The following is a 115,343-nucleotide window of genomic DNA, read 5'->3' on the forward strand; positions in this document are numbered from 1 at the left end:
CCCTGGCGAATTCTCGGCAACCCGTCTTCACAAGGAACGCGCCATCAGGAGGCTGCGACAGTGGGCACGTCGAGGACGCGGCTAACGAGAGCGTGGTGACCGGGACCGTGCCAGATCCGTGCCAGAACGAGCGGTCAACCGCGGTCAACAGCAGGGCAACACCGCATGATGCGCCAGGCGTTGAGCAAGCCATCTACCCTGGCCGGCGGCTCGGTAGCGCAGATCCGGCCGGTGATTCCCAAGCTCAGAGCGCGAGTGCGATTCTCGTCACCCGCTCCACAGGAAAAGGCCCAGGCCGGGAAATGAAATCCCGGCTCGGGCCTTTCGCTTTTCCAAGCGCTTTTCCCGTGCCGTGCCCCCCCACGTGCCCCTCAGGCGGTGGCCCCCTTCCCGACGGCTCTGGCGGCGCCGACCGCCGTGCCCTCTCCGAGCCGGGTGCGGATCTCCGCATCGATCCCGTCGGCGATCCGGCGGCCCCGCTCCCCAGCACAGGTGGGCCGGGACCAGCAGGGCCTGCCAGTCCGCGGTGAGCGGCGCCACCGCGTGCCCCGCTCCCGGCGCCGGGCCGCCGGCGGACGGGGGAGGTGACGGAGGGGCGATGGACGGATCGATCCCCGATGGGCAGGCAGGCACGTGAGGCTCCGGGCGGACAGGCCGCTCCTGGCCGGCAACCCGTCGACCAGGAGCTTCACCTCGTCCCGGACACCGACCCCGCACCGGCCGGCCACCCGGTCGGCCGAGTCGGGGACTGCTCGGTGCGCGGCGCGCGCACGGCAGTCGGACGCGGGGACCGGGGACGGGGTACGTCCTGGTCGGGACGGTCGGCTCGGCGGCCTTGGGCAGCCGCTCCGGCGCGAGCCTCGAGGGCCACGGCCCCGGCGCCGTGCTTCACCGGGCAGGTCCCCGGACCGCCCGACCCGCCGGGAGCGCACCCGGGGCCGGGGCCGTGGCCGCGCGGGCCGAAGCAGCTCCGGGCCGGAGCTGCTTCGGCGGTCCTGTGCCGACTAGACGCGGTCCTGGAAGACGCAGTTCCACACGTACGTACCCGCGACGCTGCCGTCGGCGCGCACCGCCTCCAGCGTGTAGAAGTACGCGGCCCCCCGCGCGGCCGTGGTGTCCGTGTAGGAGCGGGTCTCCGCCGGCAGCAGTCCGGCGTGCAGCGGCTCGTAGGCGTTCGCAGCCGCGTTCCACCGGCTGACCCGGTAGCCGACGACGGTGCCGCACTCGGCCTCGTTGCTGCACCCCCAGCCGATGTACGGCCCGGCCGACTCGGGTCCGCCGACCAAGGTGCCGTAGGCCGTGCCGCCGAGGTCCCAGTCCCGGGTGACCGTCACGGACGGCCGGACGTCCAGCTCGGTGGCCTCGACGACCGTGACCCCCGGACCGGTCGGGGGCAGCGCGTTGTCCCAGCGGTCCCTGGCGACGACCGCGTACAGGTGCGTCCCGCCGTCCGGGAGGTCGCCGCAGAGGACGGCGAGCGGGTCGCTCGTGCCCTCGTAGCAGGAGGTGGAGCTGAGCCACGTGACCGTGCCGTCGGCCTGCCGGACGCCGTTCCACACCACGTAGCGCTCGATGTCGTCCTCGCTCGAGGCCGCCCAGCTCACCAGTATGCCGTCGGCGCGCGGAGTGGCCCTCACACCGGCGACCGGGCCGGGTGCGACGCGGTCGCCGGTGCGGACGACGAGCGGGGCGGACAGCGCCGACTCGTTGCCGGCCGGGTCCACCGCGGCGACCGCGTACGTCACGTACGTGCCCGCGGGCATGTCCAGGTCGCGGCAGGTGCCGCCGGTGCTGCTCTCGTCGCTCGGCTCGGCGCAGGTCACGCGGGTGAGTGCGGCCGGGTCGAGGGTCCTGCCGGGCGAGCGGTAGACGTGGTAGGACCCCTTGTTGGAGAAGTCCTCCTCGAAGCCGTCGGGCTGACTCCAGTACACCTCGGTGGAGCCGACGCGGACGACGGAGCCGAGGGAGGTCGGGGACTTCGGCGGCGTCCGGTCGACGCCGTCGCCGGTGACGGCGGCGTACGCCGACGGGTTGCCGAGCGCGTCGAGGGCGCGGACCCGGTAGTAGCGGGGGGTGTTCACCGGCGCCTCGGTGCGGTACGACGTCGTGGCTGTCGTGCCCAGCAGCTCGAACGGGCCGGTGGCCGCGGGGGCGGCGTACACCTCGTACGTCGCGGCGTCAGCGGCCCCGTTCCAGGCCAGGGTGGCCCACCAGGCGTCACCGGTGACCGTGAGACCGGTCGGCGCCGCCGGCGCAGTGCGGTCCACGCTGGTGACGGTGGTGTCGGTGCTGCCGTAGGACTCGTTGCCGGCCTTGTCGACGGCGCGGACCTCGTAGAGGTAGCGCCGGCCGGTGGGGGGCGGGGTGTCGGTGGACGAGGTGCCGGTCAGGAGGGCGGCGCCGCTGACGCGGGTCCAGGTGGTGCCGGCGCGGGTCCAGGTGCCGCTGGCGTCCAGACGCCGGTAGAGGCGGTAGCCGGCGAGGTCCATCTCCGTGTTGCGCGACCAGCGGAGGGTGGCGGTGCGGGTGGTGGTGCTGTAGGTGGCGGAGGTGCCGGTGGGGGCGAGGGGTCTGACGTTGTCGGCGGTGGCGGAGGTGCGGGGGGTGTAGGAGAACGCGACGTCGGCGGCACCGGTCCACGCGGCGAAGTCGACGCGGAGGGTGTGGGTGCCGGCCGGGACGGTGACGTAGGCCGTCGTGTGCTGGGTGGTGGGGACGTTGTGCCACAGGTCGATCCTGCGGACGCCGTCGAGGTAGACGCGGATGCCGTCCTGCGCGGCGGCGGACAGCGCGAACGGGCCGCCGGAGCCGAAGTCGCGGCTCATGGTCCAGCGGACGGAGAAGTTGTCCGTCGGCAGGGTGACGCCGGCGGGGTCGCCGGTTCCGTAGTTCTCGTTGATCGCGGTGTCGCAGGTGGTGAGCCTGGGGGTGCCGCTGAAGGTGGTGTTGGCGTAGTACTGGGCCTTCCACGTCGGGGAGGCGCAGGTGACGGCCGCGGAGGCCGGGGCGGCGGTGAGCAGGCCGGCGGCGGCCGTGCCGACGGCAGCGGCGGCAGCGGCGGCCACGAGCCTCAGCCGGGTGTGAGTGAGCACAGGTGAACGGCCCTTTCAGGCCAGCACGGCGGTGCGCCGGGCAAGGCGGTCGGAAGGACGAGCGGAGCGGAACGCAGCGGGGCGGGGCGGAAGGACACCCGGGCAGAACCGAAGATCCGCTGAAGCGCGGACTTTACCGTGCCTTGACCCGCGCTGCCCAGTCCCTTCCGGCCGAGGTGGGCACGGTGATGCCTGCCGGGCGGACCGGGTTCCGGGGCCGGACCCCGGCCGTCGCAACGAGGGCCGTCCTGCCCGTCGCGTACGGCTCCGGGCGCGGGAGAACGGCGCGTCCGGCCGCACTTCTGCCGGCACTTCTGCCGACGGCGACGACGGGCCGCCGTCCGGCCGGTGCGCCGCGGGCGGGCGCGGAGCCGTGAGGGCACCCGGCCTGCGTCCCGCCGCGGTGCCGTTCCTTTCGTACGGATCCGGCCCGGGGCGGAGGACCGCAGCCCATGAGGACGGGAATTCGCCCGCGCTCCGGCATTTGCTTTCCGGAATGGGGGGCGAGAGGCCGCGGAATTCCCGGCCGGCACCGGTCGCACCGGAGGAAAGGGGGCCCGACGGACTCGGGGGACGGCGCCGATGGGCATGCGTTAGCGTGAGTTCCGGCCCGGATGCGCTTTCCAAGGGTCCATGACAAGGAATGGCGGACGTGTGGACGGTGTGCGGAAGAGCCGCATGCGGCTGCTGCTGCAGGCTGCCGAGGCGTTCGTCGGCGCCGCCGGCGTGGCGGACGTCCGCCGCCGCGTACGCGACCTCGTCCTGAACGACCTGAAGCCCGTCTACGTGGGACTGAGCCTCCTGGAGCACCGCGGCAACGGGCACCGTCCGGGGCCGGCGGCCCGCCGGATCCTGGACCCGGAGATCGACGTCCAGATGGAGACGCGCTACCGCACGTACACCGTCATGGACGAGTGGCCCACCGCCCGGGCCCTGAGAGAGCGCCGGATCGTCACCGTGACCAGCCGCGAGGAGCTCGCGGAGTCCTACGGCGAGCAGGCGCTGGACGTCTGGGACACCCTGGGGTTCGCGTCCCTGGCCGCGATTCCGCTGGAAGGGACGCAGGGCGCGATCGGCGCGCTGATCATCGCCTGGGGCGAGGTGCACGAGCTCGACCCCGACGAACGCGCCGTCCTGAAGGCCGTCGCCCAGTACACGGCCCTGGCCACCGAGCGGGCGCTCCGTCTCGACGACCGCACCAGCGTGGCCCACGGCCTGCAGAAGGCCCTGCTGACGTCCGTCCCCGACGTCCCCGGCCTCGACCTGGCCGCGCTCTACCAGCCGGCCGCCGCCTTCGACCTGGTCGGAGGGGACTGGTACGACGCCTACCGGCTGCCGGTGGAAGCACCGGACGGGCCGCCGCGGCTCGCCGTCACGGTCGGCGACATCACGGGTCACAACACCCGGGCCGCGGCCATCATGGGACAGGCCCGGAGCATGCTGCGCCAGGCCGACATCGACCACCTCCACCGGGGGCCCGCCCACGCCGTCACCGCACTGGAACGGGCGTGCAACGTCCTCTCCCTGCCCGCCACGGGCACCCTGGTCCACGCCCACCTGACCCGGGCCGACGAGGGCTGGGAGCTGCGCTGGAGCAACGCCGGCCACCCGCCGCCGCTCCTCGCCGTGCCCGGCCGTGCCGTGGAGGTCCTGCACCCGCACGACCGCCTGCTCCTGCCCGACCTGCCGTGCGGGCAGCGGACCGAGCACCGCACGGCACTTCCGCCCGGCGCGACGCTCCTGCTGTACACCGACGGCCTGGTGGAACGCCGCTCGCGCGCGCTGGACTCCTCCATCGAGGCGACCGGGCGGCTGCTGCAGCAGCACGTGGCGGCCGGCGCGCCCCTGCACGACGTCCTGCGCGACCTGCACCGGCGGATCGCCGTGGACCCCAACGAGGACGACGTCGCCCTGCTGGCCGTCCGGGTCCGGCACGGGGCTGCGCCGTGAGCGTCCCGGAACGCCGGGCGGTGGGCGGTGGGCGGACGGCCGACCGCGGTCACCGGCCGGGAGGGCGGCGACACCCGGAGCGGAGGGCGGCGGGGAGGCGGACGGCCCCTGTCCTGCGGGGATGACCGAACCCATCGAACTGGTGATCTTCGACTGCGACGGGGTGCTGGTCGACAGCGAACGCATCGCCCTGCGGGTCCAGGTCTCCCTGGGGGCGGAACCGGGTTGGCCGCTCACCGAGGACGACGTCGTCAGCCGCTTCATCGGGCGCTCCAGCGCCTCCATACGCGAGCAGGTCGCCGCCCGGCTCGGGCAGGGGACGGCCGCGCTCTGGTGGGAGCGGTTCGAGGAGCTGCACCGGGAGGCGGTGGACACCGCCCTCTCCCCCGTCGACGGCCTGCCCGAGGCCCTTGACGCGATCACCCTGCCGACCTGCGTCGCCTCCAGCGGCTCCCACGCGAAGATGCGCCACACCCTGGGGCGCACCGGGCTCTACGAACGCTTCGCGGGACGCATCCACAGCGCCACCGAGGTCGCCCGCGGCAAACCGGCGCCCGACCTGTTCCTGCACGCGGCCCGGCGGATGGGCGTGGCGCCCTCGGCATGCGCGGTGGTGGAGGACAGCGAGCCCGGCGTGCAGGCCGCCCGTGCGGCCTGGATGCGGGCCTTCGGCTAAGCCGGCGGGCTCACCCCCGCCGAGCGGCTCCAGGGTCCGGGCACCGTCGTCTTCCACGACATGCGCGCACTTCCCGCCCTCCTCGCCGGCCGGTGACCGCTGCCGGCCGGCGCACGGACACAGGCCGGCGGGCGCCCCGGGCCGTCCCGGCGGCGGCTCCGGGCGAGGACCCGGCCGCGCCGACGGGCGGCCCCGGAACGGCCGGGGACGCGCGCGGACAGGGGTGAGGGCCCCGCGCCGACGAGGACTGGTTTCACGTGGAACATCGCTGCGGAGAGGTGCGCCTTCGGGCCTGTGCGCACCGCACCCCGCATCCGAGGCGGCGGCCGGAGGCCGGGCTCCGGGCCGGCGGACGGGACCGCGGAGGGTCGGCGGGCCGCCGATCGGCCGTGGCGGCCGTGGCGGCCGTGGCGGCTACTGCGGGTCCGGCGGGTCCGGCGGCAGCAGGTCCGTCGCGGACGGGCGGACGACGGCGCGGGGACCTGCACCGGGGACCTGCCCCGGGTACCTGCCCCGGGTACCTGCCCCGGGGCCCGGGGCGTCGGCGGCTGGGACGGCGGTCCGGGCGAGCGGCGCGACGGCCCTTCACGGCCCCGCCGTGACGGAGCGCCCCGCCGTCCGGCCGGACGGCGGGGCACGCACACACGCACGTCAGGGCCGGGCGCCCGCCCGTCCCCGGACGAGGTCCGGGGACGGGCGGGCGGACGGAGCGGGGTCTCGGCCGGTCAGCCCGCGAGGGGGGAACCGAACCACATGGCGCCCGCGGGGCCGCCGTAGAGGGTGGAACCGGTGCCGGTCAGGCCCTTGGCGGTGGCGGGGAGGCGCCACACCATGCCGGCGCCCCCGTTCTCACCGACGGTCCCGAAGCCGGTGTCGGGGCCGTACTGCAGGCCGGAGGCGGAGACGACGAGGTCGGCACGGCCGTCGCGGTCGGTGTCGGTGAGGAGCAGGGAGGTGCCGAAGCCGTCCTCCTTCTCGGAGTGGCCCGGGACACCGGGGCTGTCCTGGGTGAGCATCTGGGCGCCGGTGGCGACCAGGCCGTGGGAGGAGCCGCGCAGCAGGGTGACGGAGCCGGTGTCCTGGACCGAGGCGAGGTCCTCGCCCCAGGCGCCGATCGCGAGGTCCGGGTAGTGGTCGCCGTCCACGTCGCCGATGGAGAGGGCGTCGCCCCAGTTGTCGCCGGGCTCGTCGGTGCCCGGCACGCCCGCGGTGTCCTGGGTGATGCGCTGGTTCGCCCGGCCGCCCCCGAGGCCGGCGGCCGAGCCGTAGACCACGGTGACCACGGAGTCGACGGCGCTGTCGTTGCCCAGGGCGACGTCGGCGTAGCCGTCGTGGTTGAGGTCGCCCGCCGCGACGGCGCCGTGCTGCCGCGCCCACGGCCAGGTGCGCTTGAGCACGAAGCCGTCGGCGGTCCCCTTGAGGTACCGGGTGTAGTACTGCGTGTCCGAGTCGGACTCGTAGGGGACCTGCTCGGACATGAGGAGGTCGACACGTCCGTCGCCGTCGAAGTCGGCGACCGCCATGTCCCCGGGGTGGGCGTTCACCGACTGCCGGGTGATCCTCCCCGTGCCGCCGGTGCGGGTGAAGGGGCCGCGGACGACGGTCACACCGCCGTTCTCGTTCACGAGCAGGTCGGTGCGGCCGTCGCGGTCGACGTCGGCGGCGGACAGCTGGCGGGCCTCGGCGTAGACGGGCAGGCCGGTGCCGCCCTGGAGGCCCTTGGGCCCTCCCCACAGCACGGTCAGCGAGCCCCGCTTCGACGGGTCGGCCGTGAACCGCTCCCCCGGCGCCGCGACCACCAGGTCGCTGTAGCCGTCGCGGTCGAGGTCCGCTGCGACCAGCGCGGCGCCGAACCGGTCGTCGGCCTCGTTGGCGCCCGGCACGCCGGGGCTGTTCTGGTCGATGACGACCCGTCGCGCGGCGTCGATGCCCTGCGCGGACCCGTAGAGCACGGTGACCCGGCCCGCACCGCCGCCGGAGGCGACCGCGACGTCGCGGTGGCCGTCGCCGTCGAAGTCCCCGGAGAGGCCGGATCCGGCGGCCGACGCGGAGGGCGCGACGGCGGCCAGCATGCCGGCGGCCAGGGCCACGGCGACGGATGCGGCCGCCAAAAGACGGGGTTGTCTGCGCATACGGTGTTCTCCCTGGGAGTGGTGCCTGCGGAGTGGTGCCGGGGCGACGGCACACCCCCGTAGGACTCGTGGGCGGCACGAACAGTTGCACGGGCGCACGCGATCTTCACCAGGGGTGCGCCGGGGGTTTGTCGGTGCTTCACCTCTCCCCGGTGGGGGTGGCCGGTGCGAGCGGCCCGGCGGCGGTGCGGACGGCGGACGGTGCGGACGGCGGACGGATGGCCCGGCGTGGGCGGCGGCCGGCCCGGCGCGGACCCCTCCGGCGGCGGCCGCCCCGCGGAGGCGGACGTCCCCGCCGGGCGTGCCGGGGCAGGATGGGACGCATGCGGATCGAGCTGGCGACCGAGGCGGGTTCGGCGGCGCGCGCCAACGAGGACTTCGTCCTGGCCGCGCCGGGGGCGTTCGTGGTGCTCGACGGGGTGACCCCCGGCCCGCGGGACCCGGGGTGCACGCACGGGGTGGTCTGGTACGTGCGCAGCCTGGGCGTGCGGCTGCTGGCCGCGGCCGCCGGCGTCCCGGACCGTCCGCTGGCCGACTGCCTGGCGGACGCGGTCGCGGGCACGGCGGCGGCCCACGGCGGCGGCTGCGACCTGTCCGCGCCGGGGACGCCGCAGGCCACGGTGGCGGTGGGGCGGCTCGTGGGCGGCCGGTTCGAGTACCTGGTGCTCGCCGACTGCACGGTGGTGCTGGAGACCGGCGGCGGCCCGGTGGCCGTCACCGACGACCGGGTGGAGCGGGCGGCCCGCGGCCTGCGGCTGGCGGCGGCCGCGCTGCCGGAGGGGTCCGCCGAGCGGGCCGCCGCCCGCGAGCGGTACGCGGCCGCCGTGGAGGGGCTGCGCAACCGGCCCGGCGGGTTCTGGACGGCGGCGGCGGACCCGGCGGTGGCGGGCGAGGCGCTGACCGGGTCGGTCCCGGCGTCCGGGTTGCGGGCCGTGGCGGCGATGAGCGACGGCGCGAGCCGGTTCGTGGACCTGCTGGGACTGGGCGACTGGTCGGACGTGATGCGGCTGCTGGCCTCGCACGGTCCCGCGGAGCTGCTGTCCCGGGTGCGGCGGGCCGAGGCCGGTGACCCGGAGCGGCGGCGCTGGCGGCGGGGCAAGGTCAGCGACGACGCGACGGTCGTGCACGCGGTGCCGGGGGCGTCGCCGGGGTTCCGGCGTCGCGGCGCCCCGGCATGACGGTTCGTCAGCGGGGCCCCGTACCGGCCGTCGGAGTCCTGGACTAGGCTGCCGCGCGGACCTCCGCCAGGCCGGGGGACACGGGGAACGGGGAGACGGGCATGAGTGACAGCGTCTGGGAGGACGTCGCCAGGGCCGGCAGGGCGGTCGTGATGGCGCCGGTGGAGATCGCCCACCTGGCACTGGAGGAGATGTTCGGCAGCGACGACGAGCTGCGCACGATCGCCGCCGAGCTGCGTGCGCTGGGGCGGGAGGTCGAGGAGCTGCGCCGGCGGATCGACGCGTCCGTCGGCCGGATCTCCTGGCACGGCAGGGCGGCCGACGCCTTCACCGAGCACGCCCGGGGGCGCATCCGCGACCTGGCCGCCGCGGCGGACGGCCTGGAGGCGCTGGGCGCCTCGGTCGGCCGCCTCGCCGACGCGGTCTGACACCGCGGCACACACGCCGCGGCACACACGCCGTGGCACACCCCGCGGCACACACGCCGCGGCGGGGCCTGACCGCAGGCACCTCGCCCGCAGGCACCTCGCCCGCAGGTGCGCCTCTGCAGCACCGCAGGCACGTTCCGGCACCACCGGCAGCACATCCCAGGGGGACGGGAGCACATGGCCGACGACCGCTTCGGCGTCCAGTTGCACGAACTCGCCGCGCTGCGGCAGGAATGGCACTCCGCGAGTGAGCGGATGGCCGGGCTCTCCGAGCGGCTCGACGCCGTCCGGGCCGCCGTCACCCGGGCCGCTGCGGTCGACCTCGCCGCCGGCGCCCTGGGGGGCGTGGCGGGCATCGCCACGGCGTACCGGGTGCTGGAGGACGTCCGGGAGATCGAGAAGCGGGCGGAGGCGCTGGCCCGTACCCAGAAGCAGCTGACGGAGGAGCTGGCCGCCGACGCCGCCAAGCTCAAGGCCGTCGCGGACGAGTACGCCGCCGCGGACCGGCGGATCCACGAGGAGATGCGCAGGAAGCACCGCGGGGAGCACCACGTCCCCGCCCCGCCGAGGACCGGGACCGACCACGCGGGCGGGAGCGGCGGGCACGCGGGCGGGAGCGGCTCGGGCGGCGGCCACGCCGGGGGAGGCGCGGCCGGCAGTTCCGGGGCGGGTTCCGGCTCCGGGTCGTTCGACGGTCAGGGCGACGGGAAGTGGCGGACCGTCGGCAGCTGGGACGCCTGGTCCCCCGGGCGGCACCACACCACCAGGGGGGCGGGCGTCATCACCGGGCCGGACCTGTCCGGCCTGCCGGACGCGCGCCGGCAGGTCCTGGAGCGCGCCCTGGAGCGGATCAACCACCGCATCGGGTACAGCCAGTCCGCGACCACCAACGGGTACCGCGACGACTGCTCCGGCTTCGTCTCGGCCGCCTGGGGCCTGGAGCCGCCGGGCCTCAACACCTACGGGCTGATGGGCAGCGGCTGTGCGCACCCCATATCCAAGGACGAGCTGCGGCCCGGCGACGCGCTGATCGCCGGCGACCACACCGTCCTCTTCGGCGGCTGGGCCGACGCCGCGCACACGAAGTACATCGCCCTGGAGGACAACGGCTCGCAAGGCACGGTCTCGCACGTCATCCCCTACCCGTACTTCTCGGGCGACGCCGCCCACGAGCGGGCCATCGGCCACCCGTACGTGCCCTACCGCCGCAACGGCCTCTAGGACCGGGACCGCCGGCGTCCGGACCCACGTCCGGACCCCGGCCCCCGGTCTCCCGGCCCCCGGCCTCCCGGACCCCAGCCCCTCGGACAGGAGCCCTCCGCCATGCCCCGCCCCCGCCTGCTCGCCGCGGCCGCCCTCACCGCGGCGCTGGCCGCGCTCACCTCCTGCAAGCCCGGCACCACCGGCACGGAGGCCTCCTCGGCCGCCCCGGCGCCCGCCGCCACCGCCCCGGGAGCCGCCTCCACGCCGGAGGCGTCCCGCAGCGCGGGCGCACCGGCCGCCGACCCGTCGGCATCCGACCCGGGGACGGCCGACCCCTCGACGGCAGACCCCGCGACGGCCGACCCGGCAGCGGGCGGCTCGTCCTCGGCCCCGGCCGACCTGCCGCTGGACCCCGAGCCCTCCGCCGACTGCGAGGCGCCGAAGCTCCCGGCGGGGCACCGGATGGTGCAGGTCGTCGGCGCGCCGGCCGCCGGGGTGCTGCGGGCCCGGACCGCCCGGTTCGCGTGCGACCCCAACGGCGGGGGCTTCGCGGGTGCGGGTCCCGCCGCCTCCTACCGCCTGGCGCCGGGCGCCGCGGTCGACCTCGCCGTCGGCGCCACGGGCCGCCGGCGGGTGACGCCGTCCGTCCTGGAGCGGCACGTCGGCGACTGCCTGCGGCACGTCCAGCCGGCCGCGCCCCTGTCCTGCTCGGGGGACGTCTACGAGCTCGCCCTGTCCCCCGCCGGCGCCGTCACCGCCGTCCGGGTGAGGGTGCGCGGAAACCCGCCGGCGGCGGGGCGTGCGGCGCCACACTGGTCGGGTGCAGGTGGAGATGGCGGGGGAACCGCAGCACCCGGGTCGGGAGAGCGAGGACTTCGCGGCGGCGACGCCGGAGGCGCTGGTCCTGCTGGACGGGTCGGGTCCGCCGGCGGGGGCGGAGTCCGGCTGCCGGCACGGGACGGCGTGGTACGTGCGGCGGCTGGGGGTGCACCTGCTGGCCCGGCTGACCGACCGGGCGGACCGCACCGCCGCGCAGTGCCTGGCCGACGCGATCGCGGAGACGGCCGCGCTGCACGGCGCCCGCTGCGACCTGGCGCACCCGGACACGCCCGCGGCGACGGTGGTGGCGGTGCGCCGCAGCGGCACGGCGCTGGAGTACGCCGTGCTGGGCGACTCGCTGCTGGTCCTCCACCCGCGGGCGGGCGAGCCCCGGGTCGTCGGGGGCGACCAGCCGTTCCCGGCGGGCGAGCTGCTGCGGCGGCAGGTGCGGGAGGCGGCGCCGGGGAGCCCGGAGCGGGCGGCGGCGCTCACGCGGTACGCCCTCGCGGTGCGGGCGGCCCGCAACAGCGGCCACGGCCCGTGGATCGCGGCCGCGCTGCCGCGGGCGGCGGAGCACGCCCGGACCGGCACGGTGCCGCTGGCGGGGCTGCGCGGCCTGGCGGCGCTGTCCGACGGGGCGGGCCGCTACGTGGACCTGCTGGGATTGGGCGGCTGGCCGGAGGCGCTGGCACTGATGGCGGGCTCCGGGCCGGGCGAGCTGCTGGCGCGGGTGCGGGCCGCGGAGGCGTCCGACCCCCGGTGCGAGCGGTGGCCGCGCGGCAAGGTCCGGGACGACGCGACGGCGGTGTACGCCCGGACGCCGTGAGCCCGTGCCCGTCGGCCGGGGACCCGTACGGTCCCGATCCGTGCGGGGCCCCGACGGGCGCGGCCACGGGGGGCGGGACCGCGCAGGGCCCGGCGGACCGGGTCGCGGTCCGCCGGGCCCTGCGGGTCCGGGCGCGTGGCGCGGGGCGCGCCCGGACGTCCCCGGGGGGAGCCGGACGTGCGGGGGATCAGGCGTGCTCGGCCGGGATCTGCCCGAGCCGTCCGGCCCGGAAGTCCTCGAAGGCCTGCTCCAGCTCACGGTGGCTGTTCATGACGAACGGGCCGTACCAGGCGACGGGCTCGCGGATCGGGCGGCCGCCGAGGATCACCACGTCCAGCTCGGGCGAGCGGGACTCCTGCCGCTCGTCGGCCCGGACGGTGATGCTGTCGCCGTCGCCGAAGAGCACGGCCTGGCCCATGCCGAACGGGCGGTTCTCCTCGCCGACGGTGCCGGAGCCGTTGAGGGCGTAGACCAGGGCGTTGAAGTCGCTGCGCCAGGGCAGGGTGATCCGGGCGCCGGGGCTGACGGTGGCGTGGACCATGGTGATGGGGGTGTGGGTGGCGCCGGGGCCCTGGTGGCCGCCGAGCTCTCCCGCGATGAGGCGGAGCACGGCGCCGCCGTCGGGGGAGGTCAGCAGCTTGACCTTGTCGCCGGAGATGTCCTGGTACCGGGGGGCGGTCATCTTGTCGGCGCCGGGGAGGTTGACCCAGAGCTGGAGGCCGTGGAAGAGGCCGCCGGAGACGACGAGGTCCTCGGGCGGGGTCTCGATGTGGAGGAGGCCGGAGCCGGCGGTCATCCACTGGGTGTCGCCGTCGCCGATGAAGCCGCCGCCGCCGCTGGTGTCCTTGTGGACGAACTTCCCGTCGATGATGTAGGTGACGGTCTCGAAGCCGCGGTGGGGGTGCCAGGGGGTGCCCTTGGGCTCGCCGGGCGCGTACTCCACCTCGCCCATCTGGTCCATCATGATGAAGGGGTCCAGGTGGCGGGTGTGGATGCCGGCGAAGGCGCGGCGCACGGGGAAGCCCTCGCCCTCGAAGCCGGTGGGCGCGGTGGCGACCTGGCGGACCCGGCGGGCGCGGGCGGCGGTGGGGTCGGGGAGCTCCACCCTGGGCAGCACGAGCGGGTTCTCGACGGTGACGGCGGGCATGGCTGCCTCCTGGGGTTCCGTGGTCTGGGACCACTGTAGTTCAACGCTCAACTAAAAGCCAGTTGAAGCTTGAACCATTCCCGGAGGGGCCGGGGATCCGGGAAGGACCGGCCGGCGGGGCGGGGGCGTCCGCGCGTCAGCCGTACATGCGGCGCATGGTGAAGTCGACCATCTGCTCGACGGCCTTGGCGTCGAACACCATGCGGTGCTCGCCCTCCATGTCCAGGGCGAAGCCGTAGCCGGTGGGCAGCAGGTCCAGGACCTCGGCACCGGTGACCGCGAAGTACTTGGACTCCTTGCCCGCGTAGCGGCGCAGCTCCTTGAGCGAGCTGAACATCGGGATCACCGGGGTCGGGGTGTTGTGCAGCGCGAGGAAGCCGGGCCGCTCGCCGCGGGGGCAGTACACCTTGGAGGTGATGAAGATCGCCTGGAAGTCCTCGACCGTGAGCCCGCCGCCGGTGAAGGCGCGGACGGCGTCGGCGAGCGAGGGCGGCGACGGCTCGGGGTAGAGCGGCTGCTGGGGGACCTGCTGGTCGCCGTAGCCCGCGTGCGCGGAGCCCGGGTGCGGGGCGCCTGCCTGCTGCGGACCGGCGCCCGGTCCGGGCATGCCGCCCATGCCGGGCTGCGGCCCGGGCTGCTGGTAGGGGCCTCCCGGGTAGCCGGGGCCCGCCCCGGTCGCGGTCTGCTCGTAGCCGTACACGGCACCAGGCTATCGGCCCGGAGGGGCCCGGTGGGGCGGGTGTCCGGCAAAGGACCGCGAGGCCGCGGGGCGTGCGGGCACAGTGGGACGTGACGACCCTCATGCCACCCGAGGGTTGAAGATGTTACCGCCGGGTAGCATCATGGGAGCTACTGACGGGTAGGGGGGCGCCTCCGCACGGGCGCACGACAAGACCCCCGGCACCGACCTACGCGATGACCGGAGAAGGCCATGGGTCACTACAAGTCCAACCTCCGCGACGTGGAGTTCAACCTCTTCGAGGTGCTCGGCCGCGAGCAGGTGTACGGCAGCGGACCGTTCGCCGACATGGACGTCGAGACCGCCAAGAACATCCTGGACGAGATCGCCCGCCTGGCCGAGAACGACCTGGCCGCCTCCTTCATCGACGCCGACCGCAACCCGCCGGTCTTCGACCCGGAGACCAGCACCGCCCCGGTCCCGGCCACGTTCCGCAAGAGCTACCAGACCTTCATGGACGCCGAGTGGTGGCGCCTGGGCATCCCGGAGGAGATCGGCGGCTCCCCCACCCCGCGCTCCCTGCTCTGGGCCTACGCCGAGCTGGTGCTGGGCTCCAACCCCGCCATCTGGATGTACTCCTCCGGCCCGGCCTTCGCCGGCGTCGTCTTCGAGGAGGGCACCGAGGAGCAGAAGAAGGTCGCCCAGCTCATGGTCGACCGCCAGTGGGGCGCCACCATGGTCCTCACCGAGCCGGACGCCGGCTCCGACGTGGGCGCCGGCCGCACCAAGGCGGTGAAGCAGGAGGACGGCTCCTGGCACATCGAGGGCGTCAAGCGCTTCATCACCTCGGGCGAGCACGACATGTCCGAGAACATCGTCCACCTGGTGCTGGCCCGCCCCGAGGGCGGCAAGCCGGGCACCAAGGGCCTCGGCCTGTACATCGTGCCGAAGTTCGACTTCGACTGGGAGACCGGCGAGCTCGGCGAGCGCAACGGCGTCTACGCCACCAACGTCGAGCACAAGATGGGCCTCAAGGCCTCCAACACCTGCGAGATGACCTTCGGCGCCAAGCACCCGGCCCGGGGCTGGCTGCTCGGCGAGTCCGTCGACGGCATCCGCCAGATGTTCAAGATCATCGAGTTCGCCCGGATGATGGTCGGCACGAAGGCCATCGCCACCCTCTCCACCGGCTACCTCAACGCGCTCGAGTACGCCAAGGAGCGCGTGCAGGGCCCGGACCTGGCCAACTTCATGGACAAGACCGCGCCCCGGGTCACCATCACCCACCACCCGGACGTGCGCCGCTCGCTCATGACCCAGAAGGCCTACGCCGAGGGCATGCGCGCGCTGGTCCTGTTCACCGCCTCCGTCCAGGACGACATCGAGGCCGCCCGCCTGCGCGGCGAGACCGCCGAGGCCGCCGAGCGCCTGAACGACCTGCTCCTGCCGATCGTCAAGGGCTACGGCTCCGAGAAGTCCTACGAGCAGCTCGCCCAGTCGCTGCAGACCTTCGGCGGCTCCGGCTACCTGCAGGAGTACCCGGTCGAGCAGTACATCCGGGACGCCAAGATCGACACCCTCTACGAGGGCACCACCGCCATCCAGGGCCAGGACTTCTTCTTCCGGAAGATCGTCAAGGACGGCGGCCAGGCCCTCACCGCGCTCTCCGAGCAGATCCAGAAGTTCCTCGCCGGCGGCGAGGGCGGCGAGGAGCTGGCCGCCGAGCGCGAGTTCCTGGCCAAGGCGTCCGGCGACCTGGAGGCGATCGTCGGCAAGATGCTCGCCGACCTCTCCTCGGTCGAGCAGGACGTGAAGAACATGTACAAGGTGGGCCTCAACACCACCCGCCTGCTGCTCGCCTCCGGCGACGTCGTCATCGGCTGGCTGCTGCTCCGCCAGGCCGCCGTGGCCCTGGCCAAGCTGCCGAACGCCACCGGCAAGGACGTCGCCTTCTACCAGGGCAAGGTCGCCGCGGCCCGCTTCTTCGCCCGCAACGTCCTCCCCACCCTCACCCCGCAGCGCCTGATCGCCGAGAACATCGACAACGAGATCATGGAGCTCGCGGAGGAGGCCTTCTGATCTGACCGGCGCACCCTCACACCGAGGGGGTCCCCGGGGCACCGCCCCGGGGACCCCCTCGGCGCGTTCCGGGGCGCGTTCCGGGGCGGCGGCCGCGCCCGCCCGGTAGGCCCGGAACCGGGCGGAACGCCCCGGCACGCCCGGGCGCCGCGGCCCTCCCGGCGTGTCCCGGGGGGCGGGCCGCGGAGGACCGGCGCCTATGCTCGGGGCGGGGCGCAGCGGCAGGAACCGGCCACGGACGGGGATCCGGCGCCCCGGCCAGCGGCTCCGCCGCACCGCCCCGCCCGCCTTCCCTCCGACCCGGGAGCAGCATGCCGACCGCCGACGGCACGGTCCTCTTCGACCGCAGCCACACCGACGACCTGATCTCCTACCTCTCCGCGAGCCCGTCCCCGTACCACGCCGTGGCGTCCGCGGCCGCCCGCCTGGAGAAGGCCGGATTCCGGCAGGTGGCCGAGACGGAGGCGTGGGACGGGCGGCCCGGCGGCCGGTACGTGGTGCGCGGCGGCGCGCTGATCGCCTGGTACGTGCCCGAGGGCGCCGGCCCGGAGACCCCCTTCCGCATCGTCGGCGCCCACACCGACTCCCCCAACCTGCGAGTCAAGCCGCGCCCCGACACCGGCGCCGAGGGCTGGCGGCAGGTCGCCGTGGAGATCTACGGCGGCGTCCCGCTCAACACCTGGCTGGATCGCGACCTCGGCCTCTCCGGCCGCCTCGCGCTGCGCGACGGATCGACCGCGCTGGTCCAGCTCGACGAGCCCCTGCTGCGGGTGCCGCAGCTCGCCATCCACCTGGACCGCCAGGTCAACGACGGCATGAAACTCGACCGGCAGCGCCACCTCACCCCCGTCTGGGGCATCGGCCCCGTCGACGAGGGCGCCCTGGTGGAGTACGTGGCGGGCCGTGCCGGGATCCCCGCCGGTGAGGTCACCGGCTGGGACCTCATGGTCCACGACGTGCAGCCGCCGTCCTACCTGGGCCGCGACCGGGAGCTGCTGGCCGCGCCGCGCCTGGACAACCTGCTCTCCGTGCACGCCGGCACCGCCGCCCTCGCCGCCGTGGCGGCCGCCGGGGGCGGCTCCACCGTCTCCGTGCTCGCCGCCTTCGACCACGAGGAGACCGGCAGCGAGTCCGACACCGGCGCGCAGGGGCCGCTGCTGGGCAACGTCCTGGAGCGGTCGGTGTTCGCCCGGGGCGGTTCGCCGGAGGACCGGGCGCGCTCCCTGGCCGGAACCGTGTGCCTTTCCTCCGACATGGGGCACGCCGTGCACCCCAACTACGGCGAGCGGCACGACCCGGACCACCACCCGCTGCCCAACGGCGGCCCGATCCTCAAGGTCAACGTCAACCAGCGGTACTCCACCGACGCCGTGGGCCGGGCGGTCTTCACCGCCGCCTGCGAGCGGGCCGGGGTGCCGTGGCAGAGCTTCGTCTCGAACAACGCCATGCCGTGCGGCACCACCATCGGCCCCATCACCGCCGCCCGGCTCGGCATCACCACCGTGGACTGCGGCGTCGCGGCGCTCTCCATGCACTCCGCACGCGAACTGTGCGGGGCCGACGACCCGTTCCTGCTGGCCGCGGCGCTGCGGGGCTTCCTGGAGCGGTGACCGGCCCCCCGGAGGGGAGTTGAGGCACCGTCCGGTGCGGAATGACGGCGCCGCAGCCGGGTAGCCGCGTCTCGACGGCCCGTTGCGACGGGGAGTCCCGACCCCCTTGGAGGAACCCATCATGGGCCTCGGCGGATGCGTGATCCTGATAGCCCTCGGCGCGATCCTGACCTTCGCGACCGACTGGCACCTCAGCGGGGTGAACCTCGACGTGGTCGGGGTCATCCTCATGGTGGTGGGCCTGCTCGGCCTGGTCACCTTCAGCAGCGTGCTGCGGCGGCCGCGGCGCCGGGTCGGCGTCGGTGTCGGCGCCCCCGCCGAGGAGGTCGTCGAGGAGCGCCGCTACTACGAGGACCCGCGGATCTGACCGCGGCTCCTCCCCCGGCCGCAGGGCCGCTCCGGGGAGGCGGGGTGACGGCGCATCGGGTGGCGCCGGGCCGCCCGGCCCCCCGGAGGACAGGGCGGCCGCCGCGGTGCGGTTCCGCGGCGGCCGCCGGCCGCGCGCCCGTGCCGGCACCGGGGTCCGCCCCCGGTGCCGGCACGGGCCGGGCTCAGCCCTCGGCGCCCGGGTCGTCCATGCCCGCCAGCACCAGCGGCAGGCGGACGGCGCCGCCCGGCACCAGCTTCACCGGCACGCCCCAGTCCTGCTGGTGGACGTGGCACGCCGGGTACTCGACCGCGGGGTCGTCGTCGCAGGACGCGGCCATCGCCGAGACGTGCAGCACCCCCTCCGACGGGCCGTCGGACGCCAGCACCACCTCGCGGGAGAGCGCGGAGTCCGCGCCCTCGCCCGACACCAGCAGCTCCGGCGGGGTCGCGCTCACCAGCAGCCGCGTCGACGGGCCGTAGCGCTCGTCCAGCTTCTGGCCGGCCGGGGCGGAGAACACCACGTCGATCCGGAACGCGCCGGGCGCCACCTCGGTCGCCGGCCGCTGCGTGCGGTGCGCGGCGCCCTCCACGCGGACCGCCTCCTCGGGCAGCCGCAGCCGGGTCAGCCGGTGCCGGGCGGACTCCACCACCACGATGTCGTCCCCGGCCAGCACGGCCCCGGACGGCTCGCGCAGGTCGGTGGCGAGCGTGGTCACCTCGCCGGTGGCGGGGTCGAAGCGGCGCAGCGCGTGGTTGTAGGTGTCGCTCACGGCGACCGATCCGTCGGGCAGGACGGTCACGCCCAGCGGGTGCTGGAGCAGCGCCTGACCGGCCGCGCCGTCGCGGTGGCCGAAGTCGAACAGCCCGGTGCCGACCGCCGTGTGCACGGTGAGGCCCTCCGCCTCCACCCAGCGGACCGCGGAGGTCTCCGAGTCGGCCACCCACAGGCGGGAGCCGTCGGCGGAGGCGGCGAGCCCGGACGGCTGGGCGAACCACGCCTCGGCCGCCGGCCCGTCGACCAGGCCCTCGTTGGTGGTACCGGCCGCCACGGCGACGGTGCCGTCCGCCGGGTCGTACGCCCACAGCTGGTGCACGCCGGCCATGGCGATCCACACCCGTCCCGCGAACCAGGCGACGTCCCACGGCGAGGAGAGGTCCACCTCGCGGGCCGGGCCGGCGGCGGGCGAGCCCTGCCACCACTGCCGACCGGTGCCGGCCAGCGTGGTGACCTCCCCGTCGGCGAGGCGCACGCCGCGCAGCGCGTGGTTGACGGTGTCGGCGACGACCAGGTCGACGCCGAGCGCGGCGGCCGCGTCCGGCGGGAGCAGCGTCAGGCCCTGCGGCTCGCTGAACCGGGCCCGGTCGGCGGGGCCGTCCGCCAGGCCGCGCTCCCCGTCGCCGATGCGGCGCACCACGGTCTCGCCGTCGGCGGCCAGCTCCACCAGGGAGTGGTGGCCGGAGTCGGCGACCAGGTAGCCGCCGCCCTCCAGCCGCACGGTCTTGCCGGGGAACCGCAGGTCCCCGGCCTCCGGCTCCGGCGGCACGTACGGGCCGTCGCCGCGGCGCAGCGTGCCCTTGGCGCCGTGCTCGGCCTCCAGCTCCTCCACCAGCTTCCCGATGGCGTGGGCGTGGCCCTCGCCGGCGTGCTGGGCGACGACGTACCCCTCGGGGTCGATGACGACCAGGGTCGGCCAGGCGCGGACGGCGTACTGCTTCCAGGTGGCCAGCTCCGGGTCGTCCAGCACGGGGTGGTGGACCTCGTAGCGGGCGACGGCGTCGACCACGGCCTGGTGGTCCGCCTCGTGGACGAACTTGGGGGAGTGGACGCCGACGATCACGACGGTGTCGCGGTGGCGCTCCTCCAGTTCGCGGAGCTCGTCCAGGACGTGCAGGCAGTTGATGCAGCAGAACGTCCAAAAATCGGCGATCACGATCTTGCCGCGGAGGTCCGCGAGGGTGAGGTCCTTGCCGCCGGTGTTCAGCCAGCCGCCTGCGCCGACCAGCTCGGGGGCGCGTACACGTGCACGAGAAGCCATGACCCCATACAACAGCATCCGGCCGGAGCGGCATTCCGGCGGGCGCACGTGCTCCCCGCCGTGCCCGGACGCGGTCCGGGACGGACGCGGGGGCAGGCGGGTGCCGTCCTCCCGCAGGCCGGTGCCGGCCGGTGCCGGGCGGGTCGGAACGGCGGGGCCGGGGAAGGCGTCCATGCTGGTGGGACCGCCCGCGCGGGCGGGTCCGGCGGTAGGCCGAGGCGGAGGAGTGCGGGATGAAGTACCTGGTGCGGGAGCGGATCTTCGGGATCGGCGACGACTTCTGGGTGGAGACCGAGAACGGCGAGAAGGCCTTCCTGGTGGACGGGAAGGCGCTGCGGCTGCGGGAGACCTTCGAGCTGAAGGACCCGTCGGGCCTGGTGGTCGCGGTGATCCGCAAGAAGGTGCTGAGCGTCCGCGACGCCATGAAGGTGGAGGACGCGAACGGGGAGACCACCGCCACGGTGCGGAAGAAGATGTTCACGCCGTTCCACGACAAGTACCGGGTGGAGCTGGCCGACGGCGCCGAGTGGGAGGTGCACGGCGACTTCCTCGACAAGGAGTACGACATCGAGGCGGACGGCGGCCGGGTGGCGCGGATCTCCCGGAAGTGGTTCCGCGTCCGGGACACCTACGCCGTCGACGTGGCGGCGGGCTCGGACGCGGCGCTGGTGCTGGCGGTGGCGGTCTGCGTGGACCGGCTGTCGGCGGCGGAGCACGGCGAGGGCGACGACGACTGAACTGCGAGGGCTGAACTGCGAGGGCTGAACCGCGACGGCTGAGCGGCGACGGCTGAGCGGCGTGCGGCCGCCCGCGTCCGGGGGCGTGCGCGGCCCCCGCACCCCCCCGGCGCGGGGGGCGGTGCGGGGGCCGCGGGCCCGGTGGGCCGGGCGGTCCCGGCCTGCTCGGCGGTCCCGGCCGGTCGGCGGGCTCAGCCCGCGCGGCGGGCGAGCGCCTCGACGAGGGCCGTGCCGTCGATCGTGCCGAGGCCGCTGGCGAGGTCGTAGCCCCTGGCGGCGGTGTAGCCCTTCACCCCGGCGAAGCTGTTGTTGCCCCTGACCACGTCGACCAGGCCGCTGCGGCGGGCGGAGCCCCGGGCCATGGCGTACAGGTCGTCGTTGATCGGGCCGAGGCGGTGGCCGGCCTTCTGGGCGGCGAGGGCGACGATCCCGGCGAAGATCGGGGTGGCCCCGCTGGTGCCGCCGGTGATGCTCCAGCCCTTCTGGGCGGGCAGGTACGAGGAGTAGACCCAGGAGCCGCCGTTGACGGCCGCGCTCAGGGCGACGTCCGGGGTGCCGCGGCGGGAGCCGACCGCGGAGGCCACGCCGCGCTGGAAGGCCGGGCGGGCGAAGACGCCGGAGACGCCGCCGCCGCCGGCGCCGTAGCCGTCGTTCCAGACCCTGTCGGACGCCGTGCGCCGGCCGGAGTCGTCGAGGGTGAGCTGGGTGCCGCCGACGGAGGTGACCAGCGGGTCGGTGGAGGGCCAGGAGTTCACCCGGTACGGGTAGAGGGTGGTGCCGTCCAGCTTGTGGTCGGTGGCGCCGGCGTCGCCGGAGGCGGAGACCACGGTGACGTGGCGGGCGGCGGCCTCCTTGAAGGCGTACCGGAGGTTCAGCAGGGCGGAGTGGTCGCCCTTGGCGAAGCCGGGGAAGGTGTTCTCGGTGGCGCCGAAGCTCTGCGAGATGACGTCGCCGACGCCGCGCCGGATCAGGCTCCTCTCGGCGTCCATCATCTCGGGGAAGCCGGTGACGCCCTCGGTCTCGGCGACGGCGGTCTCCACGAGGACGATCCGGGCGCCGGGGGCGATGGCGTGGGCGTACTGGACGTCGAGGTTGGTCTCGCCGGCCCAGCCGACGTGGTCGGCGTTCTTCGGGTCGAACTTCGGCACCCTGCCCCACTTGACGACCTGCACCCTGGTGCTGGGCAGGCCGAAGGTGCGGGAGAAGACGTCCAGGTCGTGCTGGACGGTGGGGGAGCCGAAGGAGTCGACGATGACGATGGTGCGGCCCCTGCCGGTGATGCCGGAGCGGTAGAGCGGGTCCAGGTGGTAGGCCTTGCGGTACTGCAGCGGCGAGTAGCAGCGCAGGCGGTACTTCTTCAGGCACTCCGTGGTGGAGGTCGGGTCGCCCGCCGTGCGGAGCAGCCGGTGCCCGGCGGAGGCGGGGCGCGCGACGGCGCCTGCCGCGGCCGGGGCGGCAGCGGCGGCCCCGGTGGTGGTGGCGCCGGTGCCGGCGGCGGCGAGGACTGCGGCGGCCGCCGCCGCGAGGGCGGCGACCGTCCGGGTGGTGCGGCGGGCAGGCGGCTGGTGGCCCATGGTGCTCCTTTGGCAGGGACGCCCGGTCGGCGGTCCTTGTCGGCAGGTCTGGGACGATCAGATCCGATCAGCGAGCGTCACCTAATGGTGTTTATGTTCTTTTTAACCACACAACTCGAACAGAGGCGCGCACACAGGGTGAATCGGACGCCGTCCGGGTGAGCAGGCGGGCCGGAGGGCCGCAGCACGCCCGGGAGGCCCGCGGACGGACCGCGGCGGCGCGCCGGGCCCGGGACGCGCCGGCCCCGGGGAGGCGCCGGACCCGGGGAGGCGCCGGGCTCAGCGGCGCACCGGGACCGGGACGCCCAGCAGGCGGTCGCGCAGCACCGGGAAGTCCGTGCGGGCCCCGGCCACGGCGGCCGGGTCGAACTCCACCGTGAGGACCTCCTCGCCGGTGCCGGCCTCCGCCAGCACCTCGCCCCACGGGTCGACCACCAGCGAGCGCCCCGCCTGCTCGACCCCGCCGTGGGTGCCCGCGGTGTTGCAGGCCAGCACGTACGCCTGCTCCTCCACGGCGCGGGCGCGGGCCAGCAGCGTCCAGTGCGCGGCGCGGCGCGCCGGCCAGGCGGCGGGGACGACGAGGATCTCGGCGCCCGCGTCCAGCAGGGCCCGGAACAGCTCCGGGAAGCGCAGGTCGTAGCAGGTGGCCAGGCCCAGGGTGCCGTACGGCGTGGGCGCGGCGACCACCTCCCGCCCCGCGCCCATGGCGACCGCCTCGCCGCTGTCGAAGCCGAAGCGGTGGATCTTGCGGTAGGTGTGGCGCAGCTCCCCCGCCGGGTCGAAGAGCAGCGAGGTGTTGTAGATCGGGCCGTCGGGGTCGCGCTCGACGACGGAGCCCGCGTGCAGCCACACCCCGGCGTCGCGGGCGGCGGCGGACATGGCGTCCGCGGTGGGGCCGTCCAGCGGCTCGGCCCCGGCGGACCAGGCGTCGTAGGCGAAGCCGCCGAGCGGCCAGAGCTCCGGCAGGACGACCAGGTCGTCGCCCGCCCGCCCCCGCACCAGGGCGGCGGCGCGGGCCCGCCGCTCGTCCGGGGGCTCGGCCTCGGAGACGGCGAGCTGGATCAGGGAAGCGCGCACGGTACCACCGTCCACTCCAGAGTCCTACGATCATCACTCGAAAGCGCTGACCCGGTGACAGGGGGAAGCGTAACGTGCCGGTAGTACGCGCGCCCCGGGCGAAGCCGGCGCCGGGCCCGGCGCGCGGACGCAGCGGAGCGATCGAGGGGTCGAGAAGAGACGTGGCCGACAACCAGACCGTCCAGGCGTACACCGACGCGTGGACCCACGCCATCGAGTCGGTCTCCGAACTGGTGGCGCCGCTCCCCGAGGGCCAGTGGAACCGGGCCACCGAGTGCCCCGGCTGGTCGGTGCGGGACGTCGTCTCGCACGTCATCGCCATGGAGTGCGAACTCCTCGGCGACCCCCGGCCCATCCACCCGCTGCCCCGCGACCTGCGCCACGTGACCAGCGAGTTCACCCGCTACTGCGAGGTGCCGGTGGACAAGCGGCGCTGCCACACCGCGCCGGAGATGACGGCGGAGCTGGAGTACACGGTCATCCGGCGCTCCCGGGCGCTGCGCAACGCCAAGCACGGGCCGGACGACGAGGTCCGCCTGCCGCTGGGCCCCTTCAGCCGCCAGGTGCCGTACCGCGAGCTGCTGCGCCACCGGGCGTTCGACGTGTGGGTCCACGAGCAGGACCTGCGGCGGGCGCTGGGGCAGCCCGGCCACCTGGGCTCCCCCGGTGCGCTGGTCGCCAGCGACCTGCTGGTGGAGGGGCTGCCCAAGGTGGTCGCGCGGCGGGCGGGGGCGCCGGCCGGCTCCACCGTGGCGGTGGAGGTGCACGGCGCGGTGGAGTTCGCGTGCGCGGTGCGGGTGGACGCCGGGGGCCGCGGCGTCCTGGAGGAGCAGGTCCCGCCCGCGCCGACGGTCCGGCTGACCACCGACTGGGAGACCTACGCCCGGCTGGCCTGCGGGCGGATCCGGCCCGGGACCGCACCGGTCAAGGTGGAGGGCGACGAGGAGCTGGGGCGGCGGATCCTGGAGCACTTCTCCGTCACCCCCTGATCCGCGCGCCCCGGTCGGCGCGCCCCGGTCGGCGCGCGCCCCGGTCCGCACGCCCCGGTCCGCACGCCCCGGTCGGCGCACCCTCTGGTCCGCACACGCCCCGGTCCGCACGCGACCTGACGGGGCGCCGGGCGGGGGCCCGTCAGCGCCGCCGCGACGCCGGGACCCCGGCGGCCACCGGCGGCGCTGCGGCCCGCTCGGCCTCACGGCGCGCCGCCGCCGGCCGCAGCCGGACGACCATGGCCAGCCCCAGCAGCATCGGCGCGTACAGCCAGCAGAACGCCCAGCGGTAGGAGCCGGCGGTGTACGCGCCGCCGGGGCCGGCCGCCGCGTCCAGCAGCACCCCGATGCCCAGCAGGGTGACCGCCGTGGCCACGAAGCCGCCGACGTTGACGATGCCGGAGGCCGTCCCCAGCCGCTCCGGCGGGTTGGCCGGCCGGGCGTAGTCGAAGCCGACCAGGGACGCCGCGCCGTTGCTGCCCATGAAGGCGATCAGCACGACGAGCAGCCACATCGGCGGCCGCCCCCCGGGCCAGGCGAGCACGGCGGCCCACAGGGCGCCGGTGCCGAGCACCACGGCGAGCACGATCGGGGTGCGGGCCCCCGGGCGGCGGGAGACGAGCTGCCCGAAGAGCAGGCCGCAGACCATGCTGCTGACGACCAGCAGGGTGAGCAGCCCGGCGGCGGTGGAGCGCGGCAGCCGCTGGCCCTCCACCAGGTACGGCATCCCCCACAGCAGGCCGAAGACGTTGCCGGGGAACTGCGTGGTGAAGTGCACCCACATGCCCAGCCGGGTGCCGGGCTCCCGCCAGGCCGCGCGGATCTGCGGCAGGACCGGCACCCGCACCCGGGGGGCGCGGCGCGCCAGGGGGTCGGCGGCGGTCCGGGGGCGGCCGCGCAGGCGGCGCGGCTGACCGGGGGCGTCCCGGAGGAGGGTCGCCACCAGGGCCAGGACCACGAGGCCGAGCAGGGCGGTGGAGGTGAAGGTGGCGGTCCAGCCGCGACTGTGCAGCACCCGGGAGAGGACGGCCGTGGAGACCAGGTTGCCGCTCAGGCCCACCATGCCGGTGATCTGGGCGACCATCGGGTTGCGGCGCGCGGGGAACCAGCGGGCGGCCAGCCGCAGCACGCTGACGAAGGTCATCGCGTCGCCGCAGCCCAGCACCGCCCGGCAGACCAGCGCCGGGGCGAAGGCGGAGCTCCAGGCGAAGCCGAGCTGGCCGGCCGTCAGCAGCACCACGCCGAAGGTGAGGACCCGCCGGGGGCCCAGCCGGTCGACCAGCAGGCCGACGGGTATCTGCATGGCCGCGTAGACCAGCACCTGCAGGATGGAGAAGGCGGACAGCGCGGAGGCGCCCACCCCGAAGCGGTCGGCCGCGTCGAGGCCGGCCACGCCCAGGCTGGTGCGGTGCACGACGGCGAGCGCGTAGACGCAGGCGCCGATCCCCCAGGCCAGCCAGGCGGCGCGGCCGCCGGGCGGCCCCCCGTCCGGCGCGGCCCCCGGGGGCGCGGGCGGGGAGGCGGACCGGGGCGGCGCCAGGGGCGCGGCCGTGGACGGCGCCGGCCGCGCGGCCGGGCGGGGAGCCGTGTGGGGGGACGACGGCTGCGGGGCGGGGTCCGCCGGTGCGGACGCCTCGGCGGGACCGGGCACGCTCGCGGTCACGGTGGTGGGCTCCTTCGTCGGGGCGGGCACGGGTCCGGGGGCGGCCCCGGGGCGGCGGGTCGGGCCGGGGGCCGCCGGGGAGGCGTCAGGGGGCTTCGGGGGAGTCCGGTCCGCGGAGCAGGGTGCCGATCCGTCCGATGTGGACGCCCACCAGCCGCTCGGCCCCGTCGGCGTCGCCCTCGCGCAGGGCGCGGAGGATGCCGGCGTGGTCGGAGATGTTGAGCCGCACCCGCTCCGGCCGGACGTGCATCACCTGCACGCCCATCCGCAGCTGGCGGTCGCGCAGCCGGTCGTAGAGCTGCTCCAGGATGCGGTTCCCGGCGGCGGCGACCACGGCGTGGTGGAAGGCGCGGTCGGCCGCGGCGGCCCCCTCCAGGTCGCCGGCGTCCACGCAGGCCTCCTGTTCGGCGAGGAGCGCGGCGAGGCGGTCCAGCAGCCCCGGGGAGGCGGGCAGCACCCGGCGGACCGCGTGCCGCTCGACGAGGAGGCGGGTCTCCACCACGTCGGCGATCTCCTCCGCCGACACCGGCAGGACGAGCGCGCCCTTCTTGGGGTACAGGCGCAGCAGCCCCTCCGCCTCCAGCCGCAGCAGGGCCTCGCGGACGGGGGTACGGGAGACGCCGACCGCCTCGGCGATCTCCCCCTCCACCAGCAGGGTGCCGCCGGGGAAGGTGCGGTCGAGGACGGAGCGCTTGACGTGGCGGTAGACGCGGTCGGCCGCGGGCGGGGTCCTGGCAGGCATGATGCATCCATCATAGATGCAACAGCGGACCCGGGGTCAGCCCCGCAGCACCCAGCGCACGGTGCGGGTCATCCGGCGGGCGCGGAACCCCTCGTCGCGGACCATGGCGGTGGTGTCCGTGACGGTCGCGGCGACCGCCGCCGCCCGGCCGCGCGGCAGCCGCAGCGCCGCCGTGTCCAGCCGGGTGCCGTCGCCCGGGGCCGGCCGCACCGGGCGGCCGTCCACCGTCCAGAGGACCCGCAGGCGGCGCCCGCCCGCCAGCGGGACCGGCCGCACGGCCAGGACGGGCCGCCCGGCCACCGCCCCGGCGGCGGGGCTCACCCCGTCGAGCAGGTCGACCCGGCGGTAGATCCCCTCGACGACCGCCTCCTGCGACGGCGGGTTGTACAGGCCGCCGAGGGTGCGCATCACCGAGTCCGGGGTCGGCCGGTACAGGCCGTTGGCGCCCGCGTACGCCCCCACCGTGCTGCCGTCCGGTGCCGTGGCGCCCAGCCACCGCCACCACTTGGCGCGGTGGCGGAGCATGGCGTCCGCGCCCTCGGCGGACAGGTTGGGGTAGCCGGCGTCGGCGGGGGCCGCGTCGTACTCGTCGCCCAGGTCGCCGAGGGTGTGGCCCATCTCGTGCTGGATGATGCGGCCCGCGTCCGGGCTGCCGCCCGCCAGCGTGGTCACGCCGCTGCCGCCCGCGCCCCCGTAGCGGGCGGAGTTGGCCACCGCGATCACGAAGCGGGGACCGTGCCGCGGCCCGGCCAGCCGCTCGGCCGCCTGCTCGTCCACGCAGAGCAGCCGGGCGGTGCCGTCGCACCAGAAGTGCATCCCCAGCGGGGTCGGCAGACCGCGGCGGGGCGACCGCTGCTCGCGGATGCCGGAGACGGGTGAGGTGATCTCGACCCGCCTTATGTTGAAGAAGTGCTGGTAGGTGCGGAACGGCTCGATCTGCAGGAGCGCCCGCCAGGCCCGGTCGGACTCGGTGCGGAAGAGCGCCGCCTCCGCCGCGGTGAAGCCGTCACCCAGCAGCACGAGGGTGATCCGGTTGCGGGGGTCGCCGCTGCGCATGACCTCGGCGCCGGCGGCCGGGGCCGGCCCGGCGCGCCCGGGGCCGGCCGGGTCGGGCGGGGGGACCAGCCGGCCCGCGTCCGCGGCGGAGAGCGCCGGTCCGCGGTCCGCACCGGGGGCCCGCACCGGGGCCGAACCGGCGCCCAGCACGGGGGACGCCACGCACGCGGCCAGCACCAGGGCGGCGGGGACGCGGCGGCGGCGGGCCGCGCGGCGGAGTACCGCGGTGCGGCTGCGTGCTGCGCTGCGGGGCATGGCCGGGTCCTCGCTGCCGGGTGGTCGACCTGCGAAGACGTACCCGGGGCGGTGCGGGGCGGCCCGCGCGGTCCGGGAAGGTCACCGGATGGGAGCAAGGCGCAGCGGGCGGGACGCCGGGGCCGGGCACCGGGCCGGACAGGGGTCGGGCGCGGCCCGGGGCACCCGGCGGGACACCGCCCGGGACACCGTCCGGGGCACCCGGCGGGGCCGCGCACGGGCAGGGCCCCCGCCGCGGCTGCGGCGGGGGCCCTGCGGGCGGTGCTGCGGCGGGTCAGCCCCAGCTGATGAGGCGCTTGGGGCGCTCCAGGACCGCGGCGGTGTCGGCCAGGACCCTCGAGCCGAGCTCGCCGTCGACCAGCCGGTGGTCGAAGGAGAGGGCCAGCGTGGTGACCTGGCGCGGGACGACCTTGCCCTTGTGCACCCACGGCATCTCCCGGACCTGCCCGAAGGCGAGGATGGCGGCCTCGCCGGGGTTGAGGATCGGGGTGCCGGTGTCGACGCCGAAGACGCCGACGTTGGTGATGGTGACCGTGCCGCCCTGCATGTCAGCGGGCGCCGTGCGGCCCTCGCGGGCGGTCTCCACCAGCGCCTGGAGGGCGGTGGCGAGCTCCGGGAGGGTCTTGGAGCCGGCGTCCTTGATGTTGGGCACGATCAGGCCGCGCGGGGTGGCGGCGGCGATGCCCAGGTTCACGCTGCCCTTGTAGACGATCTCCTGGTTGGGCTCGTCCCAGGCCGCGTTGACCTCCGGGTGGCGGCGGACCGCCGTGAGCAGCGCCTTGGCGACCAGCAGCAGCGGGGAGACCCGCACGCCCTGGCCCAGTTCGCCGGACTCCTTCAGCTCCCGCACCAGCCGCATCGTGCGGGTCACGTCGACCTGCACGAACTCGGTGACGTGCGGGGCGCTGAACGCCGAGGCCACCATCGCCTGGGCGGTGGCCCGGCGGACGCCCTTGACCGGGACCCGGCGGTCGCCGGCCGCACCGGCCTCCGCCGGTGCCTCCGCCGCCACGGCCCCGGCGGGGGCGGCCGCGGGGGCGGCGGGCCGCGTCGGGGCGGACGCGGCCGCCACGGCGGCGTGGACGTCGTCGCGGGTGACGGTGCCGTTCGGGCCGGAGGGGACCACGGCGCGGAGGTCCACGCCCAGGTCCTTGGCCAGCTTGCGCACCGGGGGCTTGGCCAGCGGACGCGGCCCGGCCTGGACCGGCGCGGCCTGCACCGGCGCGGCGGGCGCCGGGGCCGGCTGGACCGGCGCGGCCTGCACCGGCGCGGCGGGCGCCGGGGCCGGCTGGACCGGCACGGCCGGGGCGGCCGGCGCGACCTGGACCGGCGCGGCCTGCACCGGCGCGGCCGCGGCCTTGCGGGGGCGGCGGCGGGCGGCGGCGGTGCGCGGGCCGTAGCCGACCAGCACCTCGCGCCGCTCGGGCTCGGCCTCCGCCTGGGCCTCGGCCGGTCCTGCGGGCGCGGCGGCCGGCGCCGGGGCCTGCGGGGCCGGGGCGGCGCCCTCCGTGGCGACCGCGATGATCGCGGTGCCCACGTCGACGGTCGTGCCCTCCTCGAAGAAGAGCTGCTGCACCACGCCGTCGTAGGGGATGGGCAGCTCGACCGCGGCCTTGGCGGTCTCGACCTCGCAGACGACCTGGCCGTCGGTGACGGTGTCGCCCGGCTGGACGTACCACTTGAGGATCTCGGCCTCGGTGAGCCCCTCGCCCACGTCGGGCATCCGGAACTCACGGACCTGCTGCTGCACGTCGGTGGCGGTCATCGGTTCTCCTCCCCCGTTCAGAAGGCCAGGGAGCGGTCGACGGCGTCGAGCACCCGGTCCAGGTCCGGCAGGAAGGTCTCCTCGACGCGCGACGGCGGGTACGGCGCGAAGTAGCCGCCCACCCGCAGCACCGGGGCCTCCAGCGCGTAGAAGCAGCGCTCGGTGATCCGGGCGGCGAGCTCGGCGCCCATGCCCATGAAGACCGGCGCCTCGTGGACGACCACGGCGCGGCCGGTGCGCTGCACCGAGGCGGTGACGGTGTCGAAGTCGAGCGGGGAGAGCGAGCGCAGGTCCACGACCTCCAGGCTGCGGCCGTCCTCCTCGGCCGCCGCGGCGGCGTCCAGGCAGACCTTGACCATCGGGCCGTAGGCGATGAGCGTCGCGTCGCGGCCCTCGCGGGCCACCCGGGCGTCGTGGAGGCGCGAGGGCGCCCCGGCGGCGTTCGGGTCGAGCTCGGCCTTGTCCCAGTAGCGCCGCTTGGGCTCCAGGAAGATCACCGGGTCGTCGCACCGCACGGCCTGCCGCAGCATCCAGTAGGCGTCGACCGGGTTGGAGGGGGTGACGACCTTCAGGCCCGCGGTGTGGGCGAAGTACGCCTCGTGGGACTCGCTGTGGTGCTCGACCGCGCCGATGCCGCCCGCGTACGGGATGCGGACGGTGACCGGCAGCTTGACGTGGCCGAGCGCACGGGCGTGCATCTTGGCCAGCTGCGAGACGATCTGGTCGAACGCCGGGTAGACGAAGCCGTCGAACTGGATCTCCACCACGGGCCGGTAGCCGCGCAGCGCGAGGCCGATCGCGGTGCCGACGATGCCGGACTCCGCGAGCGGGGTGTCGATCACCCGGTCCTCGCCGAAGTCCTTGTGCAGGCCGTCGGTGACCCGGAAGACGCCGCCGAGCCTGCCGACGTCCTCACCCATGACGAGGGTCTTCGGGTCGGCCTCCAGCTCCTTGCGCAGCGCCTCGTTGAGTGCCTTGACCATCGTGAAGCTGCTCATCAGCGGACCTCCCCGCCCTCGAAGGACGCCGCGTACGCCTCGTACTGCGCCCGCTCCTCGTCGACCAGCGCGTGGCCGTCGGCGTAGACGTGCTCGAAGATGGCGGCGGGGGACGGGTCCGGCATGGTCCGGACGCCCTCGCGCACCCGGCGGGCGAGCTGCTCGCTCTCCGCCTCGACGGAGTCGAGGAACTCCTGGTCGGCCCAGCCCTCGCGGACCAGGTGGGCCCGGAGCCGCTCGATGGGGTCCTTGAGCTTCCAGGCCTCCAGCTCCTCCGACATCCGGTAGCGGCTGGGGTCGTCGGAGGTGGTGTGGGCGCCCATGCGGTAGGTGAAGGCCTCCACCAGGACGGGCCCGTTGCCGCTGCGCGCGTGGTCCAGCGCCCACCGGGTCACCGCGAGGCACGCGAGGACGTCGTTGCCGTCGACCCGCACGCCGGGGAAGCCGAAGCCGGAGGCGCGGCGGTAGATCGGCACGCGGCTCTGCTTCTCGGTGGGCTCGGAGATGGCCCACTGGTTGTTCTGGCAGAAGAAGACGACCGGCGCGTTGTAGACCGAGGCGAAGGTGAAGGCCTCGTTGACGTCGCCCTGGCTGGAGGCGCCGTCGCCGAAGTACGCGATGACCGCGTCGTCGGCGCCGTCCTTGGTGATGCCCATCGCGTAGCCGGTCGCGTGGAGCGTCTGCGAGCCGATCACGATGGTGTAGAGGTGGAAGTTCTTCTCGTTGGGGTCCCAGCCGCCGTGGTTCACGCCGCGGAACATGCCGAGCAGGTTGAGCGGGTCGACGCCCTTGCACCAGGCGACGCCGTGCTCGCGGTAGGTGGGGAAGGCGTAGTCGCCGGGCCGCATGGCGCGGCCGGAGCCGACCTGTGCGGCCTCCTGGCCGAGGAGGGACGCCCACAGGCCCAGCTCGCCCTGCCGCTGCAGGGCGGTGGCCTCGCCGTCGAAGCGGCGGACCAGCACCAGGTCGCGGTAGATCGCGCGCAGCTCCTCCGGGGTGGTCTCCAGGGAGAAGTCGGGGTGCTCGACCCGCTCGCCCTCGGGGGTCAGCAGCTGGACCAGCTCGGGCTGCGGCGGCGGCGCGACGCTGCCGGCGCGGGAGGGTACCCGCTTCCTGCGGGTGCCGGAGGCCTTCTTGGGCACTCCCGCCGTGCTGTCGACGGTCACGTTCACTCCTCGGTCTGTCCGGCCCCCGGGGTCGCCGGCAGCCGGTCCGACATCCTCCCGTGCGGCCGCCTCCTTCGGCGGGCCTCCTCGCGGGGTCCGCGCGGGGTGTGCGTGGACGTGCGAAGCGGGCGGCGGTCTGCGGTACCGCGGACGACCCGCAGAGAACGTTACCCAGCGGACGCCCTCGGCGCGCCTGCGCTTGGACGTCCTAGTTGTTCCCTCGGTGCGGCGGCCCCGGGAGTCCCCTCCCGCGGCGCCCGCCGGTACACGTGCGCACGGTATCCGGGACAGCCCGGTCGGCGTAAGGGGTACGGGGAGGAAGTTCGGCGGCTCCGGCCGGGCGCGGGGCGCCCCGCCACCCCAAGTTATGTACATGACACAATAGGGGCGCCCGCACCGGCCCGCCCCGGCGGCGAGCGGGACCCGCCCGGGAAAGGACCTGACGCTCCATCAGTACGTCAAGCCACACCTGCCACACGGACCACGGCAGTACCATCGGTTGCGTGATCAACGGTCAGCACGTTGACCGCCCCGTCCGGACCCGCCGCCTCCCCCGCCCCTCCCGGCCCGACCCGGGCCCGGACGCGGAGACGGCGGCCCCGGACGCCGCAGGCGCCGCCGCGGCCCTGCTCGCGCACCACGGCGCCGGCGAGCCCCTGGAGGTCTCCCCCGTGGCCGAGGGCCTGCTCAACCACGGGTACCGGGTCACGGCCACGACCGGCCGCTACTTCCTCAAGTGCTACGTCGACCCCGCCACCGCCACCCCCGGGGCGATCGCCGCCCAGCACCGCGCCACCGCCGCCCTGCACGCCCTCGGCCTGCCCACCGCGCCGCCCCTCGCCGCCCCGGGCGGCCGCACCTTCCACACCGTCGCCGGACGCCGCTACGCCCTCTTCCCCTGGGTCGAGGGCGGCCACCGCGCCGGGCACGAGCTCGACCGGGAGCAGTGCGCCGCCCTGGGCTCCCTGCTGGGCGCCGTCCACCTCGCGCTCGCCGGCATCCACCCGCCGGTGCGGCAGCCCGCGGAGCAGCCGACCGCCGACCCGGCCCGCACCGAGGAGCTGATCGAGGAGCTGCTCGCCCGCACCGCGCGCCGCCCCCGCGACGGCATGGACGAACTGGCCCGGCAGCGGCTGCTGGAGCGCCGCGCCCTGCTCGGCGCGTACGCCCACCGCCGCCCGCGGCCCGGGGACGCCCCGCCGACCGGCTGGGTGCACGGCGACTTCCACCCGCTGAACCTCCTCTACCGGGGCACGGAGCCGGCCGCGATCCTCGACTGGGACCGGCTCGGGCTGCGGCCCCGGGCCGAGGAGGCGGTGCGCGGGGCGACCCTCTTCTTCCACCACCCGCGGACGGGGGCGCTGGACCTGGGCCGGGTCCGGAGGTTCTCCCGCGCCTACCGGGAGACGGGGGCCGCGGACGCCGCGCAGATGGCGGCGGCGGTGCACCGGGTGTGGTGGGAGCGGCTCAACGACTTCTGGATGCTGGAGTGGCGCTACCTGCGCGGCGACCGGCGGACGGACCCGCTCTTCCCGGCGGCCGCGGCGCAGATCGTCCAATGGTGCGAGGAGTACGAGCAGGTGATGGACGCGTACACCAACTGACGGCACCCGCCGGGCGGCGGCGGGTGCCGGGCCGGGGGCCGGGGGTCGGTGCGGGACGTCCGGGTCAGTTGGGGACGCTGCCGCCGCCGGTGACGCCGCTCAGGGTGTTGCCGCCCTGGGAGGGCGGCGGGTTCTGCGTGCCGCCGCCCGCGCCGCCGCCCGCGCTGCCGTCGGTCCCGCCCGCGGCGCCGCCGCCCGCGCTCGTGCTCGGCTGCGGGACGCTCGCGGAGGGCGGCGCGGAGGTCGGCGGAGCCGAGGTGGGCGGCGCGGAGGTCGGCGCGGCCGAGGTGGGCGCCGCGGAGGTCGGCGCGGCCGAGGTGGGCGGGTTCGTGGTGGGGACCCGGGTGGTGGAGGATCCTCCCGTGGTCCCGTTGTACGTCTGCCCGCCCCCGGTCGGGGTGTTCGCGGTCGGCGCGGGCGCCGGCGCGTTCCTCGTCCCCTGGCTGGAGGTGGCGGTGGGCGACGGCGAGCCGGAGGGGGTGTCGGTGCCACCCCCCTGGGTGCCGCCCCCGGAGGTGATGATCGCCGCGACCACGGCCACGGCGGCGGCCGCCGCCAGGGCCAGCCACAGCAGGGGGCCGCGGCGGTGCGGCTCGTCGTCGTCGGGACCGGCCGGCCCCGCACCGCCCGGGCCGTACCCGCCCGACGTCTCGTAGGGCCGGTAGCCGGGGCCCACCGCGGTCGGGGCGGAGGCCATCGGGGCCCCCATCGGCGGGGTGGCGCTGCCGAACCGCCCGGTCGTGCCGAACTGCTCGGTGGGGGCGTACGAGCCGGCCGGCGGTGTGGCGCCCGACGCCGTGCCGGAGCCGGCCGCCGCCAGCCCCGCGGCGGCGGCCGCGGCGGCCGCGGCGCCGGCCGCGTAGCCGGAGCCGCCCCCGCCGTGCATCTCCCGCAGCGCCTGCTGCGCGTGCGCCCGGAACTCGTCGGCGGACTGGAAGCGGTCGTCGGGGTCCTTGGCGAGCGAGCGCAGCACCAGGGCGTCCAGCTGCGGCGGCACCCGGTGGTTGGCCTGCGACGGCGGCCGGGGGGTGTCCTGCACGTGCTGGTAGACCACCGAGAGCGGGGTGTCGCCGGTGAACGGCGGCCGCAGCGTCAGCAGCTCGTAGAGCATGCAGCCGGTGGCGTAGAGGTCGGAGCGGTGGTCCACGGCCTTGCCGAGCGCCTGCTCCGGGGAGAGGTACTGCGGGGTGCCCATCACCATGCCGGTCTGCGTCATGGTGCTGGCGGCGCCGGTGAGGGCGCGGGCGATGCCGAAGTCCATCACCTTGACCGCGCCGGTGGTGGTGATGATGACGTTGGCGGGCTTGATGTCGCGGTGCACGATGCCGTGCCGGTGGCTGTAGGCCAGGGCCTCCAGCACGCCCGCGATGATGATCAGCGCCTGGTCGACCGGCGGCGCCTCCTCGTCCACGAGCAGCTCGCGGACGGTGCGGCCCTCGACCAGCTCCATGACGATGTACGGCATGGACTCGCCGCCGGGCAGCTCCTCCTCGCCGGTGTCGTACACCGCCACCACCGCGTGGTGGTTGAGCGCGGCGACGGAGTGGGCCTCGCGCGTGAAGCGGAGCCGGGCCACGTCGTCCTGGGCCAGCTCGGGGCGGAGCAGCTTGACGGCGACCGTGCGGCCGAGCCGCAGGTCCTCGGCGGCGAAGACCTCCGCCATGCCGCCGCGGCCGAGCCGGCGGGTGAGCCGGTAGCGGCCCTCGCCGACCGTGCCGAAGTCGCCCTCGGTGCCCTGCCCGGGGGTGCCGGGGGCGCCGAAGGCGGTGCGGCCGAAGCCTCCGGAGGAGTGCGCGGCGGCAGGGGTGGCGGGGGTCTCCGACACGCCGCCCGCGGTGCGGCCGCCGTGGGACGCGGGGGCCTGGTGCGCCGGGGCCGCTTCCGGGGACTGCTCACGGACGGGATCGCCGGTACGGCCGCGGGGGCCGTCTCCGCCTGCCGTGTGCGGGGTCTCTGCCATCACTCCTCGCCGTCCGTCGGCCTGAATGGGATCACGCTCTCGTCTCTGTCTCGGGGCCCCGGGACCGGCGGCCGACTCGGGCCTCTCCGCCCCTGGCCGGGCCGGGAGGGCGGATTCCTCCAGTGCACGCTACCGCCTTCGCGGGGCGTACGTGACGGCTGAACCCCTCGTGGGCCGCCTACCCCGGCACCACCCGGCGCGCACCAACGCGCCCGGCGCGAAGTCGGGGCGGACGCGCCCCCGGCCGCTCAGGACGCGGCCGCCGCACCGGACCCGCCGTCCGGTGCGCCCCCTGCGGGGAGGCGCATGCCGTAGCTGCCGGGCGTCGAGTAGTCGGTGGGGCTGCTGCTGCCGGCGCTCTTGCTCATGGCGGCGGCCAGGACGAGGCCGACCACCACCGCCAGGACGAGCAGCACGCAGACGATGACGACCGCCGTGCCGCAGCCGCGCCTCCGTGCGGGGAGCGGTGCGAACGGCGCGGGCGGGGCGAACACCCCGGGGGGCGGGGTGGGCACCCCCGGCCGCATCGGACCGGGCATCGGCGTCGCCGCCTGCTGCGGGAAGACCGGCTGCGGCGGAGGGGTGCGGATCGGCTGCGGCAGCGGCTGCGGCATCGGCTGCGCGTGGGGCGGCCGGTACTGCGGGGGCGGGGTGTGCGGGGGCGGGGTGCCCGGTCCGACGACGGGGCCGGGGCCGAACGACGGGGCGGGGGACGGCCGGTACGGCTGCTGCACCCGGTCCGGCGCCGGCGTCCGCAGCTCGCCGGTCACCTGGGGGAAGACCGCGGAGGAGAGGGGGCCGCCGGGCCCCTGCCCGTGCACGGCGCTGGGGCCGCCGCCGATGACCAGCGGCTTCACCCCGTCCTGCTCGCCCGAGGCCACCCGCTGCACCTCGTCGCGCATCGCCTCCGCGGTGGGGAAGCGGTGGGCGGGGTCCTTGCGCAGTGCCCGGGCCACCAGGGCGTCCACCGCCGGGGTCACCGCCCGGTTGAGGGAGGACGGCGCCGGCGGCGGCTCCTGCACGTGCTTGTAGGCGATGGAGAACGCGGTGTCGCCGTCGAACGGGAGCCGTCCGGTGAGCAGCTCGAAGAGCAGGCAGCCCACCGAGTAGAGGTCGGCGCGGGCGTCCACGCTCTTCCCGAGCGCCTGCTCCGGGGAGAGGTACTGCGGGGTGCCCACCACCATGCCGGTCTGCGTCATCGAGGTGACCCCGGACTGCAGGGCGCGGGCGATGCCGAAGTCCATCACCTTGACGACGCCCTTGGGCGTCACCATGACGTTGCCCGGCTTGATGTCGCGGTGGACGAGGCCCTGCTCGTGCGAGGCGGACAGCGCGGCCAGCACGTCCGCGGTGATCCGCAGCGCCCGGTCGGCGGGCATCGCCCCGTGCTCCTCGACCTCCCGGCGCAGCACGCCGCTGAGCGAGGTGCCCTCGACGTACTCCATGACGATGTAGGGGACCGTGGCGCCGTCGGCGTCGGCGTCCTCGCCGCTGTCGTAGACCGCGACGACGTTGGTGTGGCTCAGCCGGGCGACGGCCTGGGCCTCGCGGCGGAACCGCTCGCGGAAGGACGGCTCGCGGCCGAGGTCGGTGTGGAGGGTCTTCACCGCCACCGGGCGGTCGAGCACGGTGTCGTGCCCGAGGTGGACGGAGGCCATGCCGCCCTGGCCCAGCAGCTGCTGCAGGACGTACCTGCCGTGGCCGACCGCCCGCAGGCCGGCGGCCGCACCGCCCGTGGTGCCGTCCTCGCCCATCGCCTCGACATCCCCCTCGGCAGGCCGCGCCGCAGCCGCGTGTGTGTGGACCGTCCGGAGACCGCCGGCCCCGGCAGGGGCCAGGGTATCGGCACGCCCCGACATGCGTACCGGGGCGTGCGATCGTACTGCGCACACCCCGGTACACGGGCCGCGGGGGCGGTCCGGTTCCCGGCCGGCCCGGCCGCGGGGGCGGTCCCGGGGGCGGCCGGGGCGGTCCGGGCGCCCCCGGGGGCACGGGCGGTCCGGCGGGGAGGGGCCGGCGGCCGGGCCCCCGCCCGCGCGGCCCTACAGGTACGGGCCGGAGCGCATGCCGCGCGGGGGCTCGCCCGGCTCCTCGCCGAGGCCGCCGTGGCCGGGCGGCAGCGCCCGGCGCATCTGCTCCAGCTGCGCGCGGGCCGCCATCTGCTGGGCGAACAGGGCGGTCTGGATGCCGTGGAACAGCCCCTCCAGCCACCCCACGAGCTGTGCCTGGGCGATCCTCAGCTCGGCCTCGCTGGGGATGGTGTCGTCGGTGAAGGGGAGGGAGAGCCGCTCCAGCTCCTCCACCAGCTCGGGGGCGAGCCCCTGCTCCAGCTCCTTGATGGAGCCGGCGTGGATGTCCTTCAGCCGCACCCGGCTCGCCTCGTCGAGGGGAGCCGCGCGCACCTCCTCCAGCAGCTGCTTGATCATGCTGCCGATCCGCATCACCTTCGCCGGCTGCTCCACCATCTCGGTGACCGGCAGCTCGCGCGGCTCCTCCCCCTCACCGCCGCCGGGGAGCTTGCGCTCCGCGCCCGGGGCACTGCCGACGGCCATGCCGTCCGGGCCGACGATCAGGACCTGAGGGCCGTCTTCCGGCCGTTCGTTCATCGGCGTGTTCATGGGCGCCATTCTTCCTCACGGGGGGCGCGCGGGGGGCGGCCGCCCCGGGAGAGGGCGGTCAGCCGCGGCGCAGGCGCAGGCCGACCAGCGCCACCCCGGCGCCGACCATGCCCAGCCCCATGCCGAGCGGCAGGTAGGTGCCGGCGGCCACCGCGGAGAAGGGCGGCGCGGCGTCGTCGGCGCCCGCGACCGGGACGGGCGGTCCGTCGGCGCCGGGGAGGCCGCCGGGGCCCGGGAGGGCGGACGTCGCCGCGGCGGGGGCCGCGCCGTCGGGGGCCGCGGACCCTGCAGGCACGAAGGGGGCCCCGCCCGGGGCGGGGGCGGCGGACCGGCGGGCGGCCCGCGGGTCGGCGGGCGGCGGCTGCGGCACCCCGCGGTACGCATCCGGGCCTCCGGGGGCGGCGTCGTCGGCCGGGCCGTCCCCGGCGGGCGGGTCCCCGGCGGGCGGCGAGGGCACGGCGGGCGCGGGGACCCGAGGCCCCGCGGACCGGGACGGCTCCGCCGCCGGCGACCGGAGCGGCACGGTCGCGTCGGCGGCCGGGCCGCCGGTCGCCGCGCCGGCGGAGGGGGCGGGCACGGACGGCGCGTCGGGGGCCGCCGGGGTCCAGGGGGCGGCGGAGGACGACGGGGCGGGAGGAGGTACGGAGCCGTCGTCCGGGAGCGGCGGGGAGTCACCGCGGTCGCGGGGCCGGGGGCAGCCGGTCCCGACGCGGTCCGCACCCGGGTCCGCGGCCCGCGGGCGGGGGCCGGCGAGTCCGGCCGGCAGCAGCCCCGTCCACGGCGTCCGGCCGGACGCGGCCCCGGGGAGCGGCGAGGGCGGGCCGGTGCGGGCCGGGGGCCGGTCGGCGGGACCGCCGCAGCCGGCGGCCGCGGCGGACGGCGACGCCAGGACGGCGGCGAGCCCGGCGCACGCGGCCAGCAGGAGCGGGGAGGGTATCCCGGGCGTGGAACCGCGGCGGGACGCCCGCGGCTGCACGGTCCGCGGGGGCGGAGGGGTCCGCAGGGACAGAGGGGTCCGCGGGGGCGGAGGGGGCGGGAGGGGCGGCCCGGCCGCCTCCGGTCCACCGGGGGTCGGCGGGCGCGGGGCGGGGGTACGCGGCTGGAGCGTGGATCCGGTCACGTGCGGTCGTCCTTCCGACGGCCGCCGTCGGCGGGCGGCGGCACCGGACAAGGCCGGCGGCGCCCGGGACCTCGGCGCCGCTGCCGCCCGGCCTGCGCTGCGTGGTCGGGCGGTTCCTCTCCAGAGTCGCACAACCCGACATACCCGTCATATCGAACACACGTCGCCGCCCGGACCGCTCCGGACCGCCGGCGGCCCCGCCTCGGGGAGGGCGGGGCGCCCCCGCCCTCCCCCGCCGCGGCACGCACCCGCCCCGGCCCCCGCCGCCGGACGGGGCGGGGAGGACGGGGCGGAGGAGAGGGGGACGGGCGCGGCCGGCCCGCGTCAGACCGTCAGCAGGATCTTGCCGATGTGCGCGCTGCTCTCCATCAGCCGGTGCGCCTGCGCCGCCTCGGCCATCGGCAGCGCCCGGTCGACCACCGGCCGGACCCGGCCCGACTCGACCAGGGGCCAGACGTGCTCGCGCACCGCCGCCACGATGGCCGCCTTCTCCTCCAGGGGGCGCGCCCGCAGGCTGGTCGCGGCGATCGCGGCCCGCTTGGACAGCAGCTTGCCCAGGTTCAGCTCGGCCTTGACGCCGCCCTGCATGCCGATCACGACCAGCCGGCCGTTGACCGCCAGCGCGTCCAGGTTCCGGTCCAGGTAGGAGGCGCCCATGACGTCGAGGATCACGTCGGCGCCGCGTCCGGAGGTCGCCTCGGCGAGTTCCGCGACGAAGTCCTGCTCGCGGTAGTTCACCAGGACGTCGGCCCCCAGGGCCCGGCACGCCTCCAGCTTCTCCGCGCTGCCCGCCGTCACGGCGACCCGGGCGCCCACGGCCTTCGCGAGCTGGACCGCCATCGTGCCGATCCCGCTCGACCCGCCGTGCACCAGGAACACCTCCCCCGGCCGCAGGTGCGCCACCTGGAACACGTTGGACCACACGGTGCAGACGACCTCGGGCAGCGCCGCCGCCGCGACCGTGTCCAGGCCCTTCGGCACCGGCAGCAGCTGCCCGGCCGGCACCGCGACCCGCTCCGCGTACCCGCCGCCGCCGAGGAGCGCGCACACCTCGTCGCCCACCGCCCAGCCGGCCGTGCCCGGGCCGAGCGCCGCGATCCGCCCGGAGCACTCCAGACCCGGGTACGGGGAGGCCCCCGGCGGGGGGTCGTAGAAGCCCTGGCGCTGGAGGACGTCGGCCCGGTTGACGGCGCTCGCCGCCACCTCGACCAGCACCTCGCCCTCGCCGGGCACCGGGTCGTCCACCTCGGCCCACACCAGCGCGTCGGGACCACCGGGTTCGGGAATCGTGATCGCTCGCATGTCCACACGCTAGCCTCGCCGCCGCCCGGCGCCGGGGACCGGGACCCCGGCGATCCGCGGGCGGCCGCGGGTCCGGCGGGACCCCGGGCGGGCCGCGGCCCGCCCGGCCACCGGCCCGTCCGCCCGTCCGCCAGTCCGGCCGCCCGTCCATCCGCCCGTCCGGTCGGTGTCCGCGACACACCGGGCGGCGACGGCCGCCCCGCGGGCCGCCGCGGTCATCCTGGGAGGCGTGACGAGCGGCAGCCGGCCCCCGGGGCCGGGCGGAAGGGCCCCGCGGCGGCCGCGGCACGACGCGGACGGGCCGCCGGACCCCGGCGGTGACCCCGGCCGGCACGTCGTGCTGCCCACCCGGCGGCCGAGGCCCCCGCTGCAGCAGGTGGGCCTCCGGGTGCTGATGGCGCTGGCCGTGCTGGTGGTCACGATCGTGGTGGTCTACGCCGACCGCGGCGGCTACACGGACAGCTCGGACGGCCGCGTCGACCTGCTCGACGCCGCCTACTACGCGACCGTCACCCTCTCCACCACCGGCTACGGCGACGTCACACCGGTGAGCGACTCCGCCCGCCTCGTCAACATCCTGGTGGTCACCCCGCTGCGGGTCGTCTTCCTGATCATCCTGGTCGGCACCACGCTGGAGGTGCTGGCGGAGCGCACCCGCCGGCAGTGGCGCATCGGACGCTGGAGGTCCGCCGTGCGGGAGCACACCGTCGTCGTCGGGTACGGCACCAAGGGGCGGCACGCGGTGTCCACCCTGTTCGGCCAGGGCGTGCGCCCGGAGTCGATCGTGGTGGTGGACCCGCAGCGGAAGGTGGTCGAGCAGGCCACGCTGGACGGCCTGGTCGGGGTGGTCGGGGACGCCACCCGCACCGACACCCTGCTCCGCGCGGAACTGCCGCGCGCCGCCCGGGTCGTGGTCGCCCCGGACCGGGACGACACCGCCGTCCTGGTCACCCTCACCGTCCGGCAGCTCAACCGGAAGGCCACCGTGGTGGCCGCCGTCCGGGAGGACGAGAACGCGCCCCTGCTGCGGGGGAGCGGCGCCGACGTGGTGGTCACCGGTTCCGGCTCGACCGGCCGGCTGCTCGGCATGTCGGCGCTCAGCCCCCACGCCGGCGCGGTCATGGAGGACCTGCTGACGTACGGCAGCGGGCTCGACGTCGTGGAGCGCCCCGTCACCAGGGCCGAGGCGGGCGGCAGCCCCCGCGCGTGCGCGGACCTGGTCGTCGCCGTCGTCCGCGGCCACCGCGTCCTCCGCTACGGCGACGCGGAGGCCGCGATCCTCAGGCTCACCGACCGCGTCATCGTGATCCGCTCGGCGGGGACGCCGGCCTGAGGCCCGGCCGGACGCCGCGCGCGGTGGAGCCTGCCCCCGCCGGGAACGCCGGGACCGCCGGGACCGCCGGGTGCCCCGGGAGCGCCGGGGCCCCGGCTCAGCGGCCCGGCGCCTCCAGCAGTTCCACGGGCTCCCCCGCCGCCAGCCCGCCGGGCGGGACGGCGGCGAGCGCGTCGGCGAGGGCGAACCCGCGGAGCATGGCGGGGCCGTCGAAGGCCAGCGGGTCCGCGCCACGGGCGGTGAGCCGTACGGGCAGCAGCCGGGTGTCGCGCGGGTGCCCCGGCAGGTCGGCGGCGGCGGGGGCCCGGCGCGGCGCGGCGGCCGGGTGCCCGCCCAGGGCACGCAGCAGCGGTACCGCGAGGGTGGCGGCACCGGCGACGGCGGCCAGCGGGTTGCCCGGCAGGCCGACGAGGGTCCGGGGGGCGCCGCCGGCGGCGGCGGGCGGCAGTGCGGCGAGCAGCATGGGGTGCCCGGGCCGTACCGCGACCGAGTCCACCAGCAGCCGGCCGCCGGCCTCGTCCAGCGCGGCGTGCAGGAAGTCCACCGGACCGGCCGCGGTGCCGCCGGTGGTGACCACGACGTCGGCGGGCGAGCGGCGGAGGGCGTCGCGCAGCAGCCCCCGGTCGTCCCGGACCATGCGGCGGCCGACCACCCCGGCCCCGCACGCCGCCAGCCACGGGACGAGCAGCGGGCCGAGGGCGTCGCGGACCAGCCCGTCGCGGGGCGGGCCCGACTCCAGCAGCTCGTCGCCGAGGAGCAGCAGTTCGACCGTCGGGCGGCGGTGGACCGCCAGCCGGTCGCAGCCCGCAGCGGCGGCCAGGCCGAGGACGGCCGGGGTCACGGCGGTGCCGGCGGGGAGGAGCGGCTCGCCGCGGCGGCACTCCTGGCCGCGGGGGCGCACGTCGCGGCCGGGCTCGGCGGGGCGGGGGGCCCGGTCGTGGAGGACGCCGGTGTCCTCCCCCGAGTCCGCGGCGGCGCCGCCGTCGCGGCCGGGGGTGCCGCGCCGCTCGACCGTGCCGTGCTCACGGCGCAGGACGGCCGTGGCGCCGGGCGGCAGCGGGGCGCCGGTGGCGATCCGGACGGCGGTGCCGTCCGCGAGCGGGCCGGCCGGCTGCTGCCCCGCCAGGACGCGCCCGCGCAGCACCCAGGGGCCGGGGCCGGCGACGGCCCAGCCGTCCATGGCGGAGGTGTCGAACGGCGGCAGGTCGGTGCGGGCCACCAGGGGCTCGGCGAGCGCGCGGCCCAGGGCGTCGGCCAGGTCGGCCTCGGCGGCGGGCAGCGGGCGGACGGCCGCCGCGCGGGCGGTGGCGCGGGCCCGCTGCCAGGGCATGCCGGGGTCGGGCCGCCGGTACGGCCCGGGGGGAGGTGCGTCCGACGAGCCGGGCGCGTCCGGGGGCGCGTCCCAGTCGTAGGGGTCGTCGGCCCCCCGGGACGGTCCGGGGTCCCGGGGGGAGCCGGGCCCGCCGGGGGAGCCGGTCCGGCCGCCGCCGGGCGGGGCGCCGTCCACGGAGGAGGCCCTGCTCATCCGGGCCCGTTGCCGTCGCGCTGCCCCGCGGCCCTGCGCTCGGCCAGCGCGACGGCCTTGCGGCAGGCCTCGGCGACGGCCTCGCTGCCGCCGCCCGCGCCGGCGGCGGCGTAGCCGACCAGGAACGCGGTCAGCGGCGCGGCGGGGCGGGCCACGCCGTGGGCGACGACCTTGGTCATGTCGAGCAGCCCGGCGACGTCGACGTCCAGGTCGACACCCAGTTCGGTCTTGGCTTCGGCGATCCAGTCATCCAGCACGCCGCCCATGTTCCCGGATTCCGTGCCGGGCGGCATGCACCGGCCCCCTCGGCCGTGTTGCCGCGGGCCCGCCCCGGCCCGCGGGGCCGCCCGGCCACCGGACCGGCACCGGCTCATCCGGCCCGCCTGCGGGCGGCGGCCACCTGGTCCCAGGTGTCGCAGTCCCAGGCCGCGCCGGCCGTGTCCGGCAGCCGCACCGTGCGCAGGCCGCCGACCAGCCGCCGCAGCGGCAGGCCGTCCGCGCGGCCGCCGCTGCCGGCCACCAGGGCGTCCAGGGCGGCGCGGAGGGCGTCGGTGCGGTAGGCGGCGGCCAGCGGCTGGTCGCGTCCGCCGGCGTCGACCAGGACGGCCGCGTCGGCGGGCGGTCCGGCGTCGTCCGGCGCGGCGGCGGGATCGTCCGGGGACGGGAGGAGGACCCCGGCGGCCAGCCGCTCCACCGTCGGCCGGTCCAGGAACGGCAGGTCCGCCGCCAGCAGCAGCACCACCGGCGCGGAGACGTGGGGGAGGCCGGCGGCCACCGCGGCGACCGGGCCGCCGCCGGGCGGGTCCTCCCGGGTCCACCGGACCGGCCGGCCGGCCGCCTCCCGGACCGGTCCGACCACCACGGTGCGCCGCGCCCCCGCGCAGGCCGCGAGCACCCGCTCCAGCAGGGTGGCGCCGCCCACCCGCAGGCCGGGCTTGTCGGCGCCGTCCAGCCTCCGGGCCGCGCCGCCGGCCAGCACCACCGCGTCGTACCCGCCGCTCACCCTGGCCCGTTCCATGGCCCGAGTATGGCCCGGGCACCGCCCGCGGCGGCCCCGGAGGGGGCGTGCCGGGCGAAAGAACATGCGCTTGCAATTATTTCGCGCGCTACGTACGGTCGGGGACGACCCCCTGTCCGCCGCGATCCAGCGAGGAGCACCCATGAGCGCTCTCTTCGAGCCCCTCACCCTGCGCAGCCTCACCATCCCCAACCGGGTGTGGATGGCGCCGATGTGCCAGTACTCCGCCGCACCGGAGGGACCCGACACCGGCGCCCCGGGCGACTGGCACTTCCAGCACCTCGCCTCCCGCGCCGTCGGCGGCGCCGGGCTGATCCTCACCGAGGCCACCGCCGTCCTGCCCGAGGGCCGCATCAGCACCCACGACCTCGGCCTGTGGAACGACCGGCAGCAGCAGGCCTTCGCCCGCATCACCGCGTTCCTGGAGCAGCAGGGCACCGTCCCCGGCATCCAGCTCGCCCACGCCGGGCGCAAGGCCGGCGACGGGCAGCCCTGGGGGGGAGTCCGCGGCGCCCTCGCCCCCGAGGACGGCGGCTGGCAGGCCGTCGCCCCCAGCGCCGTGGCCTTCGGCGACCGGCCCGTGCCCGACGAGCTGGACGCCGACGGGATCCGGCGCGTCGTGCGGGCCTTCGCCGACGCCGCCCGCCGCGCGCTCGACGCCGGGTTCAAGGTCGCCGAGGTGCACGGCGCCCACGGCTACCTGGTCCACTCGTTCCTCTCGCCCTTCTCCAACCACCGCACCGACTCCTACGGCGGCACCGTCCAGAACCGCATGCGGTTCGCCCTGGAGGTCGTCGAGGCCGTCCGCGCCGTCTGGCCCGACGAGCTGCCGCTCTTCTTCCGCACCTCGGCCACCGACTGGCTGTCCGGCGACACCGCCGACGAGCGGGAGGGCTGGACCGGCGAGGACACCGTGCTGCTCGCGAAGGAGCTGCAGGCCCGCGGCGTCGACCTCCTCGACGTGTCCACCGGCGGCATCGCGCCCGACGCCCCCATCCCGGTCGGCCCCGGCTACCAGGTGCCGTTCGCCGAGACGGTCCGTGGCCGGACCGGCCTGCCCACCGGCGCCGTCGGCATGATCACCGAGCCGGAGCAGGCCGAGGAGATCGTCGCCTCCGGCCGGGCCGACGCCGTGCTGCTCGCCCGCGAGCTGCTGCGCAACCCGGTCTGGCCCCAGCAGGCCGCCCGGCGGCTGGGTGCCGCCGTGCCCCGGCCCGAGCAGTACGCCCGCGCCTTCTGACGCCCGCGCGTCCCGTCTCCGCACCGGCCCGGACCCGTGGTCTGCGGTCCCGTGGTGCCGTGGTCCCGTGATGCCGGGGTCGTCGGCCCCGGGGCCGCCGGAGCGGCCGCCACCGGTCAGGCCGCCAGCCGCAGGTGCTGACCCGGCCGGATCACGTCGGGGTCGCCGCCCAGGACGTCGTGGTTGAGGTCGTAGAGGGCGTGCCAGCCGCCGTGGACGTGGGCCTGCTGGGCGATCGAGGAGAGCGTGTCGCCCGCGTGCACCGTCCAGTAGGAGCTCCCCGGCGCGGGTACCTGCACGGGGAGCAGCGCCTGCACCGTCCACGGCTGCAGCGTCTGCACGGAGTCGGCCTGCGAGACCGGCCGCGCCGGCCGGACGGGGGCGGAGGCGAGGTGCAGCGGCGTCCGGGACGCCGTCCGGGACGCGCGGCCGCACACCGGCCACGGCGTCAGGCCGCGGGAGCCGGCGATCCGCTCGCCGACCGCGATCTGCTCATCGCGGGTCGCCAGGTCGGCGCGCGGCGCGTAGCGGCGGCCGCCGTACTGCTCCCAGGTGCCCTGCGTCATCTGCAGCCCGCCGTAGTAGCCGTTGCCGGTGTTGATGTCCCAGCGGCCGCCGCTCTCGCAGCCGGCGATCCGCTCCCAGTCGGCGCCGTCGCCGGGTGCGGCCTGCGGCACGCGTGCCCCGGCCTGCGCCCCGGCGACCGCGGCGGCCGCCTGACCGGCCAGGCCCATGGCGGTGAACACCGCCAGCAGGACCGCCAGGACGGCGACGGCGGCACGCATCGGTGAGAACGACGGCATCGGACGACTCCTTCGGTTCCGCGCTGCGGACGACGCCGTGGATCGACGCCTGTCCTCCTCCAGGGAGCACGCCTACGAGCCGAAAGTCCGACATAAGACGCCCCTTCAGGCGCTGTCCGGAGCAGCAGATTCCCTCCCAGGGGTGACCTGGCGTCAGTCGGACTCCACGACAATCACCTCACCGCCGGTGTCCCCGGCGCCGGCGGACCCCCCGGCACGGCCGCCGGTCCGCCCATCGGCTGCACGACTGCAATCTGTACGCCCGCGACCTGCGCGTTCGTCACCTGCGGACACGTCACCTGCTGCTCCGCCGCTGCGGTTCCGGGCGGGCGACGCGGCGCCGGGCAGCCGCGAGAACGCCAGCAGCCGCCGCCCCTCCCGCTCCAGCGCGTCGCGGTCGGCCGCGGACAGCGGCTCGAAGAGCTCCACCCGCAGCGACGGCCCGGCGTCCCGCTCCCGCAGGAGGCGCCACACCCCGCGCACCGAGCCGTCGGCGAGCACCGAGCCCCTCACCAGGCCGTTCCTGGTCATCACCCGCATCCGGTACGCCTCCGGCAGGACCCGGCCGCGGTCCGCGTGCGCCAGCAGGAGGTTGTCGAACTCCGCCAGCAGCCGCACCGGCACCGGCGTGTCCGGATCGGGGCGCGGCGCCTCCGGCAGGTCGAACAGCTCGGCGCCGCCCTCGTCGCGGAAGCGCAGCAGCCGGGACCGCAGCCGCTCCAGCACCTCCCGGAGCCCCGTCAGCCCCGACCACTTCTGCACGTCCGCCACCGTCGCCGGCCCGAAGGCCGCCAGGTACCGCAGCACCAGCGCGTCCACCGCGGGGACCGGGGGTGCCGGGGGCGCGGCGGCCGCGGACCGGCCGAGCCACGCCTCCGCCGTGGTGTGGGCGGCCGGCCCAGTCGCCCCCCACAGCCCGCGCGGCGGCACCTGCACCAGCGGCAGCAGGCAGCGCACCGTCATCGCCAGCGCGTACGGGTCGCGGCCCGGCCACCGCTCCGCGAGCAGCGCGCCCAGGGACTCGAAGGTCAGCGGCCGCTCCTCCACGAGCGCCCGGCCCGCCGCGGCCAGCTCCGCGGGGTCCACGCCGGCCAGCTCCCGGCCCCACCGGCTGTGCGCCGTCCGCTCCGACCGAGCCTGCAGCAGCGGCCGCAGGGCCAGGCAGTCCGCGGCGGAGACCAGGTGGATGGTCCCCCGCATCAGGGCGATGCGGACCACCGCGCGCTCCTCCAGCAGCCGCGACAGCTCGTCGGGGCGGAAGTCCGCCACGCGGCTCCACAGGCCCGTGTACGGCGGCTTCGGGTCCTGGGCCTGGAGCCCGACCAGGTGCTCCACGACCTCCAGGGCGGGCAGCGGACGCCGCTCCACGAGGAGCTGGCGGTCCAGCAGGGCCCGGCCCAGCGAGCGCCGTCCGAGGACGGGGGAGTGGCGCGTCCCGCCGCGCGTGTCGGTCATGGCGGCACGCTAGCGGCGGACGAGGACAGGTGCGGTCCTGTTCACCGCGGCCGGCGGGCCCGCCCACCGCACCTCGCCCCGGGGACCGGCAGGACCGGGCCGCGTCGGCCGGGCGGCCGGACGGTAGGGGGCGCCGGCGACAGCCCTGCGGCGCCCCGCCGGCCGGACCCGGGTCCGTACAGGCCCGGCCTCAGCCGTTGGCCATGTCGACGAAGCGCGAGTAGTGGCCCTGGAAGGCGACCGTGATGGTGGCGGTGGGACCGTTGCGGTGCTTGGCCACGATCAGGTCGGCCTCGCCGGCCCGGGGGGACTCCTTCTCGTAGGCGTCCTCGCGGTGCAGCAGGATCACCATGTCGGCGTCCTGCTCGATCGAGCCGGACTCGCGGAGGTCGGAGACCATCGGCTTCTTGTCGGTGCGCTGCTCGGGGCCTCGGTTGAGCTGGGAGAGGGCGATGACCGGGATCTCCAGCTCCTTGGCGAGGAGCTTGAGGTTCCGGGACATCTCCGAGACCTCCTGCTGGCGGCTCTCGGCCCGGCGGGAGCCGCCGGCCTGCATCAGCTGGAGGTAGTCGATGACCACCAGGCGCAGGTCGTTGCGCTGCTTGAGGCGGCGGCACTTGGCCCGGATCTCCATCATCGACAGGTTGGGGGAGTCGTCGATGTAGAGCGGGGCGGCGCTGACGTCCGGCATCCGGCGGGCGAGGCGCGTCCAGTCGTCGTCGGTCATGTTGCCGGACCGCATGTGGTGCAGCGCGACCCGGGCCTCCGCCGAGAGCAGGCGCATGGCGATCTCGTTGCGGCCCATCTCCAGGGAGAAGATGACGCTGGGCATGCCGTTCTTGATGGAGCAGGCGCGGGCGAAGTCCAGGGCGAGGGTGGACTTTCCCATCGCGGGCCTCGCGGCGATGACGATCATCTGGCCGGGGTGGAGCCCGTTGGTGAGGGAGTCCAGGTCGGTGAAGCCGGTGGGGACGCCCGACATCTGGCCGCTGCGGGAGCCGATCGCCTCGATCTCGTCGAGGGCGCCCTCCATGATGTCGGCGAGGGGCGCGTAGTCCTCGCTGGTGCGCTGCTCGGTGACGGCGTAGATCTCGGCCTGGGCGGCGTTGACGATCTCGTCGACGTCGCCCTCGGCGGCGTAGCCCATGCCCGCGATGCGGGTGCCGGCCTCGACCAGGCGGCGCAGCACGGCGCGCTCGTGGACGATCTCCGCGTAGTACTCGGCGTTGGCCGCGGTGGGGACGGAGTTGACCAGCGTGTGCAGGTAGGCGGGGCCGCCGACCCGGGTGATCTCGCCGCGCTTGGTGAGCTCGCCGGCGACGGTGATGGGGTCGGCGGGCTCGCCGCGGGCGTAGAGGTCGAGGATGGCGCCGTGGATCAGCTCGTGGGCGGGCCGGTAGTAGTCGGCGGGCTTGAGGACCTCGACGACGTCGGCGATGGCGTCCTTGGAGAGCAGCATGCCGCCGAGGACGGACTGCTCGGCGGCGAGGTCCTGCGGGGGGACGCGCTCGAAGGAGTCGCCGCCGCGTCCGCCGCCCTCGCGGTCGCGGTCGCGGTCCCTGTCCCGGCCACCGCGCCAGTCGCCGTCGCGTCCGCCGTCGCGGCGGTTGCGGGCGACGGGCAGGCGGTCGCCGGGGCCGTCGGGCCAGTCGTCGTCGGGCGGGGTGTCGTGGTCGTCGAACTGGGGGCCGGTCACGCGTCCTCCCCGTGGGGCCTGCGGGGCCTGCGGGGCGCACGGGGGGATGCCGGGGCGGGTACCGCAGCCGTGGGGTCCATGCGGTTGCCTCCCTGCCCGTGCGCGGGTCGCGCCATCTCTTTCTACGGCACCCCACTGACATCACGGACGCCCGGAAGGCGGGTGCGACAGGCCGGGCGAGCGACCACGCTAGGGCTGCGGAGGCGTCTCGGCCAATCGGTTATCCACAGGCCTTGTGGACAGCAGTCCCGCATCTGTGGAGAAGGCTGCGAAACCTGTGCACAGCCTGGGGGAAACTCCTGTGGATAACCACATGATCTCGTCGGCGTCAACGCGCTGACCTGCTATGACACCATCCACCGCCTGTGCAGGGAAAATTCTCCACGGCAGGGATGAAGATCGCCACAAAGGGTGTGTGCACCGCTACCGCACGGGGTTGCGAGTAATGCTTGCGCAATGCTTTAGGCTCTTACCTGTGGATGACTACCGCCGCAGCGCACGCCGCCACGACCGGGAGATCCTCGCCCTGGCCGTCCCCGCCTTCGGAGCACTGGTCGCCGAACCCCTCTTCCTGATGGCCGACTCCGCGATCGTGGGCCACCTCGGCACCACCCAGCTCGCCGGCCTCGGCGTCGCCGCCACGCTCCTGGCCACGCTCACCGGCGTCTTCGTCTTCCTCGCCTACGCCACCACGGCCGCGGTCGCCCGCCGGATCGGCGCGGGCGACCGCAGGGCCGCCATCCAGCAGGGCGTCGACGGCGTCTGGCTGGCCCTGCTGCTCTCCGCCGTGCTGGTGGCGGTGACCGTCCCGCTCGCGCCCGGGCTGGTCGGACTCTTCGGCGCCTCCGGCTCGGCGGCCCCGTACGCCGTCACCTACCTGCGGATCAGCGCCCTGGGCATCCCGGCCATGCTGACCGTGCTGGCCGCCACCGGGGTGCTCCGGGGACTGCAGGACACCCGCACCCCGCTGGCCGTCGCCGTCGCCGGCTTCTCGGCGAACGCCCTGCTCAACCTCGGCCTCGTGTACGGGGCCGGGCTCGGCGTGGCGGGGTCGGCGTGGGGGACCGTCGTCGCGCAGAACGGCATGGCGGCCGCCTACCTGGCGGTGGTGCTGCGCGGTGCCCGCCGCCACCGGGCCTCCCTGCGGCCGGACCCGGCGGGCATCCGGGCCTGCGCGCGGGCCGGCGGTCCGCTGCTGGTCCGGACGCTGAGCCTGCGGGCCGTCCTGGTGATCGCGACGGCGGTCGCGGCCCGGCTGGGCGACGTCCAGGTGGCCGCGCACCAGGTGGCGATGACGCTCTGGGGGCTGCTGGCGTTCGCCCTCGACGCGATCGCCATCGCGGGCCAGGCCGTCATAGGCCGGTACCTCGGTGCGGGCGATGTCGCGGGCACCCGGGCGGCCACCCGCCGGATGGTGCAGTGGGGGATCGGCGCGGGCGTGGTCCTGGGCCTGCTGGTGGCGGCGGGCAGGCCGCTGTACGTGCCGCTCTTCACCCCGGACGCGGCCGTGCAGGCCCGGCTGGCGGAGGTGCTGCTGGTCGTGGCTCTGGTCCAGCCGGTGTCGGGGGTGGTCTTCGTGCTCGACGGCGTGCTGATGGGGGCGGGGGACGGCGCCTACCTGGCCTGGGCGATGCCGGCCACACTCGCGGTGTTCGCGCCGGCCGCCCTACTGGTCCCGGCGACGGGCGGCGGGCTGGTGGGGCTGTGGTGGGCGATGGCGCTCTTCATGCTGGCGCGACTGGTGGTGCTGGGGTGGCGGGCGCGCGGCGGGTCGTGGCTGGTGACGGGCGCGGTGCGGGCGTAGGCCGTCACGGTCCGGGAGGGGTGCGGCCCCGGAGGGACGCGGCCAGGGGCGGTACGTCCGGGTGCACCGGGGCGGAGAGCCTGGGAGAGCCTGGGGGCCGGACGAGGGCTCACGGCGCGGGGCGCGGGGCGGGCCCGGAAAGGCCGAGGGCCGGGACTCCGTGCGGAGTCCCGGCCCTCGGTGGTGCGGTCCTGCGTGGTGCACCGGTGCCCTGACCGGGCCGGTGCGTCAGGCGGAGACGACCGCCACGTCGAGCTTGGCCTCGACGTCGGTGTGCAGCTTGACGCTGACGCGGTGCGAGCCCACGGTCTTGATCGGCGAGGCGATCGTGACGGTGCGCTTGTCGACGGCCGGGCCGCCGGCGGCCTTGACGGCCTCCACGACGTCGGCCTGGGTCACCGAGCCGAACAGGCGGCCGGAGTCGCCCGAACGGACGGCCAGCTTGACCTGCAGGCCCTCGAGCTGGCCCTTGATCTCGTTGGCGTGCTCCAGCGACTGGATGGCGCGGACCTTGCGGGCGCGACGGATGGCGTCGACGTCCTTCTGGCCGCCCTTGGTCCAGCGCAGGGCGAAGCCGCGCGGGACCAGGTAGTTGCGGGCGTAGCCGTCCTTGACCTCAACGATGTCGCCGGCGACACCGAGGCCGGGAACCTCGTTGGTGAGGATGATCTTCATGCTTCGGTCACCCTCTCTCAGCGAGCAGTCGAGGTGTAGGGCAGCAGCGCCATCTCACGGCTGTTCTTGACAGCGGTGGCGACGTCGCGCTGGTGCTGGGTGCAGTTGCCGGTGACGCGGCGGGCACGGATCTTGCCGCGGTCGGAGATGAACTTCCGCAGCAGGTTCGTGTCCTTGTAGTCCACGTAGTTGATCTTGTCCTTGCAGAACACGCAAACCTTCTTCTTGGGCTTGCGCGCAGGCGGCTTCGCCATCATGTACTCCATCGGTGTTCACGATCCGGGCGGCCGCAGCCGCCCGGGTCGCACGAAATCTCGTCCGCTTGGCGCAGGATCTCCGAAGGGGAGCTCCTCAGAACGGGGGCTCTTCCGAGTAGCCGCCGCCACCGGCCGGGGCACCCCAGCCGCCACCGCCGCCCTGGCCGCCGGCCGCCGGGGCGCTGGACGCCCAGGGGTCGTCGGACGGGCCGCCGGAGGCCTGGCCGCCGCCGGAGCTGCCGCCCCAGCCGCCGCCCTGCTGGCCGCCACCGCCGCCGAAGCCGCCGCCCTGGCCGCCGCCGGACCGGTTGGCCCGGGTGACCTTGGCGGTGGCCGAGCGCAGGCTCGGGCCGACCTCGTCGACCTCGACCTCGAAGACGGTCCGCTTCTCGCCCTCGCGGGTCTCGTACGACCGCTGCCGCAGACGGCCCTGCACGATCACGCGCATGCCGCGCTGCAGCGACTCGGCCACGTTCTCCGCCGGCTGACGCCAGACGTTGCACGTGAGGAAGAGGCTCTCGCCGTCCTTCCACTCGTTGGTCTGGCGGTCGAAGGTGCGGGGGGTGGACGCGATGCGGAACTTCGCGACCGCCGCACCCGACGGGGTGAAGCGCAGCTCGGGGTCGTCGACGAGGTTGCCGACGAGGGTGATGACGGTCTCGCCTGCCATGGTGGTGGTTGACCTCTCGGGAGGAGACGTTCCGTTCCAAGCACTCCCCCGGCCGCCGGCGTGCCGACGGTGGGGAGTCCTGCGTTCTCGTCGCGTGTTCCACGTGAAACACGCGACGCGGGCTACCCGGCGCCCCGGAGGGCGGTCGGGAGGCTCAGTGGGTGTCCGGGCGCAGGACCTTGGTCCGGAGAACCTGCTCGCTCAGGTTGAGCTGCCGGTCGAGCTCCTTGACGACCGCAGGCTCAGCCTTGAGGTCGATGACCGAGTAGATGCCCTCGGACTGCTTGTTGATCTCGTACGACAGGCGACGACGGCCCCAGGTGTCGACCTTCTCCACGTTGCCGCCGCCGGTGCGGACGACGTTGAGGAAGTTCTCGATCAGGGGGGAGACAGCACGCTCCTCGACCGAGGGGTCGAGGATGAGCATGAGCTCGTAGTGACGCATGTGGAACCCACCTCCTTTGGACTCAGCGGCCACGGTCTCTCCGTGGCAGGAGGGTTGTAGCGTCGGCGCCGGTGGCAAGGACGGATTCACCGTAGCGGTGACCACTGACAGTGGGGGTCCACTGCGTGCGGGCCGCTCGCGTCTCCGCCCGGGTGCACCGGTGCAGAAGTAACAGACTACCCGCACCCGAACGGGTACTTGTCATCCGTGCCGGGATCGCCGCACCCTGTTTCCATCGGATGCGTGGCGCACCCCGGTGTGCGACGCTGCCCGCACAGCGCTTTCGATCCTCATCGAGGAGGCAGAGCCCATGTCTCATGCCGCCCGCCGCGTGCCGGCGTTCACCCTCAACACCGACGGCCGCCCCCACCCGACGGAGAACGCGCTGACCGCGCTGACCGTCGTCTTCGGCCTCATCGCCTTCATCACCGCCTTCTTCCCCGGCCTGCACCTGCTGACCTCCTGGACCGGTCTGGCGGGCATCATCACCGGGGCCTGGGGCCAGTACGTGTCGGCCACCACCGCGGAGCGGTTCCTCCTGGTGATCTTCCTGGGGGCCAGCGCCGTCGGCTTCTACCTCGGCCTCTCCCACGGCGGGCTCTTCGGCGGGCTCTGGTAGCCGGCCCGGCCCCTCCCCGGGCGGCACCCCCGCACCCCGCACCCCCGCACCCCGTACTGCCGGCGGTGCGGTCCCGCACGTGTCCCGCCGTCCGCGGCGGGGTGCGTGCGGACCTGCGGGCACTAGGCTCTCGGCCCACCGCCGCCGCCCGAGGAGGAGCGACCGAGCCATGAGCCTGCGCCTGGGAACGATCAGCCGGGAGGAGCACCTCGCCTTCGTCAGGAGCCGGCCCTCCGTCAGCCACATGCAGGTCCCGTCGTGGGGCGACGTGAAGTCCGAGTGGCGCTCCGAGTCGGTGGGCTGGACCGACGAGGAGGGCCGCACCGTCGGGGCGGGCCTGGTCCTCTACCGGCAGCTCCCCCGGCTCAGGCGCTTCCTGGCCTACCTCCCCGAGGGGCCCGCCATCGACTGGTTCGACCCCGACCTCGGGCGGTGGCTGGACCCCCTGCTCGCCCACCTGAGGGCGAAGGGCGCCTTCTCGGTGAAGATGGGCCCGCCGGTGGTCGTCAGGCGCTGGGACGCACCCGTGATCAAGGACGCGATAGCCGGCGGCCGCGCCCGGCGGCTGCGGGACGTCGAACCGAGCTGGTACGAGCCCCGGGCGTTCGACGTGGCCGAGCGGCTGCGCCGGGCGGGCTGGCTGCAGGGCGAGGACGGCGGCGCCGGCTTCGGCGACGTCCAGCCCAGGTACGTCTTCCAGGTGCCGCTGGCCAACCGCTCGCTGGACGACGTGCAGCGCGGCTTCAACCAGCTGTGGCGGCGCAACATCAAGCGGGCGGAGAAGGCGGGCGTCGAGGTCGTCCGGGGCGGCTACGACGACCTGCCCGTCTTCCACGACCTGTACGTGGTCACGGCGGAGCGCGACCGCTTCGTCCCCCGGCCGCTCTCCTACTTCCAGGGCATGTGGAAGGCGCTCACCGCCGAGGACCCCAACCGGATGCGGCTCTACCTGGCCCGCCACGAGGGCGAGGCCCTGGCGGCCACCACCATGCTCACCGTCGGCGAGCACGTCTGGTACTCCTACGGCGCCTCGGCCGACCACCGGCGCGAGGTGCGGCCCTCCAACGCCGTCCAGTGGCGGATGATGCGCGACGCGTACGCCCTGGGCGCCACCGTCTACGACCTGCGCGGCATCAGCGACACCCTGGACGAGAACGACCACCTCTTCGGCCTGATCCAGTTCAAGCTGGGCACCGGCGGCCAGGCCGCCGAGTACCTGGGGGAGTGGGACTTCCCCCTCAGCAAGGTCCTCCACAAGGCGCTCGACCTGTACATGTCGCGCCGCTGAACCCGCCCGGCGGCGGGAGCGGCGGCGGCAGGAGGAGCGGCGGCAGGAGGAGCGGCGGCAGGCCGGGTCAGGCGGGCGGCCGCTCCCCGGCGGGCGGGGCGAACCAGTCGCCGTCCCCGCCGTCCGGCGCCCAGGCCGCGTAGGAGGCCTGCTCCCGCGCCCAGCGGGCCTGCCCGAGCACGAAGCGGTCCGGGGCCCCGTCCAGGACGCCGCCGGACGGGTCGTCGCTGCCGTCCCAGCGCACCGGGTCGCGCTCCGGCAGCAGGATGTCCCGGACCACGACCGCGCACAGGTACAGCGTGCCCAGGACGTGCACGACCACCACCAGGTCGTACACGTTGACCGGGATGCCGTGCTGCTTGGAGTCGGAGGTGTACGCCAGGTACATCCACACGCCGAGGAAGTACGCGACCTCGCACGCCTGCCAGATGAGGAAGTCCCGCCACCGGGGCCGGGCGAGGGCGGCGAGCGGGATCAGCCAGAGCACGTACTGCGGCGAGTACACCTTGTTGGTGACGACGAACGCGGCGACGACCAGGAAGGCGAGCTGCGCGAAGCGCGGGCGGTGCGGGGCGGAGAGCGCCAGCCAGCCGATGCCGAGGCAGCACAGGACGAGGAGCACGGCGATCGCGGTGTTGAGCAGGCCCAGGCCGAGCGCCTGGCCGCGGATCTGCTCCGCGACCAGCCAGAGGGAGCCGAAGTCCTCCCCGCGCGACTTGCTGAAGCTGTAGAAGGTGACCCAGCCGTCCGTGTTCCACAGCACGACCGGGACGTTCACCAGCGCCCAGGCGGCGACGGCGCCGCCGAGCGCCTGGAGGAAGGCCCGCCACCGGCCCGTCCGCCAGCAGAGCACGAGCAGCGGGCCGAGCAGCAGCGCCGGGTACAGCTTGGCCGCGGTCGCCAGGCCGATCAGGACGCCCGCCGCGACCGGCCGGCGTGCCGACCAGTAGGCCATGCCCACCGCGGTCAGGGCGACGGCCAGCAGGTCCCAGTTGACCGTGGCGTTGAGGGCGAGGGCGGGCGCGAGCGCCAGGAGCAGGGCGTCCCAGGGGCGGCGGCGGTGGGTGCGCATCACGGCGACCACGGCGACCACGGCGCAGACCATCAGCATGCCGGCGTTGACCAGCCAGAACCACTGCTCGCGGTCGGGGACGAGAGCCCCGGAGCGGGGCGTGAGCCAGGTCGCGACCTGCATGAAGAGCCCGGTGAGCACCGGGTACTCCAGGTACTGCATGTGGGGGTCGCGGGTGCCGTCCGCGCCCGCCGGGATCATGTCCCGGTAGGGGAGGAGGCCCTGGGCGAAGCCGCGCCCCGAGAAGAGGTGCGGGATGTCGCTGTAGCAGGCGTGGGTGTACTGCGTGGTGGCGCCGTAGAACCAGCCGCTGGAGTAGCAGGGCGCCTTCTGGACCATGCCCAGCACGAAGACCGCGACGGCGGTGAGCGCGAGGACCCGGCCGGGGGTCCACCAGGAGACGCCGAGCAGGGCGCGGCGGCCGGGCGGGCCGCCCAGCACCTCGCTGCCGGCCGCGGCCACCGGGTCCTCGTCGGCGGGGACGACCACGGTGTCGGCGGGCGGCCCGGACGGCTCGGGCTCCGCGGATTCGTCATGCACGCTCGACCTCATGGCCGCCATACTGCCGCACGATCCGCGGCGCGGACCCGGCTACCCGGCCACGGGTCGCGGGGCGGGGCGGCCGCGGTGCGCTCCGTCCCGGAATGCCCGGCCCCGGACCGCCGCGGCCCGGGGCGCCCCGGAGCGGCGATCGCGGGCACGACCCGGGCCGTCGGCGGGGTCCGGCGCCCGGCCCCGGAAGACGCCGCGGCCGCGGCGGACGATGTCCGCCGCGGCCGCCCGTGCGCCTCGGGAGGGGTCTCCCGCCGGTTCAGCCTCCCGGCGTGCTGCTGCCGCCGCCGAGGAGGCCACCGTTGCCGTTGCCGCCGCCGGGCCTGCCGCCGCTGCTGCTGACCGTGGGCGTGGGGTCCGGGCTTGACGTGGGCGAGGAGGTCGGGCCGCCGGTGCCGCCGCCGGTGAGCAGGCCGCCGTTCCAGCCGCCGTTCCCGTTCCCGCCGCCGTTCCCGTTCGTCTTGCTGGGCAGGGGGGTCGGGGACGTCGTGGGGGAGGAGCTCGGCGGGGCGGTGGACGCGGACGCCGAGGGGCTCGGCGCCTCGGTGGTCGGGGCCGTGGTCGGGACCGCCGTGTTCGGGGCGCCGACCTCGTCGACCTGGGTGCCGTCGAGCGTGCCGGGCACCGGGAACGGCACCTCCGGGACGCCGTTGAGGGCGGCCTTCATGTAGAGGGTCCAGATCTCCGTCGGGTACGCGCCACCGTGCACGGAGTCGTTCACGTTGCCGGTGCCGAGGCCGTACATCTTGAGCAGGCCCTGGCCGCTGCCCGGGTTCTCGCGCCACATGGCGACCGCCGTGGAGAGCTGCGGGGTGTAGCCGACGAACCAGGCCGACTTGTTGTCGTCGGTGGTGCCGGTCTTGCCCGCGGCCACGCGGCCGAGCGCCTTGGCCGCGTGGCCGGTGCCGCCGTCCTTGGCGATGACGTCCTTGAGCACGTCGGTCACGGTGTCGGCGACGGCCGGCTTCATCGCCGTCCTGCTCTGCGGCGGCTTGAAGCCCGCCTCCGGGACGCCGTTGCGGCTCACGCTCTCCACCGAGTACGGGTCCACCTGGGCGCCGCTGGCGGCGAAGGTGCCGTACGCGCTGGCCATCCGGATGGGGCTGGGCGTCGAGGTGCCGATGGAGAAGGAGGCGTTGAGGGACGCGAGGCTCTCCTTGTGGAGGCCCACGGCGAGCGCCATGTTGCGGACCCTGTCCAGCCCGACGTCCTCGCCGAGCTGCACGAACGGCGTGTTGATCGAGTAGAGCATCGCCGTGCGCAGGCTGACGTAGCCCCACGCCCGGGGGCTCTCGTTGGTCTGGAGGAGGTAGGAGCCGTCCTTCAGCTTGACGTAGTTGCCGTTCGTGTCCCTGATCTTGATCTTGTTGTTGCCGTTGTAGCGGCTCTCCGGCGTGATCGGGGTGGGCTTGCCGTCCGTCAGGTGGGTCTGGACGCCGTACTCCATGGCGGAGGCCAGGACGATCGGCTTCATGGTGGAGCCGATCTGGATGCCGGAGGCGTTGGCGTTGTTGGTGAAGTGCTTGAGGAAGTCGGGACCGCCGTAGATGGCGACGATCTTCCCGGTCCTCGGCTCCACGGAGGCGGCGCCGATCTGGACGTAGCTGTCGGTGGCGCGGCGCTTCTTCGGGTCGAACTTCGCGGAGACCTTCTTGACCGCGGCCTCCAGCTCCTCGACCTTCCTCCGGTTGAAGGTGGTCCTGATCGTGTAGCCGCCGCGGGCGAGCTGCTGCTCCGTGATCCTGCCGTTGCTGTTGGCCTCGATGTACTTCGTGGCCAGGTCGACGAGGTAGCCCCGCTGGCCGCTGAGGCCGGAGGCGGCCTGGCGCTTGATCGGCTCGGGGAAGGTCTTGCACTTGTCGCGGTCGGCCTGGGTCAGGTGGTTGAACCGGACCATGTTGTCGAGGATGTCGTTCCACCGCTGCACGGCGCGCGCGTGGTTGGCAGCGTTGAGCGAGGGGTCGTAGTAGCCGGCGCCCTTGAGGAGGGCGGCCAGCATGGCGGCGTGGCAGGCGTCGAGGTTCTCGGCCTTCTCGTTGTAGTAGGCCTTGGCCGCCGCCTGGACGCCGTAGCTGTCGCGGCCGAACCAGCTGGTGTTGAGGTAGCCCTCGAGGATCTCCTTCTTGGTCATGGTCTTGCCGACCTTGAGCGTGATGAAGAGCTCTTTGAGCTTCCGGGTGACCGTCTGGTCCTGGTTGAGGAAGGCGTTCTTCACGTACTGCTGGGTGATGGTGGAGCCGCCCTGGGTCGCCCCGCCCTTGGCCATGTTCAGCACGGCGCGGGCGATGCCCTTGGGGTCGATGCCGCGGTCGGTCCAGAAACTGGCGTTCTCCGCGGAGATCGCCGCGTCCTGCATGGCCTTGCTGATGTTGGCCAGGGGCACGATCTGACGGTTGGTCGTGCCGGTGGTGGCCAGCGTGGTCTTGCCGTCGTCCCAGAGGTAGATGTTGTTCTGCTGGACGACGGCCTTGGCGAGCTCGGGCATCTTGGTGCGCGAGTACGCCACACCGACCGCCGCCGTCGAGCAGCCGAAGAAGATCAGGAAGGTGCTGAGCACCTGCTTCCACGAGGGGAGCCAGCGGCGCACGCCGCTCCTGCCCCAGCGCGGGTAGTCGATGAAGCGCTTCGGGGGCGGGGTGCGGCCCGCTCTGCCGGCGGGCGCCGCTGCGGCGGAGCCGGCGCGGCCCCCGCCGCGCTTGGCGGCCTTCCGCATCTCGGCCCGGGTCATCCGGGGCTGCTGTGCGGTGGGCTGGGGAGCGCCGGGCTGACCACCGCCGGGGCGCGGGGCGGCGCGGCGGGGCGCACCGGGCCCGCCCGGGGCGCCCGGCCCGCCGGGGGCTCCGGGACCACCCTGCCGGGGCGGACGCGGGGGGCCGCCTGCGGGACCACCGGCGTGAGGGGGGCGGCCGCCGCCGGCGGAGCCGCCGGGGTACGGGGGACGGCCGCCGCCGGCGGGCTGACGCCCGCCTCCGGGCTGCGCGCCACGGCGTCCAGGGGCGTTGCCGTCGCCGTGCGGCGGTTTGCGCCGGTGTTCGCTCATGCTCCAGCTACTCCTCGGCCAGGCGCTCAGGCCTGAAGGCGGTAGTCCATGTCGACTCCCCGCAGGCGGTGCGAGCGCCTGCGGGATTCCCCCGAATCACCTGCCGTCCGGACCTGTGCTGCCCGGCACGGCGGAATGCACCGGGGACAATGACGTCCCGTACTCCGCTTCGGTTCCCCGTTCCCCAGTGCACAGCGGACAGCGTACGCAGGCGCCGCACCCCACCAATCGGGCATCGTGTGCCATTTCCGGCAAAGCGGTCGCAGAACATTACCCGCCCGTTGCCCTGCCGGGCTCCCGGGGGTCCCGCACCGGCCTTGTGATCGCTTTCACCCACCGCTCCCCCCGCCGAGGCTTGCCCTGGAGAGCGCACCGGCCTATGGTGCTCGATATATCGAGCCGATACATCGCGGCGGCATATCGCCCCGATGCACCGGCTCGCGGCACGGGCCCCGGAGGGAGGCGAGGCGGAGATGAGCAGGCGTTCGGGAATCCTGGAGTTCGCCGTGCTCGGCCTGCTGCACGACGCCCCGATGCACGGCTACGAGCTGCGCAAGCGGCTCAACGTCCTGCTGGGCTCCTTCCGCGCCTTCTCGTACGGAACGCTCTACCCCTGCCTGAAGAGCCTGGTGGCCCAGGGCTTCCTGGTGGAGGACAACCCGGACGAGCAGTACGTGCCCGCCACCGCCCTCAACGGCAGGCGGTCGAAGATCGTCTACCGGCTGACCCCGGAAGGGAAGCAGCGCTTCGAGGAGCTGCTCTCCGACTCGGGTCCCGACGCGTGGGAGGACGAGCACTTCGGCGTCCACTTCGCGTTCTTCGGCCGTACCGACAAGGCCGTCCGGATGCGCGTCCTCGAGGGGCGCCGCAGCCGGCTGGAGGAGCGCCTCGAGCGGATGCGCACCTCGCTCGCCCGCACCCGCGAGCGGCTGGACGACTACACCCTCGAACTGCAGCGGCACGGCCTGGAGTCCGTGGAGCGGGAGGTCCGGTGGCTCAACGAGCTCATCGAGACCGAGCGCGCCAACCGGAGCGGCCGGAGCAGCCCCGACCTGCCACCGGACCGGCCGGAGCGCTGACGACGCGACAACGCGACGACCGACGCCGAGGTCGGAGCGCAGGAGCGGCAGGGGGGACTGCCGTCGACTGCAAGGAGGACGGGCCCGAACAGGCCATGCCGCACCGGACCGTCCGTGAAGCAACCAAGCTGAGGACCGCCACAAGGCGGTGGTCCTCTTGAGAACACAGGGAGCAACCGGAATGGGTTCGGTTCGCGTAGCCATCGTCGGCGTGGGGAACTGCGCCGCCTCGCTGGTGCAGGGCGTCGAGTACTACAAGGACGCCGACCCGGCCTCCAAGGTCCCCGGCCTGATGCACGTCCAGTTCGGCGAGTACCACGTCCGCGACGTCGAGTTCGTCGCCGCGTTCGACGTGGACGCCAAGAAGGTCGGCCAGGACCTGGCCCACGCCATCGTCGCCAGCGAGAACAACACCATCAAGATCTGCGACGTGCCGCCGACCGGCGTCACCGTGCAGCGCGGCCACACCCTGGACGGCCTCGGCAAGTACTACCGCGAGACCATCGAGGAGTCCTCCGAGGAGCCCGTGGACGTCGTCCAGGTCCTCAAGGACCAGCAGGTCGACGTGCTGGTGTGCTACCTGCCCGTGGGCTCCGAGGACGCCGCGAAGTTCTACGCGCAGTGCGCCATCGACGCCAAGGTCGCGTTCGTCAACGCCCTCCCGGTCTTCATCGCCGGCACCAAGGAGTGGGCGGACAAGTTCACCGAGGCCGGCGTGCCGATCGTCGGCGACGACATCAAGTCGCAGGTCGGCGCCACCATCACCCACCGCGTGATGGCGAAGCTCTTCGAGGACCGCGGCGTCATCCTCGAGCGCACCATGCAGCTGAACGTCGGCGGCAACATGGACTTCAAGAACATGCTCGAGCGCGACCGCCTCGAGTCGAAGAAGATCTCGAAGACCCAGGCCGTCACCTCGCAGATCAAGGACCGGGACCTGGGCGCGAAGAACGTCCACATCGGCCCGTCCGACTACGTGGCCTGGCTCGACGACCGCAAGTGGGCGTACGTCCGCCTCGAGGGCCGCGCGTTCGGCGACGTCCCGCTGAACCTCGAGTACAAGCTCGAGGTCTGGGACTCCCCGAACTCCGCCGGTGTGATCATCGACGCGCTGCGCGCCGCGAAGATCGCCAAGGACCGCGGCATCGGCGGCCCGATCCTCTCCGCGTCGTCGTACTTCATGAAGTCCCCGCCGGTGCAGTACTTCGACGACGAGGCCCGCGACAACGTGGAGAAGTTCATCCGCGGCGACGTCGAGCGCTGAGCAGAGCGAGGCGTTCGGCAGTGCGCCGAGCGCTGAGCGGAGCGAGGCGTTCGGCAGTGCGCCGAGCGCTGAGCGGAGCGAGGCGTTCGGCAGTGCGCCGAGCGCTGAGCGGAGCGAGGCGTTCGGCAGTGCGCCGAGCGCTGAGCGGAGCGAGGCGTTCGGCAGTGCGCCGAGCGCTGAGCGGAGCGAGGCGTTCGGCAGTGCGCCGAGCGCTGAGCGGAGCGAGGCGTTCGGCAGTGCGCCGAGCGCTGAGCGGAGCGAGGCGTTCGGCAGTGCGCCGAGCGCTGAGCGGAGCGAGGCGTTCGGCCGTGTGCTGAGCGCCGAGCAACGGGCTCTCCCCGAGGGGCCCCCGTCCGTGCAGGTCACGGGCCGGGGGCCCCTCGTTCGCGTCCGTCGGGGCGGCGGCGTGCCACCCTTGGCGGGTGGCGATCACCGACGGGCCCGCCTCCGTGCCCACCCCGCAGCAGGCAGCCGGACCCACCGGACCACCCGGGCAGCAGCCCCGCCGGGCGGGACCGGCCGCCCTGCTCCGGATGCGGGACTTCCGGCGGCTGCTGACCGTACGGGTCCTGTCGCAGTTGTCGGACGGCGTCTTCCAGGTGTCGCTCGCCTCGCATGTGATCTTCTCCCCGGAGCGGCAGGCCACCCCCGCCGCCATCGCCTCGGCGCTGGCCGTCATGCTGCTGCCGTTCTCCCTGGTCGGACCGTTCACCGGGGTCCTGCTGGACCGCTGGCGGCGTCGGCAGGTGCTCTTCCTGGGCAACCTGGGCCGGTTCGTCCTCGGGCTGGCCACCGCCGCGCTGGTGCTGGGCCGGGCGCCGGACGGGCTGTTCTTCGGCGCCGCGCTGCTGGTGACGGCCCTCAACCGGTTCATCCTGGCGGGACTGTCGGCGGCGCTGCCCCGGGTGGTGGACGACCGCCACCTGGTGACCGCGAACGCCGTCTCCCCCACCCTGGGCACCGTGGCCGCGACCGCCGGCGGCGGCGCCGCCTTCCTCGTCAACCTGGTGCTCCCGCACGGCACCGCCTCGGACTCCGTGCTGGTGGTGCTCGCCGCCCTGCTCTACCTGGGCGCGTCGCTGTCGGCCCTCCGCATGGCGCCCGACCTGCTCGGTCCGGAGCACCGCCCGGACCGGCCCGCGCTGCGGCAGGCCGTCGGCGAGACGGCCCGCGGCCTGGCGGACGGCGTGCGGCACCTGGTGCGCGACTGCCGCCCCGCGGTCCACGCGCTGGCCGCGGTGACGGTCACCCGCTTCTGCTACGGCGTGCTCATCGTCGTGGTGCTGATGCTCAGCCGCTACACGTTCAACGACCCGGCGGACGAGGCCGGGGGCATGGGCACCCTCGGCGTCGCCGTGGGCGTCTCGGGGGCGGGCTTCTTCCTCGCCGCCGTGGTGAGCCCGGCGGCGACGCGGCGGCTCGGGGTGGCGGGATGGATGACGGCGTGCCTGGCGGCGGCCGCGCTCTTCGTCCCGGGCCTGGGCCTGTTCTTCGCCCTCGTGCCGACGCACGCGGCGGCGCTGCTGCTGGGGGTGATCACCCAGGGCGCGAAGATCTCCACCGACACCATCGTGCAGAGCTCGGTGGAGGACGACTACCGGGGCCGGGTCTTCGCCGTGTACGACGTGCTCTTCAACGTGGCGTTCGTCGCGGCCGCGGCGCTCACCGCCGCGGTGCTGCCCCTGTCGGGCCGGTCGCCCGCGGTGGTGGCGGGCGTGGGGGTGCTGTACGCGCTGACGGCGGTCTGGTACGCGCGGGCGGCGCGCCGCACCCCGCCGCCGCGGCCGCACGGGGAGCACCCCGCCACCGGGTGAACGGGCGGGGACGGGGCCGGAGGCGCTACGGTGCTGGACTCGAACGGCCGCCGCAGCGTGCCGCCAGACGACGGGGGACCCCATGACCGCACCACCGCCACCGCCACACAACCCGTACGCCGGGCCCGGCGTGCCGCCGCCCGGCCCCTACGGCCCACCGCAGCCGCAGGCCCCTTACGGCTACCCGCCGCAGGCGCAGCCGCCGCAGCCGCCGTACGGCGCCCCCCTCCCGCCGGCGTACGGCCAGGGCGGGCCCTTCCCCGCCCCGCCGCAGCCGTACGGCGCCCCCGTCCCGCCGCCGCAGCCGCCGTACGGCGTCCCCGGCGGCCACCCGCCGCCGGTTCCGCAGCCCCCCGCGGGGCGGTCCTCACGCCGCCTGACGGGGGGACTGGTCAAGTTCGGCGTGCTCCTGGTGATCGCAGGCGGCTTCTTCGTCTGGCACCTCGTCACCAAGGACAGCGACCCGGACTACGCGAACGTCGGCGACTGCGTGCACCAGGTCGCGTCGGACGACGTCGAGGTCGTGCCGTGCAGCGATCCCAAGGCCGCGTACAGGGTGCTGGCCCGCTACACCGGGACCTCCCTGACGAGCAGGTGCGACGACGTGCCCGGGACCTCGGCCGCCTTCAGCGGCAGCAAGGGGAGCCGCAGGCACCGCAGCCACTACGTGCTCTGCCTCGGGCCCCACACGCCCGGGGCCGGAGCAGCCGCACCGGGCGGCTCCTCCTCCGGCGACACGTCCTCCGGGGGGACCGCCTCCGGCGGGACCGGATCCGGCCTGCCCGGCGTCACCTCCCCGTGAACCGCGCTCCGGACCGGGGATGACGGGTCGTCGCACCGTCACGATTCGGCCACCGGACGCGCTTCCTGCCCGATTCAGCCCACCGCGTGCCGGCACGCACTCCTATCGTTCGGGGCTGCGACCCGCCGCCACGGACACGAGGGACCCATGACCACACCGCCCCCCCTGCAGCCTCCGAGCCCCGTCCCGGCGGGCCAGAACCCCTACGCCTCACCCGTACCGCCGCAGGCCCCCGCACCCGGGTACGGCTTCCCGCCGCCGGGCGCACCGGCACCCGGCCCGGGCTTGGCCCCGCCCGCGCCGGCACCGGCGCCCGGGTACGGCTTCCCGCCCCCCGCGGGGGCGCCGATGCCGGGCGCGGGCTTCCCGCCCCCCGCGGGGGCGCCGATGCCGGGCGCGGGCTTCCCGCCGCCTCCCGGCCAGGGTCCGGTGTGCCGGTTCTGCGGCTCGGTGCCGGCGGTCGACGCCACCGTCCGCGGCCACCAGGGGATGGTGGTCATCATGCGGTTCCTCAAGCTCAGGGGTCCGTTCTGCCGCACCTGCGGCATCGCCGCACACCGGGACATGACCAGCAAGAGCCTCTGGCAGGGCTGGTGGGGCATCGGGTCGATGATCATCAACCCGATCACGATGCTGCTGAACCTGCCCCAGCGGGCAAAGATCAACAAGCTGCCTCCCCCGCTGCCCGGCGCCCCCGGCATGCCGATGAACCCCGGCAGGCCGATCTTCGCGCGCCCCGGCTCGTGGGTGCTGGTGCTCCCGGTGGCCCTGCTGGCCCTCATCGTGCTCGGTGCGGGCCTCGACCTCGCCGACGAGCCCTCGTCGGCGTCGGTCGGCGACTGCATGCACAACAGCGGCTCGGGGTTCAATCCCGACATGCACATCGTGGACTGCGGCAGCACGCAGGCCGAGTTCCGGGTCGTGGGCAAGATCGACGACGCCACGGACATCCAGCGGTGCGAGAAGTTCGCCGACCAGGGCGCCCGGAGCGGCTACTACCAGCAGCAGGGGTCGTCGAAGTTCGTGCTCTGCCTGGCCCCGAACAAGTAGTCCCGGACACGTGGTCCCGGACACGTGGTCCCGGGCGGCCGGCCCCGGGCCGTCAGCCCCTCACGGACGGACCCGTCCGGGAGGGCCGGTGAGGGAGTGCCCGCCGGGCCGGGCCGCGCCTGCACGGCGCGGCCCGGCCCTCCGGCGTGCTCAGGCCTGCCGGCCGGCCCACCACTCCTTGAGCGCGGCGACGGCCGCCTCGTGCTCCATGGGGCCGTTCTCCAGGCGCAGGTCCAGCAGGTGCCGGTAGGCCAGGCCGACCTCCCGGCCCGGTGCGATGCCCAGGATCTCCATGATCTGGTTGCCGTCCAGGTCGGGCCGGATGGCGTCCAGCTCCTCCTGCTCCCGCAGCCGCCCGATGCGCTCCTCCAGCGTGTCGTAGGTGCGGGAGAGGGCGGCGGCCTTCTTGCGGTTGCGGGTGGTGCAGTCGGAGCGGGTCAGCCGGTGCAGGCGCTCCAGCAGCGGCCCGGCGTCGCGGACGTAGCGGCGCACCGCCGAGTCGGTCCACTCGCCGCTGCCGTAGCCGTGGAAGCGCAGGTGGAGCTCGACCAGCCGGGAGACGTCCTCGGTCAGCTCCTTGGAGTACTTCAGCTCCCGCATCCGCTTGCGGGTCATCTTGGCGCCGACCACCTCGTGGTGGTGGAAGGAGACCCGGCCGTCGGACTCGAAGCGCCGGGTGCGGGGCTTGCCGATGTCGTGGAGCAGCGCGGCGAGGCGCAGCACCAGGTCGGGCCCGTCCGTCTCCAGGGCGATGGCCTGCTCCAGCACGGTCAGGGTGTGCTCGTAGACGTCCTTGTGGCGGTGGTGCTCGTCCCGCTCCAGGCGCAGGGCCGGGAGCTCCGGCAGCACGTGGTCGGCGAGGCCGGTGTCGACCAGCAGCTTCAGGCCCTTGCGGGGGTGGGGCGCGAGGAGCAGCTTGTTGATCTCGCCCTGGACGCGCTCGGCGGAGACGATGGTGATCCGCTCGGCCATGGCGGTCATCGCGGCGACGACCTCGGGTGCCACCTCGAAGTCGAGCTGGGCGGCGAAGCGCGCGGCGCGCAGCATCCGCAGCGGGTCGTCGGAGAAGGACTCCTCCGGGGTGCCCGGGGTGCGCAGCACGCGCGCGGCGAGGTCCTCCAGCCCGTGGTGCGGGTCGACGAACACCCGGTCCGGCAGGTCCAGGGCCATCGCGTTGACGGTGAAGTCGCGCCGGACCAGGTCCTCCCCGATGGTCTCGCCGTAGGTCACCTCGGGCTTGCGCGAGGTGCGGTCGTAGGCCTCGGACCGGTAGGTGGTGATCTCGATCTGGAAGCTGCCCTGCGGGGTGTCCTTGCGGGCGCCGACCGTGCCGAACGCGATGCCGACGTCCCAGACGGCGTCGGCCCAGCCCTTCACGAGCTTCAGCACCTGCTGGGGGCGGGCGTCGGTGGTGAAGTCGAGGTCGTTGCCGAGCCTGCCCAGCAGCGCGTCGCGCACGGAGCCGCCGACCAGCGCAAGCCGGAAGCCCGCATCGGCGAAGCGGCGGGCGATGTCGACGGCGACCGGTGCGACCCGGAGCAGCTCCCGGACACCGCTCTCCTGGGCCTCGGAGAGGGCGCGCGGGGCAGGGGCGGCGGTCGCTGCGGCGGGTTCGGGGCTGCCGGGAATGTTGACGTTAGGCACGACCCACAAGGGTACGTGCCCGCGCCGCCGGCCCGCCGCCGTGTTTCCCCGGCGGGGGCCTCCCGGGCCGCATCACCGGGGCCGCCGGACCGTCGTTACCATGCCAGGGCGCGGCATCGCGCGGCACCCTGGACGGAGCACGGCCCCGCACGGACGGCGCGGGACCTGTGAGGACGCACGGGCCCCTGTACGGCGCGCACGGAACCGGCGGCGCACAGGAAGGCCCGCAACGGCACACAGGCCCCGTGCAGCGCGCGGGACACGGCACGACAGGCACGGCACGGCACGGCACGGCACACAGGTACACGGCACCGGCGGGGCCCGCAGCAGTGGCAGCGGCGACGGCGAAGAGAACGGCGAGGGCGAGGCGCGTGGGCGAGGCAGCACGGTACGCGGGGAGGTCGGGCCGCGGCCTGCGGCCGGGCGGTGCGGCCGGGCCGCTCCGCCGCGGCGCCGCACTGGCGGGCGCCTGTGCGCTGGCGCTGTTCGGGGGCACCGCGGCGGCCCCCGCCGCGCAGGCCGGCACCGTGCCCGGTGCCGCGCCCGTCCTCGCGCCGCAGGCCGGACCGGCCGCCGCCGTCCCCGCGGCCGCGGCCTCCGGGGCCGGCCGGCTGCCGGGCGCCAGCAGGCCGTCCGCCCGCTACCCGGTGTCCCTCGCGATCGGCTCCGTCTCGCCGTCCCACCTGTCCGGGCGCGACGCGAAGGTCACCGTCAGCGGCACGGTGACCAACGGGGGCAGACGGGTCGTGCACGGCGCCGCCGTCGGGCTGCGCACCGGCACCGGGCAGCCGCTGCGGATCCGCAGCCAGATCGCGATCGTCGCCGGCCGCACCGACCCGGTCATGGGGGACGGGCAGGCGGTCCCCGGGGTCGGCTCCGCCCTCGCCGACCTGGCGCCGGGCGCCACCCGGCCGTTCACCGTGACCGCCAAGGCGTCCCAGCTCGGGCTCTCCGACAACGGGGTGTACGAGCTGGCCGTCGACGTCCACGGACCCGCCCAGGCGGCGGGAGCCCTCCCGGGCACGCTGGGCATCGCCCGCACGTTCCTGCCGTACTACCCGGCCCCGGGGGACATCCCGCGGACGCGGATCGCCACCGTGTGGCCGGTCACCGACGCCCCGCAGCTGGTCCCGCAGACCCTCGCGGACACGACGCAGTCGCCGGTACCGGTGCTGCGCGGCGACGGCATGGCGGAGGAGCTGGCGCCCGGCGGCCGGCTGAACGAGCTGGTGACGGCGGGCGGCAGCCTGTCGAAGGTGACCTGGGCGGTCGACGGCGACCTGCTCGACACGGCCGCCGCCATGCAGAAGCCGTACCAGGTGCAGAACAAGGGCACCCAGGGCGAGGCCGCGACCCGGGCCGACACCACCCCCGGCACCGGCGGCGACCGGGCCGCGACCTGGCTGGCCATGCTGCGCAACGCGGTCCGGGGCAACGAGGTGGTGGCCCTCCCGTACGCCGACCCGGACCTGGCGTCGGTCGCGCACAACGGCCGCGGCGTCGCGGGCCTGGACACCGCGCTGAAGCGCTCCGTCGCGGCGGGCGACGTGACCACCGAGTACCAGCTCGCGACGGACGCCCGCAACGACGTGGCCTGGCCCTACCAGGGACACGTCGACCCGCAGGTGGTCGGGACGGCCCGCACCACCGGGAGCCGCCTGCTGCTGGTGAACGGCGCCGACATGCCCGAGGCCGGGTCGGTGACCCACACCGCCAACGCCGCACGGCCCATCGGCGGCGGCATGACGGCGGTGGTCTCCGACGCCGCCGCCTCCGGCCTCTTCACGGGGAACCTCGGCACGCAGGCGGCACGGCGGCTGGCGGTGCAGCGGTTCCTCGCCGAGACCCTCACCATCACCCTGGAGCAGCCCAACCTGCAGCGCAGCATCCTCGTGATGCCGCCGCGGGGCATGTCCGCGGACGCGGCCGACACCCTGGCCGAGGCCCTGTCCCAGGCGACCGCCGGCAAGTGGGCGACGCAGGCGACCCTCAGCACGGTGGCCCGGGCCCCGAAGGACCCGGCCGCCACCACGCGGGTGCCCTCCGCCGCCCGGTACCCGAGGGCGGCGCGCGCGACCGAGCTCTCCCACGCGGCGCTGTCGCAGATCATGGGCACGCAGCGCGGCCTCGACCGGCTGATGGAGGTCCTCACCCAGCCGGAGCGGGTCCGCGGCCCGTTCAACCGGGCGATACTGCGGGCGACGTCCACGGCCTGGCGGACCGACCGCCCCGGCGGCCGGGCCTACCGCGACGGCGTCGGGGACTACCTGGGGACGCTCACCTCCGCGGTGCGCCTGGTGAAGAAGAGCGACACCACCCTCTCCGGCGACTCGGGCATGATCCAGGTCAGCGTCGAGAACGGCCTGACCCAGCCCGTCCGCAACCTGGAGGTCCGGCTCACCGCGGTGCCGTCGACCTACCTGACCGTCTACAGGCCGACACCCGAGACGCTGGACATCGACAGCGAGGTGAAGAAGTCGGTCCGGTTCCCGGCCAAGGCCTCGGTCAACAGCACCGTCCACATGACCGCCCAGCTGTGGACCACCGGCGACGACCCGCAGGCGTACGGGGACCCGGTCGAGTTCGACCTCAAGGTGACCGACGTCAGCAGCGGCGTGCTCTGGGTCATCGCCGGCGGCGTGGTCCTGGTGCTGCTCGCGGGCGTGCGCATCTACCTCCAGCGGAGGAAGCGCGGCGACGACGGCACGGAGCCCGCCTCCGAGGGCGCCGAGCGGCCCGACGGCGGCGCGGACCCGGCCGGGCCCCGGCCCGGTACCGTCGGGGAGGACTCCCCCCGGGACGACGCCCGCGCCGGGGGCTCCCGTGCCGGGGGCTCGGCGGCCGGCGGCGGCGAAGACGCGGAACACCCGGCCCGCAATGAGAAGGTGGGGCCCTGAACCCCGCAGACAGCCCGACCTGACCAGCGAAGAGGTGGCATGAGCGCGCCGCGCGACGACAGAGCACAGGACCGCGTCCCCCAGGGCCGGCCCGGCGCCGCCGCCCCGGCGCCCGGCGCGGACCCGTACCTGCAGGACACCTACGGCCGGGACCCGTACGCGGCGGACCCGTACGGCCAGGCCGACCCGCTGCAGGACCCGTACGGGGCCGGGGCCCGTGCCGGGGACCCGTACGCGGCCGCGGCGCAGCCCCAGGCCCCGGCCCAGGGGCAGGCCGGGTACGCGCACGGCGGGTACGCCCAGGAGGGGTACGGCGGGGCGTCCCAGGCCCAGGGCGGGCACCCGCAGGAGGGGTACGCCCAGGACGGGTTCGCGCAGGACGGGTACGCGCAGGACGGGTTCGCGCAGGACGGCCGGGGCGGCTCCGCCTGGGACAGCGAGACCACCGAGTACGTCGGCATGGACGGCCTCCTCGGCGGGCCCGCCGGCCGCGGCAGGGCCCGGGAGGAGTACACCGGGTCCGCCTACGAGGCCGGCGTCGCCGAGGAGTACGCCCCCAACTGGTACGGCGAGGCCTCCGGCGACCTCCACGCGGAGGACAGCGGGACCGTGCCGCTGATCGCCGTCGAACCGCCGCTGGAGGAGGAGGCCGAGGAGGCCCGGGGCGGGGACGGGGCGCCGCGCAAGGGCGGCAAGGTGTCCGGCCTGCTGAACTCCAGCGCCGTCATGGCCGCCGGCACCCTTGTTTCACGTGGAACGGGCTTCCTCCGCACGATGGTCATCGCGGCGGCCATCGGCATGGGCCTCACCGGAAGCTCGTACACCGCCGCCAACACCCTCCCCACGCTGCTGTACATCCTGGTCGGCGGCGGCGCGCTGAACGCCGTCTTCGTCCCCCAGCTCGTGCGGAGCATGAAGAACGACGAGGACGGCGGCACCGCCTACGCCAACCGCCTCCTCACCCTGGTGGTCGTCGGCCTGGCCGGCGTGGTGTTCCTGACCGTCCTCGGCGCCCCGCTGCTGGTGCGGATGGTCTCCAACTCGATGATGCAGAACCCCGCCAGCGCGGACACGACGGTCGCCCTGGCCCGCTACTGCCTGCCCACCATCTTCTTCATGGGCGTCCACGTGGTGATGGGGCAGATCCTCAACGCCCGCGGCCGCTTCGGCGCGATGATGTGGACCCCGGTCCTCAACAACATCGTGGTGATCTTCACCTTCGGGATGTACATCTGGGCCTTCGGCACCTTCTCCACCACGAAGGTCCAGCCCGGGACCATCTCCCCCGAGGGCATCCGGCTGCTCGGCATCGGCACCCTGCTCGGCCTCGCGGTCCAGGCGCTGGCGATGATCCCCTACCTGCGGGCCGCGGGCTTCCACTACCGCCCCCGGTTCGACTGGCGCGGCCACGGCCTCGGCCACGCCGCCCGGCTCGCCCGCTGGACCTTCCTCTTCGTCCTGGTCAACCAGGCCGGCTTCCTGGTCGTCACCCAGCTCGCCACGGCCGCCGAGAAGGTCGCCAAGAGCCACGGCTTCGAGAACGTCGGCCTCGCCGCCTTCTCCAACGCCCAGCTGCTGTGGCAGCTCCCGCAGGCCGTCATCACCGTCTCCGTGATGAGCGCCGTCCTGCCCCGCATCTCCCGGGCCGCCTCCGACGGCGACGCGGGCGCCGTCCGCGACGACATCTCCTACGGTCTGCGGACCTCGGCGGTGGCCGTCGTCCCCGCCGCCTTCCTCTTCCTCGCACTCGGGCCCTGGATCGGCTCGGCCATCTACGACATCGGCGGCGACCACGGCGGCCGGTCGGCCGGCTACATGCTCTCCGCCTTCGCCCTCGGCCTGATCCCGTACTCGGCCCAGTACGTGCTGCTGCGCGGCTTCTACGCCTACGAGGACACCCGCACCCCCTTCTCCAACACGGTGTGGGTGGCGGCGACCAACGCCGTGGCGTCCGTCCTCTGCTACCTCCTGCTGCCCAGCCAGTGGGCGGTCACCGGCATGGCCGCCGTCTACGGCCTGGCCTACGTGGTGGGCGTGACCGTGGCCGTGCCCAAGCTGAAGCGCCGGATCGGCGACATCGACGGCAGGCGGGTCGGACGGACCTACAGCCGCCTGATCGCGGCCTGCGTGCCGTCCGCCGCCGCCGGCCTCTGCACGGCTCTCGCCGTCTCCCACCTGCTCTCCGGCTGGGTCGGCAGCGTCGTCGCCCTGCTCGTCGCCGTGGGCGTGCAGCTGGCGGTCTTCGTCGCCGCCGCCCGGGTGCTGCGGGTCGAGGAGGTCAACTCCATGGTCGGCATGGTCCGGGGGCGTCTCGGCCGCTGAGACACGCGCGTGCGGGCCCCGGGACCGGGTAGTCGGTCCCGGGGCCCCTTTGCGTGCCGAGGGTCCGGACCGGGATGATCTCCTCCTACCCGGAAGCACCCGGGCCGGAGGTCTTCCGGTCACCCCAGGGCAACGTTCCCGACGTCCCACCGGTCGTACTCGGACAGGGAGACTGGGCACAATTGGCCTGGACGGCTTTGACATCATCCGGGGCGACGCAAGGGGAGGCAGGACGACGGTGGCGGATCGCACCAGGGCCGCCGTCGACGTGGTGGCCGAGGACGGCGCGGACGGTACCGCCGCCGCCCCCGGCAGCGCGGGCGACGGACGGACGGCCCCCGGCAGTCGGCATCAGGAGTCCGCCCGATCGGGCGAGGAGGGCACGGAGGACACCGTCGCGGCCCCGGCGCCGGGCACGCCCGGCACGCCCCTGACGAACGGCACGCCCCTGACGAACGGCGCGGCCCGGGTGAACGGCGCGGCCGCCACCGCCGACGACGCGCGGACACCGGGGACGGACGGGCCGGACGACCCGGTGCCCACCCTGCGTCCCGCACCCGTGCGGCACAGCGGCGACAAGGTCGCGGGCCGCTACCGGCTGGAGGAGTGCATCTCCCAGGCCGGCGTCTTCACCAGCTGGCGCGCCGTCGACGAGAAGCTGCGCCGCGCCGTCGGCATCCACCTGCTCGCCGCGGGGCACGAGCGGTCCCGCGCCGTGCTCGCCGCCGCCCGCTCCGCCGCGCTCCTCGGCGACCCGCGGTTCGTGCAGGTCCTCGACGCCGTGACCGACGGCGACCTGGTCTACATCGTCCGCGAGTGGCTGCCCGACGCCACCGACCTGGGCACCCTGCTGGCCGCCGGCCCCATGGAGCCCTACGAGGCCTACCGCATGGTGCGCCAGGTGACCGAGGCGGTCGCCGCCGCGCACCGGCGCGGCCAGTGCCACCTGCGGCTCACCCCCAAGTGCGTGCTGCGCACCGACAGCGGCCAGTACCGGATCAACGGCATCGCCGTGGACGCGGCGCTGCACGGCCTGAGCGACGAGGAGGCGGAGCGGGACGACACCCGCGCCGTCGGCGCGCTGCTGTACGCGGCGCTGGCCCACCGCTGGCCGTACCCCGAGGACCGGTACGACCTCCAGGGCATGCCCCGCGAGATCGGCTGCGTGCCACCGGACCAGGTGCGGGCGGGCGTGCACCGGGGCCTGTCCGAGATCGCCGTCCGGGCGGTCTGCGACACCCCGCCGCGCCACCTGGAGCCCATCACCACGCCCGACGAGCTGGCCGCGGCCGTCGCCGCGGTGCCGAAGCCGCGCCCGCCGGACCCGGAGCCGGTGGTGGCCCCCTCCTACCCGTCCACGTACCCCAAGCCCGCAGCCGCCGACCACGTGCGGACGGCCTTCCACGCGCACGCGCCGACCGCTCCGGCGCCCGCGGGGGCACGGCCGCGGCGGAGCGGCGGGCGCGGCACCCGGGTCGCCACCTGGGGCGCCTTCCTGGTGCTGCTGGCGGCCGTCGGACTCGGCAGCTGGCTGCTGGCCGACCGGATGCGCCACCGGGGCGAGGACTCGGCCGGCACCCGGACCCAGTCCACCGAGGTGCAGAAGGGCGGTGGCGGGACGCAGTCCAAGGCCCCGCCCAGGCCGCTGACGATCGCGGGGGCGACGGAGTTCTCCCCCCTCGGTCCGCCCATATCCGGGGACGAGGTCGGCCTCACCCACGACGGCAGGCCCGGCACCGCGTGGATCACCTCGCACTTCAAGGGGCAGCCGAGGTTCGGCAACCTCTCCTACCGCGCCGACGGCAGCGGGATCGTGGTCGACCTCGGCAACGTGCAGGACGTCTCCGTGGTGAAGGCCACCATGTACGCCGCCGGACAGGAGGTCGACGTCCGCGCGGCCGCGGAGGACGCCACCGCCGTTCCCGCCACGCTGGACGGCTTCCCCCGGACGCTTCAGAGCACGACCGTCGCGGGCAGGCTGCTGACGGTGCGGACGGCCGCCCCGGTCCGGACGCGCTACGTCCTGATCCACATCACCTCGCTGCCGCCCGAGGGCCCGGGGAGGTACCGGGGCGGCATCGCCGAGATCAAGGTGCTCGGCTGAGCACGGGCCGGGGCTGACGGATCCGGCGGCAGGTGGCAGGGTGGAGCGCAGCCGAGGACAGGGGGAGGTGCCGATGGAGGGCTCCGTGCCGTCCGCCGACGACTCCTCCCCCCGTGCCCCCGCCGCCGCGGCCGCCGTCGGCGGCGGCGGCCCGGGGGCGCTGCGGGACCTCCCGGACGACGAGCTCCTCGCCCGCCACGTGGCGGGCGACCCGCACGCCTTCGGCGAACTCGTGCAGCGGCACCGGGACCGCCTGTGGGCGGTGGCCCTGCGCACCCTCGGGGACCGCGAGGAGGCCGCCGACGCCGTCCAGGACGCGCTGATCTCCGCCTTCCGCGCCGCCCACTCCTTCCAGGGGCGCTCCGCCGTCACCACCTGGCTGCACCGCATCGTCGTCAACGCCTGTCTGGACCGCGTGCGCCGCTCGGCGGCCCGCCGCACCACACCGCTGGACGACGACCACCGGCGGATCGACACCCTGCTCGGTGCCGACGAGGCGGCGGACGCCCCGGTGGTCCGGGGCGAGCTCCGCCGGGAGCTCGCCTCGGCCCTGGCCGAGCTCCCCGCCGAGCAGCGCAGTGCGCTCGTCCTGGTCGACATGCAGGGCTACCCGGTGGCCGAGGCGGCGGAGATTCTCGGTGTGCCGGTCGGCACCGTCAAGAGCCGCTGCGCGCGCGGCAGGGCCCGCCTGCTGCCCCTGCTGAAGCACCTGCGGGACGCGGCCGACGGTCCGCCGGCCGGTGTTTCACGTGAAACAGGCGCCCGTACCGCACCGGGGGCGGCCTCCCGCGCGGACGGCCCGCCGCCGGACCGGCGCGCCGGGGGTGTCCGCCCCGGCGGGGGAGGGAACCTTCCGGGCGGCGGCCCCGTCCCAGGGAGGACCGCGGCTCTCCCGACCGGAGACGTGACCGCAGGAGGAGGTGCAGCACCCGCATGACGCCGATCGATCCGGGCGACGGCCCGACCGGGCCGCCTCCCCGCAGCGCCGCCGACATCCCCGAACCGGTCTCCCACCCCGCCGTCGAGGAGATCGCGGACCTCACCGAGGACCTTCTCCCGCCGCAGGACGCCGATGCCGTGCGCGCGCACCTGGACGGCTGCGCGGAGTGCGCCGACACCAGGGACGCACTGCTGGAGATCCGCTCCCTCCTGGGCGACTCCGGAACCCCCCGGATGCCCGCCGACGTCGCGGGCCGCATCGACGCCGCGCTCGCGGCGGAGGCACTGCTCGCGTCCGCCCCCCTCGGCGACGGGGACGCCTGGGCCGCGGCACTCGCAGCGGCGCCCGGAGCGCCCGACGGACCCGCGGGCCGGGACGGCGCGGAGCGCCCTCCGGACGCGGCCGCCCAGGACGGGGAGACCCGTCCGGCACCGGCGCGCGGCACCCCGGCGGCCGCAGGCGCCGCCCGGCCCGCCGGCACCGGTGACGGCGGGACGGCCGCGGGAGGCGGCAGGACCCGGCCGCCCGGCCGCTCCGGGCGGGGATCCGGGACCGCGGCGCCGGGTGCCCCGGGGCCCGGGCGCCGCGCCCGGCGGCGCCCTGCGCGCGTCCTGCTCGCCGCCGCCGCGCTGGCCGTGGTCGCCGGATTCGGCGGCCTGCTGCTGAACGGCTTCACCAACGACGGGGGCGGCAGCACCGCCGACTCCGCCGCCTCCGCCGTGCGGGCGCAGGGCAAGGCGGGCGGGCCCGCCCGCTCCGCCCCCGGCGGGGCGCACGCCCTGCAGGCCCCGCAGCCCCGGGGGGCCGCCCCCCGCGCCGGCGGCACCGGTACCGAGTACACCGAGCAGGACCTCGGGCCGCAGATCATGCAGCTGGTGGGGGACCGGATCCCGGCCCCGTCCGTCTCGCCCCTGCCCAGCGCCCCGGCGGGCGCCTCCTCCGGATCCCGTCCCCGGGGGGCGGACGGGACCGTCCGGCCCGGGTCCCCCACGGGCCCCGGGGCCGCTGCGGGGGCCGGTCCGGCGCCGGGGTCCCGGGGGGAGGACGCCCCGTCGCTCCCGGTCTGCGTGCTGCAGGCCACCGGCCGCGCCGACGACCGGCCCGTGGCGACCGACCTCGGCACCTTCCGGGGCGACCCGGTCGCCGTCGTCGTGTACCCGGCGGACGGAGACGGGGACCTGGAGGTGTTCCTGGTCGACGCCACCTGCGACCTGCGCGCGCCCGCCGCACCGGGCACGGTCAGACTGCACCGGACCGTCACCGGTCGCTGAGCGGCGCCGCGCCGCAGGCCGTCCGCGGCGCGGGTGGCCGCGCCCCCTGCGGGAATGCGAGAGGATGGGGGACCGTTGTCCCGGGCGGCGGAGCAGACCGCCCTCCCGCAGACCTCGCGGGCCGCGATGCGAACCAGGAGATGCAGTGAGCGACGTCCGTAACGTGATCATCATCGGCTCCGGGCCGGCCGGCTACACGGCGGCCCTGTACACCGCGCGTGCGTCCCTGAAGCCCCTGGTCTTCGAGGGTGCGGTCTCCGCCGGCGGCGCCCTGATGAACACCACCGAGGTCGAGAACTTCCCCGGCTTCCGCGACGGCATCATGGGCCCGGACCTCATGGACAACATGCGCGCCCAGGCCGAGCGGTTCGGCGCGGAGCTCGTCCCCGACGACATCGTCTCCGTCGACCTCACCGGCGACGTCAAGACCGTCACCGACTCCGCCGGCACCGTCCACCGCGCCCGCGCCGTCATCGTGACCACCGGCTCCCAGCACCGCAAGCTCGGCCTTCCCCGCGAGGACGAGCTCTCCGGCCGCGGCGTCTCCTGGTGCGCCACCTGCGACGGCTTCTTCTTCCGCGACCAGGACATCGCCGTGGTCGGCGGCGGCGACACCGCCCTGGAGGAGGCCACCTTCCTCTCCCGCTTCGCCCGCTCGGTCACCCTGGTCCACCGCCGCGACACCCTGCGCGCCTCCAAGGCGATGCAGGAGCGCGCCTTCGCCGACGAGAAGATCTCCTTCGCCTGGAACAGCGCCGTCGAGGCCATCCACGGCGACCCCAAGCTCTCCGGCCTGACCCTGCGCGACACCGAGACCGGCGAGACCCGCGAGCTGCCCGTGACCGGCCTGTTCATCGCGATCGGGCACGACCCCCGCACCGAGCTGTTCAAGGGCCAGCTGGAGCTGGACGAGGAGGGCTACCTCAAGGTCGAGGCGCCCAGCACCCGCACCAACCTGGCGGGAGTCTTCGCCGCCGGCGACGTCGTGGACCACACCTACCGGCAGGCCATCACCGCCGCCGGCACCGGCTGCTCCGCCGCGCTGGACGCCGAGCGCTACCTCGCCGCCCTCGCCGACAGCGCCCCCGAGCACACCCGCGAGCCCGAGCAGGCCGCCGCCGCCCTCTGACCCCGCCCGGGCAGCGGCCCCTGTTCCACGTGAAACACCGCGCGGCGGTCCCGAAACAGATCGCGTCCGCCGCGTGTTGTCCCCTGTGAGACCGCGCGATCCTCCCCGCGTCGCGCATCCCCCGACACACCCGAGGAGTCCCTGTGGCCGGCGCCACCATCACCGTGACGGACGACACCTTCGAGACCGAGGTCCTGAAGAGCGACAAGCCCGTACTCGTCGACTTCTGGGCCGCCTGGTGCGGCCCGTGCCGCCAGATCGCCCCGGCGCTGGAGGAGATCGCCGCCGAGTACGGCGACCAGATCACCGTCGCCAAGCTGGACATCGACGCCAACCCGGCGGTGCCCGCCAAGTACGGCGTCCTCTCCATCCCGACCCTCAACGTCTACCAGGGCGGCGAGGTCGTGAAGACCATCGTCGGCGCCAAGCCGAAGGCCCTGCTGCTCAAGGACCTCGCGCCGTTCATCTCCGAGTGACGGCACCCGTCCGCGCGCGTTGACACCGGCCCCTACCGGCCGGTGACCGAGGCGGCCGCCCTTCCGGGCGGCCGCCTCCCGCATGTCCGGCAGCCCTCCCGGGCCGGTCCGGCCCTCGCGGACACCTGGCCGCCCGCCACGGATGCGGACCGCCCCGCTGCCGGGGCGCAGGCCGTCCGGCGGGCCGGTGTGGACCCCAGGCGGTGCGGGGGCCCCCTTCCGACGGGCGGGGAGCCGTCCCCGGCGGCAGGCGGCACGGCGGCCCCGGAGGACGGACCTGCTAGAGCGGCCGCAGTGCCGGCTCCTTGCGGGCCCCGCCGAGGAGCCGCTCCAGGGCGACCTCCACATCGCCCTTCCACGAAAGGGCGGACCGGATCTCCAGCCGCAGCCGGGGGTGCCGGGGGTGCGGACGCACCGTCTTGAAGCCGACCGCCAGCAGGTGGTCGGCGGGCAGGATGCAGCCCGGCGCCTCCCACCGCGCGTCGCCGAACGCCTCGACCGCCCGGAAGCCGCGCCGCAGCAGGTCCTTGGCGACCGTCTGCACCAGGACCCGGCCCAGCCCCTGCCCCTGGTAGCCGGGCACGATCCGGGCGGTGATGAGCTGCACGGCGTCGGGGGAGACCGGGCTGGTGGGGAAGGCCAGCGACCGGGGCACGTAGGCGGGCGGGGCGTAGAGCACGAAGCCGACCGGCACGTCGTCCACGTGGACGATGCGGCCGCAGGACCCCCAGTCGAGCAGGACCCCCGAGATCCAGGCCTCCTTCTCCAGCTCCGGCCGGCCACCCTTGACGGCCGCCTCACCGGTCACCGGGTCGAGCTCCCAGAAGACGCAGGAGCGGCACGGCAGCGGGAGGTCGGCGAGGTTGTCGAGCGTCAGCGGAGCGATCCTGCGGCCCATGGTTCACACCCTCACACGGACGCCGCGCGGAGCACAGGCAGCCACCGCGGCGGCACCGCTCCGGCCACCGACCCCGGCGCGCCCGCCCGCCCCGACGGGGTGCGCGGCGGACCGGCCCGCGGGCCGGTCGGCGCTCCCGCCGGGGCGGCGGAACCGGTCGTCGACAAGGCCGCCGACGAACCCGCCGACACCGCCGATCCCGAATCCGATCGCCACGAGTGCCGTTCTCGACAGGGCGTGCATGTCCCCTCCAGGGAGATGGGCTGAGCTGTCACCCGGTACGGCGTTCTCCGGCGCATCCTACCGAGCGTCCGTGCACCCGGGCAGAGCGTGAACCCCGGTGCCACCCGCCCGGCGGGGGAGGGGAGGACCTCCGGGGAGGCCGGGGTCGGCGGGCGGACGCGCCGCAACCAGGGGAGGAACGCCGCAAGGGGAAGGCGGGGCACGGGGAGGCGGGGCACGGGGAGGCGGGGTACAAGGAGGCGGGGCAACGAAGGAGCGCGGCCATAGAGACGCACGGCAATGGAGAGGCCGGCCCGGTTCCACGTGAAACACGTGCACCGGACCGGCCCCGGCCGGTCAGACCATCAGACCGACGTCACCGCCACCGCCCTGCGGCGGTTACTCGGCGGGAGCGCCCCGCTCCTCGCCCCGGAGCGACCCCTCGCCCGGCGCCAGGCTGTCGAGGATGCGGTTCAGATCCTCCATCGAGGCGAACTCCACCACGATCTTCCCCTTGCCGATCTTCCCGTTGCGCTGGCCGACCTCGACCTTCACCCGCGTCTCGAAGCGGTCCGAGAGACGGGTCGCCAGCTCGCCGAAGGCGGGGGAGATGCGGCCGCCGGGGCGGGGGCTGCTCCGCCGGGTGCGCTGCCCCATCGTGCGGACCATCTCCTCGACGGTGCGCACCGACAGCCCCTCGGCGTTGATCCGGGACGCCAGCTTCTCCTGCTCCTCCAGGTCGTCGAGCTGCATCAGCGCCCGGGCGTGCCCGGCCGAGATGACGCCCGCCGCCAGCTTCCGCTGGACGACGGGGGACGCCTTCAGGAGGCGCAGCGTGTTGGAGACCTGGGGCCGGGAACGACCGATGCGGTCGGCGAGCTCCTCGTGGGTGCAGCCGAAGTCCTTCAGCAGCTGGTCGTAGGCGGCCGCCTCCTCCAGCGCGTTGAGCTCGGCCCGATGGAGGTTCTCCAGCAGGGCGTCCAGGAGCAGCTTCTCGTCCTCGGTGGCCCGCACGATGGCGGGGATGCGCTCCAGTCCGGCCTCGCGGGAGGCACGCCAGCGGCGCTCGCCCATGATGAGCTCGTACCGGTCGGGACCGGTCTGCCGGACCACCACCGGCTGCAGCAGGCCCACCTCCCTGATGGAGGTGACCAGCTCCTGCAGCTTCTCCTCGTCGAAGACCTCCCGGGGCTGACGGGGGTTGGGGGTGATCGCGTCCAGGGGGAGCTCGGCGAACCGGGCCCCCGACACCGGGGCCAGTGCGGAGGCCGGCCCGGGAGCGGCAGCGGGGGCGCCTGGGGCGGGTACGGCCGGTGCGGCGGGACCGCCGTCCGTCGGCTCCGTGCCGCGGGCCGCCTCGGCGGCGGCCTTCGCCGCCACCGTGCCGCGGCCCGCCGGGAACACGGGGACCGCGGTGGGCGACGCGGCCCCGGGGGAGATCAGGGTCCGGCCGTTCGGCAGGGGGTGCCCGACCGCCTCGGCCGCGGCCGGGGCCTCCGGCTGTGCCGGCGGCCGCTCCGTGTCGGCCCCGCCCGCCGCTGGCGGGATCAGTGCTCCGAGCCCTCGGCCCAGACCCCTGCGACCACTCACCGGTTGCCCTCCATCGTGCTCTGCTCGTGCGCCGGCCCGGCCTGCACGCCGGAACCGTACTCCTGGCCCTGCGGTTCTGCCGGTCCGGCCGGCGCGGCGGCGCGAAGCGCCAGCTCCCTCGCCGCCTCCAGGTAGGACAGCGCCCCGCTGGAGCCCGGATCATAGGTCAGGACCGTCTGACCGTAGCTGGGCGCCTCCGAGATCCGTACCGAGCGGGGGATCGCGGTGCGCAGCACCTCCTTGCTGAAGTGGCTGCGGACCTCCTCGGCGACCTGTGCGGCCAGCCGGGTCCGTGCGTCGTACATGGTCAGCAGGATGGTGGAGACGTGCAGGTGGGGGTTGAGGTGCGCCCGCACCAGCTCGACGTTGCGCAGGAGCTGGCCGAGCCCCTCCAGGGCGTAGTACTCGCACTGGATAGGGATCAGCACCTCACGGCCGGCCACCAGGGCGTTCACCGTCAGCAGGCCCAGTGAGGGCGGGCAGTCGATGAGCACGTAGTCGAGCGGCTGCTCGTACGCCTCGATGGCGCGCTGGAGCCTGCTCTCCCGGGCGACCAGCGAGACCAGCTCGATCTCGGCGCCCGCCAGGTCGATGGTGGCCGGGACGCAGAAGAGCCCCTCCACCTCGACCACCGGCTGCACCACGTCGGCCAGCGGCTTGCCCTCCACCAGCACGTCGTAGATCGAGGGGACCTCGGCGTGGTGGTCGATGCCGAGCGCCGTGGAGGCGTTGCCCTGCGGGTCGAGGTCGACGACCAGCACCCGGTTGCCGTGGAAGGCCAGCGAGGCGGCCAGGTTGACCGTGGTCGTCGTCTTGCCGACGCCGCCCTTCTGGTTGGCGACCACGATGACCCTGGTCTGCGCCGGCCGCGGCAGCCCTTCCCCGGTCCGGCCCAGCGTCTCCACGGCGAGCTGCGCGGCCCGCCCGATCGGGGTGTCGACGACGGGTCCGGCGTCCATCGGCACGGGAGTCTCGGAGTCCTGCATGGGCGCCAGTGTTTCACGTGAAACAAGGCGACTGCGCCCGGGGGACGGGTCCGCTCCGGGGTGGCGCGCGGGGGAGGCGGGGCGGCTCTCGATGCGGGGGCCCGGAAGCGGATCCGGGCGACGGCCCGCCCACAGCGCGGCTGCGGCGGCTGAATCCACGGGGTCGGTCACAGGCTGAGCGCCCTGGACGTCGGACGGCAAGGGTGGGCTCCCCTCTCCGGGCCGGTCGGAAGCTGAGGTCTCGGACACGACGGTCCTCGACGCATCATCGCGCAGCAGCGGGTGCCCGGGGGCGGGATGCGGGTGTTCCGCCCTCTCCGCAGCCGGATCTTCACCCGGAGGGGCGGCAGCGGGGGCCGCAGCCCTGCTGCGGCTCAGGATTCCTGGAAGCAGGGAACGACGTTTCACGTGAAACACCATGCCCGTTTTGTCGCATATCCGAGGGCGCGACACTCCGGACCGTACGGCAAAGGGCGGCAGCCGCACCTGCGGCCACCGCCCTGTCCGTCGTCCCGCGCCCTCAGCGGCGCCGTTTCCCGCCCCCGCTCCGGCCGCCCGTGGAGCCCCGTCCGGCGGGGGCGCCCCGCCCGGCCCGGGCGGCCCTGGCCCGCCGGGTCGCGGCACGCACGCCTCCCGGGCTCTCGCCGACCCGGACGCGGACCACGTGGGTCGGCGTCTCCACCGTCCCCGCCCCGGCCTGCACGACCGACCACTCCACCGCGCCGAGCCGGGTCAGCGCGGCACGCGCCTCGGCCAGCTCCTGCTCGGCCGTGTCGCCCTTCAACGCGAGCATCTCCCCGTAGGGACGCAGCAGCGGAAGACCCCAGCCGGCCAGCCGGTCCAGCGGGGCCACCGCGCGCGCAGTCACCACGTCCACCGAGAGCCTGCCGATCATCTCCTCGGCCCGGCCGCGCACCACCGTGACATTGGCCAGGCCCAGCTCGCGGACCGCCTCCTCCAGGAAGGTGGTACGGCGCAGCAGCGGCTCCAGCAGGGTCACGGAGAGGTCCGGCCGGGCCAGCGCCACCGGGATCCCCGGCAGTCCGGCGCCGGAACCGACGTCGCAGAGTGAGCCCTCCTCGGGAAGCACCTCCGCCAGCACCGCGCAGTTGAGCACGTGCCGCTCCCACAGCCGGGGCACCTCGCGGGGGCCGATCAGGCCGCGCTGGACCCCCGCCGTCGCGAGCAGGCCGGCGTACCGCACCGCCGCGTCGAAACGGTCCCCGAAGACCTTCCTCGCAGCCGGCGGGGCCTCGGGCAGCCCCTCCCCGTCCCCTGCGGCAGGCGTCCCTGTCTCCATCCCAGCCTCTTCCCTCACCGGACCCGCCGACTCACCGGGCCCACCGACTCACTCTGTCCACCCATTGCGCCACCCGCTGCGCCCACCGGCGCGCCACCTCCTCCGGCCCTGCGCCCGTCCGGCGGACGGGCCCGCCACCGGGCGGGCGGAGGAACGGCCTGCGAGGACTCCTGCCCACCGCACGCGTTCCACGTGGAACGCCGCCCGCACCGCACCGGCGCCCCCGGTCCCACGGCACGACGGCCCCGCCCGCACAAGGCGGACGGGGCCGTCGGCGCGCCTTCCACGGCGGTCCCGGGCAGCCGCCTCAGGCCGGCAGCACGACGACGCGCCGCTGCGGCTCCTCGCCCTCCGACTCGCTGCGCAGGCCGGCCGCCGCCACCGCGTCGTGCACCACCTTGCGCTCGAAGGGGGTCATGGCGGAGAGCCTGACCGGCTCGCCCGTCTCCTTCACCTGGAGCGCGGCCTTGCTGCCGATCTCCGCCAGCTCGGTCCGCCGACGCGCCCGGTACCCGGCGATGTCGAGCATCAGCCGGCTGCGCTCGCCGGTCTCCCGGTGGACGGCCAGCCGGGTCAGCTCCTGGAGCGCCTCGAGCACCTCGCCGCCCTGGCCGACGAGCCGCTGCAGGCTGCGCTGGGCACCGGAGCCCTCACCCACGATGGAGACCGAGGCGCGCTCGCCCTCGACGTCCATGTCGATGTCACCGTCGAGGTCGGCGATGTCCAGCAGGCCCTCGAGGTAGTCCGCCGCGATCTCGCCCTCCTGCTCCAGCCGGGCGATCAGGTCGTTCTTGGACGGGGAAGCGGGCGCGGGGGCGTCCGCGGCGGCGGAGGTGGTGGTGCCTTCCGTCACGGAGTGACTCCTTCGGAGAAGAGGGGGACGAAGATCAGGGGGTAGCGGTCAGGACTTCTTCTTCGGCCGCTGGCCGGCCGGCTGCGGCGTCCGCCGGCCCGGCTGGCCGGGGCGCTTGCCGCCGCCCGGTGCGGCCTTGGCCGGGGCGCCCTGCGCCGCGTCGGCGGTCCCGGTGCCGGCGGTGTCGTCGGAGGGACGGCCCATCGGGGCGGCCTGCTGGCGCTGCGCCTTGGTCTGGCGCTTGGGCTGCTGGCGGACGACCGGGGCGGCCGGGGCCTCGGGCTGGACCGGCTCCGCCTTGCCGCCCTTGACCAGGGAGGTGAGGCCGCCCCTGACGGGGGTGCCGTCGGCGTTCAGCTTGCCGGACTTCTTCAGGCGGTCCTGGCGCTCCGTCCAGGCCTTGCTGCCGGGGGTCGGGTTGCGGCGGATCACGAAGAGCTGCTGGCCCATGGTCCAGACGTTCGTGGTCAGCCAGTAGACGAGGACACCGACGGGGAAGTTGATGCCGAAGACCGCGAACATCACCGGGAAGACGTACATCAGCATCTTCTGCTGCTGCATGAACGGCGTCTTGACCGTGAGGTCGACGTTCTTGGTCATCAGCTGGCGCTGGGTGACGAACTGCGACAGCGACATCAGGATGATCATCGTGATGGTCACGATGCGGACGTCGGTGAGGGAGGCGCCGAGGGCCGAGACCTTGTCCGCGGAGTCGGTGAACTTCACGGAGAGCGGGGCGCCGAAGATGCGCGCCTTCTGCGCGCTCTCCAGGAGGGTCTGGTCGATGACGCCGACCGTCTTCCCCTGGGCGATGTGGTTCAGCACCCGGTAGAGCGAGATGAAGAACGGCGACTGCACCAGGATGGGGAGGCAGCTCGAGAAGGGGTTGGTGCCCGCCTCCTTGTAGAGCTTCATCATCTCTTCGGACTGGCGCTGCCGGTCGTTCTTGTAGCGCTCCTGGATGGCCTTCATCTTCGGCTGGATCGCCTGCATGGCCCGGGTCGCCTTGATCTGCTTCACGAAGAGCGGGATCAGGCAGATCCGGATGACGACCACGAGCGAAACGATGGAGAGACCCCACGCCCATCCCGTGTCCGGCCCGAAGACATGGCTGTACAGCGAGTGGAACTGGACGATGATCCAGGACACCGCCGCGTAGAGAGGACTCAGGATCGCGTCCACGAATCAGGCTCCTTGGGCATTTGGCGTGGGCGCCGGGTTGTCGACCGGGCCGGAGGTCTGGGGGGCGGCCGGGCACTGGGGGTCCCGGCCCGCGAGGCGGTCGCGCAGGATCCGGTGCCACACGGGCCGCCGGCGCGGCGGGACGTGGTCCACACCTCCCGGGGACCACGGGTTGCAGCGCAGGATGCGCCAGGCGGTGAGGGCGGTTCCCTTCACCGCTCCGTGCACCCGGATCGCTTCGTAGCCGTAGCGGGAGCAGGAGGGGTAGTACCGGCAGACGGGGCCGAGCAGCGGGCTGATGGTCCACTGGTAGACCCGGATCAGCCCCATCAGCAGGTACTTCATCGCCCTGCTCCCGTCGGCCCGATAGCGGTCGTCTCCGTCCTGAGCAGCCGCCGCAGGGCTGCGTCCAGGTCGCGTTCCAGGTCCGCGTGGTCCGCCGTCCCCGCAGGGGGCAGCGCGCGTACCACTATCAGGCTACCTGCGGGCAGCAGGGTCAGACGCTCCCGGACGAGGTGACGCAGGCGACGCTTCACGAGGTTCCGCACGACCGCCGGACCGACGGCCTTGCTCACGACGAAACCCGCACGCGTCGGGGGAGCAGTCTCCCCCGACGCGTGCGGGCCGAAGTCGTCGCGGCCGCCGGCCGTCCGCCCCTCCGTGCCACCCCGTGCGAGGTGGACGACGAGCAGGGGCCTGCCGGCACGGCGTCCGCGTTTCACCGCGATCGCGAAGTCCTGGCGCCGCCTCAGCCGGTTCTCGGTGGGCAGCACAACATGACCCTGGAAGCCGGATCAGGCGGACAGGCGCGCGCGGCCCTTGCTGCGGCGGGTGGCCAGGATGGCGCGGCCGGCGCGGGTGCGCATCCGCAGCCGGAAGCCGTGGGTCTTCGCGCGGCGGCGGTTGTTCGGCTGGAAGGTGCGCTTGCTCACTCGGGGACTCCAGGGATCAATCGTAGGGTGGCGGGGCGTCGCCTGGCCGTCACCGTGCGTCCGCGCGATCCCCCTCGCAAGAACCTGGGGAACAAGGCGTTTCACGGCGCCTGCGCTGCTGCACCTGGTACGTACGGGTGACCCGCGGGCATGCGGCAGCGGCCATCGACAACTCGACCTGGTTACGGTACGCGGAGCGGGGACCGCGGGTCAAACCGGGTGAGGGCGCGCCGTCCGGGACACCCCCGGACACCTCGCGCCGCCGCGCCCCGCTGTGCACAGCCTGTGGACAACGACTTGAACCGAGGCGGCGCCGCTGATTACCGTTGCAGGATCTGTCTGCGTTTCCCAGGTTTCCCAGGTTTCCCAGATCCCCCAGTCAACCCAGATCTCCCCGTGACTCCCGCACCCCGCCGGCCCGTGTCCCCGAGCGCCTCCCGCCACCACGCGGAGGACAGGCCCCGGGGCGGCGGCCCGGGGCACCGGGCCCCGACCAAGACCACCCCAGAGGTGGGACGAGAAAGCGTGCACCAGTGGCTGATGTCAACAGCGATCTCGCTCCTGCCTGGGCGAAGGTCGTCGAGCGGCTGGACGGCGACGCGGGGGTCGGGGACAGCGACAAGATGTGGCTGCGGCGCACCCAGCCGATGTGGATGATGCACGACACGGCCCTGCTGGCCGCGCCGAACGAGCGCGCCAAGCAGGTCCTGGAGGGCCGGCTGCTGCCGCTGCTGAGCGAGATCCTGGGCAGCGAGTTCGGCCGGCCCGTGCGGATCGCCGTCATGGTGGACGCCAACGCAGTGCCCCCGGCCCCCCTCGCCGCGCCGGCCCCCGCCGAGCCCGAGCAGGCGCGCCCCGAGCCGCCCCGCTCCGAGCCGGTCAGGTCCGAGCCGCCCCGCTCCGAGCCGGTCAGGTCCGAGCCGCCCCGCTCCGAGCCCCCGCGGCAGGAGTACCGGGACGACGCCGACCGCGACTACCGCCCCGCGGGCGAGGGCACGGGCTGGCCGCCCCACACCCGCCAGCCGCAGGACGGCGGGTGGACGGGCTGGCCCCCCGGCGGCCCGCGCGTCGGCTACGAGCAGCTCCGCTACGACGGCGGCTACGACCAGCGGCCCGCCCCGTACGACCAGCGGCCCGGATGGGCCGACCAGGGAGGCTGGGCCCCCGGCGGCGGGTACGGCGGATCCCCCTACCCCCAGGACCGCCGCGGCTACGACGACGACCACCGGACGGACCGGGCCGACCGCGGCGACCGCGTCGGCGGCCACGAGCGGGGCGAATGGCCCCCGCTCTCCGAGCGTCCCGCCGGGTCCGGCGACGCCTTCCGCCAGCTCCCCCCCGAGCCGTCCCGCGGCGGCCGCGACGCCCGGGACACCCGGGACACCCGGGACACCCGCGGCGGCCAGGGGGACCTGCTGGGCGGGCACCTGCTGGGCGGCGAGTACGGCGAGGGCCAGCACCCCGGCGGGCGGGGCCCGGCCGGCCCCGAGGGCGACGGCCGGCACCAGCCGGAGCGGCAGTCCGACGGCGGCCCCGGGACGGGACCCCTCCCGGCCGTGCGGCCGTCGGGGACGCCCGCGGCGGCCCCGCCCGCGGCCGGCGCACACGTACCCGGCGCACACGTACCCGGCGCACACGTACCCGGCGCACACGTACCCGGCGCACACGTGCCCGGGGCGCCCCTGCCGGGCGGCCCCCTCGCCGGCCAGGGCGCCGGCGGCCCCCGCAAGGACGAGCCCGCCGCCCGGCTGAACCCCAAATACCTCTTCGACACCTTCGTCATCGGTGCCAGCAACCGGTTCGCGCACGCAGCCGCCGTCGCGGTGGCCGAGGCGCCCGCCAAGGCGTACAACCCGCTCTTCATCTACGGGGAGTCCGGCCTCGGCAAGACCCACCTGCTGCACGCCATCGGCCACTACTCGCGGAGCCTGTACCCGGGCACCCGCGTGCGGTACGTGAGCTCGGAGGAGTTCACCAACGAGTTCATCAACTCCATCCGCGACGGCAAGGCGGACGCCTTCCGCAAGCGGTACCGAGACATGGACATCCTGCTGGTCGACGACATCCAGTTCCTGGCGAGCAAGGAGTCGACGCAGGAGGAGTTCTTCCACACCTTCAACACCCTGCACAACGCCAACAAGCAGATCGTGCTCTCCTCGGACCGGCCGCCGAAGCAGCTGGTCACGCTGGAGGACCGGCTGCGCAACCGCTTCGAGTGGGGCCTGATCACGGACGTCCAGCCGCCCGAGCTGGAGACCCGGATCGCGATCCTGCGGAAGAAGGCAATCCAGGAGCAGCTGAACGCCCCGCCGGAGGTGCTGGAGTTCATCGCCTCCCGGATCTCGCGGAACATCCGCGAGCTGGAGGGCGCGCTGATCCGGGTCACGGCGTTCGCAAGCCTCAACCGGGCGCCGGTGGACCTGGAGCTCACCGGCATCGTGCTGAAGGACCTCATCCCGGGAGGTGAGGAGGCCGGCCCGGAGATCACGGCGAAGACCATCATGGAGCAGACCGCCGCCTACTTCGGGCTCGGCGTCGAGGACCTCTGCGGCTCGTCCCGCAGCCGGGTGCTGGTCACGGCGCGGCAGATCGCCATGTACCTGTGCCGGGAGCTCACTGACCTGTCGCTGCCCAAGATCGGTGCCCAGTTCGGCGGCCGCGACCACACGACCGTGATGCACGCCGACCGGAAGATCCGGTCCCTGATGGCGGAGCGGCGGTCGATCTACAACCAGGTCACCGAGCTGACCAACCGCATCAAGAGCTGACCGGACCGGGCCCGGCGGCCCCCGGGGACCGCAGCTGCGGCCCGACCGGGCCGTGGCCCGACCACAGCGCGGCCGGGCCGTGGCCCGACCACAGCGCGGCCGGGCCACGGCCGGAACCAGACGCACCGGAAAGCGGATGCGCCGGAAAGCGGATGCGCCGGGATCGGGGCGGACAGAGGCCCGCAGGAGGGGCGACGGGAGAGTTCTCCCGTCGCCCCTCCGCCGTTCGGGGGGCAATCCGCTTTCGTACGGACGCCCGTCCATTCGAACGTTTCCGGTCGGCGACCGGGAATTCCACAGGAGGGGGTGTCGTCGGCCGTCCACACCCTGGGGAACGCCCGGTTGTCCCGATCTCCTCCACACCCCTGCTCCCAGTAGGCTCGTCCCCCCAGCTCACCCGCCTGTGGGCTTGTGGGGAACCATTGTCCACAGGCTGTGGACGACTGGCGGGCCGTCAACACCTCGCCGCGGTTGTCCACTGCCCGTCCCCAGGACCAGCCGGTTTGTCCCCAGGTTCTCCACAGCGACGTCCACAGTTCGGCAAGCCGGGAGGGCCTTTCACCGGTGCGTGTGAAAGCGGTCACATCAAGGGGGAGGTGTGGCCGGTGGGTAACCTGGGTAAAACCTGTGGGCGACCTTGGGGAGAACCTGGGGACCGCTGTGGAAGCGCTGTGGGGAAACCGGCCCCATCCACAGAAACGGCCTGTTCGTCCACCGCGCCGCCCACAGGACCGGTGGACAAAAAAGGGGCTCTGAGCTGCCCGGACAGGGTTTTCCACCTAATCCACAGCCCCTACTACTACCACCACCTATAGATCTCCCCGAGTTTCCTCTAACAGGGGGCGGGGCGCCGATCTGTGGACGACGGCCGTGCGACATCCGTTCACCCCTCCTCCGGCCCGTCTGCCCCAGGTGTCGGCGGAGTGCGTCAGACTGTTCTCCGGCAGCAGGAGCGAGCCCGGTCCCCAGGAAGCCCCCAGGGGTGGGGACGGCCGGTCCGCGGAGAGCAGAGCAGGGACACAGGAGGCGGTGACCGGTGAAGTTCCGGGTGGAGCGTGACGTCCTGGCGGAGGCGGTGGCCTGGGCTGCGCGCAGCCTCCCGGCGCGGCCGCCGGTGCCCGTCCTCGCGGGCCTGCTGCTGACGGCCGAGGAGAACAGGCTGAGCCTGTCCGGCTTCGACTACGAGGTCTCGGCGCGGGTCGAGGCGGAGGCCGACGTCGAGGAGGCCGGCACCGTCCTGGTCTCCGGCCGGCTGCTCGCCGACATCTCCCGTGCACTTCCCAACAGGCCTGTGGAGATCTCCACCGACGGCGTGCGGGTCAGCGTGGTCTGCGGGTCCTCCCGGTTCACACTCCCCACCCTCCCTGTGGACGAGTACCCGGCGCTGCCGCAGATGCCCACCGCCACCGGCACGGTCTCCGGCGAGGTCTTCGCCGCCGCCGTCTCCCAGGTCGCCGTCGCGGCGGGCCGCGACGACACCCTGCCGGTGCTGACCGGTGTCCGGGTCGAGATCGAGGACGACCGGATCACCCTGGCCGCCACCGACCGCTACCGCTTCGCCGTGCGCGAGCTGCTGTGGAAGCCGGAGCAGCCGGGCCTGTCGGCGGTCGCCCTGGTGCCCGCCAAGACGCTCCTGGACACCGCCAGGTCGCTCGGCAGCGGCGACGTGGTCTCCATCGCGCTGGCCTCCGGCAAGGAGGGCGGCGGCGAGGGCCTGATCGGCTTCGAGGGCGCCGGGCGCCGCACCACCACGCGGCTGCTGGAGGGCGAGTTCCCGAAGTTCCGCAGCCTCTTCCCGACCGAGTTCAGCGCGGTCGCCACGATCGTCACCGCGCCGTTCGTGGAGGCCGTGAAGCGCGTCTCCCTCGTCGCGGAGCGCAACACCCCCGTCCGCCTGGGCTTCGAGCAGGGCGTGCTCACCCTGGAGGCGGGCTCCGGCGACGACGCCCAGGCCACCGAGCGGATCGACGCGGACCTGGAGGGCGACGACATCTCCATCGCCTTCAACCCGGCGTACCTGCTGGAGGGCCTGTCGGCGATCGACTCCCCCGTGGCGCAGCTGAGCTTCACGACCTCGACCAAGCCGGCCCTGCTCAGCGGCCGGCCGTCGGTCGACGCCGAGGCGGACGAGGCCTACAAGTACCTGATCATGCCGGTGCGGCTCTCGGGCTGACCCGCCGCCGCACACCCGCGGGCCGCGCCTCGGCGGCCCGCGGGTCCACAGCCTGGGGACGACCGGGCCGTCGGCCTGGAATGCCGCCCCGCAGGGCAGGCGTTCCCCCGACGGCCCCTGCCCGCGGGGGAGCCGGACCTCCCCCGGCGTAGGCTCTGAGGTGCGGCAACGGGGCCGTCGTCAGGCACGTCGACACACGTAAGGACTTGTCATGGAGCTCGGTCTCATCGGTCTCGGCAAGATGGGCGGGAACATGCGCGAGCGCATCCGCCGCGCGGGCCACACCGTCGTCGGGTACGACCGCAACCCCGACCTCGCCGACGTCCACAGCCTCCAGGAGCTGGTGGACAAGCTCCAGGGCCCCCGCGTCGTCTGGGTGATGGTCCCGGCGGGCGAGCCGACCCAGCAGACCGTCGACCAGCTCGCCGAGATGCTCTCGCCCGGCGACGTCGTCGTCGACGGCGGCAACTCCCGGTGGACCGACGACATCGCCCACGCCGAGGCGCTCGCCGCCAAGGGCATCGGCTTCGTCGACGCGGGCGTCTCCGGCGGCGTCTGGGGCCTGGAGAACGGCTACGCCCTCATGGTCGGCGGCGAGGCCGAGCACGTCGCGCGCGTCCAGCCGGTCTTCGACGCCCTCAAGCCGGCCGGCGAGTACGGCTTCGTGCACGCGGGCAAGGTCGGCGCGGGCCACTTCGCCAAGATGGTCCACAACGGCATCGAGTACGCCCTGATGCAGGCCTACGCCGAGGGCTGGGAGCTCCTGGAGGCCGCCGAGGTCACCACCAACGTGCACGAGATCTTCCGCTCCTGGAAGGAGGGCACGGTCATCCGCTCCTGGCTGCTCGACCTGGCCGTCCGCGCCATGGACGAGGACGAGCACCTGGAGGGCCTGCGGGGCTACGCCGAGGACTCCGGCGAGGGCCGCTGGACCGTCGAGGCCGCCATCGACCACGCGGTGCCGCTGCCCGCCATCACCGCCTCCCTCTTCGCCCGCTTCTCGTCCCGCCAGGACGACTCGCCGCAGATGAAGATGATCGCCGCGCTGCGCAACCAGTTCGGCGGCCACGCCGTCACCGCCGTCAGCGACCACAAGGGCGCGGACGCCCCGGGCGCCGACGTCGAGCCGCCGGCCGTCTCCTGACCCGTCCGCACCCACCGGAGAGGAAGCCAGCGCGGGCGCAGACCCCCGCGCGCACCGCACACCATGCACGTCGCGCACCTGTCGCTCGCCGACTTCCGCTCCTACGCCCGGGCCGAGGTGTCCCTCGACCCGGGCGTGACGGCCTTCGTGGGCCCCAACGGCCAGGGCAAGACCAACCTGGTCGAGGCCGTGGGCTACCTCGCGACCCTGGGCAGCCACCGGGTGGCCGCGGACGCCCCGCTGGTCCGGCTCGGCGCCGAGCGGGCCGTGGTGCGGGGCAGCGTCGTCCAGGACGGCCGGTCGACCCTGATCGAGCTGGAGATCAACCCGGGGAGGGCCAACCGGGCCCGGATCAACCGCTCGTCCAACGTCCGGCCGCGCGACGTGCTGGGGCTGCTCCGCACCGTGCTGTTCGCCCCGGAGGACCTCGCCCTGGTCAAGGGCGACCCGGGGGAGCGGCGCCGCTTCCTCGACGAGCTGCTGACCGCCCGCACCCCCCGGCTGGCGGGCGTCCGGCAGGACTACGAGCGGGTGCTCAAGCAGCGCAACGCCCTGCTGCGGACCGCCGCCATGGCCCGCCGGGCGGGCGGCGGCCGCGCGGACCTGTCCACCCTGGACGTCTGGGACGGGCACCTGGCCCGCGCGGGCGCCGAGCTGACCGCGTTCCGGCTCCAGCTCGTGGCGGCGCTCCAGCCGCTGGTGGAGAAGGCGTACGAGCAGCTCGCCCCGGGCGGCGGGCCCACCGCGCTGGAGTACCGCAGCTCGGTGGAGGGCCCGGTCCCGGCCTCCCGCGAGGAGGCGTACGAGGCGCTGGGGGCCGCGCTGGCCGCCTCGCGCCGCCAGGAGGTCGAGCGGGGGGTCACCCTGGTCGGCCCGCACCGGGACGACCTGCTGCTGAAGCTGGGTCCGCTGCCCGCCAAGGGCTACGCGAGCCACGGCGAGTCCTGGTCGTACGCCCTCGCACTGCGGCTGGCCTCGTACGAGCTGCTGCGCGCCGACGGCGGGGAGCCCGTGCTGGTGCTGGACGACGTCTTCGCCGAGCTCGACAGCCGGCGCCGCGACCGGCTGGCGGAGCTGGTCGCCCCCGGTGAGCAGGTGCTGGTGACGGCGGCGGTGGGGGAGGACGTGCCGCGCGCCCTGGCGGGGGCCCGCTTCGCGGTGGCGGACGGCGACGTGCGCCGCGTCACCGGTGGGTGACGGAGCCGCCGCGGCCCGGTCCGGGCGCCTAGTCTGGAACGCTCGACCGCCTGTGCCCGGCCCCGGGGCCGCACCCGGGAACCGGGCGGCAGGCCGGGGAAGGAGACCGTTCCCGTGACCGACGCGCACCCCCGCGACGCAGGCGACGCACCCGCCGGGCGGCCCTCCGTGCCGCCCCGGCCCGCCGGCGGCACCCCGCCCGGCTCCTCCTCCTCCGGTCCCGCCCCCGCCGGTCCCGCCCCGTCCGCTTCGGCCCTCTCGGGTGTGGACCTGGCCCGGGTCGCCCTGCGCGCCGCCAAGGAGCAGGCCCGCGAGCGCGGCGAGCAGGTGCGGCAGAAGAAGGAGTCCCGCCGCGGCGGACTGCGCAGCGGCGCCCGCGCCGACGGCCGCGACCCGGTGCCGCTGGGCGCGGCGATGCGGCAGCTGATCACCGAGCGGGGCTGGGAGACGCCGACGGCGGTCGGCGGCGTGATGGGCCGCTGGCCGCAGATCGTGGGGCCGGAGATCGCCGCCCACTGCGCGCCCGAGCACTTCGACGACGACGCCCGCGAGCTGGTGGTCCGCTGCGACTCCACGGCGTGGGCCACCCAGCTGCGGCTGCTCGCGGCGCAGCTGCTCGCCCGGCTCAACGGGGAGCTGGGGCACGGCACGGTGAAGCGGATCAAGGTGCAGGGTCCGGCGGGTCCGCCCCGCCGGTACGGCAGGCTGCGCGCACCCGGGAGCAAGGGGCCGGGGGACACCTGGGGCTGAGGGGGCCCGGGTGCCGGGACGGCCGCCCCGCCGGAGCCGCTGAGTGCCCTTTTGAGCGCAGTTGGCCCCCCGTCCGAGTATCGGGACATGTGCGGAGGGGATTCAGAGCGGCACATCCGCGCTCAGGGGCTGGCAAAAGCCCGTCTCTGTCGGTGGTACCGGTAGACTGGAGGCAATACACCGCCGCTTGCGGTTCTGAGACGAACGCCGTGGCCGCGTCAACGCCTGCCCGCCGGGTGGGGATGCGGCCCGCGCTGTGCCAGAAAGGGCGCTTCGTGGCCGATTCCGGCAACCCCCATCAGTCCCCTGAGACCTCCGACACCACCCCCGGCAACGGAACGTCGTACGACGCCAGCGCGATCACGGTCCTCGAAGGGCTCGAAGCCGTCCGCAAGCGCCCCGGCATGTACATCGGCTCCACCGGCGAGCGCGGCCTGCACCACCTCGTCTACGAGGTCGTCGACAACTCCGTCGACGAGGCCCTCGCCGGCTACGCCGACACCATCGACGTGACGATCATGCGCGACGGCGCGGTGCGCGTCATCGACAACGGCCGCGGGATCCCGGTCGACGTGGAGAAGTCCACGGGCAAGCCGGCCGTCGAGGTCGTCCTCACCGTGCTGCACGCCGGCGGCAAGTTCGGCGGCGGCGGCTACGCCGTCTCCGGCGGCCTGCACGGCGTCGGCGTCTCGGTCGTCAACGCCCTCTCCAGCCGCGTAGCCGTCGAGGTCCGCCGGGACGGCCACCGCTGGACGCAGGACTACAAGCTGGGCGCCCCGACCGCCCCGCTGGCGAAGAACGAGGAGACCGGGGAGACCGGCACCTCGGTCACCTTCTGGGCCGACCCGGACATCTTCGAGACCACCGAGTACTCCTTCGAGACGCTGTCGCGGCGCTTCCAGGAGATGGCCTTCCTCAACAAGGGCCTGACCATCTCCCTCACCGACGAGCGCCCCGAGCACGTCGACGAGGAGGGGAGGCAGCTCTCGGTCCGGTACCACTACGAGGGCGGCATCTCCGACTTCGTCCGGTACCTCAACTCCCGCAAGGGCGAGCTGGTCCACCCCACGGTCATCGACTTCGAGGCCGAGGACAAGGACCGGATGATCTCGGTCGAGATCGCGATGCAGTGGAACAGCTCCTACACCGAGGGCGTCTACTCCTTCGCCAACACCATCCACACCCACGAGGGCGGCACCCACGAGGAGGGCTTCCGCGCGGCGCTGACCGGCCTGGTCAACCGCTACGCGCGCGACAAGAAGCTGCTCCGCGAGAAGGACGACAACCTCACCGGCGAGGACATCCGCGAGGGCCTCACCGCGATCATCTCGGTGAAGCTGGGCGAGCCGCAGTTCGAGGGCCAGACCAAGACCAAGCTGGGCAACACGGAGGCGAAGACCTTCGTGCAGAAGGTCGTGCACGAGCACCTCAACGACTGGCTGGACCGCAACCCGGCCGAGGCCTCGGACATCATCCGCAAGTCCATCCAGGCGGCCACCGCCCGGGTGGCGGCCCGCAAGGCGCGCGACCTGACCCGCCGCAAGGGCCTGCTGGAGAGCGCCTCGCTGCCGGGCAAGCTCTCGGACTGCCAGAGCAAGGACCCGTCCGAGTGCGAGATCTTCATCGTCGAGGGCGACTCCGCCGGCGGCTCGGCCAAGTCGGGCCGTGACCCGCGGGTCCAGGCGATCCTCCCGATCCGCGGCAAGATCCTCAACGTGGAGAAGGCCCGGATCGACAAGGTGCTGCAGAACACCGAGGTCCAGGCGCTGATCTCGGCCTTCGGCTGCGGCATCCACGAGGACTTCGACATCGAGAAGCTCCGGTACCACAAGATCGTGCTGATGGCCGACGCCGACGTCGACGGCCAGCACATCCGGACCCTGCTCCTCACCCTGCTCTTCCGCTTCATGCGGCCGCTGGTCGAGGCGGGCCACGTCTACCTGGCGCAGCCCCCGCTCTACAAGATCAAGTGGGGCAAGGACGACTTCGACTACGTCTACTCGGACCGCGAGAAGGACGCCGTCATCCGGGCGGGCGCCGAGGCCGGCCGCCGGCTGCCCAAGGACGACGCCATCCAGCGCTTCAAGGGCCTCGGCGAGATGAACGCCGAGGAGCTGCGCGTCACCACCATGGACGCGGAGCACCGGGTGCTGCTGCAGGTCACCCTGGAGGACGCCGCCCGCGCCGACGACCTGTTCTCGGTCCTGATGGGCGAGGACGTCGAGGCCCGCCGCTCCTTCATCCAGCGCAACGCCAAGGACGTCCGCTTCCTGGACGTCTGACCCCCCACCCCGGTCGGACCCCCAGGACAGCAGCGCGCGAAAGGAAACTGACCAGCAGTGGTCGACGACAACCGCCCCGACGGCGAGCAGCCGGACACCTCCGAGACGATGCCCTCACCCGACCAGTTCGTCGGCGGCGCCCTGCGCATCGAGCCGGTCGAGCTCGAGACGGAGATGCAGCGCTCCTACCTCGACTACGCGATGAGCGTCATCGTGAGCCGGGCGCTGCCCGAGGTCCGCGACGGCCTCAAGCCGGTGCACCGCCGCGTGCTCTACGCGATGTACGACGGCGGCTACCGGCCCGAGAAGGGCTACTACAAGTGCGCCCGCGTCGTCGGCGACGTCATGGGCAACTACCACCCCCACGGCGACTCCTCGATCTACGACACCCTGGTGCGCCTCGCCCAGCCGTGGTCGATGCGGATGCCGCTGGTCGACGGCAACGGCAACTTCGGCTCCCCGGGCAACGACCCGGCCGCTGCCATGCGGTACACCGAGTGCCGGATGGCGCCGCTGGCGATGGAGATGATGCGCGACATCGACGAGGACACCGTCGATTTCACGCCCAACTACGACGGCCGCTCCCAGGAGCCGACCGCCCTCCCCTCGCGCATCCCCAACCTGCTGGTCAACGGCGCCACCGGCATCGCGGTGGGCATGGCCACCAACATCCCGCCGCACAACCTGCGCGAGGTCGCCTCCGGCGTCCAGTGGTACCTGGAGAACCCCGAGGCCTCCAACGAGGAGCTGCTGGAGGCCCTGATCCAGCGGATCAAGGCCCCGGACTTCCCCACCGGCGCCCTGATCGTGGGCCGCCGCGGCATCGAGGACGCCTACCGGACCGGACGCGGCTCGATCACCATGCGCGCGGTGGTCGAGGTCGAGGAGATCCAGGGCCGCCAGTGCCTGGTGATCACCGAGCTGCCGTACCAGGTGAACCCCGACAACCTCGCGCTGAAGATCGCCGACCTGGTGAAGGACGGCAGGGTCGCCGGCATCGCCGACGTCCGCGACGAGTCCTCCTCGCGGACCGGCCAGCGGCTGGTCGTCGTCCTCAAGCGGGACGCGGTCGCCAAGGTCGTCCTCAACAACCTGTACAAGCACACCGACCTGCAGACCAACTTCGGCGCCAACATGCTGGCGCTGGTCGACGGCGTGCCGCGGACCCTGTCGCTGGACGGCTTCATCCGCCACTGGGTGAACCACCAGATCGACGTGATCGTCCGGCGCACCCGCTTCCGGCTCCGCAAGGCCGAGGAACGCGCCCACATCCTGCGCGGCCTGCTCAAGGCCCTGGACGCGATCGACGAGGTCATCGCCACCATCCGCCGCTCCAACACGGTGGAGGAGTCCCGCAGCGCCCTCATGCGGCTGCTGGAGATCGACGAAATCCAGGCGAACGCCATCCTGGAGATGCAGCTGCGCCGCCTCGCCGCGCTGGAGCACCAGCGGATCACGGCCGAGTACGACGAGCTGATGGCCCGCATCGGCGAGTACAACGAGATCCTGGCCTCCCCGGTCCGGCAGCGCGGCATCGTCTCCGCCGAGCTCGCCGCGATCGTCGAGAAGTACGGCGACGACCGGCGCAGCCAGCTGATCCCCTTCGACGGCGACATGTCCATCGAGGACCTCATCGCCGAGGAGGACATCGTCGTCACCATCACCCGCGGCGGCTACGTCAAGCGCACCCGCACCGACCTGTACCGCTCGCAGAAGCGCGGCGGCAAGGGCGTGCGCGGCGCCCAGCTCAAGCAGGACGACATCGTCGACCACTTCTTCGTGACGACGACCCACAACTGGATCCTCTTCTTCACCAACAAGGGCCGGGTCTACCGGGCCAAGGGCTACGAGCTCCCCGACGCCGGCCGCGACGCCCGCGGCCAGCACGTGGCGAACCTGCTGGCCTTCCAGCCGGACGAGCACATCGCCCAGGTGATGGCGGTCCGCACCTACGAGGCGGCCCCCTACCTCGTCCTCGCCACCCGTGAGGGCCTGGTCAAGAAGACCCCGCTGAAGGACTACGACTCGCCCCGCTCCGGCGGCCTGATCGCGATCAACCTCCGCACCGACGAGGCCGGCCGCGACGACGAGCTGATCGGCGCCGAGCTGGTGTCGGCCGACGACGACCTGCTGCTGGTCAGCAGGAAGGCGCAGGCCATCCGGTTCACCGCGACGGACGAGGCGCTGCGGCCGATGAGCCGCGCCACCTCGGGCGTCAAGGGCATGTCCTTCCGCGACGGGGACGAACTCCTGTCGCTGAACGTCGTCCGCCCCGGTACCTTCGTGTTCACGGCCACGGACGGCGGCTACGCCAAGCGGACCCGCGTGGACGAGTACCGCGTCCAGGGCCGCGGCGGTCTCGGCATCAAGGCGGCCAAGACCGTCGAGGACCGCGGCACGCTGGTCGGCGCGCTGGTGGTCGAGGAGACCGACGAGATCCTCGCCATCACGCTGTCGGGCGGAGTGATCCGCACACGGGTCTCGGGCGTCCGTGAAACCGGACGTGACACCATGGGCGTCCAACTGATCAACCTCGGAAAGCGCGACGCCGTCGTGGGCATCGCCCGCAACGCGGAGGCCGAGGAGGAGGACCAGGACGAGACCGCGGACGGCACCGTTCCGGCCGACGGCGTCACGCCGGAGGCTGACGGGACCGGAAACGGGGCAGTCGACAACGGGGGAGACAGCAGCGGAGACGAGACGACGGCGGACGGCACCACCGACCCGTCCTGAACCTCGACTCCCAGCCGGCACGGCCGGACGGCACCGCGGCACCCGCCGCGGACGCCGTCCGGCCGGTCGGCTGACCGCCGTCGGGCGCCCCGCCCGGCGGTGGGACCATCTGGACCGACCAGGGCGGAGACAGCCGGCCTGGAGGGAACTGCGGGAGGACCAGGGTGAGTGGAGCCACGGGCGCTGCGGGCGGCGGAGCCGCCGGGGGCCGCAAGGGGTCCGCACAGGCCGGGAGCCAGGGCGGACACCAGGCGCCCGGCGGAGCGCGCCGTCCGTCCGGTGAGCAGCCGGCGGCCTCGACCTCGCTGATGCCCCCGGTGGCCGACGCCCGGCCGGGCGGCCCTGCCCCCGCGCCGGGACAGGGCGCCGCCGGCGGCTACGGCTATCCTCCCCAGCCCCCGCAGACGCCCCCCTCCGGCGGCGCCGCGGCGGCGTCCGCCCCGGCGGCGGGGAACGCCGCGACGGGCTACTCGCAGCCCACCACGTACACCAAGGGGCAGCGCACCCCGCCCCGGGGCACCCGCACCGGCGGGACGGCCGCCCCCCGCCGGTCCGCCGCGGCCGCGGGCCCGGCCTCGGCCCGCACCCGCAAGGCCCGGCTGCGGGTGACCAAGGTGGACCCCTGGTCGGTGATGAAGGTCAGCTTCCTGCTCTCCATCGCCCTGGGCGTCGTCACCATCGTCGCGTCCTGCGTGCTCTGGATGGTGCTCGACGGCATCGGCGTCTTCGACTCCGTCGGCGGCACCCTCAAGGACGTGACCGGCTCCGACAGCAGCCAGGGCTTCGACCTGCAGTCGTTCCTGAGCTTCGGCAAGACCTTCATGTTCAGCACGATCATCGCGGTCGTGGACGTGGTCCTGCTGACGGCCCTCGCCACGCTGGGCGCCTTCATCTACAACACCGTCGCCGACTTCACCGGCGGTGTGGAGGTCACCCTCGCCGAGGAGGAGTGACCTCCTGCCCGGCCCCCGCCGCGGGCCCGGACCGGCACCCGCCGGTCCGGGCCCGCGGTGCGTCGGGGGCCGCGTCGGGGGCCGTGGCGGGCCGGAGGGGAAGGTCGGCACTTTGCGATGGTGGGGTCGTGCGGCACGCGGGGATACGGATTTGGGCGTTCGGCCCTCGATCCGCTAATCTTTCAGTGCAGCGCGGGGCTATAGCTCAGACGGTTAGAGCGCTTCCCTGATAAGGAAGAGGCCACAGGTTCAAGTCCTGTTAGCCCCACCGCGTGAAGGGCCTCGGGAGGTTTCCCGGGGCCCTTCGGCATGTGCGGCCGGCGCGACCGCCCGGCCGCTGCCGCGACACGGGCGGGGGTCCGGGTGCTCAGTGCGCTGCGCCGGCTCGGCAGGGTGTTCATGCTGCTGTCGGGCGTCCTCTGGTTCGGCCACCGCGTGGTGGTGGGCCACGGTTTCGTGAGGGTCGCGTCGGCCGCGGTCCTCCTGGCCATGGCGGTGACCGCCGCCCTGGAGGGGTGGGACGCCGTCCGCCCGCGCCGTCGGCGGAGGAAGGCCCGCGTGCGTGACGGCGGCGGCTGACGCGTGCTGCTGACGGCGGGTCGGCGGTCGGGGGCCGCCAGGAGACGGGTGTGTATCATCGGCCGCACGGCGGTTGCCACCACGGCCGCCCGTTTACGCACTCGCACACACGCGGACCCCGCAGGACCGGCCGGACCCATGGACGGCCGGGTCGGCCCGGCGGAGCCCCACACGCTAAGAAGGACGAGGTCGCGCGGTGAAGAAGCTCCTCCTGATCGCCCTGGCCGCAGTCGGCGGTTACTTCGTGTACCGCCAGGTCCAGGCGGACCGCGCCGAGCAGGACCTGTGGACCGAGGCCACCGACCCGGTCCCGGCCGGCGCGGGCGCCCGCTGAGAAGCGGCACCCCCACAGACACCGGACGACCCCGGCCCCTGCGGCCGGGGTCTCGCCGTCTCTGCGCGGGGCGGGTCCGCGTCGTCCCCGAGGCCGCTGTTTCACGTGAAACAACGCCCGCCCGGGGCACCCCCGGTGCGGCCCGTCCGCCGCTCCGGGAGACCGGGCCGGACACCTGCTCAAGTTTGGGCCGCGGACCGGGTACCCTGGTGCGCGGCGGATCCCGCGGGACCGCCGAGGGGCCTTAGCTCAGTTGGTAGAGCGCCGTCTTTGCATGGCGGATGTCAGGGGTTCGACTCCCCTAGGCTCCACAGCGCCACCGAGCCCCGGTCTGCACCGTGCAGACCGGGGCTCGGCCGTATCCGAAGGGGGCCCCGTGGCCGGGTCGGTCGTCCTGCTCCTCCTGCTCCTCCTGGTCGTGGTGGCGGTGCTCGGCGCCGCCCATGTGTACCTGTGGCGGCGTCTGGTGCGCGACGTGACCGCCTCACGCCCGCTGCGGCGCGCCGGCGCGGTCGCGGCGGCGGTGCTGACACTCCTGGTCCCGGCCACGCTCGCCGGCACCCGCCTCCTCGGGCCGCTGCGCTCCGCCTGGCTGGCCTGGCCCGGCTTCCTGTGGATGGCGCTGCTCTTCTACCTGGTGCTGGCCCTGGCCGTCCTGGAGCTGCCCCGCCTGGTCCTGATGAGGACGGCGGGCCGCTCCCGGCCCGCGGCCGCCGACCCGCAGGAGGAGCGGGTGCCGGTACCGGCCGTGGCGGGCGGTCCGTCGGCCGGGCCGGCCGTGGCGGCTGGCGCGGCCGGGGGTGCCCCGCCGGCGGACGCCGCGGGCCCCCGGGCCGCCGGGGACGGCCAGGGCACCCGGGAGGCCCCGGCCCCCGCGCCGGTGGGCCGCCGCCTGCTGATCGCCCGCGGCGCCGCGCTCGCCGCCGGTGCGGCGGCCGCCGCCACGGTCGGCCACGGGCTGTACCGGGGGCTGGGCGCACCCGACGTGAAGGTGGTCCGCATCGGCCTGAAACGCCTGGATCCGCGGCTGGCGGGCTTCCGCATCACCATGGCGAGCGACATCCACCTCGGCCCGATCCTCGGCCGCTCCCACACCGAGCGGATCGTCCGCCTGGTCAACGCCACCTCGCCCGACGTGGTGGCCGTGGTGGGCGACCTGGCCGACGGCTCCGCCGCCGAACTGGGCCCGGCCGCCGAGCCCCTGGCGCGGCTGACGCCCCGGCACGGCGCCTTCTTCGTCACCGGCAACCACGACTACCTCTCCGGTGCGGACGCCTGGATCGAGGAACTGGCCGGCTTCGGGGTCCGGACCCTCCGCAACGAGCACCTGGAGATCGCCCGCGGCGCTGCCGCCTTCGACCTCGCGGGCGTCAACGACGTCACCGGCGCCTCCCACCACGACGGACCGGACTTCGACGCCGCACTGCGCGACCGCGACCCCTCCCGGGCGGTGGTCCTGCTGGCCCACCAGCCGGTGCAGGTGCACGAGGCCGTGCGGCACGGCGTGGACCTCCAGCTCTCCGGCCACACGCACGGCGGGCAGCTCGCCCCCTTCGACCTGGCGGTGCGGCTCCAGCAGCCCGTCGTCGCGGGCCTCGCCCGCATGCCGGGCGGCGGCGGCCGCCCGGACACCCAGCTGTACGTCTCGCGGGGGGCGGGCGCGTGGGGTCCGCCGGTCCGGGTCGGCGCGCCGCCGGACATCACCGTGATCGAGCTCCACCCGGCCTGAGCGTCCCCCCGGGCGCCGGCCACCGACCGCTGCCGGTACCGGCCGTCGCCGGCACCGGTCCGCGCGCGGCGCGGCGGGGTGCGACGCGACGGGGCGGGGTACGGCGTGGTGCGACGCGGCGGGGCGGGGTACGGCGCGGTGCGGCACGGAAGGGGGAGGCCGGGATCGTCGGGGCCGCCGCCGGGGTAGCAGCCCTCCATGGACCACAGCCCGCAGCTGAACTGCCTGGTCACCGGCGCCACCGGCTACATCGGCGGCCGACTGGTGCCCGAACTGCTCTCCGCCGGCCACCGGGTGCGCTGCCTGGCCCGCACCCCCTCCAAGCTCCGCGACCAGCCCTGGGCCGGCCGGGCTGAGGCCGTCAGGGGCGACGTCACCGACCCGGAGTCGCTGCGCTCCGCCCTGGAGGGCATGGACGTCGCCTACTACCTCGTGCACGCCCTGGGCACCGGCAGCTCCTTCGAGGAGACCGACCGCCGAGCCGCCCGGGCCTTCGCCGACGCGGCCCGCGAGGCCGGGGTGCGGCGGATCGTCTACCTCGGCGGCCTCGCCCCGTCCGGGGTCCCCGAGGAGGAGCTCTCCCCGCACCTGCGCTCCCGCGCCGAGGTGGGCCGGATCCTGCTCGACTCCGGCGTGCCCACCGCCGTGCTGCGCGCCGCGGTGATCCTGGGCTCGGGCTCCGCCTCCTTCGAGATGCTGCGGTACCTCACCGAGCGGCTCCCCGTCATGGTCACCCCGAGCTGGGTGAACACCCGCATCCAGCCGATCGCGGTGCGCGACGTGCTGCGCCTGCTGGTGGGCGCCGCGACGCTGCCGCCGGAGGTGAACCGCACCTTCGACATCGGCGGCCCGGAGGTGCTGACGTACCGGGAGATGATGCAGCGGTACGCGGCCGCCGCGCATCTGCGCAGCCGGGTGATCCTGCCGGTGCCGGTGCTCACCCCCCGGCTGTCGAGCCACTGGGTCGGCCTGGTCACGCCCGTGCCGAACTCGATCGCCCGGCCGCTGGTGGAGTCCCTGCGCCACGAGGTGGTCTGCACCGAGCACGACATCACCCGGTACGTGCCGGACCCGCCGGGCGGCCCGGTCGGCTTCGACCGGGCGGTCGAGCTCGCGCTGAAGCGGATCCGGGAGGCCGACGTCGCCACCCGCTGGTCGTCCGCGTCGGTGCCGGGCGCCCCCAGCGACCCGCTGCCCACCGACCCGGACTGGGCCGGCGGCAGCCTCTACCGGGACGAGCGGGAGCTGCGGGTGGACGTGCCGCCCGAGGCCCTGTGGCGGGTCATCGAGGGCATCGGCGGCGAGAACGGCTGGTACTCCTTCCCGCTGGCCTGGGCCGTGCGGGGGTGGATGGACCGGCTGGTCGGCGGGGTGGGGCTGCGCCGGGGGCGCCGCGACCCGCAGCGGCTGCGGGTCGGCGACTCGCTGGACTTCTGGCGGGTGGAGGAGGTGCAGCAGGGCCGGCTGCTGCGGCTGCGGGCCGAGATGCGGCTGCCGGGGCTGGCGTGGCTGGAACTGTCGTCCGAGCCCGACGGCGAGCAGGGCTCCCGCTACCGGCAGCGGGCGCTGTTCCACCCCCACGGGCTGGCGGGGCACGCCTACTGGTGGTCGGTCGCGCCGTTCCACGCGGTGGTCTTCGGCGGGATGGCGCGCAACATCGCGGCCCGGGCCGCCGCGGGGCAGGAACCGGCGAAGGCCGGGGCTGCCGCCTGCTGACGGACCTGCCGGCACGGGATCCGCACCCGCCGGCGGGGGCGGGACCCGGCGGTCCCCCCGGGGCGGCCCGAAGGGCCGCCGCCACGCGCGTACGGCACGCCCGGCACCGTGCCGTCGCCCGGCACTGCAGCGGCGGTGCACGGCGGCGGTGCACGGCAGCGGTACGCGGCGGTTCGCGCAGGCGGTGGTCCGGGGCACCGCCTGTCCGGGCCGCCGCCGATCGGTCTGCCGCCGACCGTGCCGCCGCCGACCGGGAACACGGCGGCCCGGGCGGTCCCGCCGGTCCGGACGTGCCGCGGGGGGGGGGGGCCGCCCGGTGGGGGGGGGGCAGCCCCCCACCGCCCAACACCCCCCCCCGGGGGGGGGGGGCCCGGCACCCGGGGGGCCGGGGGGGGCCCCCGGGGCCGGCGGGCCCGGGGGGCGGGGCCCCGCGGTTGGGGGGGGCCCCGCGCCCCGCTCGCACCACCGCCCCTCCGGGGCGTGTCCGGTCAGGACCCCGGGTGCCCGTCCCTGCTCTCGTCCTCCTTGGCCTGCACCTCCGGGTCCAGCGGCGCGGCCCCGTCGAGGGCGTCGCCGCGGGCGGCCGCCTCGGCGATGTTGTCCCGCGTGGCGGCCTCCGCGGCCGCCTTTCCGGTCGGCGAGACCGCCCGGACCTGGTCGGCGGCGAGGGCCCCGTCGCCGGACACCTCCGCCTCCAGCGGGGGCTCGACCAGCCACTCGGGGCTGTTCTGCCGCCGCCACCACTTCCAGGCCGCGACGCCGCCGCCCGCCAGCAGGCCGAGGAGGAACAGCCGCCGCACGGCGCGCCCGCGCCGCTCGCGGCGGGCGTGCTTCCGGGCCAGCTTCTCGATCTCGGCGGCCGTCACCTGGCCGCGCAGTGCGGCGAGGGCCGCGGCGCCCCGGGTCTGCGCCTCGCGGGCCACCGGGGCGGCCGCGATCCTGGCCTCCCCGACGACTCCGGCGACGGCGGGCACGGCGGTCGCCCGGGCCTGGCGGCCCGCGGCCACGGCCGCGTCCCGGGCGGTGGCGGCGGTCTCCCGGGTCATCCGGCCCGCGCGCACGGCGGCGTCCTCCAGCTGCGGCGGCACCCCGGCCCGGGCCTGCTCCACGCGCGGCGCCACGTGCTGCACGTACGTGGACACCGCTGCGTCGCGGGCCTGGGCCGCGGCCTGTGCCGCCGCGGCCTCCACCTTGGGCGCGAGCGCCTCGATCCGGGGGGCCAGCCGCTGGCGGGCCTCTTCCGCGTAGTGCGCAGCGGTGTCCTTGGCGGTCGCCGCGTACGGCGCCAGGGTGTCCCGGGTCCTTCCGGCAGCATCACGCGCTGCGTCCAAGCGGGTCACGAGATCCTCCTCCTCCGTGTTCTCCACCCGGCGCCTGTCCACCAACCCCCTGGATCATGCCTGCGGCGGGCCCCTCCGCGAGCATCCCCCCGGAGGGGGCCCTCGGCATGCCGGAATGGTCCGTATGCGCCGAGTCCGGGGCGCGGCGGGTGCGGCGGGTGCGGGACGCCGGGGGCCCGGGGCCGGGCGCGCGCCACCCGGGGCCATCGGACGTGCGAGGATTCCTCTGTCAGTGACGTACGTAGGAAGGCACATCGTGGCCGAGGAACTGTTCGCCACCCTGAAGACCAACCGCGGCGACATCGTGATCAAGCTCTTCCCGAACCACGCCCCCAAGACGGTGGCGAACTTCGTCGAGCTGGCCGAGGGAACCCGCACGTGGACCGACCCGCGCACCGGGCAGGAGTCCAAGTCCCCCCTGTACGACGGCACGGTGTTCCACCGGGTCATCTCGGGCTTCATGATCCAGGGCGGTGACCCGCTGGGCACCGGCACGGGCGGCCCGGGCTACCGCTTCGCCGACGAGTTCCACCCGGAGCTCTCCTTCGACCGCCCCTACCTGCTCGCCATGGCGAACGCCGGTCCGGGCACCAACGGGTCCCAGTTCTTCGTGACGGTGGCCCCGACCACCTGGCTGACCCGCAAGCACACCATCTTCGGCGAGGTCGCGGACGAGGAGAGCCGGAAGGTCGTCGACACGATCGCCACCGTGCCGACCCGTCCGGGCGACCGCCCGCTGGAGGACGTGGTGATCGAGTCCGTGAAGATCACCCGCCGCTGAGCACGCGCTACGCGCACCGGGCCCCGGCGGGATCCCGCCGGGGCCCGGTGTCCCACGGGCGGGCCGCCCTCCGGACCGGCACCATGGAGGCGGCACCATGGAGGCGGCACCATGGAGGCGGTACCACTGAGGAGGAAGCCCGCGATGCTCCCCGACGAAGGCCGCACTCCCGAGGCCCGGCCGCAGGGCCGGCCGCCCCGCCCCGGAGTCCCGCCGCACCCGCCCGGTCCGGCCCCGCACTCCGCCGCGCCGCCCCGGCCCGCGGCGCCCCCGCAGCCTGCGGCGCCGCCCCAGACGCCGGGACTGCTCCGCTGCCACCGGCACCCGGACCACGAGACCGGGGTCACCTGCACGCGCTGCGGCCGGCCGGTCTGCCCGCTCTGCATGGTCGGGGCCTCGGTGGGCTTCCAGTGCCGGGACTGCGTGCGCGAGGGCAACCAGGGGGTGCGCGAGGCACGGACGCGCTACGGCGGGCGCCTGGCCGGGGACCCGGCGCTGGTCACCAAGGTGCTGATCGGCATCAACGTGGCCGTCTACCTGCTGGTGCAGCTGGTCGGCCCCTCCCTGCTGGAGCAGCTGGTCCTGGTCGGCAGGGACCCCGTCCGGGGCGTGGGCGTGGCCTACGGACCGGACCAGTGGTACCGGCTGGTGACCGCCGTCTTCCTGCACTGGAACTGGTGGCACATCGGGCTCAACATGCTGTCGCTATGGTGGATCGGCCCCCAGCTGGAGCAGGCCCTCGGGCGGCTGCGGTTCGTCGTGCTCTACGTGGTGTCCGGCCTGGTCGGCAGCGCCCTCTCCTTCGCGGTCGCGGGGGCCGACGGGAGTTCGCTGGGCGCGTCCGGGGCGATCTTCGGACTGCTCGGCGCCACGGTGGTGCTGCACCGGGTGAGCGGCTACTCCCTGGGCCCGATCGTGGCCCTGGTGGCGGTCAACCTGGTGCTGACGTTCTCCATGTCCGGCATCGACTGGCGCGCCCATGTGGGCGGCCTGGTCGCCGGCGCCGTGATGGGGGCGGGGATGATGCGCGGGCCCGCCTCGGGCCGCACCACGGCGCAGGCCGTCTCGGTGGCCGCGATGGTCCTGGTGGCGCTGGGACTGGTCGTGCTGGGGACGGCGCTCATCAACGGGTGAGGGTGCACAGATTCACCCTCGTTATCCACAGAACCGGCTCTACCCGCGTCCACCTGCGTGTTCATGGTCAATCGACCGGACGGGGGAAGTATGGACTGTCAAGTTATCCACAGAAAGTCAGACCTTTTCCCCATGTGGATAACGGTGTGGACAAGCCCGGGCCGCAATCCCCGGAACGCGACGGGACGCGGCCGAAAGGGCGCGCGGCGCACGCGGAACGGACACGGAACGGCGGCCGCAGGAACTGCGGCCGCCGTTCACCGGTTCACGGGGGAGAGGGGGCGTCTCACTTCCACTGGGTGGAGACGCCGAATCCCGCCGCGATGAAACCGAAGCCCACCAGGATGTTCCAATTGTGCCAGGCCTCCACGGGCCACTTCGCACTCGTCACGTAGTAGACGACGATCCAGGCCAGGCCCACCAGGAAGAGCGCCAGCATCAGCGGCGCGACCCAGCCCCGGCCGGAATCCAGCTTGACCGTCGCGGCACCTGTGGGCGGCGGGGTGTAGTCGGACTTCTTGCGGAGACGAGACTTCGGCACGAGGGACTCTCCTGTCGATGCGCTGCACGACCGCGCGGGATGCTGACGGCAGCCGGAGCTGCGGAACGCGGTCCCATGCAGTCCCGCACGCCACCGGCGTCCGTTAGCGTAGTGGCTCGCAGGGTCGGAAGGAGACAAGGGTACGGTGCCAGAATCCGGGATTCCCCCGCTCCCGTCCACCCGCCGCGGCCCCGCCGCCCGGATTGTCGGACGTGTCCTCACCTGCGCCGTCTTCGCCCTCGCCGGACTCCTCTTCTGCGTCAGCGCCCTCACCGCCCGCGGCACCAACCTGCGCACCGACGACTCCCTGCTGCGTCTCACCGACGTCATAAGGGAGAAGAGCGGCCAGAACCAGCAGACCCAGCACCAGGTCGCCGCCCTCCAGCAGCAGGTCGACGGCCTCGCCGAGCAGCAGGGCCAGGACCCGGCCGACGTCCGTCGCCTCGCCGCCCTGGAGCGAGCCGCGGGCCTCGACCCGCTGAAGGGCCCCGGCCTCGCCGTCACCCTCAACGACGCCCCGCCGGGCGCCACCGCCCGCATCCCCGGCGTCCCCGAGCCCGGCCCCAACGACCTCGTCATCCACCAGCAGGACATCCAGGCCGTCGTCAACGCCCTCTGGCGCGGCGGCGCCAAGGGCGTGCAGGTCATGGACCAGCGGCTGATCGCCACCAGCGCGGTCCGCTGCGTGGGCAACACGCTCATCCTGCAGGGCCGCGTCTACTCCCCGCCCTACGTGGTGCGCGCCGTCGGCGACACCACCGCCCTGCGGGCTGCCGTCGACGCCGACCCGTACATCAGCAACTACCTCCAGTACGTCAACGCCTACGGCCTCGGCTGGAAGGTCGACCAGAACCGGTCCATGACCCTCCCCGGCTACAACGGCACCGTCGACCTCAGGTACGCCCGCGCCGTCCCGTAGCCGGCCCCGGTCCGGCCCCGGTCCGGGCCCCGCAGGCGCCCCCGCGGGCTCCCCGCCGGGCCGGTCCCGGACACCCGGCCCCGTGGGCCCACTCCGCCCCCGGGCCGCCGCTCCTGCCCGTAGGCTTGCCCCCAGGGAGCGGGAAGGAGCGCCATGTACGGCTGGATCTGGCGGCGGCTGCCGGGCAACGTCCCGGTCAGGGCGCTTCTCGCGGCACTCATGCTGCTCGGCGTCGTCTACCTCCTCTTCCAGTACGTCTTCCCCTGGGCGGAACCGCTGCTCCCCTTCGGCGACGTCACCGTGAACGACGGCGGCTCCTCCGCCGTACAACCCGGTGGCAGCCCCAGCCCCGCCCCGCGCGGCGGCGGGACGGACCTCAACGGCGCGGCCGCCCCCTCGGCCGTCACCGGAACCGTCCCCCACCGCGTCCCGACCCCCGGAGCAGCACAGGCATGACCGCGCGGATCCTCGTCGTCGACAACTACGACAGCTTCGTCTTCAACCTGGTCCAGTACCTCTACCAGCTCGGCGCCACCTGCGAGGTGGTCCGCAACGACGAGGTGACGGTCGACCACGCAGTCCCCCGCGACGGCGACCGGGGCTTCGACGGCGTGCTGCTCTCCCCGGGGCCCGGCACGCCCGAGGAGGCCGGCGTCTGCATCGACATGGTGCACCACTGCGCCGCCGCCGGCCTGCCCGTCTTCGGCGTCTGCCTCGGCCTGCAGTCCATCGCGGTCGCCTACGGCGCCGTCGTCGGCCGCGCGCCCGAGCTGCTGCACGGCAAGACCTCGCAGGTGCTGCACGAGGGCGCCGGGGTCTTCGCCGGGCTGCCCTCGCCGTTCACCGCCACCCGCTACCACTCGCTCGCCGTCGAGCAGGACACCGTGCCCGACGTGCTGGAGCCCACCTCCTGGACGGAGAGCGGCGTCATCATGGGCCTGCGCCACCGCGACGCCCCGGTGGAGGGCGTCCAGTTCCACCCGGAGTCGGTGCTCACCGAGCACGGGCACCGCATGCTCGCCAACTGGCTGGCGCAGTGCGGCGACGCGGAGGCGGTCGCCCGCTCCGCCGGGCTGGCGCCGGTGATCGGCCGGGGCTGACCGACATGACCGCGGTCCGGCCGGAGCGCCGGGAGGCCCACCAGGGGCCCGGGGAGGCGCCGCCCCGGGAGGGGACGCGCGCGGACGACACCGTCCGCCTGCGCACCCTCCCCGAGCCTCCCGGGGGCGCACCGGCCCGACCCGACGACACCGTGCAGCTGCGGCTGCCCGCCGCCGCGCCGACCGGCCCCCACCGGGCCGACGCGCCCCGTGCCGACGCGCCCCGTGCCGACGCACCCCGGGCCGACGCACCCCGGGCCGACGCGTCGCAGCCCGGTGCGCCGCGGACCGGTCCTCTGCCGGAGGGCGGGCCCGACGACACCCTGCAGCTGCGGCTGCCCCCGGTCCCGCCGTCCCCCGGTCCGTCCGCCGCCCCGCCCACGGGCGGCCGCGCCGAGCGCCGCCGGGCGGCCCGGGCGCAGTCCCGCGGCCGGGGCGGCCGGGCCGCAGCCCCGCCCACGGGCGGACCCGCCGCGGGCGGGGCCGGGCGCCGACCGGGCGCCGCCCGGGGCCGCGAACCGCTGGGCGTCAAGGTCGTCCGCGCCGTCGGCGAGCTCTGCGTCACCCTCGGCGTCCTGCTGCTGCTCTTCGTCTCGTACCAGCTGTGGTGGACCAACGTCCGCGCCCACGAGGCCGCGAACGGCGCCGCCGACAGCCTGGAGAAGCAGTGGGCGGCCGGCCCGCCCGGCGGCTCCCGGGACCCCGACGACCCGCGCGACCCGGGCGCCTTCGCCCCGGGTCAGGGCTTCGCCATCCTCTGGATCCCCAAGCTCGACGTGAAGGCCCCCATCGCCGAGGGCACCGACAAGCACGCGGTCCTCGACAAGGGCATGGTCGGGCACTACACGGGGGCGCTGAAGTCCGCGATGCCGTGGGCGAAGGCCGGCAACTTCGCGCTCGCCGCCCACCGCAACACCCACGGCGAACCGTTCCGCTACATCAACCGCCTGGCCGTCGGCGACAAGGTCGTGGTCGAGACCGCCCGCACCTACTACGTCTACGCGATCACCAGCGCCCTGCCGCAGACCCCGCCCTCCAACGTCAGCGTCATCCAGCCGGTTCCGGTCGGCTCCGGATTCACCCGTCCGGGGAGGTACATCACGCTGACGACCTGCACACCCGAGTTCACGTCCACCTACCGCCTGATCGTCTGGGGCAAGATGGTCGAGGAGCGGCCGAGAAGCAAGGGCAAGCCTGACGCCCTGGTGGGCTCGTAGCTCCCGGACGCGCGGAGGGGCAGTGGCGGGACGGCGGCAGGGGTACGCGCAGGAGCGCGGGCGGCGGGGCGGGCGGCAGGGGGACCGGGGCGGACCCGGCCGCGGCGGCCGGGTCGCGTCGGCGGTGTCGGTCCTCGGCGAACTCCTCATCACCTTCGGCGTGCTGCTCGGCCTCTTCGTGGCGTACTCGCTGTGGTGGACCAACGTCCTGGCGGACCGTCAGGCCGACTCCCTGGCGCACCGCCTGCGCGACCAGTGGACCCACCGGCCCGCCACCGGCGACACCGCCCCCCGCCACCCGCGCTCCTTCGCCGTCGGCGACCCGGTGGGCTTCCTGCACGTCCCCGCGCTGGGCGCGGACTCCACCGTGCTGATCCGGATGGGCACCGGGACCGAGATCCTGAACCAGGGCGTGGCCGGCGTGTACCGCAGGCCCTACGCCGCGGCGATGCCGTGGGAGCGGACCGGCAACTTCGCGCTCGCCGCCCACCGCGACGGCCACGGCGCCAAGTTCCACAACCTCGACCGGCTGCACAAGGGCGACCCGGTGGTCGTGGAGACCTCCGACACCTGGTACGTCTACCGCGTCGACGCGGTCCTGCCGCAGACCTCCAAGGAGGACACCGGCGTGATCGCACCCGTGCCGAAGGAGTCCGGCTTCACCCGGCCCGGCCGGTACATCACGCTCACCACCTGCACGCCGGTCTACACCTCGCGCTACCGCATGGCCGTCTGGGGGAGCCTGGTGCGCACCGTGCCCGTCGACGCCCGGCGCACCCCGCCCGCCGAGCTGCGCTGAGCGGCCGTCAGCCTCTCGCGATCGGCGCGCGGGCGCGGACACACGCCCCCCGCGGGCGACCGTGCGCTGCGCCGGAGACGTGACCCGGAGCCCGGAACGACCGTTGGGGAGTTCGAGAAGTACCCCACAGTCGAAGACAGGGATGACCCCGGCGGTGCGCCAACACCCCGGGGCCCGGCACCAGGAGAAACACCTCCGATGCACCTCCACTTTATCCGGCCTGCCCGCTATCTTCAGGCCCCCCACGACATCGTCCGGCACCCGCGCCTCAACGGGACGGCCACCAAGCTGCTCCTGATGGCCCTCTCGCTGCCCCCGGGCACCCGCGAGACCTTCCAGACCCTCGCCTCCCGCATCCCCGAGGGCCGCAGCGCCGTCGCCACCGCGCGCCGCCAGCTCATCGACGAGGGCTTCCTCCACGTCCGCCGCCGCCAGGACCCTCGCACCGGCACCTGGGCCACCGACACCCTCGTCTCCAGCGTGCCCCTGCACGAACCCGGCGCCATCGCCGCCGCCTGGGCCGCCGCCGACGGCACCGGGGACGGCGGTGGGGACGGCTCCGGCGGCGGCAGCGGTGCGCCCGGCCCCGGGTCGCCCGGAGCCGGCCGGGTGGGCGGCGGTCCCGCCGGGAGGGCGGCGCGTGCGGCCCGCCCGGCGTCCCCGACCCGCCGGATCCCGGCAGTCGGGTCGGCGGCGGGCCGGGCGGTCGGCACTTCCCCCAAGGGGGACCACACCGGAGATGGGAAGAAGACCCTCCCTCCCCGACCGCCGGCCGCGCCGCCGGCCACGACCGCGCCGGCCGTGGTGCCACCGGCGGGCGCGGCGGCCCCTCCGGAGTCCGCCGGTACGGCCATCAGCCCGGTCGCCGCTCCGGAGGCCGCCACCGATGCGGGCGCCACCGACGCGGACGCTCCCGACGTCCCCGGCGTCGCCCTCGCGACCGGCACCGGCCCGGAGGAGGTCCCGCCCGCCGCCAGGGCCGCCCGGATGCTGCTCCGGGCCGTCGAGGACGAACCCCGCCTGCGCCTCGGCGTCGCGGAGGTCCTGCGGCTGGCACCGCTGGCCGCCCTGTGGCTGGAGCGCGGCGCCACCCTCGGCGACCTGCGCCTGGCACTGCTGCCCGGCCTGCCCGCCGTGGTCCACTCCGCCGCCGCCCTGGTGAGGTCCCGGCTGGAGCGCAAACTGCCCCCGCCGCCGGTGGACGCCCCGCCACCGCCCGTCCGCCACGAGTGCGCCGAGTGCGGCGTTCCCGTCCCCCGCCCCGGCCTCTGCCGCCCCTGCGCCGCACCCCCGCACGCCGCGCCCGCCGTTGCGCCCGGCCCGGACCGGCCCGCCGCCCAGATCGCCGCCGAGGGCGCCGCCCGCGTCCGCAGCCTGCTCGCCCCCGCCGGCGGCAACCGGCTCCGCCGCACCCGCTTCGTCCTGGCCTACCGCTGACCGCCGGACACCGGCCGAACCCCGGCCCGACCACCGACCCGGACCACCTCGAGGGGGACCGATGCACCCGCGACCCGTCAACCGGCAAGCCGTGATCCTGGAGTCGCGCACCATGCGCGACAGCCTCACCGGATGGACCCAAGCCCTCGACCGGGTCAAGGCCCTCCGTCTCCTGCCCGACGGCGTCCACCTCACGACCCGCCTCGTCGCCGACTACTTCGAGGTGGGCGAGGAGGCGGTGAAGAGCATCGTGAAGCGTCACCGCGAGGAGCTGCGCAGCAACGGCTACCAGATGCTGCAAGGCGTTGAGCTGCGCCGATACCTAGGGTCCACGACGGACCTTAGCTCCGTGCCGGGACGCGGTCTCGCCCTCTTCCCCCGCCGGGCCGTGCTCAACGTCGCGATGCTGCTGCGGGACAGCGAGGTCGCCCGTCAGGTGCGGACCCACCTGCTGGACCTCGCCGAGCCCGCCCGGCCCTCGTCGGCGCTGGACGCGTACGTCGCGGAGGCCGCCCGCCGGGCCGCCGAGCAGGCCGCCGAGCAGGTCGTGGAACGGCACCTGCGGTCCCACGCCCGGATCATCGGTGCGATGAGCTGCCGCATCGCCCGCATGGACAGCG

The 115,343-nt window shown here is 75.1% G+C and carries 89 protein-coding genes, 2 tRNA genes and 2 pseudogenes (1 of these 93 running past the window's edge); 52 read left to right on the plus strand and 41 right to left on the minus strand.

Annotation, left to right across the window (positions count from 1 at the left end):
- Positions 1–1,004 precede the first annotated feature (1,004 nt).
- Positions 1,005–3,092 (minus strand): PA14 domain-containing protein, encoded by a 2,088-nt coding sequence (locus tag LO771_RS30995; protein ID WP_308188849.1) that lies wholly within the window; start codon positions 3,090–3,092, stop codon positions 1,005–1,007.
- Positions 3,093–3,746: 654 nt separating this feature from the next.
- Between LO771_RS30995 and LO771_RS06865 the strand changes: the two genes are divergently transcribed.
- Positions 3,747–5,042 carry a PP2C family protein-serine/threonine phosphatase gene (locus LO771_RS06865; protein WP_230649094.1) on the plus strand — a complete coding sequence of 432 codons (1,296 nt, stop codon included), beginning with the start codon at positions 3,747–3,749 and terminating at the stop codon, positions 5,040–5,042.
- Between the two features lie 121 nt (positions 5,043–5,163).
- A pseudogene (locus LO771_RS06870) lies at positions 5,164–5,814 on the plus strand (HAD family hydrolase).
- A 629-nt stretch (positions 5,815–6,443) separates the two neighbouring features.
- On the opposite strand, the gene LO771_RS06875 reads toward LO771_RS06870, so the two are convergent.
- The gene (locus tag LO771_RS06875; protein ID WP_230649095.1) at positions 6,444–7,829 is read right to left on the minus strand and encodes an FG-GAP-like repeat-containing protein; all 1,386 of its coding nucleotides are present in this window, start codon (positions 7,827–7,829) and stop codon (positions 6,444–6,446) included.
- A 344-nt stretch (positions 7,830–8,173) separates the two neighbouring features.
- Here LO771_RS06875 and LO771_RS06880 point away from each other — a divergent pair, with 344 nt between their 5' ends.
- From LO771_RS06880 to LO771_RS06895, 4 genes are all read left to right on the plus strand, one after another.
- The gene (locus LO771_RS06880; protein WP_230649096.1) at positions 8,174–9,028 is read left to right on the plus strand and encodes an integrase; all 855 of its coding nucleotides are present in this window, start codon (positions 8,174–8,176) and stop codon (positions 9,026–9,028) included.
- Between the two features lie 101 nt (positions 9,029–9,129).
- Positions 9,130–9,456: a hypothetical protein gene (locus LO771_RS06885; protein ID WP_230649097.1), complete on the plus strand. Its 327-nt coding sequence runs from the start codon at positions 9,130–9,132 to the stop codon at positions 9,454–9,456.
- Between the two features lie 177 nt (positions 9,457–9,633).
- Positions 9,634–10,677: a hypothetical protein gene (locus LO771_RS06890; protein WP_230649098.1), complete on the plus strand. Its 1,044-nt coding sequence runs from the start codon at positions 9,634–9,636 to the stop codon at positions 10,675–10,677.
- An 802-nt stretch (positions 10,678–11,479) separates the two neighbouring features.
- Positions 11,480–12,304 (plus strand): protein phosphatase 2C domain-containing protein, encoded by an 825-nt coding sequence (locus LO771_RS06895; protein ID WP_308188850.1) that lies wholly within the window; start codon positions 11,480–11,482, stop codon positions 12,302–12,304.
- Positions 12,305–12,491: 187 nt separating this feature from the next.
- Here LO771_RS06895 and LO771_RS06900 read toward each other — a convergent pair whose 3' ends face one another.
- Together LO771_RS06900 and LO771_RS06905 are read right to left on the minus strand one after the other, a co-directional pair.
- Complete coding sequence (locus LO771_RS06900) at positions 12,492–13,451, minus strand: pirin family protein (protein WP_230649099.1); 960 nt, start codon at positions 13,449–13,451, stop codon at positions 12,492–12,494.
- Between the two features lie 136 nt (positions 13,452–13,587).
- On the minus strand, positions 13,588–14,151 hold the full coding sequence (locus LO771_RS06905) for an SseB family protein (RefSeq protein ID WP_230649100.1): 564 nt from the start codon (positions 14,149–14,151) through the stop codon (positions 13,588–13,590).
- A 231-nt stretch (positions 14,152–14,382) separates the two neighbouring features.
- Here LO771_RS06905 and LO771_RS06910 point away from each other — a divergent pair, with 231 nt between their 5' ends.
- From LO771_RS06910 to LO771_RS06920, 3 genes are all read left to right on the plus strand, one after another.
- The gene (locus LO771_RS06910) at positions 14,383–16,209 is read left to right on the plus strand and encodes an acyl-CoA dehydrogenase (RefSeq protein ID WP_230649101.1); all 1,827 of its coding nucleotides are present in this window, start codon (positions 14,383–14,385) and stop codon (positions 16,207–16,209) included.
- A gap of 311 nt (positions 16,210–16,520) precedes the next feature.
- Positions 16,521–17,819 (plus strand): M18 family aminopeptidase, encoded by a 1,299-nt coding sequence (locus LO771_RS06915; protein WP_230649102.1) that lies wholly within the window; start codon positions 16,521–16,523, stop codon positions 17,817–17,819.
- A gap of 121 nt (positions 17,820–17,940) precedes the next feature.
- The gene (locus LO771_RS06920) at positions 17,941–18,186 is read left to right on the plus strand and encodes a DUF6458 family protein (RefSeq protein WP_230649446.1); all 246 of its coding nucleotides are present in this window, start codon (positions 17,941–17,943) and stop codon (positions 18,184–18,186) included.
- 184 nt (positions 18,187–18,370) lie between these two features.
- Here LO771_RS06920 and LO771_RS06925 read toward each other — a convergent pair whose 3' ends face one another.
- Positions 18,371–20,224, minus strand: coding sequence for an NHL domain-containing thioredoxin family protein (locus LO771_RS06925; protein ID WP_230649103.1), 1,854 nt, complete (start codon positions 20,222–20,224; stop codon positions 18,371–18,373).
- Positions 20,225–20,457: 233 nt separating this feature from the next.
- Between LO771_RS06925 and LO771_RS06930 the strand changes: the two genes are divergently transcribed.
- Entirely contained in the window at positions 20,458–20,961 is a 504-nt protein-coding gene (locus LO771_RS06930) for an LURP-one-related/scramblase family protein (RefSeq protein ID WP_230649104.1), read from the plus strand.
- A 191-nt stretch (positions 20,962–21,152) separates the two neighbouring features.
- Here LO771_RS06930 and LO771_RS06935 read toward each other — a convergent pair whose 3' ends face one another.
- Both LO771_RS06935 and LO771_RS06940 read right to left on the minus strand, forming a co-directional pair.
- Complete coding sequence (locus LO771_RS06935; RefSeq protein WP_230649105.1) at positions 21,153–22,535, minus strand: S8 family serine peptidase; 1,383 nt, start codon at positions 22,533–22,535, stop codon at positions 21,153–21,155.
- Positions 22,536–22,814: 279 nt separating this feature from the next.
- On the minus strand, positions 22,815–23,612 hold the full coding sequence (locus LO771_RS06940) for a carbon-nitrogen family hydrolase (protein ID WP_230649106.1): 798 nt from the start codon (positions 23,610–23,612) through the stop codon (positions 22,815–22,817).
- Positions 23,613–23,773: 161 nt separating this feature from the next.
- Here LO771_RS06940 and LO771_RS06945 point away from each other — a divergent pair, with 161 nt between their 5' ends.
- Positions 23,774–24,601 carry a maleylpyruvate isomerase family mycothiol-dependent enzyme gene (locus tag LO771_RS06945; protein ID WP_230649107.1) on the plus strand — a complete coding sequence of 276 codons (828 nt, stop codon included), beginning with the start codon at positions 23,774–23,776 and terminating at the stop codon, positions 24,599–24,601.
- 142 nt (positions 24,602–24,743) lie between these two features.
- Here LO771_RS06945 and LO771_RS06950 read toward each other — a convergent pair whose 3' ends face one another.
- The 6 genes from LO771_RS06950 to pdhA form a co-directional block, all read right to left on the minus strand.
- Positions 24,744–26,141 (minus strand): nitrate/nitrite transporter, encoded by a 1,398-nt coding sequence (locus tag LO771_RS06950; RefSeq protein ID WP_230649448.1) that lies wholly within the window; start codon positions 26,139–26,141, stop codon positions 24,744–24,746.
- A gap of 208 nt (positions 26,142–26,349) precedes the next feature.
- Positions 26,350–27,006, minus strand: a complete 657-nt coding sequence (locus tag LO771_RS06955; protein WP_230649108.1) for a GntR family transcriptional regulator — start codon at positions 27,004–27,006, stop codon at positions 26,350–26,352.
- Positions 27,007–27,042: 36 nt separating this feature from the next.
- Positions 27,043–28,317, minus strand: coding sequence for a M64 family metallopeptidase (locus LO771_RS06960; RefSeq protein WP_230649109.1), 1,275 nt, complete (start codon positions 28,315–28,317; stop codon positions 27,043–27,045).
- Between the two features lie 274 nt (positions 28,318–28,591).
- Positions 28,592–30,082 (minus strand): dihydrolipoamide acetyltransferase family protein, encoded by a 1,491-nt coding sequence (locus tag LO771_RS06965; RefSeq protein WP_230649110.1) that lies wholly within the window; start codon positions 30,080–30,082, stop codon positions 28,592–28,594.
- 17 nt (positions 30,083–30,099) lie between these two features.
- A complete protein-coding gene (locus LO771_RS06970) occupies positions 30,100–31,080 on the minus strand; it encodes an alpha-ketoacid dehydrogenase subunit beta (protein ID WP_230649111.1) in 981 nt (326 codons plus the stop codon).
- Positions 31,080–32,252, minus strand: a complete 1,173-nt coding sequence (gene pdhA, locus LO771_RS06975; protein ID WP_374228087.1) for a pyruvate dehydrogenase (acetyl-transferring) E1 component subunit alpha — start codon at positions 32,250–32,252, stop codon at positions 31,080–31,082. Before pdhA ends, LO771_RS06970 begins: the two co-directional genes overlap by 1 nt.
- 497 nt (positions 32,253–32,749) lie before the next feature.
- On the opposite strand from pdhA, the gene LO771_RS06980 reads away from it, so the two are divergent.
- Positions 32,750–33,850: a phosphotransferase gene (locus LO771_RS06980; protein ID WP_374228088.1), complete on the plus strand. Its 1,101-nt coding sequence runs from the start codon at positions 32,750–32,752 to the stop codon at positions 33,848–33,850.
- Positions 33,851–33,914: 64 nt separating this feature from the next.
- On the opposite strand, the gene LO771_RS06985 is transcribed toward LO771_RS06980, so the two are convergent.
- The 5 genes from LO771_RS06985 to LO771_RS07005 all read right to left on the minus strand — a co-directional run bounded on the left by LO771_RS06985 (position 33,915) and on the right by LO771_RS07005 (position 40,850).
- A complete protein-coding gene (locus LO771_RS06985) occupies positions 33,915–35,513 on the minus strand; it encodes a protein kinase (protein ID WP_230649454.1) in 1,599 nt (532 codons plus the stop codon).
- Between the two features lie 545 nt (positions 35,514–36,058).
- Positions 36,059–37,564, minus strand: coding sequence for a protein kinase (locus LO771_RS06990; protein ID WP_230649112.1), 1,506 nt, complete (start codon positions 37,562–37,564; stop codon positions 36,059–36,061).
- A gap of 288 nt (positions 37,565–37,852) precedes the next feature.
- Positions 37,853–38,428, minus strand: a complete 576-nt coding sequence (locus LO771_RS06995; RefSeq protein WP_230649113.1) for a bacterial proteasome activator family protein — start codon at positions 38,426–38,428, stop codon at positions 37,853–37,855.
- Positions 38,429–38,486: 58 nt separating this feature from the next.
- Positions 38,487–38,723, minus strand: a complete 237-nt coding sequence (locus tag LO771_RS07000; protein ID WP_230649114.1) for a hypothetical protein — start codon at positions 38,721–38,723, stop codon at positions 38,487–38,489.
- Between the two features lie 1,149 nt (positions 38,724–39,872).
- Positions 39,873–40,850, minus strand: a complete 978-nt coding sequence (locus tag LO771_RS07005; protein WP_230649115.1) for an NAD(P)H-quinone oxidoreductase — start codon at positions 40,848–40,850, stop codon at positions 39,873–39,875.
- 394 nt (positions 40,851–41,244) lie between these two features.
- Between LO771_RS07005 and LO771_RS07010 the strand changes: the two genes are divergently transcribed.
- The gene (locus tag LO771_RS07010) at positions 41,245–42,183 is read left to right on the plus strand and encodes a TrkA family potassium uptake protein (RefSeq protein WP_230649456.1); all 939 of its coding nucleotides are present in this window, start codon (positions 41,245–41,247) and stop codon (positions 42,181–42,183) included.
- 97 nt (positions 42,184–42,280) lie between these two features.
- On the opposite strand, the gene LO771_RS07015 is transcribed toward LO771_RS07010, so the two are convergent.
- Positions 42,281–43,513: a molybdopterin molybdotransferase MoeA gene (locus tag LO771_RS07015; RefSeq protein WP_308188863.1), complete on the minus strand. Its 1,233-nt coding sequence runs from the start codon at positions 43,511–43,513 to the stop codon at positions 42,281–42,283.
- A gap of 191 nt (positions 43,514–43,704) precedes the next feature.
- Positions 43,705–44,726: pseudogene (locus tag LO771_RS31610) on the minus strand (NTP transferase domain-containing protein).
- Positions 44,727–44,868: 142 nt separating this feature from the next.
- Between LO771_RS31610 and LO771_RS07030 the strand changes: the two are divergent.
- Positions 44,869–45,966, plus strand: coding sequence for an NADH:flavin oxidoreductase/NADH oxidase (locus tag LO771_RS07030; protein ID WP_230649117.1), 1,098 nt, complete (start codon positions 44,869–44,871; stop codon positions 45,964–45,966).
- Between the two features lie 116 nt (positions 45,967–46,082).
- On the opposite strand, the gene LO771_RS31000 is transcribed toward LO771_RS07030, so the two are convergent.
- From LO771_RS31000 to dnaB, 3 genes are all read right to left on the minus strand, one after another.
- Positions 46,083–46,769, minus strand: a complete 687-nt coding sequence (locus LO771_RS31000) for a transglycosylase family protein (RefSeq protein ID WP_304944769.1) — start codon at positions 46,767–46,769, stop codon at positions 46,083–46,085.
- A gap of 153 nt (positions 46,770–46,922) precedes the next feature.
- A complete protein-coding gene (locus LO771_RS07045) occupies positions 46,923–48,224 on the minus strand; it encodes a winged helix DNA-binding domain-containing protein (protein WP_230649118.1) in 1,302 nt (433 codons plus the stop codon).
- A 190-nt stretch (positions 48,225–48,414) separates the two neighbouring features.
- Positions 48,415–49,920: a replicative DNA helicase gene (gene dnaB / locus LO771_RS07050; protein ID WP_230649119.1), complete on the minus strand. Its 1,506-nt coding sequence runs from the start codon at positions 49,918–49,920 to the stop codon at positions 48,415–48,417.
- Positions 49,921–50,365: 445 nt separating this feature from the next.
- Here dnaB and LO771_RS07055 point away from each other — a divergent pair, with 445 nt between their 5' ends.
- Positions 50,366–51,724 carry an MATE family efflux transporter gene (locus LO771_RS07055; protein ID WP_374228089.1) on the plus strand — a complete coding sequence of 453 codons (1,359 nt, stop codon included), beginning with the start codon at positions 50,366–50,368 and terminating at the stop codon, positions 51,722–51,724.
- A 228-nt stretch (positions 51,725–51,952) separates the two neighbouring features.
- On the opposite strand, the gene rplI is transcribed toward LO771_RS07055, so the two are convergent.
- The 4 genes from rplI to rpsF form a co-directional block, all read right to left on the minus strand.
- Positions 51,953–52,399: a 50S ribosomal protein L9 gene (rplI, locus tag LO771_RS07060; protein WP_230649121.1), complete on the minus strand. Its 447-nt coding sequence runs from the start codon at positions 52,397–52,399 to the stop codon at positions 51,953–51,955.
- Positions 52,400–52,416: 17 nt separating this feature from the next.
- A complete protein-coding gene (gene rpsR / locus LO771_RS07065; protein ID WP_055590023.1) occupies positions 52,417–52,653 on the minus strand; it encodes a 30S ribosomal protein S18 in 237 nt (78 codons plus the stop codon).
- Positions 52,654–52,750: 97 nt separating this feature from the next.
- A complete protein-coding gene (locus tag LO771_RS07070; protein WP_230649122.1) occupies positions 52,751–53,326 on the minus strand; it encodes a single-stranded DNA-binding protein in 576 nt (191 codons plus the stop codon).
- A 154-nt stretch (positions 53,327–53,480) separates the two neighbouring features.
- Positions 53,481–53,771: a 30S ribosomal protein S6 gene (rpsF, locus tag LO771_RS07075; RefSeq protein ID WP_230649123.1), complete on the minus strand. Its 291-nt coding sequence runs from the start codon at positions 53,769–53,771 to the stop codon at positions 53,481–53,483.
- 310 nt (positions 53,772–54,081) lie between these two features.
- On the opposite strand from rpsF, the gene LO771_RS07080 reads away from it, so the two are divergent.
- Both LO771_RS07080 and LO771_RS07085 read left to right on the plus strand, forming a co-directional pair.
- Positions 54,082–54,390 (plus strand): hypothetical protein, encoded by a 309-nt coding sequence (locus tag LO771_RS07080; protein WP_230649124.1) that lies wholly within the window; start codon positions 54,082–54,084, stop codon positions 54,388–54,390.
- 169 nt (positions 54,391–54,559) lie between these two features.
- On the plus strand, positions 54,560–55,678 hold the full coding sequence (locus tag LO771_RS07085) for a peptidoglycan bridge formation glycyltransferase FemA/FemB family protein (protein ID WP_230649125.1): 1,119 nt from the start codon (positions 54,560–54,562) through the stop codon (positions 55,676–55,678).
- A gap of 67 nt (positions 55,679–55,745) precedes the next feature.
- On the opposite strand, the gene LO771_RS07090 is transcribed toward LO771_RS07085, so the two are convergent.
- Both LO771_RS07090 and LO771_RS07100 read right to left on the minus strand, forming a co-directional pair.
- Entirely contained in the window at positions 55,746–57,302 is a 1,557-nt protein-coding gene (locus LO771_RS07090) for a glycosyltransferase family 87 protein (RefSeq protein ID WP_230649126.1), read from the minus strand.
- Between the two features lie 259 nt (positions 57,303–57,561).
- Positions 57,562–60,030, minus strand: a complete 2,469-nt coding sequence (locus LO771_RS07100) for a transglycosylase domain-containing protein (RefSeq protein WP_255743914.1) — start codon at positions 60,028–60,030, stop codon at positions 57,562–57,564.
- 785 nt (positions 60,031–60,815) lie between these two features.
- Here LO771_RS07100 and LO771_RS07105 point away from each other — a divergent pair.
- The 5 genes from LO771_RS07105 to LO771_RS07125 all read left to right on the plus strand — a co-directional run bounded on the left by LO771_RS07105 (position 60,816) and on the right by LO771_RS07125 (position 66,351).
- Positions 60,816–61,421 (plus strand): PadR family transcriptional regulator, encoded by a 606-nt coding sequence (locus tag LO771_RS07105; protein WP_230649127.1) that lies wholly within the window; start codon positions 60,816–60,818, stop codon positions 61,419–61,421.
- Positions 61,422–61,602: 181 nt separating this feature from the next.
- Positions 61,603–62,685 (plus strand): inositol-3-phosphate synthase, encoded by a 1,083-nt coding sequence (locus tag LO771_RS07110; RefSeq protein WP_230649128.1) that lies wholly within the window; start codon positions 61,603–61,605, stop codon positions 62,683–62,685.
- Positions 62,686–63,218: 533 nt separating this feature from the next.
- Positions 63,219–64,499 carry an MFS transporter gene (locus LO771_RS07115; protein ID WP_230649460.1) on the plus strand — a complete coding sequence of 427 codons (1,281 nt, stop codon included), beginning with the start codon at positions 63,219–63,221 and terminating at the stop codon, positions 64,497–64,499.
- An 82-nt stretch (positions 64,500–64,581) separates the two neighbouring features.
- Positions 64,582–65,301 carry a hypothetical protein gene (locus LO771_RS07120; RefSeq protein ID WP_230649129.1) on the plus strand — a complete coding sequence of 240 codons (720 nt, stop codon included), beginning with the start codon at positions 64,582–64,584 and terminating at the stop codon, positions 65,299–65,301.
- A 450-nt stretch (positions 65,302–65,751) separates the two neighbouring features.
- A complete protein-coding gene (locus tag LO771_RS07125; RefSeq protein ID WP_230649130.1) occupies positions 65,752–66,351 on the plus strand; it encodes a hypothetical protein in 600 nt (199 codons plus the stop codon).
- 150 nt (positions 66,352–66,501) lie between these two features.
- Here the strand turns inward: LO771_RS07125 and LO771_RS07130 are convergent, their stop codons facing one another.
- Positions 66,502–67,893 carry a CCA tRNA nucleotidyltransferase gene (locus tag LO771_RS07130; protein WP_230649462.1) on the minus strand — a complete coding sequence of 464 codons (1,392 nt, stop codon included), beginning with the start codon at positions 67,891–67,893 and terminating at the stop codon, positions 66,502–66,504.
- Positions 67,894–68,366: 473 nt separating this feature from the next.
- Between LO771_RS07130 and LO771_RS07135 the strand changes: the two genes are divergently transcribed.
- The 7 genes from LO771_RS07135 (at position 68,367) to trxA (ending at position 79,134) form a co-directional block, all read left to right on the plus strand.
- Positions 68,367–70,892, plus strand: a complete 2,526-nt coding sequence (locus LO771_RS07135; RefSeq protein WP_230649131.1) for a DUF6049 family protein — start codon at positions 68,367–68,369, stop codon at positions 70,890–70,892.
- A 39-nt stretch (positions 70,893–70,931) separates the two neighbouring features.
- Positions 70,932–73,214: a murein biosynthesis integral membrane protein MurJ gene (murJ, locus tag LO771_RS07140; RefSeq protein WP_230649132.1), complete on the plus strand. Its 2,283-nt coding sequence runs from the start codon at positions 70,932–70,934 to the stop codon at positions 73,212–73,214.
- Positions 73,215–73,452: 238 nt separating this feature from the next.
- Positions 73,453–75,318 (plus strand): protein kinase family protein, encoded by a 1,866-nt coding sequence (locus LO771_RS07145; RefSeq protein ID WP_230649133.1) that lies wholly within the window; start codon positions 73,453–73,455, stop codon positions 75,316–75,318.
- A 40-nt stretch (positions 75,319–75,358) separates the two neighbouring features.
- Positions 75,359–76,255, plus strand: coding sequence for an RNA polymerase sigma factor SigM (gene sigM / locus LO771_RS07150; protein ID WP_230649134.1), 897 nt, complete (start codon positions 75,359–75,361; stop codon positions 76,253–76,255).
- Positions 76,252–77,529, plus strand: coding sequence for an anti-sigma factor (locus LO771_RS07155; protein ID WP_230649135.1), 1,278 nt, complete (start codon positions 76,252–76,254; stop codon positions 77,527–77,529). Before sigM ends, LO771_RS07155 begins: the two co-directional genes overlap by 4 nt.
- Positions 77,530–77,674: 145 nt before the next feature.
- Entirely contained in the window at positions 77,675–78,658 is a 984-nt protein-coding gene (gene trxB / locus LO771_RS07160; protein WP_230649136.1) for a thioredoxin-disulfide reductase, read from the plus strand.
- 143 nt (positions 78,659–78,801) lie between these two features.
- Entirely contained in the window at positions 78,802–79,134 is a 333-nt protein-coding gene (gene trxA, locus LO771_RS07165; RefSeq protein WP_230649137.1) for a thioredoxin, read from the plus strand.
- Positions 79,135–79,414: 280 nt separating this feature from the next.
- On the opposite strand, the gene LO771_RS07170 is transcribed toward trxA, so the two are convergent.
- From LO771_RS07170 to rpmH, 9 genes are all read right to left on the minus strand, one after another.
- Positions 79,415–80,032 (minus strand): GNAT family N-acetyltransferase, encoded by a 618-nt coding sequence (locus tag LO771_RS07170; protein ID WP_230649138.1) that lies wholly within the window; start codon positions 80,030–80,032, stop codon positions 79,415–79,417.
- Between the two features lie 621 nt (positions 80,033–80,653).
- Positions 80,654–81,844, minus strand: a complete 1,191-nt coding sequence (locus tag LO771_RS07175) for a ParB/RepB/Spo0J family partition protein (RefSeq protein ID WP_374228090.1) — start codon at positions 81,842–81,844, stop codon at positions 80,654–80,656.
- A complete protein-coding gene (locus tag LO771_RS07180; RefSeq protein ID WP_374228106.1) occupies positions 81,841–82,803 on the minus strand; it encodes a ParA family protein in 963 nt (320 codons plus the stop codon). The genes LO771_RS07175 and LO771_RS07180 overlap by 4 nt, the downstream gene beginning before the upstream one ends.
- Positions 82,804–83,350: 547 nt before the next feature.
- The gene (gene rsmG / locus LO771_RS07185; protein WP_230649140.1) at positions 83,351–84,130 is read right to left on the minus strand and encodes a 16S rRNA (guanine(527)-N(7))-methyltransferase RsmG; all 780 of its coding nucleotides are present in this window, start codon (positions 84,128–84,130) and stop codon (positions 83,351–83,353) included.
- Positions 84,131–84,437: 307 nt separating this feature from the next.
- Positions 84,438–84,983 carry a R3H domain-containing nucleic acid-binding protein gene (locus tag LO771_RS07190; protein ID WP_230649141.1) on the minus strand — a complete coding sequence of 182 codons (546 nt, stop codon included), beginning with the start codon at positions 84,981–84,983 and terminating at the stop codon, positions 84,438–84,440.
- A gap of 48 nt (positions 84,984–85,031) precedes the next feature.
- Positions 85,032–86,165 (minus strand): membrane protein insertase YidC, encoded by a 1,134-nt coding sequence (gene yidC, locus LO771_RS07195; RefSeq protein ID WP_230649142.1) that lies wholly within the window; start codon positions 86,163–86,165, stop codon positions 85,032–85,034.
- 3 nt (positions 86,166–86,168) lie between these two features.
- Positions 86,169–86,510, minus strand: coding sequence for a membrane protein insertion efficiency factor YidD (gene yidD / locus LO771_RS07200; protein ID WP_230649143.1), 342 nt, complete (start codon positions 86,508–86,510; stop codon positions 86,169–86,171).
- On the minus strand, positions 86,507–86,938 hold the full coding sequence (gene rnpA / locus LO771_RS07205) for a ribonuclease P protein component (RefSeq protein WP_230649144.1): 432 nt from the start codon (positions 86,936–86,938) through the stop codon (positions 86,507–86,509). The genes yidD and rnpA overlap by 4 nt, the downstream gene beginning before the upstream one ends.
- Positions 86,939–86,959: 21 nt before the next feature.
- Complete coding sequence (gene rpmH / locus LO771_RS07210) at positions 86,960–87,097, minus strand: 50S ribosomal protein L34 (protein ID WP_003975051.1); 138 nt, start codon at positions 87,095–87,097, stop codon at positions 86,960–86,962.
- 533 nt (positions 87,098–87,630) lie between these two features.
- On the opposite strand from rpmH, the gene dnaA reads away from it, so the two are divergent.
- The 14 genes from dnaA (at position 87,631) to LO771_RS07280 (ending at position 105,455) form a co-directional block, all read left to right on the plus strand.
- Entirely contained in the window at positions 87,631–89,865 is a 2,235-nt protein-coding gene (gene dnaA, locus LO771_RS07215; RefSeq protein WP_308188852.1) for a chromosomal replication initiator protein DnaA, read from the plus strand.
- Between the two features lie 1,036 nt (positions 89,866–90,901).
- Positions 90,902–92,038 (plus strand): DNA polymerase III subunit beta, encoded by a 1,137-nt coding sequence (dnaN, locus tag LO771_RS07220; protein WP_230649145.1) that lies wholly within the window; start codon positions 90,902–90,904, stop codon positions 92,036–92,038.
- Positions 92,039–92,249: 211 nt separating this feature from the next.
- Entirely contained in the window at positions 92,250–93,182 is a 933-nt protein-coding gene (gene gnd / locus LO771_RS07225; RefSeq protein ID WP_230649146.1) for a phosphogluconate dehydrogenase (NAD(+)-dependent, decarboxylating), read from the plus strand.
- Positions 93,183–93,245: 63 nt separating this feature from the next.
- The gene (gene recF / locus LO771_RS07230) at positions 93,246–94,379 is read left to right on the plus strand and encodes a DNA replication/repair protein RecF (RefSeq protein ID WP_230649147.1); all 1,134 of its coding nucleotides are present in this window, start codon (positions 93,246–93,248) and stop codon (positions 94,377–94,379) included.
- Positions 94,380–94,643: 264 nt separating this feature from the next.
- Complete coding sequence (locus LO771_RS07235; RefSeq protein WP_230649468.1) at positions 94,644–95,129, plus strand: DUF721 domain-containing protein; 486 nt, start codon at positions 94,644–94,646, stop codon at positions 95,127–95,129.
- A 242-nt stretch (positions 95,130–95,371) separates the two neighbouring features.
- Positions 95,372–97,411, plus strand: coding sequence for a DNA topoisomerase (ATP-hydrolyzing) subunit B (gyrB, locus tag LO771_RS07240; RefSeq protein WP_230649470.1), 2,040 nt, complete (start codon positions 95,372–95,374; stop codon positions 97,409–97,411).
- Positions 97,412–97,519: 108 nt separating this feature from the next.
- Positions 97,520–100,144: a DNA gyrase subunit A gene (gyrA, locus tag LO771_RS07245; RefSeq protein WP_304944780.1), complete on the plus strand. Its 2,625-nt coding sequence runs from the start codon at positions 97,520–97,522 to the stop codon at positions 100,142–100,144.
- A gap of 164 nt (positions 100,145–100,308) precedes the next feature.
- On the plus strand, positions 100,309–101,097 hold the full coding sequence (locus LO771_RS31260) for a DUF3566 domain-containing protein (RefSeq protein ID WP_230649148.1): 789 nt from the start codon (positions 100,309–100,311) through the stop codon (positions 101,095–101,097).
- A gap of 194 nt (positions 101,098–101,291) precedes the next feature.
- Positions 101,292–101,365 (plus strand) — tRNA-Ile (locus LO771_RS07255).
- A gap of 95 nt (positions 101,366–101,460) precedes the next feature.
- On the plus strand, positions 101,461–101,676 hold the full coding sequence (locus LO771_RS07260; protein WP_230649149.1) for a hypothetical protein: 216 nt from the start codon (positions 101,461–101,463) through the stop codon (positions 101,674–101,676).
- 196 nt (positions 101,677–101,872) lie between these two features.
- Complete coding sequence (locus LO771_RS07265) at positions 101,873–102,010, plus strand: DLW-39 family protein (protein WP_175607691.1); 138 nt, start codon at positions 101,873–101,875, stop codon at positions 102,008–102,010.
- A gap of 238 nt (positions 102,011–102,248) precedes the next feature.
- Positions 102,249–102,321, plus strand: a tRNA-Ala gene (locus LO771_RS07270).
- A gap of 65 nt (positions 102,322–102,386) precedes the next feature.
- A complete protein-coding gene (locus LO771_RS31265) occupies positions 102,387–103,739 on the plus strand; it encodes a metallophosphoesterase (protein WP_230649150.1) in 1,353 nt (450 codons plus the stop codon).
- A 198-nt stretch (positions 103,740–103,937) separates the two neighbouring features.
- Entirely contained in the window at positions 103,938–105,455 is a 1,518-nt protein-coding gene (locus tag LO771_RS07280; RefSeq protein ID WP_230649151.1) for an SDR family oxidoreductase, read from the plus strand.
- Positions 105,456–105,943: 488 nt separating this feature from the next.
- On the opposite strand, the gene LO771_RS07285 is transcribed toward LO771_RS07280, so the two are convergent.
- The gene (locus tag LO771_RS07285; RefSeq protein WP_230649152.1) at positions 105,944–106,795 is read right to left on the minus strand and encodes a DUF5324 family protein; all 852 of its coding nucleotides are present in this window, start codon (positions 106,793–106,795) and stop codon (positions 105,944–105,946) included.
- A 256-nt stretch (positions 106,796–107,051) separates the two neighbouring features.
- Between LO771_RS07285 and LO771_RS07290 the strand changes: the two genes are divergently transcribed.
- Together LO771_RS07290 and LO771_RS07295 are read left to right on the plus strand one after the other, a co-directional pair.
- Complete coding sequence (locus tag LO771_RS07290) at positions 107,052–107,576, plus strand: peptidylprolyl isomerase (protein WP_230649153.1); 525 nt, start codon at positions 107,052–107,054, stop codon at positions 107,574–107,576.
- Between the two features lie 144 nt (positions 107,577–107,720).
- Entirely contained in the window at positions 107,721–108,710 is a 990-nt protein-coding gene (locus tag LO771_RS07295) for a rhomboid family intramembrane serine protease (protein ID WP_230649154.1), read from the plus strand.
- Between the two features lie 286 nt (positions 108,711–108,996).
- Here the strand turns inward: LO771_RS07295 and crgA are convergent, their stop codons facing one another.
- Positions 108,997–109,251 carry a cell division protein CrgA gene (gene crgA / locus LO771_RS07300; RefSeq protein WP_230649155.1) on the minus strand — a complete coding sequence of 85 codons (255 nt, stop codon included), beginning with the start codon at positions 109,249–109,251 and terminating at the stop codon, positions 108,997–108,999.
- Positions 109,252–109,411: 160 nt separating this feature from the next.
- Here crgA and LO771_RS07305 point away from each other — a divergent pair, with 160 nt between their 5' ends.
- The 7 genes from LO771_RS07305 to LO771_RS07335 all read left to right on the plus strand — a co-directional run.
- Positions 109,412–110,170 (plus strand): DUF881 domain-containing protein, encoded by a 759-nt coding sequence (locus LO771_RS07305; RefSeq protein WP_230649474.1) that lies wholly within the window; start codon positions 109,412–109,414, stop codon positions 110,168–110,170.
- A gap of 153 nt (positions 110,171–110,323) precedes the next feature.
- Positions 110,324–110,626, plus strand: coding sequence for a hypothetical protein (locus LO771_RS07310; protein ID WP_230649551.1), 303 nt, complete (start codon positions 110,324–110,326; stop codon positions 110,624–110,626).
- Positions 110,623–111,270: an aminodeoxychorismate/anthranilate synthase component II gene (locus LO771_RS07315; RefSeq protein ID WP_230649156.1), complete on the plus strand. Its 648-nt coding sequence runs from the start codon at positions 110,623–110,625 to the stop codon at positions 111,268–111,270. Before LO771_RS07310 ends, LO771_RS07315 begins: the two co-directional genes overlap by 4 nt.
- A gap of 5 nt (positions 111,271–111,275) precedes the next feature.
- A complete protein-coding gene (locus LO771_RS07320; protein ID WP_230649157.1) occupies positions 111,276–112,487 on the plus strand; it encodes a class E sortase in 1,212 nt (403 codons plus the stop codon).
- A 22-nt stretch (positions 112,488–112,509) separates the two neighbouring features.
- Complete coding sequence (locus LO771_RS07325; RefSeq protein ID WP_374228091.1) at positions 112,510–113,286, plus strand: class E sortase; 777 nt, start codon at positions 112,510–112,512, stop codon at positions 113,284–113,286.
- Positions 113,287–113,484: 198 nt separating this feature from the next.
- Complete coding sequence (locus tag LO771_RS07330) at positions 113,485–114,723, plus strand: helix-turn-helix domain-containing protein (protein WP_230649158.1); 1,239 nt, start codon at positions 113,485–113,487, stop codon at positions 114,721–114,723.
- A 61-nt stretch (positions 114,724–114,784) separates the two neighbouring features.
- Positions 114,785–115,343, plus strand: the 5' portion of a protein-coding gene (locus tag LO771_RS07335) for a hypothetical protein (RefSeq protein WP_230649159.1). It continues 98 nt past the right edge of the window; the window shows 559 of its 657 coding nt (coding positions 1–559); it begins with the start codon at positions 114,785–114,787; its stop codon lies beyond the right edge, outside the window.

This window comes from Streptacidiphilus sp. ASG 303, assembly GCF_020991365.1.
GTDB lineage: Bacteria > Actinomycetota > Actinomycetes > Streptomycetales > Streptomycetaceae > Peterkaempfera.

Coding starts and splice junctions, on each gene's coding strand:
- LO771_RS06880 (WP_230649096.1), top strand. CDS start 8,174: ATGCGGATCGAGCTGGCGACCGAGGCGGGTTCGGCGGCGCGCGCCAAC.
- LO771_RS06885 (WP_230649097.1), top strand. CDS start 9,130: ATGAGTGACAGCGTCTGGGAGGACGTCGCCAGGGCCGGCAGGGCGGTC.
- LO771_RS06890 (WP_230649098.1), top strand. CDS start 9,634: ATGGCCGACGACCGCTTCGGCGTCCAGTTGCACGAACTCGCCGCGCTG.
- LO771_RS06900 (WP_230649099.1), bottom strand. CDS start 13,451: ATGCCCGCCGTCACCGTCGAGAACCCGCTCGTGCTGCCCAGGGTGGAG.
- LO771_RS06910 (WP_230649101.1), top strand. CDS start 14,383: ATGGGTCACTACAAGTCCAACCTCCGCGACGTGGAGTTCAACCTCTTC.
- LO771_RS06915 (WP_230649102.1), top strand. CDS start 16,521: ATGCCGACCGCCGACGGCACGGTCCTCTTCGACCGCAGCCACACCGAC.
- LO771_RS06920 (WP_230649446.1), top strand. CDS start 17,941: ATGGGCCTCGGCGGATGCGTGATCCTGATAGCCCTCGGCGCGATCCTG.
- LO771_RS06925 (WP_230649103.1), bottom strand. CDS start 20,224: ATGGCTTCTCGTGCACGTGTACGCGCCCCCGAGCTGGTCGGCGCAGGC.
- LO771_RS06930 (WP_230649104.1), top strand. CDS start 20,458: ATGAAGTACCTGGTGCGGGAGCGGATCTTCGGGATCGGCGACGACTTC.
- LO771_RS06935 (WP_230649105.1), bottom strand. CDS start 22,535: ATGGGCCACCAGCCGCCTGCCCGCCGCACCACCCGGACGGTCGCCGCC.
- LO771_RS06955 (WP_230649108.1), bottom strand. CDS start 27,006: ATGCCTGCCAGGACCCCGCCCGCGGCCGACCGCGTCTACCGCCACGTC.
- LO771_RS06960 (WP_230649109.1), bottom strand. CDS start 28,317: ATGCCCCGCAGCGCAGCACGCAGCCGCACCGCGGTACTCCGCCGCGCG.
- LO771_RS06965 (WP_230649110.1), bottom strand. CDS start 30,082: ATGACCGCCACCGACGTGCAGCAGCAGGTCCGTGAGTTCCGGATGCCC.
- LO771_RS06970 (WP_230649111.1), bottom strand. CDS start 31,080: ATGAGCAGCTTCACGATGGTCAAGGCACTCAACGAGGCGCTGCGCAAG.
- LO771_RS06985 (WP_230649454.1), bottom strand. CDS start 35,513: ATGGCGGAGGTCTTCGCCGCCGAGGACCTGCGGCTCGGCCGCACGGTC.
- LO771_RS06990 (WP_230649112.1), bottom strand. CDS start 37,564: ATGGGCGAGGACGGCACCACGGGCGGTGCGGCCGCCGGCCTGCGGGCG.
- LO771_RS06995 (WP_230649113.1), bottom strand. CDS start 38,428: ATGAACACGCCGATGAACGAACGGCCGGAAGACGGCCCTCAGGTCCTG.
- LO771_RS07005 (WP_230649115.1), bottom strand. CDS start 40,850: ATGCGAGCGATCACGATTCCCGAACCCGGTGGTCCCGACGCGCTGGTG.
- LO771_RS07010 (WP_230649456.1), top strand. CDS start 41,245: ATGGCGCTGGCCGTGCTGGTGGTCACGATCGTGGTGGTCTACGCCGAC.
- LO771_RS07015 (WP_308188863.1), bottom strand. CDS start 43,513: ATGCCCTGGCAGCGGGCCCGCGCCACCGCCCGCGCGGCGGCCGTCCGC.
- LO771_RS07030 (WP_230649117.1), top strand. CDS start 44,869: ATGAGCGCTCTCTTCGAGCCCCTCACCCTGCGCAGCCTCACCATCCCC.
- LO771_RS31000 (WP_304944769.1), bottom strand. CDS start 46,769: ATGCCGTCGTTCTCACCGATGCGTGCCGCCGTCGCCGTCCTGGCGGTC.
- LO771_RS07045 (WP_230649118.1), bottom strand. CDS start 48,224: ATGACCGACACGCGCGGCGGGACGCGCCACTCCCCCGTCCTCGGACGG.
- LO771_RS07055 (WP_374228089.1), top strand. CDS start 50,366: ATGCTTGCGCAATGCTTTAGGCTCTTACCTGTGGATGACTACCGCCGC.
- rplI (WP_230649121.1), bottom strand. CDS start 52,399: ATGAAGATCATCCTCACCAACGAGGTTCCCGGCCTCGGTGTCGCCGGC.
- rpsR (WP_055590023.1), bottom strand. CDS start 52,653: ATGGCGAAGCCGCCTGCGCGCAAGCCCAAGAAGAAGGTTTGCGTGTTC.
- LO771_RS07070 (WP_230649122.1), bottom strand. CDS start 53,326: ATGGCAGGCGAGACCGTCATCACCCTCGTCGGCAACCTCGTCGACGAC.
- rpsF (WP_230649123.1), bottom strand. CDS start 53,771: ATGCGTCACTACGAGCTCATGCTCATCCTCGACCCCTCGGTCGAGGAG.
- LO771_RS07080 (WP_230649124.1), top strand. CDS start 54,082: ATGTCTCATGCCGCCCGCCGCGTGCCGGCGTTCACCCTCAACACCGAC.
- LO771_RS07085 (WP_230649125.1), top strand. CDS start 54,560: ATGAGCCTGCGCCTGGGAACGATCAGCCGGGAGGAGCACCTCGCCTTC.
- LO771_RS07090 (WP_230649126.1), bottom strand. CDS start 57,302: ATGAGGTCGAGCGTGCATGACGAATCCGCGGAGCCCGAGCCGTCCGGG.
- LO771_RS07100 (WP_255743914.1), bottom strand. CDS start 60,030: ATGACCCGGGCCGAGATGCGGAAGGCCGCCAAGCGCGGCGGGGGCCGC.
- LO771_RS07105 (WP_230649127.1), top strand. CDS start 60,816: ATGAGCAGGCGTTCGGGAATCCTGGAGTTCGCCGTGCTCGGCCTGCTG.
- LO771_RS07110 (WP_230649128.1), top strand. CDS start 61,603: ATGGGTTCGGTTCGCGTAGCCATCGTCGGCGTGGGGAACTGCGCCGCC.
- LO771_RS07115 (WP_230649460.1), top strand. CDS start 63,219: ATGCGGGACTTCCGGCGGCTGCTGACCGTACGGGTCCTGTCGCAGTTG.
- LO771_RS07120 (WP_230649129.1), top strand. CDS start 64,582: ATGACCGCACCACCGCCACCGCCACACAACCCGTACGCCGGGCCCGGC.
- murJ (WP_230649132.1), top strand. CDS start 70,932: ATGAGCGCGCCGCGCGACGACAGAGCACAGGACCGCGTCCCCCAGGGC.
- LO771_RS07155 (WP_230649135.1), top strand. CDS start 76,252: ATGACGCCGATCGATCCGGGCGACGGCCCGACCGGGCCGCCTCCCCGC.
- LO771_RS07170 (WP_230649138.1), bottom strand. CDS start 80,032: ATGGGCCGCAGGATCGCTCCGCTGACGCTCGACAACCTCGCCGACCTC.
- LO771_RS07180 (WP_374228106.1), bottom strand. CDS start 82,803: ATGGACGCCGGACCCGTCGTCGACACCCCGATCGGGCGGGCCGCGCAG.
- rsmG (WP_230649140.1), bottom strand. CDS start 84,130: ATGGAGACAGGGACGCCTGCCGCAGGGGACGGGGAGGGGCTGCCCGAG.
- yidD (WP_230649143.1), bottom strand. CDS start 86,510: ATGAAGTACCTGCTGATGGGGCTGATCCGGGTCTACCAGTGGACCATC.
- gnd (WP_230649146.1), top strand. CDS start 92,250: ATGGAGCTCGGTCTCATCGGTCTCGGCAAGATGGGCGGGAACATGCGC.
- recF (WP_230649147.1), top strand. CDS start 93,246: ATGCACGTCGCGCACCTGTCGCTCGCCGACTTCCGCTCCTACGCCCGG.
- gyrB (WP_230649470.1), top strand. CDS start 95,372: ATGCGGCCCGCGCTGTGCCAGAAAGGGCGCTTCGTGGCCGATTCCGGC.
- gyrA (WP_304944780.1), top strand. CDS start 97,520: ATGCCCTCACCCGACCAGTTCGTCGGCGGCGCCCTGCGCATCGAGCCG.
- LO771_RS07280 (WP_230649151.1), top strand. CDS start 103,938: ATGGACCACAGCCCGCAGCTGAACTGCCTGGTCACCGGCGCCACCGGC.
- LO771_RS07295 (WP_230649154.1), top strand. CDS start 107,721: ATGCTCCCCGACGAAGGCCGCACTCCCGAGGCCCGGCCGCAGGGCCGG.
- LO771_RS07310 (WP_230649551.1), top strand. CDS start 110,324: ATGTACGGCTGGATCTGGCGGCGGCTGCCGGGCAACGTCCCGGTCAGG.
- LO771_RS07315 (WP_230649156.1), top strand. CDS start 110,623: ATGACCGCGCGGATCCTCGTCGTCGACAACTACGACAGCTTCGTCTTC.
- LO771_RS07320 (WP_230649157.1), top strand. CDS start 111,276: ATGACCGCGGTCCGGCCGGAGCGCCGGGAGGCCCACCAGGGGCCCGGG.
- LO771_RS07330 (WP_230649158.1), top strand. CDS start 113,485: ATGCACCTCCACTTTATCCGGCCTGCCCGCTATCTTCAGGCCCCCCAC.